Origin of the sequence: Bifidobacterium phasiani (genome assembly GCF_019331775.1) — a bacterium.
Classification (GTDB): Bacteria; Actinomycetota; Actinomycetes; order Actinomycetales; family Bifidobacteriaceae; genus Bifidobacterium; species Bifidobacterium phasiani.
Map to the genome: position 1 here is coordinate 172,483 of NZ_JAHBBD010000001.1, position 102,515 is coordinate 274,997.

Sequence of the window (102,515 nt, forward strand, 5' to 3'; positions counted from 1 at the left end):
CACCACGATCCACTTCGGGCCGGACAGCGTGGCCCATTCGGCGTCGGCGAGCTCGCCGGCGCGTTCGTCGAGCATCGAGGTCGCCTGCGCCTCCAGGGGCATCCGGTACAGCGGCAGCGCCGCGTCGTTGTCGAAGGTCGCGTACGCGACGCGGGAGGACGCGCACATGCGGATCGCGGTCACCCCCGGGTAGCCGGTGGACGAGATGCTCTGCCAGCCGTCCGCGCACCCGTCCGCCGACGTGGCGTCGATGCCCTGCTCCATCGCCGTCTGGTCGCCGATGGGCGCCTCGTCGCGGATCGGGGCCGCGATCAGCCCGTCGGGGAACATCGTGCCGACGGCGGCCGCCAGCCCGGTCAGCACCAGCGTGATCACAATGGCCAGGACGCCCCAGCGCGTCGAGCGGGTGTGGCGGTTGCGGTTGCGCGCGCGGACCCGGGCGATCACGACGAACACCGCCGTGACCGCCGAGCAGACCGCCGCGGCGACGTACACCGACGTGTCGTCGATGGCGGCCAGCCAGGGCGCGATCTGCGGGGCGAGCGCCCGGAACAGCGCGGCCGCGCCGGTCAGCGCCGCGCAGCCGCCGGCGACGGCGCATAGCACGCCCCACATGCCGGATGCCGAGAACATGCGCCCGTAATGCTCGTATCGGTGTTCGCCCATGGCGTTCCCTTCTCTCGGTGCGCCGCGGCCCCTCGCCCGTGCCGGCCGCGTCGTCGTCAGAACTGGTCGAGTTCGATGGCCTCGCAGGCGCCGGTGCGCAGGTAGCGGTCCAGCGCCTCGGGCGAGGCGAACAGCGCGGTGAGCGACTGGGCGATCATCAGGTTCACCCGGCCGCCCGGCCGCAGGCCCTCCAGGTAGCCGTACACCGGGATGCCGTGGGCGTAGGCGTAGCCGATCTCGTACATCGTGCCGGGGTCCTCGTCGACGAGGTTGGCGATCACCGCGGCGGAGGCGCGGATGCCGGCGATGTCGTCGCGGAAGCACCCCGCCGGGCCGACGACGGCGATGTCGCTGGCGAACCGGGGCTTGAACAGCGTCCTGCCGTTGGACTCGAGGACCTGTTCCATGCGTTCCATGCCGGCCACCTGCTCCGGCGTGAAGAACGGACCGGCGGCGTAGAAATCATAGTCAGCCATATCTTCAATGTACTCCGCCGGATGTGGCGATTTGGCGTGGGGCGCGACGTCCCGTCCCCGGATCAGGATGCCGGCGCCGGTTCACGGGATTCCCCGGCGCGATCCCGTGAACCGGGCCCGTGTGCGTTCGCTCACGCGACGCCCGGTATCATGCGGTTTCGGCATCATGGTGGTGTACGTTGTTGTTCGGTTCCGGTTCACAAGATCCGAACGCTCCGAAGCGTGAACCGGCCGATCGACCAGAAAGGGGCGACATGGCGATCATCGACGACCTCAGGGCCATGCGCGACGACGGCTACCGCGCGTTCAACGCCGCACTGGTGCCGAACGTCGATCCGTCGACGATGCTCGGCGTGCGCGTGCCGAGGCTGCGCGCCTACGCCAAGGCGCTCGCGCGCCGCGACCGGGCCGGGGCGGAGGCGTTCATGGAGCGGCTGCCGCACGCCTGGTTCGAGGAGAACATGCTGCACGGCATCCTCATCGGCCTGATGGCGGCCGACCAGCCGCAGGCCCGCGCGATGCTGGACCGGTTCCTGCCCCATGTCGACAACTGGGCGGTCTGCGACGTGATCCGGGCCCGCGCGCTGATGGACGACCCGGAGGCGACCTGGCGGGCCATCACGGCGTGGGCCGCGAGTTCGCACCCGTACACCGTGCGCTTCGCCGTCGACGAACTGATGATCGACTATCTCGACGAGCGCTTCCGCCCCGGGCATCTGGCGTTCGTCGCCGGCATCGGCACCGGCGAGTACTACGTGGACATGGCGCGGGCGTGGTACTTCGCCACGGCGCTGACCAAGCAGTGGGACGCCGCCATCCGGGTCTTCGAGCCGGGCTCGCCGGTCGCCCTCGACGACTGGACGCGCAACAAGTCGATCCGGAAGGCGCGGGAGTCGCGGCGCATCGACCCGGGGCGCAAGGCGCTGCTCGCCTCGCTGAGGCGGCCGGCCGGGCGCGTCAGCGGATCCGCTTGATCCGGCCGCGGTTCAGCCGCAGCACCGTGTCGGCATGGGCGGCGAAGCGCTCCGAATGGGTCACGGCGATCACGCAGATGTCGCGTTTGTGCGCGTAGTCCGCCAGCAGGCCGGCGATCGACTCGGCGTTGTCGGCGTCGAGGCTGCCGGTCGGCTCGTCGGCCAGCAGCACCCGGGTGCCGGCGGCGAGCGCCCTGGCGATGGCCACGCGCTGGCGCTGGCCGCCGGACAGGCGCAGCACGTTGCGCCGCATGTCGGCGTCGTCGAAGCCCAGCGAGGCGAGCAGTTCGACGGCGCGGCGCCGGTCGGCGACCAGGGCCACGTTCTCCAGGGCGTTGAGGTAGTCGATGAGGTTGAACTCCTGGAAGACGAACGAGACGTGGCGCCGGCGGTGCATGGACAGCCCGCCGGCGGTCAGCGGCTCGCCGTCGTAGACGACCTGGCCGGATCCGGGCAGGTCGAGGCCGCCGAGCAGCGAGAGCAGCGTGCTTTTGCCGGTGCCGGACGGCCCGACCACGGCGGTCATCAGGCCGGGTTCGAACCCGGCGCTGACGCCGCGCAGCACCGTGCGCTTGCGGCCGTGGCCGTCCTCGTAGGCGTAGCTGACATCGTTCAGCGCGATGATCGACATGGAAAGGCTCCTTCGGGTCTGCGGCGGGCCGTGCCGGCCGCCGTGCATGTCAGGCGGGCGGCGCGGCCCGCGGTGGGATGATCGGTTGGGTGGCGGGCCGCATGCGGGCGCCGGCGCGTGGGGGCGGGGCCGGCGCCCCGGACGGGACCGCCCGCCGGCATGCGATGTTTCGCGACCGGCGCCGGCGGATCCGAACCCGGGCGGGACCGCCCGGGGACGGCGGTCACGCCATCGAGGCGAGGATGTCCTTGGGGCGGCGGCGCATCAGGACGATGCCCGCCAATCCGACCGAGACCACGACGAGCGCGAGCCCCAGGCCGAACAGCCAGGCGACGGTCCATCCGTCGATGGCGACGTGCAGGTCGGCCATGTCCGCGTTCGGCAGGAACACCGGCGACATGCCGTCGCCGCCGACCACGGCCATGCCGTCCTTGGACACGATGTCGCCGCCCGGATCGGAGACCGGCGCGCCGCCGGCGTCGGACAGGTCGAGCAGGCGGTCGCCGACGGCCTGGCCGATCAGCGCGCCGACCGGGATGCTCAGCGCGAACGCGACCACGGCCACCATCAGCGCCTCGACGAGGTACTGGCCGAGGATCGACCACCGGCTGAAGCCGAGCGAGAGCAGCACGCCGCTCTCGTGCATGCGCTCCTTGACGCGCGAGGCGAGCACCAGGCACAGGATGACCGTGCCCGCGACCAGGGCGATGACCACCAGCGCGATGACCAGGCCGTCGAGGTTCTCCAGCGGCCCGGAGACCGCGTCGGCGTCCGAGGTGTCCTGGCTGACCGCGTAGTCGCCGCCGGCGAGCGCGTCGAGGCCCTGGACCTGACGGACGATGTCGGCGGTGCGCGCGGGGTCGTCCACGTAGAAGCTGATCTTCTCGAACCCCTCCTCGGCGGTGCCCTGCCGTGCGTGGTCGACCACGTCCATCGTGGTGAACATGGCGTTGGACATCGACCAGTTGCTGGTGAGCACGCTGGATTTCGCGGTGTCGTCGAACAGGCCGACGATGCGCACCGGGGTCCGGGTCCGCTCGACGGTGGTGCCGGACATGTTCGCGTGCACGGTGGCGCGGCGCAGCACGATGGTGTCGCCGATCCTCAGGCCGTTGAGCTCGGCGAGGCGGCGGCCGATCATCACGTCGCCGACGACGCCGTCGCCGTCCGCGGAATCCCCGCCGTTCCCGTCCTCGGAAGCCGCGCCCCGCGCCGCGTCGCCGTCCGGCACGGCGTCGGGGTCGATCACCGGGTCGCCCTCCGCGAGCCTGAGGTAGCCCTTGGCGAAGTTCGCGTCGAAGCGCGTGTCCGTGCCGCCGATCACGGTGACGGTGTTGCCGAAGTCGTCGGCCCGGAAGGCCTGCTCCATCGCCGCGTCGGTGCCGGCCGCGTCGTCGATCAGCGCGAGCATCGCGCCGTCGGCCGTCTCGGGCACGAGCACCTGCTCGGTGGTGGCGTCGCAGCCGCGGATGCCGTCGACCTGCTCCATCACGGTGCGGCACAGCCCCGCGGTGATCGGCTTGCCGGCGAACACCTGCTTGCTGCCCATGCCCTCGATGTCCTGCATCGTCCAGTTCGCCGGGTCGTCCTCGTTCTGTTCGAGCGTGAACACGCCGCCGAGCGTCTGCCGGATGATGCGCTGGGCGTTCGATGCGGCGTCGCGCACCGCCAGTCCGGTCAATGTGGTGGTGGCGACGACGAGCAGGATGAGCAGCAGGCTGAGGGTCCTGCCGCGTTTGCGCCATACGTACCGCGCCGCCAACGTGATGCTTCGCATACCGGGGTCCGCCTTCCTGTGATGTCGGTGATGGTCGGCGGGGCCCGGCCCCGGGCGATTCGATCGGCCGCCGGCCGTGCCGGCGCCGACCGGGGCCGGGCGCCCCGCCATGGCCGATTCAACAGGACGAGGGTGTGGCTTCGGTTTCGTTTCGGTGTGGTGTCGGTTTGGGTTCCGCCCCGCGCCGCCCCCGCCGCGTCGATGCGGCGGGGATGGCCACGGCGTAGCGGAACACGCCGTCGGCCATGGCGATCGACGGCGTCCAGCCCTGCGAGCGGAACACCGTGTGCGCGATGTGGATGCCGAGCCCGGTGCCGCCGGTGGCGCTGCTGCGCGAGGCGTCGGGCCGGAAGAACGGCTCGCCGAGCCGTTCCAGGTCGTGCGGGTCGAGCTGCCGGGCCGGATTGGCGACGCTCAGCGTCAGCCCGCCGTCCCCGTCGCGGCCGGCGGCGACGTCGACCGTGCCGCCCGGCGTCGCGTAGGCCACCGCGTTGCCGATCACCGCGTCGAACGCCTTGTCCGGCAGGCCGGGCACGGCCAGGACCTCGATGGCGGGGTCCACGGCGCGGCGCACCGTGACGCCGCGCCGCCGGGCCGTCGCGCGATGGGCCTCCACGGCGTCGTCGAGCAGCGCGTCGAGGCGCCGCCACCGCCGCTCTCCGAGCTCGGACGCCTCCATGCGGGAGACCGCGAGGGTCTGCCCGACGATGCGCTGCATCCGCTCCACGCTCTCCAGCGCGCGCGGCAGCACCGCGTCGCGGTCCGCGTAGTCGCCGATGTTCAGCATCATGCCCTCGATCTGAGCGCGCAGCACGGCGACGGGCGTCTTCAGCTCGTGCGACGCGGCGGCGAAGAAGTCGCGCCGCTCGCGTTCCATCGCGCGCACGGTCCGCGTCTCCCGGGCCAGCTCGCCATTGGCCGCCTCGAGCCGGCCGTTCGCCGTGGCCAGCCGGCGGTTGGCCTGCTCCATCGGGCGGATGATCAGCCGGCTGCACAGCCACGCCACCACGGCCGACAGCGCGACGATGACACCGACCATCGGCAGCAGCAGCGTGAGGAACGTGTGCTCGATGGCGGTGCGCTGGGCGGCGACGGTGATGCTCACCGACGCGTCGGGGTCGAGGCCGGAGGCGCCGGGCCCCGGGTCGACGAGCGTCAGCGTCGTCATGCCGTCCGCCCGCACGGCGCCGCCGAGGCCCTCCTGCGCGGCGATCACCGAGTCGAACCCGTACGGGAACGCCAGCGAGACGATGACGTAGATCAGCACGCCGCACAGGCTGAACGCGGCCAGCAGCCCCGCGAACAGCCGCACCGACAGGCGCCCGGCGGCGCGCCGCGCGGCCGCGAGGCACCGCGCCGGCAGCCGCGTCGGACGCGGTTCGGGCACGACGGGGTCAGCCATGGCGGCCTCCGGCCCGATACCCCACGCCGCGCACCGTCTCGACGCTGTCCGCGCCGAGCTTGCGGCGCAGGTTCATCACGTGGATGTTGATGGCCTTGTTGCCGCAGTCGTCGGCGTACCCCCACACCTGCCGCGCCAGCGACTCGCGGGTGAACACGCGCCGCGGGTGCTCGGCGAGCAGCCGCAGGATGTCGAATTCGGTGCGCGTCAGCGCCACCGGCTCGCCGCCGCGCAGGACCTCGCGCGCCTGCGCGTCGACGACGATGTCGCCGAAGCCCGACAGCCCCGACCCTCCGGGGCCGCCCTCCCCCACGTCCGGCGGCGCGCCCGCCTGTCCGGGCGCGGCCGTCCCGACGCCGCCCCCGGAGCCCGCCACGGCCCCGGAGCCCGCCACGGCCCCGGCGACGGCGGTTCCGGTCCGCGACGCACAGCGCCGCAGCACCGCCCGCACCCGCTCGCGCATCACGATCAGCGAATACGGCTTGGTCACGTAGTCGTCGGCCAGCAGCGAGAACCCCTGCAGCTGGTGGCCCTCGTCGTCCAGCGCGGTGGTCACGATGACCGGCACGTCGCTGTCGCGGCGGATCTCCCTGCACACGGCGAACCCGTCGAGCCTGGGCAGCAGGACGTCGACAATGACCAGGTCGACGCCGCCCTCGCGGAACCGGCGCAGCCCCTCCTCGCCGTCCGTCGCGGCCACCACGTCGTAGCCGTCGTGGACGAACAGCTGCTCCAGGGCATGCAGCAGCTCCGTCTCGTCCTCGATGATCAGCAAAGTCGCCATGGCACCGTCCTTATAACTCCCGCGGCGGCCCCATCCGCCGCTGAACACAGGACATGGTACCCGACGATGGTATGCGTTCGGTTTGTGTCGCGTCTTCCGGCCCGCGACAGGCCGGAAGACGCGCAAGGCCCGCGCGCCATGGCATCGCCTCGGCGCGCGGGCCCTCGACGTCGGTCCGCGGTCAGCGGGCCTTGGCCGCCTCGGCGTCGAGCGCGTAATACGTGTCGTCGTCGACGGGCTCGAGCCACTCGTTGCTCACGTTCTCGTTCGGCAGCATGATCGCTAGGTGCGCGAACGAGGCGTGCGGGGTGGCGCCGTGCCAGTGCTTGGTCTCGGCCGGCACGTAGACCACGTCGCCCGGCTGCATCGTGACGACGGGCTTGCCCCACTCCTGGTAATAGCCGACGCCGCCCACGGCGATCAGGATCTGCGGGGAGTTGTGGTGGATGTGCCAGTTGTTCCGGCAGCCCGGCTCGAACGTCACGTTCGAAAGCCCGATCTCCTTGTTCAGCAGCGGGGCGAGGTAGCTCTGGCCGATGAAGTACCGGGCGTAGGCGTCGTTCGGTTCGCCGAGCGGGAACAGGCTGGGGTTGTTCATGACGGTTCCTTTCTGTTGGCTGGGCCTGCAATCGTCCACGTCACATTGAACACCCAGGTCGTCGATAAGGGAAATGTATGTCGCACATGAGCGCCATGCCTCGCGGCTATTCCTTGCCGTCCCCGCCGTCTCCCTCCCCGGCGAGCGAGGACCGCAGGAAGTCCACGAACGTCGCCGAGGCCGCCGACATCAGCGCGTCTTTCTTCCAGACCACCACGCTGTCGGTGCCGATGGACGGGCTGAGCGGCACGTAGCGCAGATCGCCGTCGCGGAACCCGAAATCGAAGCTGAACGCGATGCCGACGCCCTGCGAGACCATCGTGGCGGCGTTCAGGATGAGGTTGAACGTGGCCGCGACGTCGATGCGGTCGGCGTAGGGGCCGAACCAGCTCATCACCTCGCTCATCACCTCGTCGCGAGCCGGCATGATCAGCCGCTCGCCCACCAGGTCGCCCGGCCCGATCGCGCGCCTGCTGGCCAGCGGGTGGTCCGCGGGCATGAGGATGCCCCAGTGGTCGGGCGTGTGCGTGCGCAGGTATTCGTAGCGGTTCACGCTCACCGGGCCGGCGAGCAGGCCGAAGTCCAGCAGCCCCTGCTCGAGCTGGTCCTGCGCCACGTCGGCCGTCACGGTGCGGATGTCGAAGCGGACGCCCGGGTGCATGCGCCCGAACGTCGCGATGCGCTGCGCCAGGTACGCCATGCCGTGCGACTCGGCGCACCCCAGCACGATGCGCCCGGAGATCCGCTCGTGGCTGGAGCGCAGGTCGCGCTCGGTCTTGTCGGCCAGCGAGACGAGCGTGCGCGCCCGGTCGTAGAGCAGGTGCCCCTCGTTCGTCAGCTCGACCGAATGCGCGCCGCGGTGGAACAGCGTGACGCCGAGGTCGTCCTCCAGGTTCTTCAGCTGCCGGGAGATCGTCGGCTGCGAGACCTGCAGCAGGTCGGCCGCCCACGTGATGTTGCCCTCCTCGGCCACGGCCAGGAAATACCGCAGCACGCGCAGGTCGAGCCCGGACCTCACCGGCTTCGACGCCCCAGTCGCACGATCCGCCATCGCCGCCTCCTTCCGTCCTCCCAACAGTTTACCCATGCGCCCGCGGCCCGACGGACTCGCCCGGCGGGCGCGGCCGTGCTCCGTTCGTGCCCGCCCATGCTCCGCTCGTCGCCGGACCCGCTCCGTTCGCGCATTTTCCCGGCGCCGCCGGACGCCGGTCCGGCACACTGGGGTCCACGGCGGTCCCACGCGGACCCACCAACGAAAGGAGACGACATGACGTCCATCATGTCGATGGAGGGCGTCTGCCTGGCGTTCGGCACCAGGCAGGTGCTGCGCAACCTCACCTTCGCCGTGCGGCGCGGGGAGACGTTCGGCTTCCTCGGCCCGTCCGGCGCCGGCAAGACCACGACGATCAAGCTGCTGACCCGGCAGCTGGTCAAGGACGCCGGACGCATCACGCTGTTCGGCCGGCCCATCGAGCACGCCGGCGACGCCGACTACGACCGCATCGGCATCCTGTCGGACACCAGCGCGCTGTACGAGCGCATGAGCATCGCCGACAACCTGCGGTTCTACGCGCGGCTGCGCGGCGTGCCGACAAGCAACGTACGGCCGCTGCTGCAGCGCATGGGACTGGACGGGGACGCGGCCACGCCGATCAAGCACTGCTCGAAGGGCATGCGCCAGCGCGCCGCCCTGCTCGCCGCGATGATCCACTCCCCCGAGCTGCTGTTCCTCGACGAGCCGACCAGCGGACTCGACCCGGCGACGCGCGCCGAGGTGCACGCGATGCTCGGCGAGCTCAGGGCCTCGGGGACGACGGTCTTCCTGACGACGCACGACATGGCCGAGGCCGAAAGCGTCTGCGACCGCGTCGGCATCCTCGCCGAGGGACGGCTCGTGGCCTGCGACCGGCCCGAACGGCTGCGTCTGCGGTTCGCGCGCAACCGCATCGTCATACGCACACGCACGCACGGTACCATCGAGACGACGAAGGACGCGGCCGCGGCGCGGCGGATCGCCGACCTGCTCGAGGCCGACGACGTGCTGTCCATGCATTCCGACGAGCCGAACCTCGAGGAAGTGTTCCTCGAACTGACCGGAAAGGAGTTCTGACATGAACGCCAACGCCCGCAAGATCGCCGCGCTGTGCGGCAAGGACCTGCGCGACCTCGCGCGCAACCCGACGATGCTGGTCTCGTGCCTGATGCCCGTCGCGTTCATGGTGCTCTACCGCTACCTGTTCTCGCGCAACGGCGAGGGCGTGGCGGACCTGGACCGGATCGCGCCCGCCCTGAACGGGTTCATGATGTCCACGGCCGCGCTGCTGTCGATCGCGATGGTCGGCTCGATGGTGCTGCTGTACGGGCTCGCCGAGGAGAAGGAGAAGCACACGCTGCGCACGTTGATGCTCGCGAACGTGGGCGCGGGCCAGATCATGGCCGCCAAGCTCATCATCACGTTGGCGATCACCGCGCTCGCCGAGCTGCTGAGCTTCCTGGTCATCGGCGCGCCGGCGGCGATGCTGCCCGCCTATCTGGCCATCGGCGTGGTCGGCGCGCTGCCGATCCTGCTCGTCGCCGCGCTGCTCGGCCTGGCCTCGCGCGACCAGATGACCTCGGGGCTGTACGCCGTGCCGCTGCTGCTCGTCGCCATCGCACCGATGTTCGCCATGATCGACGAGACCTTCGAACGCATCGTGGTGTTCCTGCCCACCGGCGGCCTGGACCGGCTGTTCAAGCTACTGGCCGAGGGGACGCTGTTCGGCGCCGAGGCCGTGCTGCCGGTCGCGGTCACCGCCGCGTGGATCGTCGTGTGCGCCGTCGCGTTCACGCTGCTGTTCCGGCGGCTGTCCCGCGACAACTGACGCCAGCCGCGCGTGAAAGCGGCGCGACGCCCACCACAGGAACCACAGCGCGGCCGCCATCCAGCCGACGCTCACCGCCGCCGACGGCAGCCCGCCGATCGACGGCGGCCACGTCGTGTACGCCTCCATCACCCGCCCGACGAACAGGTTCGCCGGCAGAAACTGCGAGATCATGGCCAGCGACCGGTCCATCGGCGCCATCGCCCCGAGCAGCAGGACCGCCGCGATCACGGCGGACGGTCCGGAGGTGGAGGACTGCGAGCGCAGCAGCGTGCCGCACGCCACGCTCGCGGCGGACACCGTGACCACGGCCGGCAGCAACGCCGCCAGCAGCGGGCCCGCCGGACCGACGTCCACGCCGAGGACCAGCAACGACAGCGCGGCGAGCGCCACGCCCCAGCACACCGACGCGGCGAATTTCGAGGCCACCGTCGCCCACGCCGGCACGCCGGCGCGCAGCAACGTCTCCGGGACGTGCCGTTCGCGTTCCTCGACCTGCACATAGATGCCCGGCAGCGTGCAGGCCATCGCGACGGAGAACAGGCCGCCGAGCAGGACGGCGAAGGCGTGCGCCCACCGGTCGCCGTCGACGATGAAGGTCTCGAACAGCCAGGCCGCGGCCACCGGCACGACCAGGTACATCACGTACACCGGCGAGCGCAGCAGCATCAGCATGTCGCGTCTCCACAGCGCCATGACCGTCCGTCGCATCGGCGTCTCCCCCTGTCGCGTACCGTCGTCGTATCGTTCGCGGTTTGCGCCGCCCACCCTGCCGGCGACATCGGGTCTTGCCGTCGCCTTGCGGCGCGCGCCGGGCGGGCGGCGGTCAGTACTCCATTGTCGCACGGTTCAGGGCGGGTCATCCGCGGCGGTCTGCTAGGCTCTAAGCCGGTACCGGTACCCGCCCGCGAAGGAGCATGCGATGCGCAGCTATGATTCGGTGGAATCGCTGATCGACGCCGAGGAATCATCGAACATCCACATCGAATGCGGGCAGCCGATCACCATGCGGGCGCTCGCCCGGGTGCGGGAGCGCTACGCCGCGCGCCGGTGCGCGTACTATCTGCGCTCCGATCAGGGCTTCGACCGGGAGAGCGTGCGCTCATACCTGCGGTTCTTCGCGGCCCTGGCCGGCACGGGGGCCGACCCGGAGGCCGCGTTGGACCACTTCGGGCTGCGAGCCGACGCCCGCACGACGATCTCGAAGTTGGACGACGAGCGCCGCGCACTGATGAACTTCGCGAGGATGAGCCTGTTCGAGCCGGAGGTGTGCTTCTGCGAATACCCGCTCGGCTGCCTCGGCCCGCAGTCGCGCAGCCTGGTGCTGCGCTGGATCGCCGAGGCCACCGAACGCGGCGCCCTGTTCGTCACCACCGGACAGCCGCTGCGCGACGCGCTGCTCATGCCGGGCACGGCGTGGTGGATCGAGGACGACCGGTGCATCGCCGCGCAGACCGAAACCGGGGACGGCGAGGACGATGGGCCCGGCGACGGTGCGGACGGCACGGGGACGGCCGGCGACGCGCCCGGATCCGAGGACGACGACGCGGACGGGATGGAAGTCGTCAAGGTCGTCTGCAAGTCCGGCGCCACGACGCTGCTGTTCGATCCGCGCGAGATCGACTTCATCGAAAGCATCAACCGCTCGAACTACGTGTCGGTGCGAGGCGAGCGCTACCAGACGGCGGCGACGCTGGACGAGCTGGAGGCGATGCTGGGACGCTTCGGGTTCTTCCGCTGCCACCGGTCGTACATCGTCAACGTGCAGAAGATCGCCAGGATGGAGCGATTCACCCGCAACAGCTTCAATCTGACGCTGTCGGACGCGGCGCAGTCCACGATTCCGCTCGCCAAGGGGCGCGCGGCCGCGATGCGCGAGCATTTCAGGCTGCGTTGAGGGCCGCCGGCGCCGCGCGCCCGGCGCCGGCCCGACGGCCGGATCGTCACACGTAGTTGCGTTCGATGAGGATGTCGGCGACCGTGAGGTTCGCCTCGTTGACGAGGTTCGCCAGGATCACGCCGGCGCAGTCGACCGGGCTCATGAAGGTGCGCTGCTTCTCCTCGGAGACGTAGTCGTGGCTGTCGCGGTAGAACGCGGTGTCGATGCCGCCCGGGTAGACGCCCACCACCTTGACGCTGCTGCCCTTGTAGGCCGCCTTGAGGCTCTGCGTGTAGCCGCGCTCGCCCCACTTGGTCGCGCAGTACACGGATTCGCCGGGATTGCCGCGCGTGGCCGCGGTGCTCATCACGTTGGCGATCTTCAGGTCGCGCTCCCCGTCGGCCTTGAGCGTCTCCACGCTGAACAGGATCATGCCCTTGAGCCCCTTGAGGCACCGGTCGACGTCGGCGGCCTCGTATCCGGTCGGCGGCTTGAACGACGGCTGGCCGGCGTTGTTGATGAGCAGGTCGATGTGCCCGATCCCCGCGGCCTCAGCCACGGCGGAACGGACGAACGCCTCATCGGACACGTCGCCGACGAGCGCGCGGTACGAATCCGGGCCGAACCGCCCGGCCAGCTCCTCCTGGCGCCCGGCGTCGAAGTCCACGCCGCACACGAACCAGCCCCGCTCGATCAGCTGCCGGGCGAGCTCGTAGCCCAGCCCCAGCGCGCTGCCGGTCACGATCGCGATCCTCTTGTCCATTCCCGACCTCCTCGTCCTGTAGAATCCTCGGGCCCGGGCGTCGCCCGCGCAATGCGCGCGGCGCTCCCGCGGCCCGCGCAGCCGGTCGTACGCCCCGTGCACCACCACTGTATCGAACCGGTGTGACCCAGCGTCGCGGCTCGGCGGGCCGTCAGGAGACACGCCGCCCCACCGGCATTCACACTGATAATTATGGGGATCTTCCGGGTTTCGCGCGCGGCCGAGCGTCTCCAGGATCGGCCTGAAGGAGTCCATCCGCAGGCTTTCGCGCGTACGCGGCGCAGTGAGCCATCGGAAACGCAACGACATGCCGTTCTCGCAGCTCTTCCGGCTTCGCGCGTGCGATGGACATGGGAGAGCCATGAACTGCGCCCCCATCGCTTCGAACCCATACGATCCGGTGGCCAATGCGCCTCGCTTGGGGAGTGCGGTCCATGGTGCAGTTCGGTCGATGACGTCGACTGCGGACCTCGAACCGGATAGTCGTGGACGACGGAAGCCGGCCTCGTGGTACGGTATGCCGACGCGCCGCATCCGAGTCGCGCCGTACCGTACCATGGTACGGTACGGAATCCAAACCCTTGAAATTCCGCCATTCTTGATCGCCCACCGTACCGTACCATGGTACGGTACAGTACATGGCGCATGCGCGGGACACCGTACCCCGCGGCCCTTCCGCAGCTCACAATGCCGGGCGGGTGCACCGGCGCGCGGAGACCGTACCGTCGAAGTCACGGACATCATGGCCGCCGCGCACGCTCAAGGCTCGCTCCCTCGAAACGGCCAGGACTCGTTCCCCCGAATCGGGGCGGACCGCTAAGACCGCGCCAGGAGACACTGGTACCCCCGACCGGCGCCCGGTGCCTACACTGACGAGTATGACCCCTTTGCTCCATGTCGACCATCTCACCTGCACGATGCCCGCCCCGGGCGGCGGCGACGTGACGCTGTTCCGCGACCTGGCGTTCGACGTCGGCGCCGGCGAGGTCGTCGACGTCACGGGCCCCTCCGGCTCCGGCAAAAGCAGCATGCTCACCGCGGTCGCCCGGCTGAACCCCCATGCGACGGCCGCGATGGCGCTTGACGGCGTGCCGGCCGAGCGGTACGACCCGCAGCGGTGGCGCGCCGCCGTCGCCTACCTGCCGCAGCGCCCCACGCTGACCGGCGCCAGCGTCGCCGAGGCGATCCGCCTGCCGTGGACGCTCGCCGTGCGCGACGGGACGGGCGACGCCGACGACGGCGCCTCCGGGCGGCAACGCCGGTTCCCGCGCATCCGGACGGGCGGCGACCGCCGCGCCCGGCACCTGCTGCCGGACGAGCGGATCCGCGCGACGCTCGACGCGCTGGGCTGCTCGGACATCGAGCTCGAACGCCCGCCGCACGAGCTGTCCGGCGGGCAGGCGGCGCGCGTGGCGCTGGCCCGGACGCTGCTGACCGGGCCGCGGGTCCTGCTGGCCGACGAGGTGGACGCTGGCCTCGACGACGACAACGCGGCCAGGGTCGCGGCGGTCATGGCGCAGGCCGCCGGCCGGGGCATGGCGGTCGTCCGCATCCGGCACCGGCCGCCCGACGGGCTGGCCGCGCGCGTCCTGACGCTCGACGGCGGACGGTTGACGGCGCAGGCCATCGGCACCGCGGCGCGCACCGCCGTGCCGGGCCGGGCCGAGGGGCCGGGCGGCGCGTTCCGGCCCGATGGCGCGACTGACCGGGGCGATGCGGGCGACGCGCGCCGTCCGGGCGGCGCGCGGCACGACGACGAGGAAAAGGCGGTGGCGGCATGACGACGGGCACGTACTATGCGATCGACGTCTGGGGTCTGCTGGCGGCGATGCTGATGGTGGCGGTCGCGGCCGGCGTCTCCGGTCTGATGCGGCTCGGCGTGGGCCGCACGCTGCTGTGGTCGGCGTGCCGCGCCCTGCTCCAGCTGTGCGCGATGGGTCTGGTCATCGGCGTGGTGATCCGCTCCGGCAGCCCCTGGCCGGTCGTCGCGCTGATCGCCGTGATGCTGGCCGCCGGCGTGCAGATCACCCTGTCGCGCGCCAAGGGCGTGCCCAAGGGCCTGGCCGGCCCGGTGTTCCTGGCGCTGACGGTGACGATGCTGCTCATGCTGGCGCTGGTGGCCGAGCTGATCGTGCGCCCGACGCCGTGGTACTCGGCCCAGCTGGTGGTGCCGCTGGCGGGCATGCTGCTGGGCAACACGGTGTCGGCGCTGGCCGTCGGGCTGACGCGGTTCTTCGAGAGCATGCGCGAGCGGCGCGACGAGACGGCGATGCTGCTGGCGCTGGGGGCGACGCGCTGGGAGGCGGCGCGGCCCTCCGTCGTCTCGTCGATCCGGCTGGGCATGCTGCCGACGACGGCGTCGCTGGCCTCGAGCGGCATCGTGACGATCCCCGGCATGATGGCCGGGCAGGTCATCGCCGGAGGCAACCCGCTGGACGCGGCGAAGTACCAGTTCGTCATCCTCGCCGCGATCGCCGCGCTGACGCTGCTCGCCGACACGATCATCATGCTGCTGGTCTACCGCGTCTGCTTCACCGCGGACGACCGGATCCGCTGACGAGGCCGATCAATCGAAAAAGGCCGTGCGGCCCGGGCATGCCGGGCGCACGGCCTTCGCGTACGGCGGTCGGCGCCGCCGTCACAGGATGTCGGGATCGTCCCGGTCGATGGTGCCGGTGGCCTTGCCAATGGCCTTGAGGCCGTGGTAGGCGACGAGCACGACGATCGTGCCGATGGCGATGCCGTTGAACTGCACGCCCTGGATGGCGAACGTGAAGTCGGCGATGCCGATGATCATCACGATGGCGGCGGTCATGACGTTGAGCGACTTGTCGAAGTTGACGTGGTTGTCGACCCAGATGCGCACGCCCATCATGCCGATCATGCCGTAGAGCAGCGTGGTCACGCCGCCGAGCACGCCGGCCGGGATTGTGTTGATGATCGCGCCGAACTTCGGGCACAGGCTCAGCAGCAGCGCGAAGCCGGCGGCGAACCAGTAGGCCGCGGTCGAGTAGACCTTGGTGGAGGCCATCACGCCGATGTTCTCGCCGTAGGTGGTGGTGCCGGAGCCGCCGCCGAAGCCGGCGACCGCGGTGCCCAGGCCGTCGGCGAACAGCGCGGTGCCGATCTGGTCGTCGTAGTCGCGGCCGGTCATCTGCGCGACGGACTTGACGTGGCCGACGTTCTCGGCGATCAGGACGAGCACGACCGGGATGAACATCGGCAGGACCGAGAAGTCGGCCTGCGGCAGGTGGAACTGCGGCAGACCCACCCAGGAGGCCTCGCCGACGGCGGCGAAGTCGACCTGGCCGCGGAAGCACGCGTAGACGTAGCCGACGATCACGCCGAGCAGGATGTTCAGGCGGCCCAGCAGGCCCTTGAACAGCACCGAGATCAGCAGCACGGCCACCAGCGTGACCAGCGCCGTGTCGGGCGCGGCGGAGAAGTTGTTCCACACGCTCGGGGCCAGGTTGAAGCCGATGATCGCCACGATGGCGCCGTTGACGACCGGCGGCATGATGATGTCGATCCACTTGGCGCCGGCGAAGTGCACGAGCAGGCCGATCAGGGCCAGCAGCAGGCCTGTGACCATGATGCCGAAGCTGGCGACCGCCAGCCCCTTGTTCGCGGTGGTCACGGCGGCGATCGGCGCGATGAAGCCGAAGGACGAGCCGAGGTAGCTCGGCAGGATGTTCCTGTTGATCAGCAGGAACAGCGCGGTCGAGAACGCCGTGAAGAACAGCGTGGTCGACGGGTCGAAGCCGGTGAGGATCGGCACCAGGAAGGTGGCGCCGAACATGGCCACGACGTGCTGCGCGCCGATGCCGGCGGTGCGCACCCAGGTCAGACGCTCGTCAGGCTCGACGACCTCGCCGGGCTTGAGCGTCTTGCCATCGCCATGGATGGCCCAAGTGAACAGATTCGTCATCTGGTTCTCCTTAACTCTCTCCGCGCGGCACACGACTCCCGCCGCGCATCACAGGCCATTGTAGCGATACACCCGACCTCGGCCCCCGAACGCCCGCGGGCGGGCGCCTCACAGGTGCGGATCCACGGCGTGGACGACGTCGACCAGGTCGCCGTTGGACAGCAGCGGCTTGGCGAACTCGCGCCACGGCTCGACGCTCACCTCCCAGCGGCCGGTCGCCTCGTCGAGCACCGGGCGCGCGGTCTGCTCCCAACGCATGCGCAGCGACGTGCGTCCGGTGTGCGGGTCGCGGCGCGAGTAGTGCAGGCACGTGCAGTTCGTGATCTGCCATTCCGGGCTGTCGGCGCGGCGCAGGAACTCCTCGTCGGAGATGTCCTCCAGCGTGAGCATCAGCGCGAGCATGAAGTCGCCGTGCGTCACCGCGACCACGGACTGGGCGTCGGAGCGCCGGTTCAGCGAGGTCAGCAGGTTGTGCACGCGGTCCTCGGCGACGTCCGCGATCGACTCGCCAGCCGGCGGCCGCCAGTACAGCGGGTCGGTGCGCTTGAACATCCAGTTGCGCGGGTAGTTGGTGCGGAACTCCTCCTGCGTGACCGTGTTGATCTCGCCCCAGGAGCGTTCGCGCAGCACGCGGCACTCCTCCCATTTGGCCTTCGGCAGCGCCATCGTCGCGGCGGTCTCGCGCGTGCGCACGTACGGGGAGACCAGGTAGCGGTCGAACAGCTGCTGCCGGCAGACCAGCCAGCGGCCGATGCAGTCGGCCTGCTTGCGGCCGACGGCGGTCAGGCGCCAGGAGCGGTCCGGCACGGTGACGTTGTCCTGCGTGTACAGCGAGTCGTCGCCCCGCTCCCCCGCCTGCACGATGACGTTCGCCTCGGACTGCCCGTGGCGGATCACATAAAGGTCGAGCGGCATGCCCATGGTTTCCTCACCTTCCGTGTCGTATTCGTCGTGCGCGCCGCATGCGCGCGTGCGCCGCGCGGCCGCGGTCGCGCCCGCCGCGGCCATGCCCGCCTCGGTCCGTCATCGGCCGGAAGCCGGGACCGGGCCACGGCGGGCACGCCCGGATTCCCGCATTGGAGGCGTTCGGCCCGTCATCACGCCGGGTCGCGGCGGCACGGCCGACGATACCGCCGCATCGGCCGCCGGCGCAACCGCCGCGCACGGCCGCCGCGCACGCATGCCCCCGCGGGCGGGCCCTGCCTCCACGGTATCGCCGGTACGTTCCGGCGACCCGCCGGGACGCGCGTTCCCGCCCTGAAATTCACCCCCGCGTCCACCGCCGTTCACCCCCCCTCGGCACGCCGCCGTTGACGATTTTCAAGCATTGCCGACAGATATGACAAAAGTACGACGAAAGCGGCATGACGGCCCCCCGGCGGCGACGTAGGCTGGAGCCACAACAGAAGAACGAACAAGATGCGACACGGGCGGCCGCGGACCAAGACGGCCGCCGTCAACGAAAGGATGACAACCATGATGGATCAGCAGATGTTCGACAAGGCCCTGCGCTCCCCGCTCGCCGCGACCGACCCGTCGCTCGGCAGCTACGCGCTCTCCCAGACCGTGTGGAACGGCCTCAAGCGCGTGATCGCCAAGTAAGGAACGCGCCGATGGCCGCATGAGGGCGCGCAACGCCCCGCGCGCGGCCCATTGAAGACCCGGCCGCCGCCGACCGACAGGCCCCAAGCGGCGGACGACCCTCCCGACCGGAGTCCCGGCGGGAGGGTCTTTTCGTTTGTGCGGCCGCACGCAGTCCGTCACGCCCGACACCTGACGGACCGTGCCGACGGACGTTCCGGAGCCGGAGGTTTCGGAGCCATCCGCTCCGGACCCGGAGGTTCCGCGGTCGCCCGCAGCCCGTTCCGCGGATCGCCCACCGCCCGCAGCCCGTTCCGCGGATCGCCCACCGCCCGCAGCCCGCCACCCGGTCCGCGATCCACCGCCCGGTCCGCGGTCCGCAATCCGTGTTCCGCAATCCGCCGAAGCCGCCGAAGCCGCCGGACACGCGCTACTCGGGCCACAGGCCGGTCTGCGCGTACCGCTTGCGGTACTCCCCCGGTGTCATGCCGCTGTGCTCGCGGAACACCTTCGTGAAGTGGCTCTGCGACCGGTACGCCAGGATCTGCGCGATCTCGCCCAGCGGGTACTCGGAGTACTTGAGCATGTTCTCGGCCGCCTCCATGCGCTGCGCGGTGACGTACTTCGAGATCGTGGTGCCGGTCTCCCGCGCGAACAGCTCCGACAGATACGTCGGGTTCAGGTGCACGTGCCCGGCGAGGATCGGCACGGTGATGCGCTCGTGCAGATGGTAGTGGATGTAGTCCATGCATTCGACGACCGCCTTGGAGTGCACCTCGGTCTTCTGCATGTCGGCCATCGCCCAGGTGAAGAAGGTCATCATGTCGGTGTTCAGCCGGCGCACCTCGTCGACCGATGTGCACCGGTCGACGCTCTGGATGTACAGGTCGCTGGCGTTGTAGGCGTCCTCCTCGTCCATGCCGCCCTCGATGGCGAAGCGCGTGGCCATCGTCACCGAGGCGACGAACAGGTACTGGGCGTTGCGCAGCGGATCGTCGCTGACGTGCCCGGTCAGCCCCGAGGACCACATCCGCGCGCTCTCCCCGATCGCCGCCAGGTCGCCGGCCTTCATCAGGTCGAACTGCTTCATCTCCTCGACGTAGCGGTGGTGGCGGACGCGGTCCTCGCGGCTGAGGAAGTCGAGGTACCTCAGCTTCGCCTCGTCCACGACCGGCTGCTGTGCCATGTCACGCCCCTTTCGCCCGCCTTATGGTTATCGATATTCAAGAATAGCCGACGGATATGTCAAAAAGTCGAGGAATCCGGCATGCGCGGGCCCGCACCGCCGTCGTAGGCTGAAACCACAACAGAAGAACGAACGGAAACGAACACACGGGCGGCCGCGGACCAAGACGGCCGCCGCCACGAAAGGACCACCTATGAACAAGAACGAAACGATGCTGAACGAAGCCCTGCGCTCCCCGCTCGCCGCGACCGACCCGTCGCTCGGCAGCTACGCCCTCGGCCAAGCGGCCTGGAAGGCGATCCGCCGCGTGCTCGCCAAGTGAGCCACAGGGGCCCATCGCCCCGCGCCGATCGCGGCCGGCGCCACAACCGCGCCCGGCACCGCGAACGCATGCGCCGCCATCAGCCCGGCGCTCCGGTACCTGAACGGACGAGGCCCTGTTCCGGTTCGCATGAACCGGAACAGGGCCTCGTCCGCAATCCGCCCATATCCACGGCGCCACGGTCCGCACGGCCGCGACCGACGCCGGCGTGCCGTCGGACAACCGCCCGCGCGGATGCCCGACGGCGAAGCAGCCGAGGCGACGACCATGGCCGCATGGGTCATGGTCCGGCCGCCGCGGATCCAGGCGGATGGATCAGCCTTCGATGGCGATGGTGTGCTTCTGCTCGACCTGCTGCTCGCGCTGCGGCTTCGGCAGCTCGATGCACAGCGTGCCGTCCTTGTAGCTGGCGTGGATGTCGGACTCGGTGACGTTCTCGCCGACGTAGAAGCTGCGCGAGCACGAGCCGACGTACCGCTCGCGGCGCAGCCAGCGGCCGTTGTCGCTCTTGTCGTCGTGGTGCGAGTCGCGACGGGCGCTGACCGTCAGATAGCCGTTCTTCAGCTCGATGGCGATGTCCTCCTTGCGGAAGCCCGGCATGTCGATGTCCACCGCGTAGCCCTTGTCGGTCTCGCGCACGTCGGTGTTCATCATGTTGCCGGCCACCACGGTGCCGCCGTCATTGACGCGACGCAGCCCCGTGAAGAACGGGTCGTCGAACAGATCGCCGAACAGGGAATCGTGAATCAGTGAAGGAAACATGGCCATAGTCAAACACACTCCTTAACTTCCTTGGAGAAGGCCGGCGCCCGGCCGCATGGGCGACCGCCGCCGGCCCGGAGCCCCTCCGGGCTCTCATCCTTGACCGTTCACTTCGTACAACCGACCCCCGCCGCGGCGCTTCCGCCGTTTCGCCCCGGGCGAAACAGCCGTCCGGTCCGTCAGAAGAACAGCTTGGCGACGAGCACCGCGAACGCGACCAGCATCACCGAGGCGATGAAACTGGCCAGCACGGCCTTGGCGCCCTTGGAGGCGATCGCCTTGAAGTTCACGTTGATGCCGAGCGCGGCCATGGCCATGCCGAGCACGATGTAGGCGACGTCGACCAGCTGGGCCGAGATCGCGGCCAGGAACGGCACGTAGGTGCCGAGCACCGACGCGGCGATGAAGCCGAGCATGAACCACGGGAAGGCGACCTTGCGCTTGCCCTCGTGCCTGACGGTCGAATGGGTGCGGTCCCACCAGATCGCGATGATGATCGCGGCGAAGACCAGCATGAGCACGCGGCTGAGCTTCATGATCGTGGCCATGTTCAGCGCCTCCTCGCCGAACGCGCCGCCGACCGCCACGGCGTGGGCGATCTCGTGCAGGCTGGCGCCCGCGGCGATGCCCTGCTGCGCGGGGGTCAGGCCGAGCGCCGGGAACAGGGCGATCTCGACGAGCGCGAAGACGGTGCCCATGATGGCGACGGTGGCGACGGCCATCACCTCGTCGTCGGCCTTCTCCTCCTCCTGGTCCTCGGAGACGGTGATCGAGCCGGACAGGCCCATGACGGCGGCGGCGCCGCAGATGCCGGTGCCGCCGGCGGTGAGGATCGCCAGCATCGGGCTGACCTTGAGCGCGCGGGCGATCAGGTAGGTGACCACGATGACCAGCGTCACGATGACGGCCGCGATCGGCAGGCACTTGATGCCCTGCGTGAACAGCACCTGCAGGTTGAGCTTGAAGCCCAGCAGGATGATGCCCAGGCGCAGCAGCTTGTTGGAGATCAGGCCGGCCGCGTCCTTGACCCCCGCGCGGCGCGAGTCGTTGGCGCCGACGTAGAGGGAACGGATCGGGAACTGGATCACCATGCCGATGAGCAGGGCGATGATCAGCGGCCCCAGCAGCGAGAACCCGTCGAGCTGCTTGAGGAACGTGCCGATGAACGAGGCGATCAGCGTCAGGACCGCGATGAACAGCATGTCGGTGGTCGCGATGCGCTTCCACCACTTGGTGCAGAACTCTCTCATGGCTTCATTGAACAACGCCACGCATCATCGGTCAAATGGAACATATCGATGAATATCATCGATACAACCGATGCAACCGACGTCCGTCCCGGCGCGGCCGCGCCCGTGCGCCCGTTTCCGTAGGCACTTGGACGCTTCCGTGGGCACATCGCCGGCGGCAACGCCTCGCCCATTCCGCCGCGACGGCGCCGTTCCGCCGTCGGGGCCCGCGGACCATGTGCCTACGGAGGCGTTCAGGTGCCTACCGACGCCGGCCGATGCGCCAGACGAACGCTACCTCGGCAGAACGATCCGTTTCCGTGGCGGCTTGTCCACCCGACGCGCCGGGCGGGCGTCGCATCAGCGCAGCCTGACGTCGCGCAGCGCCGCGATGATCGCATCGGCCAGCGCGCGTTGGCCGCGCGTCAGCCCGGACCTGGGCGTCAGCGCGTAGAACCGTCGCACGAACTCCGGGCCGAGGTCGCGGGTCGCCACGCCGTCGGGGCATGCGGCGCGCGAAAGCACCGAGCAGCCCACGCCCGCGCCGATCGAGGCGACGATCGAGGCGTTGCTCGCCACCTCGACCACATGGTCGGGCACCACGCCGGCGGTCTTGAAATACAGTTCGGTGTAGTACCGCACGCCGGAGCCGTGCTCGCGCACCAGCCATACGCCGTCCGGATCGCCCGCCAGCACCAGCTCGTCCTCGCACAGCGTGACGCGCTCCACCGAGTCGTCGATGATCGGCTTCTCGACGACCCCGAGCTGCGCCTCCTTCATGCCGACCCGCTCCAGGATGCCGTCGGAGTTCATCGGCGCGACGCGGACCTCGAATCCGCCGAGCCCGGGCAGGGCCGCCCGCAGCGCCGCCGGCATCAGCACCGCGCCGGCCGTATGCGAGAACAGCATCGCGAAAGGCTCCCGGTTGGCGCGAGCCCGGGCGATCTGCTCGCGCACGTCCCGCCACGAGGCGCCGATGTCGACGGCCGCGCGGTACAGCAGCGTGCCGGCCTCGGTCGGCGTCACGCTGCTCTTGGCATGCCGGTCGAACAGCGGGGCGCCCACGGCCGACTCCAACGCCGCGATGCGCGAGGAGACGGTGGACTGCGAGACCTTGAGCTCGTCGGCCGCCAACGTGAACTGGCCGGTCTCGTACACGGCGATCAGCGTTTCCAACAGGGCGAACATGCTTTCCAGTATCGCGCATCCCGGCGCCTGCGTCCTTTGGGGCGCGGCGCGGGCGCACGGGCACGGGCCGCCCGCGTTCGCGCCAGGCGTTCCAGGCCGCGGCGCGGGCGCACGGACGCACGGATGCACGGGCGTCGGCGCGGCACGGCGCGGCCGGCGTACGGCAGGTCAGAACACGACGTAGGAGACGCCGGTCAGAGTCAGCAGGCTCGCCGCCGTGGTGACCAGCACCAGGCCGACCGCGTACTCGGGCATGTTGCGCTCGCGCTCCGCGAACATCACCAGGGCCGTCATCGTCGGCATCGCGCAGACGACCGTGACCGCGTGCACCATGTCCGGGTCCAACGCGCCCAGCCCGACCAGCGGCGGCACGTGGGTCAGCAGCAGGTACAGCGCCACCGGGACGATCAGCATCTTGACCACGATGCCGACGTACACCTCGGCGCGCTTCAGCGTGCCGGCCCAGTCGCGCAACGCGAACAGGCCGCCGATGTACATCAGCGACAGCGGCGTCGAGACCGAGCCGACCGTATGCAGCGGCTCCAGCACGACGTCCGGCAGCCGCACCCCCGCGAGGATCGCCAGCAGCGAGACGACGACGGCGACCAGTCCCGGGCTGAGCACGCCGCGCAGCCGTCGGGGCAGCGGCACCGCGGCGCGGCCCGGATCGCGCCGTTTGGCCGCGGGAGTCGTCAGCCACACGCCGTACGTCCACATGAGCAGCTGGTCGAGCAGCGCCATCAGCGAGTAGTACAGGGCGCCGCGCCCGGGGAACAGCGCAATGAGCAGCGGCAGCCCGATGAACCCGACGTTGCCGAAGACGAACGCGGCCTGGAAGACGTGCCCGCGGTCCTCCGGCAGGCGCATCAGCCGGGCGACCAGCCACGTCGAACCGATGAGCAGCACGTACATCGCCAGCTGCATCAGCAGGATGACGCCGGACTCGAACAGGTCCTCGCGGGTCGCGCCGGCCGTGGCGTTCGAGAACACCATCAGCGGGATGCCGACCTTGAGGATCAGCTGGCAGATGCCGTTCAGCGTCCGCTCGCCGTAGACCCTGAACCGTACGCAGATATAGCCGACGACCAGCATGATCGCGAAGCCGATCAGCTGATCGAGCACGACATGGAATTGCCCCACGGTCCTCCTCTCCCGTTCCCGTATCCCTCATACCTGTTCGTGCCGCCGCATCCGCCGCATGCCGTCGGGCATGTCGACGCCGCACGCGGCGCACGCGTCCGTCGCCGGTCGCCGACCGCCGCGGGCCTTTGCCGCCGCCGCTTCGGTGTCCTGCCCGCGCTGTCCGTATGGTCTACAGCGGCAGCTGCGCGGCCCAGTCGGACAGCAGCGCCCTGACCTGCTCCGGCCGGTCGATGTGCACATTGTGCCCGGCCTCCTCGATCACCGTGTACCGCACGTTCGGGTAGTGCGGCAGGATCGCCTCCTGGTCCTCGTAGCCGACGATCTGGTCCTGCCGACCGCAGATGATCGTGGTCGGCCCGTCGAAGGTGCCGAAGGCGCGCTCGGGGTCGTCGGCCAGCCAGTAGCGGTTCTCGAGCTTCATGTAGGCGTCGCGGTCGAAGGACCGGATGCCCGGCAGCACGTACATCTGGTACCGCTTCCACGCCTCGTAGGACTGGTTGACGCCCATGCGGATGAAGTCGAGCACCTGGTCGAGCGGCAGCCTGTGCATCAGGTCGGGGTTCGGCTCGTGCACATTGTGCTCGGCGACGCGGCGGTGCGCGATCACCGGGTCGATGACCGGCGCGATCAGCGCGAGACCGGCGACCCGGCCGGGCATGTGCGCGATCATCTCGCGGGCGAGCGCGCCGCCCATCGAGTTGCCGACCAGCGCGAACCGCCCGCGGCCGGCCAGCTCGTCGATGGCGTCCAGCAGCCAGTTCGCGTATTCGGGCAGTCCCCCGGGCCCGGGCATCACCGACGTGCGGCCGTAGCCGGGCAGGTCGAGGTAGATGCGCCTGGTCCCCTCGGGGAAGGCGTCGTCGAGCAGCAGCAGCGAACGATGGTCGACGCCCATGCCATGCACGAGCACCACGGGGAATCCCTCGCCCCTGACCGCCGCGAACGGTTCCGGATCCATCATCGCCGCACTCCTCTCCTCCGGGTCGGCGCCGGCCGGGAGCGGCCCGCCGGCTGAAACGTCACGAACCGCATCTTACGCGCCGCACGGTATCGGAACACACCGGGCGCGCGCCGGTGCGCCTCTCCCCCGGTGGCCATGGCGGATCCTCCCGTCGTGACCACACCAGGCGCGCATCGGTGCGCACGCGACCGGCAACGGCACGTCCGGCACAATGTGCCGGCGCCCCGAGCCACGGAATCGGCATGCGCCACGGCGCGACGGCGTCGCACCAGCGACACAATGTGCGACGGCGCCCGGCCGACGCTGGTACAGTGGACCTCCTCACCCTTTTCGTTCGACCGGCCGGAACCCCATCGACTCCGCGCCGCCGCCCGGCGATGACGTCGCTCCGCGATGCCGTCAGCCATCTCCGCCGCCACCCGCGCCGCCGCGGACGGACGCGACCCGGCATCGCCGCCGCGAATCGGCAGCGGCCCCAGACACGAAACGGAAAGGATCGGATATGAACGACATTGACCATTGGATGACGCAGGCCGTCGCGGCGCTGCGGCGGACGTTCGGCGACCGGCTGCTCTGCGTCGGCCTGCAGGGCAGCCGGCTGCGCGGCGAGGCGCGACCGGACAGCGACATCGACATCCTCGTCGTGGTGGACGGGCTGCGCTTCGACGACCTCGACCGCTTCCACGCCGCGATGGCCGGACTGCCGGACGGCGAGCGCGCGGTCGGGTTCACCTGCGGCAGGCGCGAGCTGGCCGCGTGGCCGCGCTACGAGCTGTTCCAGTTCCTGCGCGGCACGCGATGCTGGTTCGGCGACCTGAAGGCGCTGCTGCCCGCGCTGGACGAGTCGGACATCCGCTACGGCGCGCGGGTCGAGGTCGCCGACCTGTACCACATGACCGCGCATGCGTACCTGACCGCCGGCGGCGCGATCGGGAGCACGGTCGGAGACGTGACCGACGGCGTGACCGGCGAAGATTACGCCATGCCGGCCGGCGGACACGATGACGGCACCCCCGCCGCCCTCGGAAGCGGCGATGACCATGACGGTCATGGCGGTTCTGACGGCCAGACCGCGGACGGCATGCTCGCGGCGCTGTGCAAGGCGTATTTCTTCGCCCTGCAGATGGTGCTGTACCTGCGCACCGGCGAATTCCCCGACACCAAACGCGCCGCGCTGGGCCTGCTGCGGGGCGCGCACGCGGATGGGCGGAACGCCGCGACCCCGGAGCCGCCCGCCCGGGCGGAACGGCGCGGCGCGCAGGAGGGCGGGCCGGACGCCGGCGCCATGACGGACGAGGAGGCGCTGCTGCGCTGCAGCATGGACCCCGCGCTGCTGGATGCGTGCGACGCCGCGGAACGCCGGCGCATATACCGACGCCTGTTCGACTGGTGCGGCCGGCAGCTGCGCGCGTTCGACGCGCTACACTGAGGTCCGGGACCGTCGCGCATGCGTCCGGCATGCCGGCACCGGCGGTCGCAGGAGGGGCCATGACCAAAACCGAATCGATCGACAAGCTCGAACGCGACTGGCGTATGGAAGAGGACGCCGCGCATATGCTCGGCTGGGATTTCTCGCATCTCCGCGGGCGGTACCGGGAGGAGGACGACCTGCCCTGGGACTACGAGGCGGTCGTGCGCGAGCTGCTGGATCCCGGCGACCGGCTGCTCGACGTGGACACCGGCGGCGGCGAGTTCCTGCTGTCGCTGGGCCATCCGCACGAACTGACCGCCGCCACCGAGGCGTATCCGCCGAACGTGGAACTGTGCCGGGCCACGTTCGGGCCGCTGGGCGTCGCATTCGCCGCGGTCGACGGCGACGCGCCGATGCCGTTCCCCGACGATGCCTTCGACATCGTCATCAACCGGCACGGCGCGTTCGACGCCCATGAGCTCCATCGCATCATCAGGCCCGGCGGCCTGTTCGTCACCGAGCAGGTCGGCGGGCGCAACGACCGCGAACTGGTCGAACTGCTGCTGCCCGGCACGCCGGAACCATATCCGGATCTGACGCTGGCGCACACCGCCGCCGAGTTCGAGGCGGCGGGGTTCGCCGTCGAACGCGGCGAGGAGGCGTTCCGGCCGATCGAGTTCTACGATGTCGGCGCGCTGGTGTGGTTCGCGCGCATCATCGAGTGGGAGTTTCCGGGGTTTTCGGTGGACCGGTGCCTGCCGCAGCTCCGACGGGCGCAGCAGGAGCTCGAGCGCGACGGCGCGGTCCGGGGCACCATCCACCGGTTCCTGATGGTCGCGCGCAACAAGGGGTAGGGCGACCGAGTCGTCGCCGCGGCGATTCCGGCCGGGGCGTCCGCATATCCCGATGTTTTCGGTTGCATATTCGCGCAACTCGACGATTCGGCCTCGGCCGCCCGCGCTTCAGGCGGTTCCGGTCGGACCGATGACGCATTCCGACGATTCCGGCCGGACCGATCGCATGTCTCGACGCCTCCGGCGAGGCCATCTGGCCTACGTGTGGTGGATTTGGGGGCTTGCGGACATCGATCGGCGTTACGTGAGGCAGCCGGGGCGCCAAACCCTGAGTATCAATGGCGGAATATGGCCGATGTTGTCGGGCGGCAGGCCTCCAAGTCGCCTCACGTAGCGCCGATCGATGTCCGCAGAGGCCGAAATCCGCTACACCTAGGCAAGATAACCCCTCCCGGACGCCCATAGCACCCGGGCGACGCGGCCTACTCGCCCTACTTGATGCGGATGACCTTGTCGCCCCTGACCAAGTACGCCGTGCGCGCGATGTCGATCATCGGCTGGTCGTGCCGGCTGTCCGTGTAGAACTCGTCGATCACCGCGTCCTCGCCGTAGATCTCGCGGAACCGCCGCACCTTGTTCGAACTGAAGTTCAGATACGAGATCTCCAGCGTCTCCGGATCGATCGTCGAGGCGATCACATGCTCCACGCCCAAACGACGGCACGCCTCCCCCACCGTCAGATCGAACGACGCCGTGATGATCACGTCATCCGGCCGCGGCACATACCACGACTTGATCTTGCGGAACTTCCGGTCCCAGAACAGCGTCGACAGCACGTCCAGCCCCTCGCGGGACAGGCCGCCGAGGCCCTCTCCCGCCATATTCCCCATGCCGCCGGCCCCGGTCATGGCGGCCAAGGCCGGCGTCGCGCCCCCGGCCGGCCCGATGTTCGGCGTCACGCCCCCGTGCGTTCCGGCGCCCGCCGGGGCGCCGGAACCCGGTATGGGATTCGCGTCATGATACGGAATCCGAGCCTTCCCCTCATGGAACCGACGCTGCGCGCGCCCCAGCCGCTTGGATGCGGCGAGGTCCAGCAGGTAGCGCCGCACGACCGCGTCGAGCTTGCGCTCCATCTGCCCGAGTTCGGCCCGGCCCATCTTGTAGCGGATGCCGCAGTTCAGCACCGGGGCGATGTAGCGCAGCACGCGCGGCTCGTAGCGGACGCTGAACAGGTACAGGTCGAACAGACTTTCGCCGTCGTAGATCGTGCCGTCGAAATCGAACACCCTCATGCCTTCACCATCCTGCACGGCGCCGTGCCGCCTCCCCGAATCGGTCCGTTTTCATCCTACCCACGGATCCGCCGGGCGTGAAGGGCCGAACATGAACATCACACAAACTGCAGGTAACGCGGCATGATCCACGGCGCCGTCCCGGCACCCGGCGGGAAGACGCCCGAACCGTCACCGGCACCGCCCGCCGGATGACGCCCCACGCGGCCCGGGGAAGGCGCCGCCCGGGACGCAAGCCCGGCGACATGGCCGATGACGGCGTCGCGGCTCCGTGGAAGAACGCCTGGCGGAACCCGCCCCGCCGCACCCACGGAGGGGACACGCCAGGCCGCCCGCCGCGCCCCGCGCTCAGCGCCGGACGCCCGACACCAGCAGCATCATCGGACGGCGCATCTCGTCGCGCATGCCCGGCAGGTCTATCATGTCCTCGGGCGGCATCGGCTCGACCACGCGCGTGATCTCGAAGCCGTTGTCCGGCAGCGCGCCGAGATAGGTGGTCAGCGTCCGGTGGTACTTGACCACCTTCTCGCCGAGGAACACCGCCTCGCGTTCGCCCTCGTAGTAGTAGCGGTCGACCGGGAAGTGCAGGATCTCGCCGTCGGGACCGTACCACCAGTCCTGCGAGCCGTAGGCGGTGAACACCGGATGCTCGACGGAGAACACCAGCGTGCCGCCCGGCCGCAGCCACCGCGCGATCCGCCGCATCAGGCCGGCGAAGTCCTCGACGTAGTGGAAGGCCAGCGAGCTGAGCACCACGTCGAACGAGGCGTCCGGCGCCTCGACGTCCTCCATCGCCGCGCGGCGGTATTCGATGGCCGGGTCGGCGTTGATCTCGCGCGCGTGCTCCAGCATGCGGCGCGAGATGTCGACGCCCAGCACGGATGCGGCGCCGTGGTCGGCGGCATATTTACAGTGCCACCCGTACCCGCAGCCCAGGTCGAGCACGCGGGCGCCGTGGAAGTCCGGCAGCATCGCCCGCAGCGCCCGCCATTCGCCGGCGCCCTCCAGCCCCTGCCGCGACCGGGCCATCCGCCCGTACTTCCCGTAGAACTCCGCGTCGTCGTAACGGTTCTCCCTGGCCATGCCATGCCCCTTCCCTCGTCGGCGTGCGCCGTCCCGTGGATGCACCATTGTCGCACACCCGCCCGAACAGGGCCACCCGCCGGCGGCGCATGTCACGTCCGGCGCCCACGGCCAAGCCCCGCGGACGGGCGGCACGCCGCGTCACAGGCTCAGGTCGCGGCGACGGAACACCTCCACGGCCGCGACGCACATCGCCGCGCCGGCGACCGCCAACGCCACGGCGCCGCAGACCGCCGGCCCCTCGCCCGCGGCCAGGCCCTCCGGATCGAACAGCGTGAGCGCCGTGGCGCAGCGCAGCACGTCCATGCCGTCGTCGGCCTGCGCCAGCATCCTGATGAGGAACTGCGCGGCGCACAGCCCGGCGCCCGTCCACAGCGCGGCGGACGCGTTGCCGATGGCGCAGGCCGAGAGCGCGCAGACGCCCGCCATGCTCAGCCACAACGCCAGCAGCCCCAGGTTCATCGCCGCGATATCGGCGAGCGCGACGTCTCCGGGCGCGCGGACCGCCACGCACACGGCCTCCGTCACGCTCACCGCCACGGCCATCGCCGCCGACGACGCCACGACCGACGCGAGCGCCGAGCCGGCGATCGTGCGGCGGGAATGCGGCGAGGCGAGCAGGTAGGCCATCGAACCGGTCTCGATCGGTCGGATCAGCGTGCCGTGCACCGCGGCGACCACCATGACCATCGGCAGCAGCACCAGCAGGAAGCCGTACAGGTAGTCGACCATGAACCCCGACAGCGTGGCCGAGGCCCCGTCCATGCCGAACGCGGCGAACAGCTCCGGCATCGTGGCGACCAGCGCGTCGAGCCCTTCGTTGGCCCGCGGATCGTACATCGCGACGACCACGGCGATATAGGCCGCCGTTACCGCGGTCAGCGCCGTCCACATCGGCAGGATGCGTCTGAGGTCGTGCAGCAGCAGCGTGGGGTTCATCGCCGCGTCTCCTTTCCGTTCGCGCGGCCGGCATGCCCGGCGGTCCGTCCGGCGGTCGCGCCGTCGTAGATGTGCAGGAACGTCTCCTCCAGCGTCTGTTCGCGCGTCGTCAGGTCGACGACGCGGTAGCCCGCCAGGTCCGCGATGAAGCCGCCGACGTCGCCGACGACGGTCGCCTCGAGGCCGACGCCGGACGTTCCGTGCGCGCCGGCACGCAGGCCCGGCCCGGAGGAACCGACGCGAACGGCGCCGCCGTCCGCCGCCCGCGCTTCGGCGTCGCCACGGACCGCAGCGACGACGTGCGGCGAGCGCATATGCGCGGCGCGGTACCGCGCGCATTCGCCGGCGTCGGCGAACACGATGCCGTATACGCGGCGCCTGGCCCCGCGCACCTCGTCCATCGACTCGACGCCGGCGAGCCGCCCGGCGCGGACGAACGCGACCCGGTCGCAGGTGCGCTCGACCTCCGGGAAGATGTGCGACGACAGCAGCACCGTCGCGCCGCGTTCCCGCTCCTCCCGCACCAGGTCGACGAACCGCTCCTGGATCAGCGGGTCGAAGCCGCTGGTCGGCTCGTCCAGCAGCAGCACGCGGGGCCGGCCCATGAAGGCGCATACCAGCGCGACCTTCTGCTTGGTGCCCTTCGACATGCGGCCGATGCGGGCGGACGGGTCGAGCTCGAACCGGTCGATCAGCGCGCGCATCGTCGTCTCGCCGCGCAGCCCCTTCAGCCGCGCCATGAACCGGAGGAACTCCCAGCCGGTCATGCCGGCGGGGCAGGCGACCTCGCCGGGCAGGTACCCGACGTCGCGCTGGATGCGGGCGCGGTCGCGGTAGCAGTCCAACCCCGCGATGCGCGCCGAGCCGCGGCCGGCGCGGATGAAACCCATCAGCGTGCGCATGGTCACGGTCTTGCCCGCCCCGTTCGCGCCGAGGAAGCCGCAGACCTGCCCCTCGGGAACCTCCAGGGTGAGGTCGAACACGCCGCGCCCATGGCCGTAGTCCTTCGTCAGGCCGCGCAGTTCGATCATGGCCGGGGCGTGCGCGGGCGCGTTGGCCTTGCCGTCGTTCATATCGTCGTCCTTTCCGTGGTCGATCGGTCGCGCGGGGCGGGCGCATCGCCGTCCGGGGCCGGACCGTCCGGCTGCCGGTACGCGTAGCGCCGCAGCATGGCGCACCATTGCCCGCACTGGACGAGCATGTCGTCCAGGTCGACCGGCAGCCCGAGGCCGACCTGCCGGTGCAGGTAGCCGTCGGCCAGCCAGATCAGCATGTCCAGCACGTGGCGCGGGTCGACGTCGTCACGGAACCGGTCGAGCCGGACATGCGAGAGGTACCGCTCGTACATCACGGTGATCTGCCGCTGCATCCACCGGTTCACCGTCGGCGCGACGTCGCGGTGGCTCGGATACCACGCCGCGAGCGCGAACCTGAGCATCAGCGGGTGCCGGGCCAGCTCCGCGCGCTTGCGCCGGCACAGATGCATGATCAGGTCGAAGAAGTCGTCGATGGCCCATGCCGCGTCGTCCACGACGGCCTCGCCCATCACGGTGGACACGTAGTCGACGGTGTTCAGGTACAGGTCGCGCTTGTTGCGGAAGTAGAAGAACAACAGCCCCTTCGACATCCCGGCGGCGCGGGCTATGTCGGCGGTGTTCGCGTCGCGGTAGCCGTGCCGCGCGAAGACGCGCATCGAGGCGAGGATGATCGCGTCCCGTCTCGCCCGCGGCAACGCGGCGAACCGTCGGCCTCCCTCGGTGGTCATGGGGATCCTCCCGTCGTCGTGCCCGGACCGGCCGTCTCCGCGCCGGCCGTGCGGCCATCGTCGTTCCTGTCGTGCGTCGCCGGACGGCGCGATGCCCGCCGCGCGACGTGGACACCACTGTATGGGATTGACCGCGGACGGCAAGGCCCCCTGCCGCGTCGCGTGTTCCAACGGTCTACGGCGCGGACGGAGGTGCGGACGGCGATGAGGACGAAACGGGCGCGCGGGTGCGACGGGCCGGGCGCGGTGCCATGCGCCCGCCGCATGACGCCACGCGCATGGCGAACATTGGTGCGGCGACGCCGGCATGTATAGGCTGGAGGCATATCTCGACATCGCATCATGACCGAAATGGAGGGAACCATCATGACCGACACCACCGACGACACCGCCGCGACCGGCGGCTCCGCGGACATGCGCTACGCGCCGCTGGGATGGTCCGGCATCCAGGTGTCCAGGGTCTGCCTGGGCGGCATGAGCTTCGGCAAGGCGTCGCCCGACTTCCACCAGTGGACCATCGACGAGGCGGGCACCGAGGCCGTGATCGCCAGGGCGCTCGAACGCGGCGTCAACTTCATCGACACCGCGAACTGCTACGCCTTCGGCACCAGCGAGGAGTACATCGGCCGCGCGCTGAAGCGGCTCGGCGTGCCCCGCGACCGCGTCGTGCTCGCCAGCAAGGTGTACTTCAACGACGGGCACCTGTCGGCAGAGGCCATCCGCCGCGAGATCGACGGCACGCTGCGCCGGCTCGGCACCGACTACCTGGACCTGTACATCATCCACCGCTACGACTACGACACACCGGTCGAGGAGACGATGGAGGCGCTCGACGCCCTGGTGCGCGCCGGCAAGGTCCGCGCGCTCGGCGCCAGCGAGATGTACGCCTACCAGCTGCACAACATGCAGGCTGCGGCCGAGGCGAACGGGTGGACGAAGTTCACCAGCATGCAGTGCCACTACAACCTGCTGTACCGCGAGGACGAGCGCGAGCTGATCCCCGTCTGCCGGCAGTACGGCATGGCGCTCACCCCGTACTCCCCGATGGCCTCCGGGCATCTGGCGCGGCCGACATGGGAGTCGTCCTCGAAGCGCGGGACGACCGACGCGACGATGCGGGGCAAGTACGACGCGGCGCGCGGGCAGGACATGCCGATCGTCGCGCGCGTCGCGGAGGTCGCCGAGCGGCTCGGCGTGCCGATGGCCCGCGTCGCGCTCGCCTGGCATTGGGCCAGGGGCGTCACCGCGCCGATCGTCGGCTGCTCGAGGCCGGAGCGCGTGGACGACGCGGTCGCGGCCCTGGACGTGCGGCTGTCGGCGAAGGACATCGACTACATCGAGGCGCCGTACACCGCGCACGAGCTCGTCGGACCGCTCGCCCGGCCGGGCGAGAAGGCGCTGGCCGGCACCAACGATCCGACGAAGGGCATGCCGAAGACGGCATAAGGCGGCCGCCGTCCGCCGCCATGCAGCCGGCCGGTTCACAGGATTGCCCGGTGCGATCCTGTGAACCGGAAACTCACGGCGACGATGGTTGGGCACATGGATAAACGGCGGTATGCCGCCAAAACCATTCATCGACCATCGTACGGACCGGTTCACAGGATCCGTCCCGGCAATCCTGTGAACCAGACTCTTCCGCACAACGCCGCCGTGCAACGTTATACATGACGATAACGGCCATCCAGCGACGAGTGATTGCCGCCAGTGAAATCAATCGGCATCGCGAATCTGCGTAAACCCCAGCCGTCGATACAGCCGCTCTCCCGCGCTCCCGATGGTCACGGCAAGCTCGACATTAGTCCAGCCCTCAGCGGCAAGCGCCGCACAGGCGCGTTGGATCAGCATCGTCGCCAATCCGTGTCGTTGCACGGCGGGATTGGTGAACACGTAGCAGATCAGCGGCTTGAGCCCATACTCGGTCGTGATGATCACGCTCATAGGCTCGCCCTCACGAATGATCACGCCACTCGCCGCCGTGATAACAGGACCGTATGCGCCGTTTCGCACCAAGCGCAGTTCCGTTAAGGCATCATCCAGAGTTTCGCCCTCATCGTCGACGGTTCCGCGATACGCGGATAGCATCAACACAGCAAGGCACCGTTCATCGACATCGTCGATGGAAACAACGTTATCGCAGACTTTTCCTATATCGCTCTCCGACAGACTCCGGCTCATGCGCACACGATGCAATGGCATTATCCCCCCATCTTTTATGCGTTGCGGCCCCCACACGCTTTCCCACTATCACTGCATCCATTATCACGCCACCGAATGCGAATCAGGTTACAGTCCACCATCCGTTTCACGGGATGGTAAAAAGCCACAGACACAGCATCAATCGGTCCAGACCTGATATGCAGGTCCTCACTTCTTTGACCACCATACAGCGTCAGTACCGAACAGATGCGCACCATATCAAGCCAACCGATACAGCAATGTGGTCACGGTGTCATGACGGAATATACCCTGCAAAAGGACCTCCCAATCCCGGTATCATGGAAGCCACATCCGTGATGGCATGTCGAGAAGGGGCAATGATGACCATACTCGTGTCGGGACTGATCAACATCGAAACCACCGTGGCGGTCCGGGAGTTCCCGATTCCGTACTATCCGATCGACTACCCGTTCTTCGGGGTCTCGAGCGCGGTCTCCGGTGTCGCGTTCAACATCGCCCGCGCACTGCGCGCGCTCGGCGACGACGTGGATCTGCACACCTTCGTCGGGCCGGACGACGACGGCCGCCGCGTACTCGACACGCTGGCCCGCGACGGCATCGACGATGCGCACGTCCGGCAGGAGCTGCGCCAGACCGCCGCCTCGGTGGTGCTGTACGATCCGAGCGGACGCCGACAGGTCTACTGCGACCTCAAGGACGTGCAGGACATGCAGCTGCCGGTCTCGGGCCCGGCGGGCGCGGCGGTCAGGGACTCGCTGGAAACCGCGGACATCGTGGTGGCGTGCAACACGAACTTCAACCGCGATCTGCTGCGCGCCGCGCGGGAGGCGGGCAAGCCGGTCGCCACCGACGTGCATGTGCTCGACGACATCGGCGACGAGTACAACCGCGACTTCATGGCCGCGGCGGACATGCTGTTCCTCAGCGACGAACGGCTGCCGGAGCCTCCCGCCGATTTCGCGCGGCGGTTGGCCGACCGGTACGGGCCGCGCATCGTCGTCATCGGCATGGGCGGCAAGGGCGCGATGCTGCATCTGCGTGACACGGACGAGACCTGGACGCTGCCCGCGGCCCCGACCACGAAGGTGGTCAACACCGTCGGCGCCGGCGACGCCCTGTTCTCGGCGTTCCTCCACGGCGTCGCCGGCGGTCTGGCGCCGCTTGAGGCTCTGCGGCGCGCCGAGCTGTTCGCCGCGCACAAGATCGGGTTCAGCGGCGCCTCGGTCGGTTTCTGTGATGCGGCGGAGCTCGATGCGATGGCGGCCGATCCGACGCTGGCCATCGAGCCGGAACGCGTGCGCTGAGCGCCCACGCCGACCGCCCGGTTCACAGGGCGGAAACGCCGAGGAACCGACTTTCGTTTTTGGAACATTAGGCACCCATTGCAGGCACACCTATTTGTTCCTTTTGGGAAATGGAACAATAGAGGTCGGACGCCCGACACCGGAAGACGCCGCGAACACGCATCTGGGGCAATAGCCTGGACTGCAAGAGCGTCAAACGCCCCCTGCACATCGTCGCCTCGACCGAACGGCCGCGGGCGAGAAGGTACTCAAACGCTGGCAACAGCAGCCCGACACGTGGCGGAAACCGACGCTTTCCAGACATCCAAAAACGGCGCGGTTCCACCGTCCCGAAGCCGGAAACCGTTGGAACCGCGCCGTTTCTTGACGAGTCAACCCGTCACTTGGACACGTTGAACTTGAACTCGACGATGAAAACGGAAACCCAATGATTCCAACGGTTCCGAGCCTGCCGAAAACCGTAGGGCACACAAAAGGCACTCTATATCGTTATCGCAAATCATCATACAGCGCCCGCGAATACGAGAAAAGCGCCCCGCTCCCCCGCGTGTATCGCGGGAGGGCGGGGCGTTGTGATGCAGCAGGCTATTCCTGTGTCGTGTGTCGTGCCTTGAGCGCGCTGGCGCCGATGAGCGCACCGACGAGGGTGCCCAGGGCGGTCAGGATGGTGACGGTCAGGTCGGTGCCCGACCATCCCGCCGCCGTGCCGATGGTCTGCACGCACACGGCGATGGCCGGCAACGCAATCAGACCCACCCACTTGAGCACGTCATACACCTTGTCGGGAATCAGCCACGAAGGTGCCACCGCGGGATCGGCGGCTCCGGTGTCACCGGGAGTGATCGTCTCGAAGCGAATCTCATTCGCCTCGAGTTTCGCTTCCGTGACCGCGTTCGCGGTGATGGCCTCGCTGGTGACGGGCTTCGCGGTCTTGTTCTCGTTGGTTTCATCAGCCATGATGGCCTCCATAAAATCCTGGATTGGCGGCCGGCGCCCCGTATGGCGACGCCGGCCTGGTATCTAGTAGTGCAGGACCTCGCCCGGGTAGATGAGCGACGGGTTGCCGGAACGGTATCCGGTGAGCTGGGTCCAGCTGATGCCGAGACGCGCCGCGATGCCGGACAGGGTTTCGCCGGAGCGCACGGTGACCGTGCGGCCGCCGTTGCCGGCGGAAGCGGCGCCGCCGTTGTGGCAGACGGTGTCGCCCGGGTACACGCGGTTCGGGTCGCCGCTCGGGACGGTGACGTTCCACCAGTCGGTCCAGAACATAGAGACGTACTGGCCGGACTGGATGACGCGGCAGTCCGAGCCGCAGGAGCCGGTGGACGGCTGCGGCGCCGGCGCGGGTGCCGGTTCGGGCGCGGGCGTCGGAGTGGTGGTGCCGTCGGGGCGGCTGCCGGCGTACGCGTACCAGGTCTCCAGATCGCCGTACACGACGCTCAGGTCGAGCGGGCCATCGTACCCGTTGACGTGGCCGGAGCTGGTGTACTGCCAGGCGACCGCGAACGGCCAGTTCTGCAGCACAGGCTGCACGGACGGCGGGTTGAACCCGTAGATCGGCGTGTAGCCGAGCGTGTACGCCGCGACCCACAGGCCGACGTTCCGCTGGACCAGCGGCGACCAGTCGTAGGAGTTCTCGGTGGACTGGTTCATGTAGATGATCGGGATCGTGTCCCACCTGGCGCGCACGGCGTCGACCCACTGCGCGGCCCACTGGACGTTCCACGGCTGGGAGGGCTCCCAGTCGAGGATCGGGACGATGCCCCTGCCGATGTAGCCCTCGGTGTTGCGGTTGAACCATGCGGCCTCCGCCTGCGGGCTGTTGGCGGTGTTGGCGAAGTGGTAGACGCCCACGCCCTGACCGGCCTTGAGCGCCTGCTGGACCACGCGGTCGCAGTCCGGGTTCACGTAGGTCGTGCCCTCGGTGGCCTTGGCGACCACGATCTGCGCGCCGGTGGTGGTCACGTTGATGCCGGTCTGCCACGAGCTGACGTCGATCATGTCAGCCGCAAGGGCGGACGCTGGCGACAGGCCCAGCAGGACGGCCGCGAGCACGGCGAGCATGCGGATGATGATATTCGGACGGTTCCTGTTACGGACCAATATCCTCTCCTTCCATTCTTATTTGGATATGACGAGGCCCCGGCCGGAAACCTCCGGACCGGGGCCAAACCTTGAGAAACACGCCCATCATTCACGCGGACGAATGGGCGCACGCTGGATGTCGTTGTTGATCGCGGTGCCGTGCCCGTTGCCGTCCAGACCGTGGTAGGCGTCGTAGATCCGCTGACTGCGTGATTTGAGGTCCTCGTCCGCGATGCCGCCGGCGGCGACCATCTCCGCGCGCAACTGCTCCAGCTTGCACAACAGCAGCTCGCGCACGCCGGCCTCCAACGCACGGTCACGACGACGACCGCCACGCCACCACGACGCCAGCCAACCGACCACAACGCCAAGCACACCAGTCACCGCCCACGTGACAACCGACTGCACAATCTGCTCGGTCAATCCATCACTCCTCCTTGACTAAGACGATTCCGGATTCGGACATGATTCAGCTCCTTCGTGGCATGGTTGATTGGTCGAAGTAGACGAGTCCGAGGTCTTGGACTTGCCGGTATTCGGTTTCGGTGCAGCAGATCACGCTCGCGAACATCGACCGCTGCCCCGTCGTGGATGGCGCGTACAGGCGGATGTGCGAGACGTTCACGCTCGGGGTGAACGTCATCGTGTACCGTTTGTTCACCCCGTCGTACGTCGCGCTGCCGGCGATGACACCGGCGTCCACGGCCAGGACCCTGTCCATCGGATAGGGGCCGGTCGACGAGCCGTCCCGCAGGTACGCGCTCAGCACGTACCGGACACCGGGCGTCGTGTCCACGACGGTCTCGGCCCACGCCTGCATCATGCCGGACAGGTCCTGCCTCGCGGTGACGACCAGCGACAAATCCGCATACGACAGGGACGGCGCCTCGGCAAGATAGCACGACCCGCTCCACCCGGTCGTGCCGACGGGCTTCGGATTGCGCACCAGATTCACCAGCCTCACCACGACCACCCCCTTGCGGGGGTGATTGCGGTCAGGAGCGCGTCAGCGGCATGAGGTCCCAGTACACGCGTTCCGGCCTGTCCTGCATGGCAAGGTACGCGCTGTAATCCGCCTTGGTCATCAGCAGCGGCGCATCGAACGTCACACTCTGGTTGGCGACCGTCGGACTGTTGAACAGGAACTGCACGTTGTCCGCGCCGGAGGGGATCGTGAACTCCTGCGCGTACGTGTACGTTGAACCCAAGTGGTCCCTGTACTCCATGCCTATCGACGCGACCGTGGTCCACGAACCGTATCCGATGGTGCACAGGCAGCCGTTGCGGAAGCCCGTCGACTCCTCCGGAACATACGCGAGGAACCGGAACACCAGCGTCTCGCCCAGCGGGATGCCGGTAAACCGTAGCGGACACTGCATGCCGGTTGAATCCGCCGATACGAGCATCAGGTGATTGTCCTGGTAGCGCATCGTCCCGTTTCCGGACTGCGAATGCTTCGCGCCGGTGTCGCGGAACAGGGGGTTGGGGTAGTATTGCGTGATCCTCACCGGGCACCACCCCCGGCAGGCAGGTCACCTGGGCATGGTGTCGTACGCGAAGAAGCGGGGATACCCCCCCCCACCGCGGAATCAAAGGTCTCCGCGAGCTCCAATTGCATGCCGTTGCGGATATTGACGAACGACGACGTCCTGACCTGCAGCATGGCACGTCTTGCCGCGTCATACTCGAAATGCAGGGTCGCCGCATGGTACTCGTTGTCCCCGACGGAATCCAGCTTGGCGTACTCCTTAGAGAAATCGTCGGCTACCATCCTGAATTCAAACCAGACGCCCGACTGCGACGCCACGTCACAGGAGAAGACCCACCTGCCGGCGTCGATGTCCGGCAACAACAGGTTGATCTGCATCTCGGAGCCGTCCGTGGACAAGAGATTGTATCCGATCCCCGAGTAGAACTCGCATGACGCGTTACCGGTCTTTGAGCCCAAAGCGAGCGGCTGCTTCACGAAGAACGGACTCGGGATACGATTCACCCGCATCATGCGACCACCCCCGTAAGGATGGCAGCACCTGCTACGAGCTGCGCAGTGGCATGAGCTGGCTGTGGATCCACCACTCGCCGTGCTCGCGCATCCACGCCAAACCGGCGTCCGAGACGACGCTCAACAGGCTGATCTTGGTCTGCGCGCCCGCAGCCAGCGGGCACACGCCCTGGAAGCGCACCAAGCCGGACGACGGGGCCTGGAACCTGACGACCTGATGCACGCCGGACTGGGACTTCGTGACCGACGCGATGATCGCGCTCGAATCGGACGCCGGTCTCGACGCGTCGTAGAGCATGAGGATGTACCCCCACTGCAGGTTCGGGTCCGCTCCCACGCATTCCACGGTCGCCACAATATTCAGCCATTCCCCGGCCGGAACCGAGAAAACGACGGTTTTGAAGTACGCCAACGAACCCGAATCCGCGACCACGTCGACGCCGCGCCCGCTCGACCAGCGTCCGGCCGAACAACCATTCAAATCCCAGCGATCCGTGTGCGTGAACCTCGGGTCCGGCCACCAGTTCACGAACCTCATCGGGCATCACCCGCCCGACCGGATCGTTCAGCCTCGCGGCATCGTGTCCCAGGCGAAGAACCGAAGCCCCCCCCCCCAGCCACGGCGGCATCGAACGTGGACGCCAGTTCGAGCTGGATGTCGTAGAACGCGCATGTCATGTCACTGTTCGACGAATCCTGCGGATTCGGGCCGCGGAATTTCAGGTAGACGACTCCGTTGTCTGGAGCCGTGAACCTCAGAGTCTGATGTCGCTCCGTGGGCTTGTGACTGCCGCTGGAAATATTCGCGAGTACTATACCATCGGTGTTTCCGCTGGTCTCCACGCTGATGATGGAGCCTCTGGCGGTGCCGGCGTTCCAGTATCCCACTTCGCAATCAAGGACATATCGGGACCCGGGGTCCAGCCCATCGCACTTGAAGATGACGATAGCACCAATCCCATCTGGATCGGAGGTGATGCCGAAACCAATGAGCGAAGAATACTGCCAGATGATCTTCGAAATATCTTCCGTGTACACAGGCTTTGTACCGGAGTCCACGCACCTCGGGTTGGGGAACAGGTTGACGCGCTTCATGCCGCCACCCCCAGTCCGAGGAAGGCTAGCTCCGGTTCAGTGGCATGAGGTCCCAGGAGAGGAAGCCCTGCTTGACGATTTGTGTCAACGCCTGCCAGTCCTCCAGTGTTCCGACGAACACGTTGAAAACCGAAAACCTCTCTCCGTTCGTCCTGGAGCAGCGGAACGTGACCTTGACCTGCCCGTTCGACGGGACCGTGAACTCCCCGCTCGCGTTCAGCCAGCCATGAGTGTTGTTCGCCATCCACGTCGCCCCGTCCGAGGTCCATATCGACATGGCCGCGCCGTTCGACGTGACGTCGCCGTTCGAATTGCAGGCGGCGACCAGTCTGGCGCCGGCCGGCAGAGGGATGTTCATGTCCGCCCAGTTGTCCCCGTCCCGCGTCGCCCTCAACGTCAACCCGGGGTAGCGCGAGCTGGACGGCTCGTATGTCGACGTGTAACTGTCCATCGCGCACCCGTGGTACGACAGCATCGAGTCGATGCCGCGCATCCTCGGATTCGGGAAATGGTTCACGATCCTCGTCATGCCACCAACCCCCACTCACGGAGGCGAACAGCATGATGGCGAGGGCGATTACGTAAGCCCCCCCCCGAGCCCGCGGGGCATGGTCGAATAGTCGAAGTACCAGAGCTCGGGATCGTACGTGCTCTCGAGTTCCAGCAGGGGACGGCACAGCATCACCATGCTGTCCGTGTTGACCGGGACGATGCGGAAAAGGAGCCCGCGTCCCGACAGCTGGAGCGTCGTGTCCGCTAACTTCGTGACGCCGTCGTTGACGTACAGCTCGTACAGTCTCGTATACGAGCTCGCGTTCTCGTTCCTCTGGAAGATACGGAGACAGCCCTGGCCTCCCTGCGCGTACAGTTCGCAGCGGAACCGGTACGATCCGGGCGCCACGTGCTGGAGCGAAGCGAAGTCCACGTACGGGTCGCCGCCCGACAGGTCGTAGGCGCGGATGTAGCGTCGACCGTTCTCATGCGTGATCGCGTCGGCGGTGCAGGAGTTCGACGTCGCGTACGGTTTGTCCCCGTGGAACAGCGGGTTGAGGATCTCATTGACGCGTCTTGTCACGTCCGCCTCCCTTCCCCAGCAGGTCCAGCAGGTTCCTGATCTGCAGTTCGCGCAGGTCCGCCTGGTATTCGAGGTCGCTGATGCGTTCACGCAGGCGCTTGATCATGTCGTTCGCGTCGACCTGCTGCCATTCCGGCACGACGGGCGTGTCCGCCGTTTTCCTGGTTTCGCTCATGATTCCGTCCTTTCCTGGGGTTAGTGGGCGTCTCCGCTGACGAGGATCCGGGAGACGAGTCTGAGCCGGCTGGTGTCGAGCACGGCCTGGTTGCCGGAGTCCGTGTCCTGGATCGTGACCGGAGTGCCGGCCTCGGCCGGGAATTCGGCCAGGAGGTGACGCTGGTAGTCGCGCCACTGCTCCACGCCGCTCGCCTCGTCGGTCCGGTCGTACCTCAGGCCCAGGCGGAGCAGCTCGCTCTTCGCGCTCTCCGCGGCCGGACGCAGGTCCAGCACGAACATGCCCTCCGATCCCACGGGCGTCTGCCCGGACGCGTCCGCGGTCTGCGCGTCCCCGGTGACCGGATCGGGTGCTGTGCCGTCATCGACGGCGCCTCCCGTCATGTCATCAGCGATGTCATTGGAAGTGTCGTTAGAAGTGTCGTTAGCGGTGTCGTGAATGGTGTCGTCGGCCATGGCCGGCTCCTTTCCTGTGATGGGTGTGGATATGCGTGGACCCCGGCAGGCTTGCGGCCTTTCCGGGGTCCTCGAGTGAATACGTGCTTGTGTTCGGTCAGCGTCCGCCTGCGGGCAGCAGCCCGTCCGCGAACCGGGATCCGGCCTCATGGATGCGCGCCGCGACCTGCGGGTCGGCGAGCAGCGCTTCGAGCGCTTCCGCGTCCACGTTCCCGGGCATGGGGATGGACTGGTCGGGCGGATCATCCTCCTCGTCCATGAGCCGCATCGCCATGACGCTGCCCGTGGGCAGGCCGAGCAGACGCCGCGTCTCCACGCGCCCGTCGTCCACCAGGGCGAGCGAGACCGGCGACAGGGCGCGGTGCGTGGCCGCGCGCGCGGTCTGGTTCAGGTCCAGCAGCCTCTGCCGCTCGCACTCCTCGTAGGCCGACGTCCACGCGTTGCGGCTTGTTTCCGCGTCGAGGACGCCCGGGTCCGTGGCCTGCAGGATCGCCGCGACCGCCTCCGAGTCCGAGCCCAGGCCCAGGAGGGTCCGCCATGAGGCGATGGCGTCGAGCGGGATCACGTTCGTCGACCAGCCGTTCTCGTCGCGCATGATGAGGTTCCCGTTCTCGATGGATGGTGTCAGGTTCATCTCGATGCCCCTTTCCGTTACTGGGCGAGCCATGCGCACACGGCGGCGTACAACGTTCCGGTGAACGTGTCGCCGGCGTTGCGTCCCATGACCTGCACGCTCGACGCGCCGCCGGTGTTCGCGACGTGCAGGAAGATGCCGTACGCGTCGGTGTCGCTGCTGGCGACGGCGAAATACCGCCCGTATTTCGCCGGGTTGAGCGTGAACTGCGCCTTGTTGAAGTTGCCTCCGGCCTGGAACGTGCCGTTGTTGTACAGCCATTGCGCGGCCTGGAACGTATTGCGTCCGGTGAGCCCGCCGAGATAGCCTCCGAGATAAAGGCATCCGGTGTCGATGCACGCCTGCACGCCGACGGCGCCGTTCTGGTCGGACGCCTCGATTCCCGAGTATGTGCGTCCGCCGTTGTTGGCGTCGTTGGCCCACGCGTACACGTTCGCGTATCGGCTCCCGGGCCTGTGCGCGTACAGTTGCGCGTACGAGCCGTTGCCGCTCCTGTTGTGCGCCGCGATCCGCGTGTACCATTCACGCCTGTTGGTGTCGGAGCTTTTCTCCAGGTAATCGGTCTTCGTGAGCACGTAGAACTCGGCCGACTCCAACCCGCCGTTGCGGTACTGTCCCAGGCGCATGAACGAGCCGAACCCGGTGCCCGCGCCGGCGGACCCGTCCGTGCGCATGCCTCCGTTCAGGCAGATTGTGCTGATCAGGCCCCGGTCGGAGTCCTCGAACTCGGTGCCGATGTACGGGGCGCGCGCGTACGAGCCGTCAGGGATGAACTGGATGCCGACGCCGGTCTGCGTGTTGTCCGGGTCCCCGACGATGCTCGTGTGGAAATCCGGGTTGATCAGCACGCGTTTGCCCGAGATCGCGGTCTGGAACGTGCCTGTGAGCAGGTTGCTTCCGCCGTTGCCGTCCAGGTGGACGGTGTGGTTGTGGCTCGAGTCCCACATGTCCAGGCCACTGTCGCGCAGCTTGAACCCGGTGTTCTCCGCGGTCGAGGACTGGTAGACCGCGCCGGTGAACACGTAGCCGCGGAACTGGCCGGCGGCGATCTTGTCGGTCGTGATGCATCCGGCGGCGATCTTGACCGCGGTCACCGAATTGGCCGCGAGCTTGTCCGCGGTGACCGCGCCGGACACGATCTTCGACGCGTTCACCGAGTTCGCGGCGAGCTTGTCCGCGGTCACGGCGCCGGCGGCGATCTTCCCCGCGTTCACGCTGTTCGCGGCGAGCTTGTCCGCGGTCACGGCCAGTGCGGCGATCTTCGCGGATGTGACCGCGTTGGCGGCGATCTTGTCGGTCGAGATCGCGCTGGCGGCGATCTTGTCGCCGGTGATGGTCAACGCGGCGATCTTCGCGGCGGTGACGGCGCCGGCGGCCAGCTTCTCGGTGGTCACCGCTCCCGCCGCGATCTTGCCGGCGTTCACGCAGTTCGCCGCGAGCTTGTCCGCGGTCACGGCCAGCGAGACGATCTTCTCCGACGTGACCGACCCGGTCGCCAGGTTGTCCGCGACGATCGTGCGCGCGGCGATCAGGTCGCCGGTGATCGTGCCGGACACGATCACGTTGCTCGCGACCAGGCTGTACGTGTTCCACCGCGACCCGTCCCAGACCAGGACCTCGACGATCTCCGAATCCAGGGTCACCAGCACCGATGGGCTGTTGTCCGGTTCGCCCTCGCTGTAGGTGTAGAAATCGGCCAGCGCCGAGGGGCTGTTGTCCGGCTCGCCCAGTGAGGTGGTCCAGTAGCGTTGGTACCGGTACCACAGGTCGCCCACGTTGGGTTCGAGCGACGGCGTGGTGACGGTGGGGTCCTGCCAGTCGTGGAAGATCCGGTTCCTGCCGTCCGCCGTGGTCTGCGCGGCCGCGGCGTCCTGTATGGCCTGCTGGGCCTTGGCCACGGCGTCCGACGCGTTCCTGCCGACCGTGTCGAGTTCCTTGTTGGCCTGCTCGAGCGCGGTCTTGTTGGATTGGATGTCCTTGGTCGCCTGCGAGAGCGTGTTCTGGACCTGTCCGACGGTCTGCTGGGTCTGCGTGATCGTCTGCTGGTTCGCCTTGACGTCCTGCTGGACCTGCGCGACGGTCCTGTTGGCCTCCTCGAGGGCCGTCCTGTTGTCCTGGAGGTCCTTCTGCGCCTGTTCGATCGCCTTGTCGTTGTCCTCGAGGTCCTGACGGATCTGCTCGACCTGCTCGCTGGTCACCGCGGACGCGACCGTGATCCGGGCGGTCGCGGACCATGCGCTCGTGTTGCCGGCATGGTCCACGGCCCGGAACGCGTACGTCCACGTCTCCCCCGGCTGGACGTTCGTGTCCACGAAATCGTCCACGTCGATCATCGACGCGCTCACCACGCCCAGGGCGCCCGCCGACGATCCACGCCCCACCTCGAGATGGTCGAAATCGGGTTCCATGCCGCCGCCCGACGCGTTGCGCCCGTCCCAATGGATCGTGACCACGCCCATCTCCGAGCTCAATACCGGTTCGCTGGGCACGCTCGGCGGTACCGCGTCCGACGCGACCCTGACCGACGCCTCGTCGGACCATTCGCCCGGCCTGTCGCTGTACGAGGGTATCGCGCGCACGCGGGCGACCACGGTGCGCCCGCAGTCCAGATTCGACCATGCCAACGTCAACCCGTCAGTCACACCGGCCGCACGCCAACCGTCCTCTTCCGCATACCGCCATTCGACCCGGTAGTCGGCGATATCGATGGCCGTGTCGTCCGTGGCCTGCGTGACCTCGCCCCACCCGGCCGTGACCAGACCACGCGCGTACCCGCTCGAATCCAGGTACGCGTCCGTGGACAGGACAAGCCCGCCGGGGGCCTTCGGAACACGATGGTCCTGCGCTGGCGCTGGTCTCCCGCCCTGGGCTCCGCCGGCGACGGCGCCGCCGGTGATGCCCTGGATCCGTTTGGCCTGTCTGGTCTGCGCGTCGTACAGGCGGTCGTTGAGGATGAGCGCCGCCTTGACTCCGGACGACGACCAGTTGAGCGTGATCCGTTGGACGCGGACCTTTTCGCCGTGCGATACCGTGGGGGCGGTGATCCAATCACCCGGACGGTAGTCGATGAGCGGGAGCGCGTCGACGTCGTTGACGAGGACGCTGCGCGTGTACTGTCCGCGCACGCGTGCGGCCTGGTCGAGCTGGGTTTGCATGAGCAGGCGCGCGGTTCCCTCGTCGCTCACGCCTCCCTGCGAGCTGTACAGTTCCCATTTGCCCCACGGGGTCGGCGCGGCCTGGTTGTCCTGGGTGAAGTCGATGCCGTCGCCCATGACGAGGATGTGCGCGGCGAGGTTCTCGATGGTCTCCTCCTCGGGGCTTTCGAGCGCCTGGGTGGCCAACGGGATGATGACGCTTCCGCTGAGGTCGCGGCACAGCGCGGTCGAGTCCGCATTCCATATGCGCAGCGTCATGCCTTGGGTGCGCCAGTCGCACACGCCGTTCGCCGCGAGGTTCGACAGTGCGGTGAAGCAGTCGACGCCGGGATCGTAGTAGAGGGTCATCACGTTCGCCCATGCGGCGCCCGCAGAGTCCATGCCGGTGTCGAATCCCGCGTCGATGTATCCGGCGACGCCGTCGCGTCCGCGGTTCTCGTCGAGCATGGTCTTGACGATCGTGCCCGGGTTCGCGCTGTAGAAGGCGCGCTTGCCCTTGTTGTCTCCCTCCGTGAGCAGCTTCGAGGTGTCAAGGAGCAGGGCCTTCCTGAGCAGCCACGCGTAGGTCATCAGGTTCAGGGTGACGGTGTCGGACCTGTCCTTGGCGTCCCTGCTGCGGGAGACGAGAACGAACCGTCCGTTGTAGGGTTCGGTCCACGCGCCGCCGTCGGATACCTCGTAGCCGACGGCGAGGCCCTGTTCGAGGCCGCGTTTGAGGATGTCGCCGCCGAGAGCGAGACGCGAGTACGTGACCTTCAGGGTGCCGGCGTCGTCGTGCTGGAAGTCGACGTCGACGCTCAACGGCCTTGGGAGCATGCCCAGGCTCGTGCCGTCCGGCTCGTATGCGTGCAAGCGGAAATACAGGGACCTGCCCATCGTCACCACCATGATTGCTTGTAATGGACGACGATGTCGCCGTCCGACCCGGTCAATGCGGCCGACATGTCGTATCCGCCGTCCGGTTTCGGGTACAGGATGAGCGGCCCGATGGCCGGATAGTCGACGCCGGTCGTCGTTGTGCCGCCGTCCCACGCGTCCGCGGCCGTCGACCGCCACGCGGTCAGCCTGCCGGCGTCGACGTACGTGTACTGCTGGGCAGCGCTGCCGGCCCATTTGACGCCGGTGCCGGAAACCGGGTCGATCAGGTCGGCGGACGTGACGCCGGACGGCAGTCGGATCACCGCGTCGGGGATCGGCGCGGACGACAGGAGCCCGTACGGCATGTCCGTGTACAGCAGGCTCGGGCTGTCGTCGGGCAGCCCCAACGGCATCGTCCAGTAGCCGGCCTCGTTGTCGGCCGGCCCGGCCGGCGGGTAGAGGCCGCCGCCTTTTGCCGGGAGCAGCCTGTCGACTGGGTTCGGGCTCCGCCACCAGACTCCGGGGATGGCGAGGACGATCGTGTACGAGGCGGCGCGCCCGTATGTCTCGTCGCCGTCCGGCTGCAATGAGACGAGTTCCGCGTCCGCCTCCTGGCGCACGCCGTCGACGGTGCGCGAGACGGTCAGCCTGCCGGACGCGCACAGCATGGCCACGCGCGTGGTCTGCTCCACGAATCCTGGGCCGGCCACGCCGACCTTGATGGTCAGCTGCCGTTCGTCGAACACCGGCGGCATGCCCGATGGCACGCTGCCGCTCACGCCCGGCACCGTGACGACCGTCCTGACCGCGCTCATCCCGGCAAGCCAGTTGGATCCCAACGCCACACGGCAGTTGCGGGAGTCCAACGGCATGCCGTTGATCATGTAGTCGACGTTCGGCAAGACGCACCTCCCATCACCCGTAGAAGCTGTGGTCCGACTCGTCTGCGGTCCTTAACGGCCACGGGTCGGCCTGCGGATAGTAGTTCGTGATCGTCACGTTCGATCCGGTCATGGCCGTCGCCGGCCATGGCCCGGTTCCCGACGTGGCCCATGCGGGCAGCGCGTCGAGGCCGATGGTGCGTCTGGATGGTATGGCGGCGTCGAGCGCCGCGTCGATGGCGTTCGACAATGGACGGATGCCGTTGTCGACTCCGTTCTGCACGCCGGGGAGGATCCATGCTCCGACCTCGTCGCGGAACACCTTGGACGGGCTGCCGATGCCGAGCGCGCTTTTGGCGGCGTCGACGAGACCGCTCAGCGCTCTCTTGATGTTGTTGTACAGTCCTCCGATGGCTCCGCTGATGCCGTTCCAGAGGCCGCTGACGATGTTGGCCCCGGTGTCGAGGAGCCATTGCCCGGCTCCGCTGACGGCGTTCATGACGGTGCTCTTGATGCCGCCGATCATGTTCGCGAGCGCGTCGATCGCGTCGGATGCGGAGTTCCTGATGCCGTCCCAGATGTTTCCGAAGAACGATTTGACGCCGTTCCAGACGTTTTCCCAGATGGTTTTGATGGTGCCGAGCACGCCGTCGATGACGCCTTTGATGGCGTTGATGGCGGTTTCGACGATGCCTGTGATGGCGTTCCATACGCCTTCGCCGACGGTCCTGATCCCGTTCCATGCCTGGTCCCAGTTGCCCGTGAACACGCCGGTCAGGAATTCTATGACGCCTTGGAGCACCTGGGTGACGCCCTGGATGACCACGGTCAGGCTTTGGATGACCGGCATGGCGGCGTCCGAGATGGTGGCGATCACGCCGGTGATGACGGGGATGATGGCCTGAAGGATCGCGGACAACGGCGGGAGGACGGAGGAGACTATGGTCCCCACCGACGACGCGACGGACGATATGAGCGGGATGATCAGGTTGAGCGCGCCTCCGATGACGGTGCCGAGCAGCGTGCCTATCTGCGTGAGCACGGGCATGAGCGCGGCGCCGACCGTGGAGAATGCGGTCTGCAGCGTGGCGAGCATGGTCTGCAGCGGGGTCCAGTCGACCGCGCCGATGACGCTTTTGATGACGCCGATGACGCCCTGCACGAGCCCGCCGATGGTGGTGGTGAACCCTGTGATGGCCGTCTGGATGGCCGGCATGGCGTCGGTCAGCGCGTCGGCGACGCCCTGTACCGCCGGCGCTACGGCGGTCCCGAGTCCCTGCGACAGGGTGCGGGTGATGCTTTCCCAGGATTGCTCGAGTCCTGCGGCGTTGGAAGCCGCCTGCTGCGCGGCGCCGTCGACCTGTCCGATGGCGTCGACGGCGGATGACGGGTCGAGGCTGTAGAGCGCGTTGCCCAGGTCCTCGGCCTGCGTTCCGAACAGGTTCACGGCCGCGGCGGATCTTGCGACCGGGTCCTCGATGCCACGGAGCCTGTCGAGCACGAGGTCGAACGCCTCGGCCGCCACGTCCCCGCCCTGGCCGAACCTGGCGGCCATGTCGTCGGCGCTCAGCCCCAGGGCCTCGAATCCGGCGATCGTGGTCTCGGACCCGTCGACGGCGCGGATCGAGAATTCCTTGATCGCGTCCGCCACCAGGTCGGCGTTGCGCGCTCCGTTCTGCAGTCCTTGGCTGATCATGCCCATGGCCTGTTCGCCGGACAGGCCCAGCTTCTCGAACTGCGCTGGGTATTCGGTGAACGTGTCGAGCAGGTCCTGTCCCATGTCGGCGCCGGATTGGAATCCGACTGTCAGGATGTCGAACGCTTCCTGCGCGTTGTCCGCCAGACCCGTCTTGATCATCTGACCGGCCGCGGTGGCCATGCCGCCCACGTCCTGGTCGAACGTGTCGGCGAGTGCCATGGCCTGTTCGGTAAGGTTGGTGAAGTCGGCGCTGTCGTCGATGTTGCCGAGTTGCTGCATGAGCAGGCTTGCGGCGTCGCCGACCTCGTCGAGGCTTTCTCCCCATCCGGCTGAGTAGACCTGTCCGGCGATTTCGGCCGCTTCGGCGGCTGTGGTGGTGTCGCCGAGTCTGGCTTTGAGGGTGCCTTCGAGGTTGAGTTGGTCGAGTCCGGTCTGGACGGCGTCGCCGAGCGCGGTGGCGAACGCCGCGCCGATGCCGAGGCCGGCGAGTGTTTTGCCGAGTCCTCCGGCGAGGTCGGAGAGTTTCGCCGTCATCCCGTCCTGGATGTCGGTGGATTCGTCGATCGCGTCGGAGAGTTGTTGGCCTATTCTGTTGCCTGCCCTGTCGGCGTCTACTCCTGACAGTTCGCGGTCTATGCGGTCGGCCGTGCCTTCCATCTTCGGGATGAGACGGAAGTATGAGGTTCCTAGTTCGCTGCCGTTCGAGGCCATGGGTCGTCCTCATTCCCGCCAAGTCCTGAGTCCGATGGGTGTGTCATGCCGTTCTGGGCAGGGAGAGCATCATGTCGATGTGTTGGATGCTCCATGATGGGGTGGTTGCGGGTTTTCTGTCATGGTGTTTCTTTCCCGGGCGTGCGAGTCTGGTTTTCCAGCGTGCGCCCTTGCGTGTGGATTCCTTGGTTTTGGTCCATGCGATGAATTCGAGCGCGTCGATCATGCGTGCCGTCATCCATTCGCCGGTGGTCCATTCGGCCTGGGGGTTGACTGCGGCCCATGCCATGGAGTCCTGTGGGAGGTTGGCGGCGAGGTCCGCGAGGTCGAGGACGCCGATGTCCGGGTGGGAGAGGTTGAGCCCATAGTGTCGTCGCAGGTCGGCGCGAAGCTTGTCCGGCGCGGCCTGCATGAGGCCTATGAGCGTGAGGAGTTTGGGAGTGCCTTGCGGAACAGTTCGACGAGGAAGTGCTCCACTTTGGAGACGGGGACGCGTCCCGTTTCGGGGTCGCGGAGTTCGTCGATGACGGTCTGGTACTGGTCGCCGAGGAGTCGTCGGATGACGTCGGCGATCTTGAACCTGCCGTTCGCGTCGCCGTTGATGACGTCGTTGAGGTCGGCGAGCAGTTCGAAGTCGTCGACGGCCGCGGGGTCGAAGTCCACGGTGATGCCGTCGATGGTGAGACGTCGGGTCTTGCGGTCCTTGGTGGCAACGGTTGGTTCGCTCATGATGGTCCTTCTTGTGGTGTCGCCTGGTCCTTGGGATGGGTTGTGCCGTCCGGGGCCGGACTTGGCGGTGAGCCCCGGACGGACTGGATCCGGGCCGTGTCCGTTCGGACTGCCCGGAGGTTTCATGCGGCGGTGACGTTCACGGCGTACATGGCGGTCTTCTCGCCGGCGCGTACGGTGAGCGTGGTCTCCCCTTCGCCGACGAGCTGCACGTTGACGGTGTTCCCGTCGACGCTCGCGGTCGCCACCCCGTCGTTCTGCGAGGTGACGGTGATCGGCGTGGAATCGGCTCCGCCCGGGGCAACGTCGACGGTGAACGTGTCGACGTCTCCGACGGTCCCGCCGCCGGACTGTCTGCTCAGCATGAGCGTGTTGACGCCCGCCGGGGATGACGTGTAGGCGAAGTAGTCCCGGCTGGTGGCTTCCCCGATGCGTTCGTCCGGGTTGGCGGAGATGGTCATGTCGTAGCCGATCGCGTCGGTGCCGACCTCGACGAGGTCGCCGAATTCGACGCGCGTGCCGTTGGGGATGACGGTGCGTTTGACCGTGCCGCCGGTCATCAGGATTTCCTTGACCCATGTGGAGGGCGTGCCGTCGTCGACCTTGTGGTCGACGCTGGTGGGACGCCCCTGTTCGTCGGTCTTCACGTTGTCGTCGCCGTAGCGGGCCTTGAGCGATTCGGCGTTGGTCTCGATCATCACGAACTGGTAGGTCTCCGCGTAGCTGCTGATGGCGCTGAGCACGCGCGTGCCGCCCATGTCGTTGATGTCGGTGGTCTCGCTGTCGGTCGCGTTGGTGATGCCGTCCTCGCCGATGTAGCCGACGCTTTTGAACGCCGCGTCCAGCTCCTCCACGGCGTCGCCGGGCAGCGTGGTCCCGTACGGGGCGCGGTAGAGCACGCCTTTGACCCCGGGTTTGCCGAGGCTGACGTTGTTCGCGTTGTATCCTGTGGTGTCTTCGGCCATTTCTGGCTCCTTTCACGGTTGTGTTTTCGCCGTCACCTGGACGGACAGCTGGTATCGCGCCGAATGAGGCGGATCCGGTTCAGGGAAGTTGTAGATGGATGTGACGACGCACGAGCTGACCTGCGGGTGGTCGTCGAATCTGGGAAGCATGCGTGCCAGCTTGTCGGCGAGGTCGGACGCGCGCGATCGCCTTCCCGCCCATACCTGGACGGCGAGCATTGCGGTGTCGTTGAATTCGCCGCGCGAGCCTCCTGTGCGTTCCACGGTGATGAACTCGTTCGGTCGGTCGGCCGGGACGCTGAGGCTGGCGGTCGGGCCGAGGCCGCTGGATGAGATCCATTCGGCGAGTTTCTTCTCGATGTTCATGCGCCTGCCGCTTTCTTCAGCGTGTTGTGCTTCTGGTTGTCGTAGGCGGTCTGCCAGAACGTCGGGTTGTCGGACGTGTCGCCCGTGGTGACTATGGCGACGATGCCGTTTCCGGTGTTCGTCGCCGGTTTTGCGATGTAGTTGGCCTTCTCCTCGACGGCCATGCCGTTCGCGCGTTCCGCGATGCTTCTGGCTTCGCCGTCGATGAGGTCCCTGACGGGGCGTGTGCGTTTGAACGCGTTGTAGCCTTTCCGGTCCCATTTGAACGGCGTGTGTTTCATCCCTCGCCCCTTTCGACGTCGACGCTCATGTTCCACCGGGTGGGTGTCATGCCTCCGTCGATGGGCGTTGGGTTGCCGACGACCCGGTAGTCGTCGCCGCGGACGCGGCATGTGGCGCGGCGCAGGTCGCGTGGCGCGAACGTGCGTGGGAACAGGAGCGTCAGGTCGACGTTGACGCCGTCGGGGCGCGTGGATTCGCCGGCGTCCGCCGTGGAGGCTGGCGCGACGAGCACGTCGTCGACCTCGACGGGATCGTCGTCCAACCATATGGTGTCGCCCGCATCGTCCGCGCCCTCGGGGTGCCGGGTGGTCAGCAGTATCGTCTCGCCGCGCATCATGCCGGCCATCGTCGTTCCCCTTCCGATGCGCGTGCGTGCGGGTCGAGGTCGATGCTGCCGATGCGCTGTCCGGATCCTCCGCCGCCGAGCGAGCGTTTCTCGCTCGCCGTGAGATACAGGTCGCCGTCCGGGTTGCTGTAGCTCATGGATTCGCTGAAGCTGCCGGCGGTCTGCGTGCTCTGCGTGACGCCGGCCGTGTCCATGTTGATCATGGAGCGTTTGACCATGGCGCAGACGATGCGTCGCAGCGTCGCCTCGGACGCCGTCCTCCAGCGCGGGCATTGGGTCGTGATCAGGTCGGAGGCGTCGACGATGAGCGTTTCCGCGGTCGTCCGTTCGGCTTCGGTCAATGGTCTCCACCGTGCGGCGAGGTCGTCCGGGGTGGCGAAGGGAGGTTCCGGCGGTTTCGTCTCGTCCGTCATCGGATCCTCCCCTCGGTCAGCTTGCGGCCATGATGCCGGCGGTGACGAGCGCGTCGCGCAACGCGACGTACTCGGCCTTGGTCGGGGTGTCGCCGGCCGGGTCGGGCACGTGCGCGGCCTGCCGGACCACGCCGGCGGTCGAGGTCGTGGCCTCGGCCGGCGTCAACCCGGATGCGGCGAACGGCGTCCCGTCGGGGTTGACGAGGTTGATGGGAGCGTCCAGGGGGCCGGGCTTCTTCTTTTTCCCGGGTTTCTGGACGACAAGTGTCTGGACGGGGAAGCTCATCATTCACCCGCTTCCTTGAGGACGGCGAAGCCCTTGGGGTCGAGGATGGCGTAGCCGAACATGGCTTCGGTGCGGTAGGCGATCTGGTTGTTGGCCTTCAGGTCGACGCCGCTCTGGTCGGGGTCGCCGTAGGGGATGACCTCGGCGGTGATGTCGCGGACCATGCCCCACTGGATGAGGCTGAAGTCTCCCATGATGGCGAGCACGTTGGTCGGTTCTGCGGCGAGGCGGCCGTTGACGGTGCCGGAGGTGGCGGCGGTGATGCCGTCGAGGCTGCCCGGCTGCAGGTTCAGCGGGATCTCCGGATAGAAGCGCATGCCGGTGGCCGGTACGCGCAGCTTGCGCAGTCGGGACGCCCAGACCTTGCTCATGGCGATGCCGTTGATGTCGTACGTGTCGTTGAGCGCGTCGGCGAGCGCGTCGACGTTCGTGATGTCGTCGTCGCCGGCGGTGACCTGCTCGCACTGGTCGCACAGCGCGTCGAAGCCGTCGATCCTGGCGCCGGTCTTGGGGTTGACGGCGTGGTAGACGACGTAGTCGAGGGCGCGGCCGATGGCCTTGGCCTGGTCGTTCTGGATGGATTCGATGATGGCTAGACGGTTGTCCTCGTCGGCCCATTTGAGCTCGCTGGTGACGCGGGTGGTGGTCTGGACCTTGAAGCGTTTGCCGGCGACGAACGAGAGGTCCTGTTCGTAGCTGCTCTTCTTCTGGCCTTCGGCGGTGACGTCGGCCTCGCTCTTGCCGTTGAAGATCATGAACTCCTTGTCGGTGAAGATCTGCGGGCTGGCGGGGCTGAGCGCGGCGATGGTCGAGGTGTCGGCCACCTTGTTGATGACGGCGGTGGCGACGGTTCTGGGAAGGTGGAGTTTGGTGGTGTCCATTGCCATGGTTTTCTCCTGATCGTGGTGGGTGGTTCGTGTGTTACAGGTTGGAGAACAGCTGGTTGGCCCAGTCGAGTTCGCGTGCCTTGTCGGGCTTGCCGTTCGGTGTGCCGCCCTGGTTGGGCATGCCCTTGGGCTTGGGGTGCGCGTACTGGTCGAGCTGGTTGGCGAATTCGCGCATCTCGTCGAGGCTGTCGCCGCGCAGCAGGTTCGCGGGGACTCCGGTCTCCTCGCTGACCTTGCGCGCCCATTCGGCGTGCTGGCGTTCGCTCTTGTACCGGTTGTTCTCGGCTTCGAGCTCGCTGATGCGCTTGGCGGTCCTCTCCGCGTCGCTCATGCTGGATTCCTTGAGCTTTTCCAGCTCCTCGGCGGCCTGTCGGTTCGCGTCGGCGTCCTTCTTGTTGGCCTTGGCGCGTTCCTCCCATGTGCGAGAGTGCTTGATCGCCTCGTGGTATTTGGCCTGCCAGTCGACCGGTTCCCCGCCTTCGCCGGTTCCGCCGCCTCCGGGTTCGGCCGGGGCGTCGACGAGGCGGATGCGCCATGGGATGCGGTGATGGTTGAACATGGTTCTCCTTTCCCTTTCCGGGCAATAAAAAAGCCACCCGTGCGGGTGGCTGTGGAAAATCGGTTTGGTGGTTTAGAGTCCGAGCCGGGGCGCGTAGTCGTCCTTGTCCTCGTCGTCGAGCGCCGCGAGGATGTCGAGCACCGTGTCGTGGGGGATATTGATCTCGTCGGTGACGAATCCCAGGAGCCAGAGCAGCGCGGTGTATGGCTCGCCGGCCGACATCGGCGATTCGTAGGCGTCGATGTCGTCGTCGGTCATGGACGGCCTGACGTATGGCAGCAGCGCTGTGGCCGCGGTTTCGGCGAGGGAGTCACTGGCCATATCGTCTCCTTTCCTGTTCGGTGATCGGGTAGGCGGATTCGACGCCGAACATTCCGTGGGTGTTCCTGCGGATCTTCAGGTAGACCTCGATCATCTGCCCGTCGATGAGTTTGCGGCGGCGTTGGATCCTGCCGTCGGGCGCGGTCATGGGTTCCGTGTCCGGCGCGCAGATCGTTTCGCGCACCGCCCATTTTACCTTCTCCTCGGTCCAGTCGTCGGGGAAGTGGGTCTTGCCGCGCACGCGCGTTCCGGGACCGTGTCCGTCGAGGATGTGCCGCCATATCCTCTTGTAGGGTCTGATGACGTCGTCGGGCCATGGCGCGCTCAGCTCGTATACGCCGCCGCGCACTTCGTCGGGGTACAGGTGGTTCATGGCGACGGTGACGGCGTTCATGTCGCTTGTTCCGGCGGAGCGTCGGGCGGTATCGTACATGTCCATCCATTTCCGCTGCTGGTCGAGCAGATGCGTGTCCTCGCCCCAGTTGGGTTCGACGGTGCATTTGCAGTGTCCGTCGTGGAAGCTTCCACCGAAGTCGGCGCTTTCGCGGCTGGTGTACTCGTAGCCGCGTGCGGCGAGGGTGACGCAGAACGCGCATGGGCGGGTGCCGTGGCAGACGCGCGCCCATCTGGGTCGCGTGGGGTCGGCGCGGATGTTGCGCTGCACGGTGACCCTGACCGCGGTGGCGATCATGTCGGCGATGAACTGCTGGGCGTCGTCGATGTCCGTCAATGGCGGCCACAGGTCGTCGATGGTCATGCCGGCGCGGCTCCGCCCCTCCTTGACCTGTTGGAAGGTCAGGCCGTTGAAGTCGGTGTTCGTGAAGCCGCCCTGCTGCTGCCAGAGCACGCGGTCGGGGTCGACGAGCTCGCTGTGGTCGAAGTCGGGCATGTCGATGCCGGTCTCCTGCGCCCACAATTGGCGTTGCCGTTCGTAGTGGTCGTTGGCGAGCTGGCTGGCGTCACGCACGTAGTCGCGGATCACGTCGCGCGGGTCGTCGCGTCCGCGGCGCAGCGCCTGTTCGATCACGTCGGTGGCCTCGTCGGTCAGGTTGTCGATGTCGGTCTCATACTGTCCGAGCTCCCGTTCCAGCAGCGTCTTCAGCCGTGCCGTCGCCTGCGCCATCGTCGCCCTCCGTTCCGGTCACGCCGGTCTCCCGACGGAGCCGGTCGATGTTCTGCTGGGCGCGCATGCGCTGCTGGTGGGCGCGCAGCGACCTGATCTCGTCCATGCCCAGTCCGAGCCGGGCGAGTCCGACGTCACTGTCCCCCCAGTCGCCGTTGACGGCGGCGACCTTCTGGTAGTAGTCGGCGCGGGCCGCGTCGCTGACCTCCCTGGTGGGGGCCCATATGGGGCGCACGCCGGACAGGTCGGGTGTTTCGGCGGTGTTGTCGCGCAGTTGGACGGCCATGCGCATCGCGTTGATCAGCTGCACTCCGAAGAAACGGTTCTGCCGGTTCGCGGTGCGGGTCAGCTGGTTCTCGGATGCGGCGAGCGCTTCGGCGCTGGTCGGGTTGGTGACGCGGATGCCGAGGTTCTCGGGCGGTATGTCGGTTTCGGCGCTGGCGAGCATGGCGATGGTCTCGAGCATGTCGCCGTGCGGCTGCATGCTCGCCTGGGTGACCTGCCGCATGTCGGGGATGTTGTTGTCGATGTCGCGGCTGACGGTGTTGATGCTGCTGACGAGCGCGCTCCATGTGTCGGTGTCGAACGCCTCGCTGTCGAGGCCGAGGAACCAGAGTTTGGGCGCCGAGTAGAATTCGGCGTTGGCCTCCATGCGGACCATGGTGCGCATGGCCATGTCGGTCAGGTTCATGAGCGTGCGGTTGATGCGGCTGCGTCCGAACGGGCGGTCCATCTGCCGGTCGTGGACGAACGGGACCACCGCCACCCGGTCGAGCCTGTTGTCCTGGCGTTCGGCGGTCCACCATCCGTGGGCTTCGCGCCGGCACGCGTAGTTGCGGCCGGGCAGCCACGCGTTGAACGTGGTGATCGCGCCATTGTCGTCGCATGCGGTGATGGTCAGCGCGGCGCCGATCCTGCGTCGGCTCGTGTCCCATAGGGCGACGCTCCAGTCGGCCGACCTCGGGGTGATCAGGATGCGTTCGCCGGTCGTGTCGTCGGGGTCGTAGTCGATGGTCAGGAAACTGCAGGAATGCTTGTAGCAGCTGATGATCGCCTCGCCCACGTCCCAGGTCAGCTCGTTGCTTTCGCAGATCTCCGTGATGCCGTGCGTGTCCGGGCCGGAGATCTCGAATCCCTCGAACGCGCTTTTGTCGGCGAGGGCGCGCACGCTTTTGCGTGGCCATCCGACGACGTTGCCGGCTTTGGCGGCGATGCTCGGCGGGATGCTGATGCCGAGGTTGCGGAAGCGTTGCTTGCCGTCGTAGAAGAGGGTGCGCAGGAGGTTGCGCGGGTATTTGCGCCGCCATAGGTCGAGCAGGCGTTGGATGGTGTCGAGGTCGTGGCCGTCCATGCCCCGGATGCTGGTGATGCGGCTGCTGCCGGTGGAAAGGAACGGCGTGTTCGGGTTCATAGGCTGTTCACCTTCTGTCGGCGGTTGGGGTTGCGTTTGGTGATGGCGGTGCCGTATGCGGCGAGGGTGACGGCGACGAGAGGGCTGATGTCGGCGTCGGCGGTGAGTTTGTTCCAGCCGAACGCGCCCTGTGTGCCGATGCGTCGGATGGTCGCGTTTTTGACGGCGAGGGCGAGGGCTGGCTGTTTGTCGTCGTCGAGGTGGGTGAGCCGATGGTCGTGGAGCAGGTCGATGAACCGTCCGCAGGCGCGTCCCATATCGTTCGCTTCGGTGAGGATGGGGCGCACGTGCGCGTGTTTGAGGTCGTCGAGCAGGCCCATGGCGGGTGATTGTTTGTCGATGACGACGGCCGCGGTGCGCGGCCATCGTTCGGCGATCCAGTCGACGGCCCATCGCAGGCCCTTGTGTGTGGTGTCCTCGAAGCGTTTGAGTTCGATGTGGACGCTGCCGTCCTGGTGGAGGATGGCGCCGCCGATGGCTAGGCTGGTGCGTTCGGGGTTCATGTCGAGCGCGTAGCCGACGAGTCCGTCGAGGTCCGGCGTCTCGGTGGCGGATGCGGCCCATAGTCTGGGGTCGATGACGTCTGGCGTGCTGGTCTCGTCCCAGATGCCGAGGCCCTCGCGTCGGAAGCTGTCCTCGCCGAGCAGGCTGCGCATGCGCAGAATCGCCTGTTCGCTGGTGCGTGCCGGGTAGCTGGGGTTGGCCTTGGCCCATTGCTCGCGGTCGTCCGGGTCGGCGTCGCGGTCGGCGCTGAGTTCGACGTAGAGCATGCCGTCCTTGCCGGCGAGCGCCTGGCGTCGTTTCTCGGCGAACACCTCGCATGGGTCGCCGGGCTTGGGCGGGGTGCCGGTGAAGACGATGAGCGGGTTGCGGGCGGTGTTGGTGGCGGGGATCATGTCGTCGAGGGCTTTGACGGTGAGGATCTGCGCCTCGTCGAAGATCTCCATGTCCACATCGTCGAAGCCTCGGCCGAACCCCTGTTCGCGGGCGCCGAACATGATGCGGCTGCCGTTGCGCAGTTCGATCTCCTGTTGGCCGTTGGCGCTGCGGATGTGGGCGACGTACCGGTTGAGGGTCTTCCTGCGGGCGAGGCCGGTCAGGCTTTTGAACGTTTCGTTGCTGGTGCGCGCCCGGTGCGCGGTCCACAGGACCTTCATGCCCGGGTGCAGCAGGCAGAGGATGAGCGTGCTGGTGCCGACGGTGTAGGTCTTGCCGACCTGTCGGCAGATGCTGACGGTGGCGCCGCCCTCGCCGCACGCGTACAGGCCGTCGGCGCGTTTGGCGAGCATGAGGGTGAGCAGTCCCTGCTGCCATGGGTCGTAGCCGATGCCGGCCCTAGCGGCGATCTTCTGGACCCTGGGGAATTCGCTGCCGGTGATGCCGGAGGGACGGACCAGATGCCTGGCCAGTTCAGACAATCTCCGCATGGTAGGCATCGTCGCTCACCTCTTCCATGCCCGTGTCGGCGAGCAGGTCGCCGCCGTCGATCGCGTCGAGTCGCTCGCACACTGCGATCAGTTGGCGGCTGATGCCTGGCAGCGCGTTCGCGGGGGTCGACGGGTCCTGCAATGCGGTCTTGAGCCGGTCGCGGTTCAGCCGGAGGATGTCCTCGATGCCGTCGTCCATCATGCGTTCGAACTGGCGCCGGTCCAGATCGTCCGACGGGTGCGCGGCGGTAGGCGCCGATGGTTTGGTTTCACCCGTTTGCATTCTGGCCTTGCGGCGCCGGTACTTGGCCTTGTTGCGGCATGATTCGGAGCAGTAGCGTTGGCGACGGCCATGTCCGGAGGGGCGGAATTCCCCGCCGCAGATCTCGCAGAGCATCGTCCACCGGCCTTTCCCTGTCGCCCGTTTCACCCATTTGATTCCCCGGGGATATTCCGGCCCTGCCCCCGAGGTGGCCGCCTGGTGCCGGAGAGGGGCATTCCCCCACCCCTCACCAGTCGCCGCTGGTCTCCAACGGCAGGCCGGTGGGTCTGGCCGACGACGGACCGCCGAGCCGCATGCGCGCCCACGCGTCGCTTTTGTTGCTTTTCAACCGGTTGCATCGACGGTGCGTGAGCCTGCAGTTGGCGAAGCTCAACGGGTCGCCGCCGCGCGACACTGGCACGATCTCGTCGACCTCCGCGCTCAACGGATGCGGCGTGCGCAGAGTCTTGTCGACGGGCCTGCCGCATATCGCGCACACATCGTAGGCGGCGAGCACCCTGCGGCGCAGCTGGTCGCGCCGCCACCCATTACTCCGGCGGGGGTTACTTCTGGCAGGCATCGTCGAACACCTTGCGCATGGCCCGGCATCCTTTGTCGAGCAGCAGTTCGAATCGTTCCGCGTCGAACATGGCGCATTCGCCAGGCTCGCCCGACAGGGGCACGGGCACCTCGATTGTGGCGAGGTCATGGTCGGCGTTGTCCGAAATGCGCAATATGACCGTGGGCGCCATCATCACACCTCCATGGATATGTGAAGGCCCCGCCTCGGAGCGGGGCCTTCACTATTCAAGATCCTTGATTTCGTCGATTTCCTTCTTTATTCGCGTGACCTGTTTGTCGTAAAGATTCGAAACATCATCTTGTTCAAAGAAACAGAACAATGAGATCGCAATCGATGACAGCAGCAGGGCAAAAGAAACAATCCATGCCCATGTCGCCACACTGTCCGTTGCCGTTCCGAACGATATGAGCTGGAAAACCGCAGACACGGCGACACCTATTGCGGCATACATGACGTTGCTTCGTCTGTCTGTTTTCTCGGGAAGGAGGTCTATATCCTCCTTGAGTCGGTCAAGCTTGTACGGGCTCACGCTGATGTCCTCCGAGTTCTCCGGCGTCTTGACTGTAGTGGAATACGACGGTTTGTCCGAATCTCTCGAATCCGACAATCCGCTGGAAACCGAATTGACGGTGGTCGACAATGGCATATTCTGCACGACTCGTTGCGATATAACGCTCGGTTCGACGTGAGCAGTAATGATGTTGTCTTTGACGATTCGATAATCGTTGTTTTTCACCGCTTTTGCTCCTTGTTCTCTTCCGGAGCAATTGCAGATCCCGCTATAACCGCGTTGATGAAGAATGTGTATCCGCAGTTTCTACAGAAAACCGGAGTGATGGGAAGTATTTGCGATCCGAGGCCAACAACCATATTCCCGCCCTCATATTCACGGGCTTCGAATGTCTGTACCAGCGCCCAATCGGTCGTACCACACAGCGGGCATTCCCTGTTTTTCGTCCAATGGTCGTCGAGCCATTGCAGTGCGTTCGCTATCTGTTTGTCATTCCTCGCGGAACGTTCTTCGGCTGTTTCGTACTCTACTGGCATGCTGCCAGTCTATTCCATGCATGGTGATGGCCGGCGTCCTTTTGCCAGTAGATATGGGCGCCGACCATGTGCGGATGGTGCAGGATTCGCACCTGCGAACCTGTGAGGGTCTCCCGCTTAGCGAGCGGGTGCGTTCGGCTGCTCCGCCAACCATCCCGGATACGAGTAGAGGGCCCGAATCCGACCGTGTACTTTGGCCGGGTTCCTTGCAGGCCCTCTAATCCAGTGACAAGTATGCGTTGCAGCTTCAAAAACGTCAGTCCGTCGGCGTGTCGCGCAACAGGCCGGCCACGTCGCGAAGCCTGTAGACAGGCTGGTTCCTGTCATCCTTGCCTTGCGGCTGCAGCAGTCCGCGATGCTTCCACGAGCGGATCGTGGATCCCGACACCGAATAGCCGGCGCCGCGCAATAGTCGCGCGCACTCCCCCGCGGTGAACGTCCTGCCGCTGCGGATGCTGCGCTCCAGCAGGTCGAGGCGCACCGCGCTCGCCGTCTGCTCGCGCCCGCAGGTCGGGCAGGTGACGACGACGGCGTGCTCCGGCGCGGTGATGGTGAGCCCGCATTGGAGGCATTGGCCGATCGGCGTCATGTGGTCGGGCGGGTCGATGATCTCCAAGGTCTTGGTTTTGAGCCGGTTGAATTGCGCGACGTACATGCCGATGTCGGGGATGCGGGCGAGGTTGGGGTGCATGGCGGCGTCGGTGAGGCATCCGATGATGTCGGGACACAGGTCTCGTTTCCAGTCCAGGATGTTCACGCCGTGCAGACGCCGCCACAGTCCCTGGGCGATGGTGGCGAGCAGGTCGATGTGGTCGAGCACGTCCAGGCGGAGCGGCGTCGGGGCGACCGGGGTGATGATGCGCGTAGGCTGGTGGCCGCCCGGATGCACGGTCGCGTCCAGACTGGCCTCGAGCGCGTGCACCCAGGGCACGTACTGCAGCAGCAGGAGTGCGAAGTCGAGTTCGCACGCGGGGCACAGCGTGTACCCGTTTTCGATGTTCGCTCCGCAGGTTTGACATGCGTCGACTGACATTCCCGGCTCCCTCCGCTATGATGCTCCACGTTGCCCTAGGAGCCCGGTGTCCGGAAGGATGCCGGGTTTCGCTTATCTTATTGTCCCATTTTCCTTGGCTTTGAGCCGTGCGCGACGCTTCGCATGCGACAGGCGGGAGCATTCCCGGTTCCTCGCCTTCTGCGCCTCGCGCCTGTCCGCCTCGAGGTCCGTCTCGTCGACCATGCGCTCACCCTGTCGGCAGCGGCGTACGAAGTCGGCGAGCATGGGGTCGGTGGTCCAGTCGATGCTCATTCGTGGTCCCTGAGCCAGTAGCGGTATTCGTTGAGGTCCCGGGACAGGCAGTCGTGGACGTGGTGGATGGTGTCGTGGCCGTGGCGGTAGGGGTCGCGGCCTTGGGCGATGGCGGCGAGTCTGAGGGTGGTGAGGTCGAGTTTTCTGTGGTTGAGGTCCTGGAGTCGGGTGCAGTACGGGAGTTTGAGGGTGAGCCATTGCAGGTCGAAGTCGACGTTGGTGCCGGCGGGGTGGAGTGTGCCCTGGGTGAGCCATTCGTCGAGTTTCCGGTTGATCGCGTTCGCGGTCGCGGCGAGGCTGGCGGCCTGGCTGTCGGGCAGGAGGCTTTCCTGGAGGAGTTGGTTACGGAAGTGCATGGCGATGGCGGTGGTGTTGTCGTTGTCTATGGCGGTTTTGATGATGTCGGGGTCGTGGCGGATGACGTGTTCGGTCGCGTCGATCGGGTCGCCCTGCATGGTGGTGAGGATCATGCCGACCTCGAGCAGGTCGCCGACCGTGGGGTCGAGGCCGGTGGTCTCCACATCGATCCACAACAGCAGGTCGGTGGTGGTTTCGGTGGTCATATCAGTGCCTTTCGTTCGGTTTCTTCGATGATGTGGACACGGCCCTGGTCGTCCAGGAGCACCCACCCGTACAGGCTGTGGAGCATCGGCACGGCAGTGGGGTCGTCCGTGCCGCGCAGCAGCCAACCGTGTTCGCGTGCCTGTTCGGGGTGGGCGTGGACCCACCCGTGGCAGCCGGTCGTGCCAGTCCCGCACAACAGGATCAGGTTCGACGGCGCGTGCACCTCCACCCGGGACGCCTGCGAGCGCCGTTTGCGGTGGTGTCGTGATGCGGGGATGCCTTGGAGCCATCGGCCGCAGCGCACGCAGCTGGTGTCGTCGCGCTGGTCGACCAGCAGGCATGTCTTGCGTGACGGGTTGCTCATGCCTGTTCCCTTTTCGCGGTGACGGTGGCCACGCCGCCCGGTGTGAGCGCGCAGGTCAACAGCACGCACCCGTGACGCAGGTCCGCGCAGCGCTCGCAGACGTCGACGGTGATGGTGGTGTAGTCGGCGAGCGTGTCGCCGTGGCGTACGGTGAGCTTGCCGGTCAGGTGCAGGGCCTCGCGCTCGTGGTGGATGATGGCGCCGCACAGGTCGCAGTAGACGCGTCTCATTCCCCTGCCTCCATGTCCCTCGCCGCGCTGGCGGTCGCCCGGTATCCGGCGGGCGTGATGGTCACGGTCACCCGTCCGCCCTCGTGGAACGCCATGCGCGCGAGACCGCCGAGCAGGTCGCACGCGTCCCCGGCTGGCGGCACGCCCAACAGCCTGGTGATCGCGTCGGCGAGCGCCAGGGCCTCCCTGCGGTCCAGGCCGAGCACCGCGCCGTTGGTGTGGTGGTCGGTGACGGTGATGCGCTCGCCGGGGATGAGGTGCACGTCCAGGTTGTGGCGGCCCGGACGTGGGATGGTGATGGTATGGGTCATCGTGTCTCCTCGTCTTCGGTGTTGGTGTGGGTGGTGGTGTTCCGTATGGCGTTGATGCTCATAGGTCGTCGCTCCCGTCCGCGTGAGCCCAGTCGCAGCTCATCGCCTGAAGCCTGCTGCCGGGGTCGAGGATGATGCAGTAGACGCGTCGCGTGTCGGACAGGGTGATGGTCACCTCTTTGACATCGAGCGACACGTCCTCGCCGGTCACGTAGTCCTTGGCCGCGGTCGTTCCGCACGCCGCGAGGGTCAGCACGGCGACGGTGGCGGCGAGCGCGGCTGCTTTTCGTGCGATGCGGGTCATCGGGTTTCCTCCTTGTCGGCGAGCGCCCGTTGTTCCTGGTCGCTGGTGGGGTATCCGGCGGCGGTGAGCGCGTGGTAGTAGTCGCGCATCAGCGGGGTGGGTTTGGTCCAGTCCGTCCAGGTGATGCGCGCCTCGATCGCGGCGCACATCAGGCAGGCGAGTTCGGGCAAGGATTCGGTGGTCCGGTTGGCGAGTTCGTCGAGGTTCCGGTCGGTGTCGAGGTGCCAGACGTTGTCCTTCGGGTCCTTGTCGGTGTCGGGCAGTGGATTGGTGGATCTCATGCGGTTGTAGGACTGGATGCACAGGTCGCGTTGGTCGCATCCCAGGCCCTGGCACAGGCTTGGGCTGGGGTGCGCGCCGATCAGCAGGAGGCCGGTCAGGTCGACGACCAGGTCGGTCAGCGTGTCGAGGTTGAGTTGGAACACGGTCCGTCCGATCCACTGTTCGCGCAGTCTCCGGCTGCGTTCGTCCAGTTCCCGGAACGGCCTCTCGCGAGCGCGCCGCTCCAATTGCTCGCGCCGCGTCCGCTCCCGATACCCCTCGTCGGGCGCATCGGATTCGGCGGCACGGTAGGCGACGACGACGCCATCATCGAACACATGTACGAACAGGCCGTCCGTGTCATGGTCCAGCGCGTAGTCGCGCCACTGGTCGCGGAACGAATCCTCGACGCCGCTGAACGAACGCGCTATCTCGTAACCGTCCGGCGACATCCAATACCGCTCCACGTCCACGGGCAACGACTCCAACCCGAGCCCGCCGACCGCGTCACGCGCCTCGCTCACCCATTTGCGGCGTTCCCGCCTGTCCCGACACCGGTCCAGCCTCCACGCGAACTCATTGCCACCGGCCGCGCCCGCGAGCTCCTCCTGCGCCTCCAGGTCACCGTCGAACTCCGCGATCGCCTGCAGCTCCGTGAACGACAGCTGCGCGAAATCCGCACGCGACTCCCTGACCCTGTCGCCGATCCGGGCGATCCTGCGGCGCTCGCGGATGTAGGTCTGGCTGCGGCCGAGCTGGTCGGCGGTCTGTTGGATGGTGGCGCCGAGTTGGAGCATGCCCTGAATCGCGTCGGCCTCCTCGAGGACGGTGAGCTGTTCGCGTTGGGTGTTCTCGGTGATCATGGCCTCGAGCTGCTGCAAGGGCGTCAGGTCGAGGATGAACGCCGGGGCTTGTGTGAGTCCGGCCTGTTTGAGGGCGGCGAGGCGCCGGTGTCCGGCGATGACGCGGTACCGGGTTCCGTGGTGGACGACGCTCAACGGCGACAGGAGCCCGTTGGTCTTGATGCTGGCCGCGAGGTCGGTCAGGTCGCCGATGTGCTTGCGGGGGTTGTCGGGATGCGGGTCGATCAGGTCCACGGGGATCATGCGGACCTCGCGGGTGGTGTACGTGCTCATCACGCGTTCTCCTTCGTGTCGTAGTCGCTTTGCCAGTTCTCGTCGTGTTCGATGCATGCGGCGCACAGGCGGGTTTTGATCTGCCAGCTGGTCAGGCAGAGGCCGTCGCAGATGCGGCAGTGTTCGATGTCGTTCATCGTGTCTCCTTCGTGGTTTCGGTTTGGTTGAGTTTGTCGGCGTAGTCCTGGCAGGCGGTCATCCATTCGCTGGGCGCGTAGCCCTGGCGTTCGTGGCTGTACTGGGTTTCCCGGCCTTTCATGGCCTGTTGGACGTGTTCGCAGTTCCACGAATGCTCATGGCGGCGGATGACGGGCGTGGGTGTGGGTTCGGGGAGCCATTCCTCCCAGCGGCGTTGGGTGAGCCATTTGGCGAGGCTGGGCGTCTGCCGGCGGAGCGTGGGGTCCTGGTCGCAGGCCCGCGTGTAGCGGATCGCGGCGCCGAGCATGCGCCTGGGGTCCACGCTCCCGGCGATGGACTCCCATGCGGTCTCGGCCTGGTCGCGGCGTCCGACGCGGCCCTTGGGGTAGGCGCCGGCTATCGCGGCCAACGGGTCGGCGAGGATGCGGGCCTCGAGCTCGTCCATGGTCGCGGTCCGCTCGGCGGCTGCTTGCCCGGGCGGCTGGGAGGGGTTTGGGGAGGATATGGTTCCGGCCACTTGGGGGTTCGGGCAGACGCCGAGCAGGTTCGAAGCAGACCCGGAAGCAGACTCATCGTCCGCTTGCGTCCTGCTTGGGCTTGTGCCCGCCGTTTGCTCGCCGTCTGCTTGGTTGTCTGCTTGAAGCAGATTCGAAGCAGAACCCTTGTTTTGCTTGGGTTCCGCTTCACGGTCTGCTTCGTTTCCGCTCGAAGCGGTCTCCCAATCCTGCTCGGAGCGGGCGCCGTGGGAGGCGAGCCCGCCCTTGCGGCCGGCGCGTACCTTGTCCGGGTTTTTGAAGATGACCGGATCGAAGCCGCCCACGCGGCGCGACTCGTTGATGCGCCACACGCCGTCCGAGACCTCCGCGATCAGGCCCGTGTCCGCGAGCTCGCGCAATTGCTTCGGGGTGCCGCCGAGCATGCGGACGCGGCGTTTGTCGAACGTGCGGTCGTAGCCGGGCGTCTCGTACAGTTCGCCGCCGACCCACGAGGCGAGGGTGGCGAACAGGCCGCGCGCGGCCATCGACAGGGATTCGACCTGCGGGGCGCGGTGGAACCCGTCGCTCAAACAGAAATACATCGTTGCCCTTTCTCGATCGGGTCAGACGCCGGGCAGCGGCGGCTGGTCGTCCGTGTCCATGAGACGCGTGGCCATGATCCGCACGTTGGTCGAGTCCTCGCTTTTCAGGTTGCCGGCCTTGTCGTACGCGAACCGTTGCCCGCAGCGCCGGCACCATGCCGGCGACGGGCGCTCGGACAGCAGGCGCGCGGTCACCTCGGGCGGCTGGCGTCCGGTCACGGTCGGCCACAGGGGCGTGCCGCAGCGCCGGCACACGCTCATGGGCGGCGCGTGCAATACGCGCGCGGGGCGGGCGAACACGAAGCGCATGACCGTCTCCACGTCCCCGAACACGTCGGGGTGCGCGCGCACGATCTCCTGGATGCGGTCGCCCGCGTCATGCTCGAGATCGGCTTTCAGACGGGCGAACTCGTCCGGGAAGTAGATCCTGCGCTGCGACGCCCACCAGACGAGCGCCACCGCCTGCGGGTCGGGATACCGGCTGTCCGGGTCCACGTCGACGCGCACCACGGTGTCCGTGACCTCGCCGGTCTCCAGGTCGAGCCCGTCATGGCGCACGTCGAACCCGATGGCCACCTGCAGGGTGCGCCCCTCGAGATGGTTGAGGATGTGGTCCGCGGTCCCGGCGTCCATCTCCACGCGCAGCTGATCGTCCTGGGTCATGTCTCCTCCTTAGAATTCCGAATCCGTGTCGTCGAACGGCGACTGCACGGGAGCGCCCCACGGGTCGTCCTCCGCCACCGGCGCCCGGCCTCCGGCCCCGGCGGGCTCGCCGGCGACGGGTGCCGGCGCCGCGGGCTCCGTCCGCATGGGCGCGAACCCGTTCGCGCGGGGCGCGGGGTTGGTGGTCCTGACCACGGCGGCCTTCGCGTAGCGCAATGACGGGCCGATCTCGTCGACCGTCATCTCGATGACGGTGCGCTGGGTGCCGTCGTTCGCCTGGTAGGAGCGCTGCCGCAGCGCGCCCCGCGCGATGACGCGCATGCCCTTCGACAGGCTCGCGGCGCAATGCTCGGCAAGCTCGCGCCACGCGCTGCAGCGCAGGAACAACGCCTGCCCGTCCTCCCACTGCTGGGACCGGCGGTCGTAGACGCGCGGGGTCGCGGCTATCGTGAACCCCGCCACGCTCACCCCGCCGGACGTGGCGCGCAGCTCCGGGTCCGCGGTCAGATTGCCGACGATCGTCAGCACGGTCTCTCCGGCCATCACTCCTCCTCCTTGACCGGCTTGCGTTTCCACAGGCACACGGCCGATATGCTCCTGGCACTCCTGTCGATGACGACCTGCCCCAACCGGGGCGGCAGGATCGTCAACGGCCACTGCCGGTTCCTGTTCAACTCCGTGATCGCCTCGTACAGTTCATCGAGCAGGTCGCCCGGCGTCATCCCCACGGCCTCACGCGTCAACGGCCACTCGAACAGGCTCTCGCCCTCCTCCCGATACCCGTCGCTCATGCGTCCACCGTCCGATCCCACAGGTGGAAGCCGACCACGCCCACCACGACGCCCGTCACGAGCACGGCCGCCTCCACGGTGCCGACCACTCCCCTGGACAGGCCGTCCAGCAGCCAGCAGACGGCCCACATGTCCACCGGGACGCTCACGACGCCGGCGACCAGGCCGGCGAACCCGATCCGGTCACGCATCCGCCCGCTCATCGCTCCGCCTCCACGTCATGGAGGGGCCTGCGGGCGCCGTCGAACCGCATCATGCTCGCGCCGCCCAACGTGTACCTGCGGGACGCCAACCCAGCCACGTACAGGTGGGTCAGCCCGTCGCAACGCACCACCTGACCGACCCGATAGGCGACCATCAACTCGCCGCCCACATTCGACAGATAGACCACATCCCCCGGCACGACATCCTCGAGATCCGTGATGTCCCGGTAGAACGCGCTCGCCGTCCCCCAGGGATTCCCGTCCGGGCGTCCGCCCGGTTCGTTTACTGTTGATCGTGACACCATGACTCCTTTCGTTGCTTGTGGTGTCGGACGCGGCGCCATCGTTTCCTAGGCGCGGGCGCCGCGTCCCCCCTTGAACCCGGCCGCCGGTGACGAGTCCGACGGCCGGAAACCCCTACATGCCCGTCAGCCCGGTGATGCGGGCACGGTCATCATTCCTCCATGCTTCGGATCCACCGGTCCATCGCCTCGCGACTGACCCGACGGCGACCGGGCTTGCCGTCACGGGTCGGAGCACGGAAACTGTCCAGATCGCCGGTACTGATCGCGTGACGCACGCCGCGTACGTCGAGCGAATACACCTGCGCCGCCTGCTCCGGACTCCAAGCGAGCCGCTCGCCCAACGGGACACGGCTCGTGTCAGTCGCGTGCGCCACACCTGGAACCGCCATGGCACCCGCCTCCTTCCATATCCGACGATGAAATACGCCGGGCGGCGTTAAGAGAACCGCCCGGCCCCCTCCTAAACTGGATGGCTACAAGACCCGCGTGGTCCAGACGCGGACCGACCAGATTAGGAGAAGAATCATGGGATCCCTGTCCACATGGAACATCGGCGATTGGCTCCTGGCCATAATCACGATCTTCTCGTTCGCGTTTTTGATATGGCAGGTCTTGAGAAGCGAATCGATGCTGCCGACCGAAAACATATCGATGAAAGTCGCGAAAAACGGGGAAGGCGAAGGCGTGATAACAATCAGGACGTCCTCCGATTTCGCCATGAGAATCGTCGAGCTTTCCCCGATTGACGGATGCGCGGGAATTCACGATCCACGGCATTCCGGCTATGCTGACTACATAGACAGGGAGAACGGAGACGTGTCCCTGCGCGTTCGACAGACTGGTGAGAAATCCAGGCTTCTTCTCGTATGGCGTCAACCATCCAAGATTCTTTGCAGGCCTATAGCCTGTGCGAAGCGAATCACCGTGAATCTTCATGATTCGCCTCCTTCCGCTGAATTCGAAAGTTGGAGATGGAAGCCTTACGCACGGGCAGTTCATCTAGCCAATATGCTGTTCCGTCATCAGTGGTCTGAAGGGTCGTGGATCCGCAGAGACGGGTACTGGAAAGACTCCCTGCCAGAAAAAGCCGGCCTGTATCCCGGTCGGAATAAATCCAAGGATGAAACTCGAAAGCGTTTCGAATGCCGTCACGGATCCCGGATTCGACGTCTTTAAGTTCACTGCGAATCAACGCAATCCACAGGATCAATGTCACGATGCTCAACGTCTGGAACAGGTCGATGATGGTCTGAAGACTCATAACTCACTTCCGGCAACACTTAGAATCGGATTCATGATGAATTGGTTCGCCTCGCATGGGATCGAGCTTGCGATGTTCCTGGTCACGCTCGTCGTGACCGTCGTCGGATGGATTACCGAGCACGTGAGCGCCAAACGTCTTGACGCGGAGCGCAGGAACGACATCGACCTGCTCACCAGACAGGTGAACGCCCTGCAGACGCAGGCCGAAAGCCTCCGGGAACAGACCGACATGCAACGAGCCGAATACGACAAGCCACCGTTCTCCGATGCCGAATGGGTAACCGGCTCCATACGGCGGGTGCGAATCACCGGGCCGAGACGCGTGCATGTGGAATCGGTATCCGACGTCAGCGGCGCATCGTATGTTTTCCGGGTACTCACCAAGGTCCCGGACGACTTTGAGCCAACGGAGACCATCGAGTATGTGAGCGGCCCCGGCCCCATCGAGTTCCGCTGGCGCTGGGCCGATGACCCCGACATGGAATTGAGAAGCATCCGCAAGGTCGCATACAAGCCCCGAGGGTGATTCCCCGAAGCCGTCCGATACCCCTCGGCTACCCCGTTGATATAAATCCATGCGTCATCGAACGTGTACGGCCCGGAAGTGGAATTCCCGACAGCGACGTCGAAATAACCGCGTTGAAGCACGCCTTCAACTCGATATTCGGCCGTCAGCACACGAATGTCGGGACCGCCATCGGCTTTGACCGCGGCGCAATGCCACATCAGACGTTTGAGATCGCCGACAGGACCGTGTTCGGAAGGAATCTTCTTGTCCATCCCAGTAACCCCGTCGCCGAAATCCACACGTTCAAGATTCTCGCCCGGAATCCATTCCCGACGGTCGGCATGGCTCATGCGTTTCATCACTCCCCTCCTTCCGCGAGCGCCGCGTCCTTGAACTGAGGCGGGATGAATTCGGACGGCGGTGTATTGGTGGCCCGCGCAATCTTGTAGATCTCCGAGAACGTGAAATGGCTATAGGCTTTACGTTTCGAAGCAAGAGTGCTGATAGGGATTCCGGTTTTTTCGGCTATTGCCTTGACTTTGAATCCACCATCTTCAATAATTTGGTCGACTTTTTTGCCGAGCCAAACATCAACGTCTTGATTGTTCATACAGACAACCATATTGATTGAATAATCATTTGTCAAGCTAAAAACATGCCTAAATCGACATTGCAGTTAATTAATCTCGCATGTATGATGTCTACATGGACAACGAACTTGAAGAACGCGCACAACTATTCAGCCGCTACGTGTGCGCCGAGCTCAAAGGTGCAATTGTCACGAGAGGTTTGAATCAAGCCGATGTAGCAACGGCCATCGGGCGGCAAAAGGCAAACCTCTCTCGGTGGCTTAATGCAAAACCACCCATAGCAATTGATGTTGCTCAAGAAGTGTGCGAATACATAGGTGTCAACTTAGGCGATATTGTCGAACGAGCAAACCGTAGACTTGTGTCGGAACTAGGACCATATGTTTCAGGCGACGAAGAAATCGCTGATCAGATTGCCGCGCATCCGGATCTCTACGACCTGGCAGCCAACAATGACGACAACAAGGAACTTGAAGCGGAAACGCCAAGGGATTAATCCGCAGGAAAGGGACGCAAGATGGCCGATCATTCGCAGCAGGTACCGTTCTTCGGCAGGAAGCAGGAGATTCTTCGTCTTCGCGACGAGGTCTCACGACTTACGGAGGACAACTCCAACATGTCGTCGCTGATCAATCAGCTCGGCGGTATGGACGCCAAACAGCGCGAAGACATGATTCATCAACTCGACGACAGGATCACGGAGCTCAACGGGCAGATCGCATCCCTGTCAAGCGACATCGACACAAAGCACTCGGAGATCCGGGAACTCGATAAGACCGTCCTCAATCTGCGCGACTACGCCGACCTGCAGGAGGACGGGTTCTACGATTATGAGAACCCGGCCGAGAATTCCGTACAGCTCAAGACATTGCTGGAGACCAACAAGGCACAGCAGAAGGCGATGGTGAAGAACAAGACAGCGGTCCAGACGACGACAGGCTTCACCTTCAACAACTCCGCGGCCAAAGGACGCACGTTCCTGAACGACATGTCGCGCATGGCCCTCAGCCTGTACAACGCCGAGGCCGAGAACTGCGTGAAGAACGTCAAGGCCGGCAACCTCGAGACATCAATCAAGAGACTCGACCGGTGCAGCGACCGGATCATGCGGTTCGGGAAGTTCATCGACCTGCGAATCACCTGGCAATACCGGCAGCTACGGGTGGAGGAACTGCGCCTCACCGCCAAATACATGCAGGCGGTGCAGGCGGAGAAGGAGGCCGAACGCGAGCGCAAGGCCGAGCTGCGCGAGCAGGCGAAGGCGCAGAAGGAACTCGATGCCGAGATGGCACGTCTGCGTAAGGAGCAGGAGCACTACAAGAACGTGCTCGAGAAGATGCGCGAACAGGGCAACCAGGAGGAGGTGGCCAAGCTCGAGGCGCACCTCGCCGAATTGGATAAGTCCATCAACGACGTGGACTATCGGGCCGCGAACATCCGTGCCGGCTACGTGTACGTCATCAGCGACGTCGGCGCGTTCGGCGAGCGCATGGTCAAGATCGGCATGACCAGGCGCTTGGATCCTATGGACCGTATCCGCGAGCTGTCGGACGCCTCGGTCCCGTTCAAGTTCGACGTGCATGCGTTGTTCTTCTCGAAGGACGCGGTGACGTTGGAGACGATGCTGCACCACGAGTTCGAGGACAGGCGCGTGAACAAGGTGAACGCGCGCAAGGAGTTCTACTACTGCACGCCGCAGGAGGTGCTCGACAAGCTCAATGAGAAGAACGTGGCAGTGGTCGAGTACCGCATCGAGCCCGAGGCCGAGGAGTACCGCATCAGCCGCCGCATCGCCGAGAAACGCGAGCAGTCATCCGGCGAAAACGACTCAAAGGAGGTGTGATTGGAGATTTTCCTGCGAGAGGCGTCGCTTCTCGACGTCCGTGTCGAGGAGCGGCGTCTGCCCAACGGGGTGTGCGGCTTCTACTACGAACCGGCACGATTGATTGTGCTGGACGAGTCGATGCCGGACTTCCAGCGCCGGTGCACGCTCTGCCACGAGCTCGTGCACGCACGATACCATGACCCCGGCTGCGGCACCCCGTACGGGGCCAAGGCCGAACAACGGGCGCGACGAGAAACCGCACTGCGGCTCATCGACCCGGTCGAATACGCGAGCGCCGAAGCGCTCTGTGAGGGCGACGCGTACCGGATAGCGTGCGAATTGGACGTGACATTGCAGGTCGTCGAGGATTACCGGATGCTGCTGCACGACATGGTACGCGCATAAACGAATTGGCCCCGCAACCTCTAAGGGCTGCGGGGCCAAGACTTTGTTTGCCGTCACGACTGTTCCCGATTGTGATTTTCCTCATCCGGTTTCGTTGATGTCTTCTTGTCCCTGCTGCTGCGTGACGCTATGGGTTCGAACAGGTTTACAATCATGGACACCACCGGCACGGCAAGGAATCCGAACGACCATTGCGATTCGGTGACGAGGAAAGCCACCAGCGTGAACAACATCGCAATCATAAAAAGCGCGCCACTGACCCACATGCCCTTGCGCGCCTGAGCGATTTCGGCGTCGACCAGACGATCTTGACGGTCCGACTCGTCCGTGGTGAACGCGTCGTTCCATCGACACATGCGCTCCTGCACTTCGGACGGGTATTTATTGAAGTCGTCAGGCTTTGGCAGCATGCCGGAATACGATTCACTCACCCCCATTTGCATAAGGGTGGCAATCACCTGAGCGGTTATATCGCGATTTGTTATTTCCGGATGGTTCCGATTTTCGATGTCTGCATTTTTCCGAGCATCGAGACCGCGATCCTGCCCCTTGTCTGACGATCCAGATTCATCCGTGCGAGCCGCATCGATTCTTCCCGACGTTGTTCCAGTTTCCGAGTCCCGCTCAGCCCCGGTATCGTCATGATCCTCGTCATGTTCTTCATCGTTCACGACTCCTCCGATTGCTTCGGTACCTGCTTGACTGTAAACATCCTACACAAACAACCTGTGAAAATGTCAAGAACGGCCCGATACGTGTCAGAAACGGTCACGTTATCCAACTTCCACGATTTCGACGTTATCGTCATGCAGGTCGGGTATCGCCGCGGCCATCAGACGCCCCAACGAGGCCGTATCCCTGTGCGTGTAGCGTGCGGTCATCTGCAGACTCACATGCCCCATGATGCTGACGCGCGCGTCGTCCGGCATGCCCGCCATGGCCGCCATGCTGGCCATCCAATGCCGGGCGGAATGCACCTTCACCCTGGGCAGTCCCGCCGCCTCCAACGCCTTCAGCCAATGGTAGCGCTCCGTGGAAGAGCGGATCGGATGCCCCAGCTGGTTCGTGAACACGAGCTCGCGCGGCCCGATATGCAGACGCCGGATGCGCGCCCACAAACGCTCCCACAGGCCTTCGGAGATGGGCACGAACCGGATGGCCGCGCGCGTCTTCGGCGTGGTCAGCCACAGGATCCCGTACAGATGCTCGGCGTCGAGCCACTTGGGTATCACCGCCTCCCCCGGCCTGCCGTACTGCTGGATCTGCCGTTGCACGAAGATGCCGGGCACGCCGTCGCGCCGCTCCAGTTCGTAGGGCATGAGCGCGTACCGTTCGCCCTCCCTCATGCCGGCGGCGAACGCCAGTTCGAACAGCAGACCCCACGTCTCCGCGTTGTCGTCCATGTCGACCGGCCCGCGGCGGGTCTCTGGCATGCCATCGACCGCCGCTATCAGCCTCCTCGGCTGGTCAGGCGCGAGGATCCGCACCTCCCGCTGTTCGACGCGCGGCGGCCGCACCTTCCTGCACGGGTCAACGGGGATGAGCTCCTCGAGTTCGGCGTCGTCCAGCACCATCTTCAGGCTGACGAAATGATCCTTCAACGTCGACGGGGCGAGACGCTCCCCCAGTACGCGCATGCAGCGGCGGATGTGCTCGGGGGTCAGGTCGGTGAGACGCACGTGGCCGATGACCTCGTTGACGGCCTTCAACCGTCCCGCGCGCGTCCGGTAGGTGGTGGGCTTGACGCGCGTCTGGTAGTCCTTCAGCCAGCGTTCCGTGTAGTCGATGAGGTACGGGGATTTTGAGCCTGGCATGAGCCCGGTGCGTTCGAGTTCGGCGAGCTTGGCGTCGAACCGTTCGCGGGCTTCGGCCTTGGTGCGCCCCTTGGCCTCGATGTAGCGTCGTTTGCCCGTCGACGGGTCGGCACCGAGGTCCTTGCGGAACCTCCATGTGCCGTCCTTGCCGTGGATGATGCTGCCGGCCCCCTTGGTGCGGCGTTTGCGCGTTGCCATGTTCGTCTCCCTTTCCGTGTTTGGGAGAGCACCCTAAGCGTGTCCGCGCATGGTCCCGGAGCCGTTGTGATCATTGCCCTCCGGGGTCTCCCAAAGGGCACACTATCCGCACACTATCGGTGTCACAAACGGCCCGATACGTGGCAGAAACCGCCATTTCCTGCGAGTTCAAAAAACACGAAAAAACGGCGTTTCCCACGCTTCCGGAAGCCCGAAAACGTTGGAATCACGCCGTTTTCACCATCTTCAGCAAGCCTAGTGGCTTATATTGAACTTGAACTCGACGATGTCGCCGTCGCGCATCACGTAGTCCTTGCCTTCGAGGCGCATCTTGCCCTCCTCCTTGACCTTGGCGTAGGAGCCGTCGGCCGCGACGAAGTCGTCGTAGGAGATGACCTCGGCCTTGATGAAGCCCTTCTCGAAGTCGGTGTGGATGACGCCGGCGGCCTGCGGGGCGGTCCAGCCCTTGTGGATCTGCCAGGCGCGCACCTCCTTCTCGCCGGCGGTCAGGAAGGTCTGCAGCCCCAGGATGTCGAAGCCGACGCGGGCCAGCTGGTCGAGGCCGGATTCCTTGAGGCCGGCGTCCTCGAGCATCTCGCGGGCGTCCGCCTCGTCGAGCTCGGTGAGCTCGGCCTCGAACTGCGCGTTGAGGAAGATGGACTTGGCCGGCGCGACCGATTCGGCGAGCTTCGCCTTGAACCCCTCGTTGCCCAGTTCGGCGTCGTCCACGTTGAACACGTAGATGAACGGCTTGGCGGTCATCAGGTGCAGGTCGCGGATGTCGTCCTTGTCGATCCTGCCGTCCGCGGCGGCGTGGTCGATGGTCTCGCCGGCCTCGAGGATCTCCTTGGCCCGCTTGACCGCAGCCACGTATTCGGGCGTGACCTTCTTGCCGCGCAGGTCCTTCTCCAGCTTGGGCAGCGCGTTCTCGATGGTCTGCAGGTCGGCGAGGATCAGCTCGGTGTTGATGGTGTCGATGTCGTCGGCCGGGTCCACGCGGCCGTTGACGTGCACGATGTCGTCGTCCTCGAACGCGCGCACGACCTCGCAGATCGCGTCGGCCTCGCGGATGTTCGCCAGGAACTGGTTGCCGAGGCCCTCGCCCTCGGACGCGCCCTTGACGATGCCCGCGATGTCCACGAACGTGACGGTCGCCGGCACGATCTTCTCGGTGTGCACAAGCTTGGCGAGCACCGGCAGGCGGTCGTCCGGCAGCGGCACGATGCCGGTGTTCGGCTCGATCGTGGCGAACGGATAGTTCTCCGCCAGGACGTTGTTGCGGGTCAGTGCGTTGAACAGCGTGGACTTGCCCACATTCGGCAAGCCGACAATTCCGATAGTAAGAGACATAGTTCCCAGCCTACCTTCAGCCCTGCACGGCCTCGATCGCGCTGATGGCGGCGGCGCGGAAGCCGGAGTGCTCCAGCGCGACGACACCCTTGATCGTGGCGCCGCCCGGTGAGCACACGGCGTCCTTGAGCGCGGCCGGCGTCACGCCCTCCTCGATGATCTGCGAGCCGGTGCCCTCCACCATCTTGGCGGCGAGCCGGTACGCCGCGTCACGCTTCAGCCCGTACCTCACGCCCGCGTCGGCGAGCGCCTCCACGTACATCGCGGTGAAGGCCGGCGCGCAGCTGGTCACGATGCCCGCCGCCGACATATGCGCCGTGTCCACGCTCTCCAGCATGGCGATCGGCTCGAACAGCCCTCGGACCACGGCCACGTCCTCGTATTCGAGCGTGTGGGCGTCCTCCATGACCAGCACACCGTGCCCGACGCCGATCGGCAGGTTCGGGATGACCGAGATGTGACGGGTGCCGGGGATCACAGCCTCCAGCTGCTCGTTCCACATGCCCCAGGCGATGGACACGACGATGACGCGGTCCAGCGCGTCGGCGAGCGGGCGAAGCACCTCGGCCACGAGGTTCGGCTTGACCGCGACGACCACGACGTCGCTTTCCGCGACGACCTCGGCGGCGTCCGCGGCCGCGCGCGCGCCCAGCCTCGTCGTGTCGTGCATGAGCCGGTCGCGGTCGATGTCGAACGCGATGACGTTGCCCGCGCCGATCACGCCCCCGTTCACCAGTCCGCGCGCCACGCCCCGGCCCATGTTGCCGAAGCCGATGAATCCCACCGTCACATCCTGCAATGGCATGTCGCCTCCTTATCCGTTACCGCCCGGTTTCCGTGCGCCCGATTCTAGACCGGCCGTCAGAACAGTTCCTCGAGGTCGCCGCGGTTCAGCGCCTCCTCGTACAGGTGCCGGAACACCAGCGAGCCGTGCAGCCCGTCGTGCTCGAACTCGTTGGTGACCCAGTAGCGCGAGCGCCCCACGCGGCTGAGCGTGTCCAGCTGCAGCCCCGAGTCCACGTACATGTCGTCGTAGTAGACGGCGGCCTGCAGCGGCACCTCGTTGGCGGCCAGCCGCCGCTCGTCGTAGATGCGGCCGAAGCGCGTGTCCTCCATCAGCACGTCCATGGCCGCCCTGAACGGACGCAGCGCGGACTGCTGCTCGTACATCCACGGGAACATCGCCTCGCCGGTGAACAGCAGCGGCCGGCGGTCGCCGCCGAATTCGGGGTGGCGGTCGCGCACGCGCTGCGCGGCCCAGCGGATCGGCTCGTCCAGCTCGCCGTTCGCGTAGATGAACTCCTGCAGCGGCCAGTACAGCGGGCGCGACGCGGTGGCCGTCATCACCGACGACAGGAACTCGTCGCTTAAGGGCGAGCCGGCGTCGGCCGAGCCGTCGCCGTCCAGGAACGCGGCGTCCATCAGCCAGTGCATCCGTTCGAAGCTGGGCTTCATACCGAAGTCGGAGCCGAGGCACTGGAGGCGCTCGACGGTCAGCGGGTCGCCGTTGGGCAGCGTCTCGGGTGCGGCGGCGAGCCGGTCGGCCACGGCGGCCACCCGCTCGACGTCGAGCGGGTATCGCTCGTAGTACTGCCGGGTCTTCATGGCCATGCGCGGGAAGGTGTGCTCGTACACCTCGGTCGCGTCGGCGGGGACGTGCGGGATGCCGCCGGTGGTGAAGCTGGCGGTCACGCCCTGCGGGAACAGCGACAGGTAGGTCAGGGTCAGGAACCCGCCGTAGCTCTGCCCGAGCGTGACCCAGCGCGCGCCGCCGAACTCGGTGCGGCGCAGGTGTTCGAAGTCGCGGACGATCGAGTCGGCGAGGAAGCGCTTGAGGTAGTCGGCCTGCGCCCGGGCCCCGGCGTCGGCCATGCGCGCCATCGTATGCGTGTCGATGCGGTTCGAGCGCCCGGTGCCGCGCTGGTCGGGCAGCACGACGCGGAAGTGCCGCACCGCCTCCTCGATCCAGCCGTCGCTGGACGGGCCGAGCGGGCGGGGGCCGGAGCCTCCGGGGCCGCCCTGGAGGAACACCAGCAGCGGCAGGTCGTCGTGCACGTGCTCCGGCGCGGTGACGACGCGGTAGAACAGGCTGATCGACTCGCCGGAGAACCCCTCCCCCGGGGTGTTCCCGGCCCAGTCGAGCGGCACACGGACCGACCGGTCCTCGATGTGCAGGCCCGGCACGTAGTATTGCGTCAGCAGCGTCATCGCGCACTTCCTTCCGTCGTCGCAGTTCGTCACTCCATCACAGCGGGACGCGGGGACATGTCCGGGGGCCGGAGCGTCGCGCCGGATCGCGTACCGTACCACGACATGCCGCGCGGCCCGCCTGCCGGGCCGCGGCACACGATGTCATCCCCGGGCAGGATGGCGGGCGAGGCACGGCAGGCGCTAGCCTTGCCTCATGAACAGGTTCGGACGCTTCTCGGCATGGCTCGGCCGCAACGTGCTGCTCGTCGACGTCGCCGGCACGCTGCTGATCGCGTTCTTCGTCGTCGGCATCGCCAGCTACACCGGCGACACCCCCGGCGTCCTGTTCTCCTACGACAGCAGCTGGCAGGTCGCCTGGTCGGCCCTGCTGCTGGTGCCGCTCGCGTTCCGGCGGTGGCGCCCGCAGGCCGCGGCGCTGGCCTTCGCGGCCCTGGTGGCCCTGCATCTGGTCGTCGGCCCCGCGATGCTGTTCAGCGACGCGTTCTCGCTGCTCATGGTGTATTCGGTGATCGTGTACGGCGATCCGCGCAACACCAAGCCGTTCATCGTGCTCATCGCCGCGTTCGGCCTGTTCGCCTCGATGGCGATCACCTGGGCCGTGGACGTGGGCCCGGCGTTCGGCCGGGCCTGGACCGGCTACCGCGAGATGTACTACGGCACATGCGCCACGGTGTATGACAGCGGGATGACGGGCGACTGCGCCTCGATTCTGATGACCAACACCGCCGAGATGACGCTGATGGTGGCGGTCACCCTGGCCGCGACCATCGTGCTCGCGTACTGGCAGCGCGCCCGGCAGGCCACGGTCCGCATGATGCGCGAGCGCAACGAGGCCATCGCCGCCCGGCAGGACGAGGAGCGGCGCATCGCCGCGCTGGCCGAGCGGGCGCGCATCGCCCGAGACATGCACGACGTGGTGGCGCACACACTGTCCATCATCATCATCCAGTCCGACGGCGGGCGCTACGCCGGCGCCAACAATCCGGCCGTCGCGCGCAGCACGATGGAGACGATCCGCCACGAGTCGGAGCGCGCCCTGCACGACATGAAGCGCCTGCTGGGGGTGTTCGGCGGGTCGGCGCACGCGGACTACGCGGACATCGAGGCGCTGGTCGCGCAGGCCCGCCAGGCCTCGCCCGACTGCACGTTCCGGAGGCACGTCACCGGCACGCCGCTGCCCGACCGTCTGGGCGGCGAGGCCAGCGTGGCGCTGTACCGCGTGGTGCAGGAGGCGCTGACGAACGTGCGCAAGTACGCCGGGCCCCGGGTCGTCGTCGACATCGACGAGCAGTGGGGCGCGGACGGCGTCGCGATCGGCATACGCGACAACGGCCGCGGCGCCTCGTCGGGCATGGACGGCCACAAGCCCGGCTACGGCCTGCTGGGCATGAGGGAACGCATCGAGGCGGTCGGCGGGTCGGTGTCCGCGGGGCCGGCGATCGGCGGCGGCTACGCGGTGCAGGCGTATGTGCCGTACCACGCCGAGACGGCGGCCGGCGACGGCAGGCGCGCCGCGACCACGCACGCGGCGCAAGGCACGGTGGCGGCCCCGGCGCCCGCCGCGCGCCGCGCAACGGCGGCGGAAGGCGCGGCGGCAGATGCGGCGCCTGCCGCACCTCACGGAACGACGGCGGGCATGGCCGGTGCGCCGGCGGCGGACACGGCCGCGGCATGGCGAGGCACCGGCGGCGCAACGTCCAAGGTACCGGCGGCCGCGGCATCGTATTCGGTGACAGCGGCCTCGCCGGTGCCGAACACGTCGGTGTCGAACGCACCATTGCCGAACGCGTCGACGCCGGTATCCGGCCGTTCGCCGGCGGACCGCCCCGCCAGGGTACCTGCAGCGTCGTCCGCCGCGGCGCCGGCATCCGCCACGACGCCCGGCTCCCCCGGGTTCACGAGCGGCGCCTCCCTCGCCGCACCGGCGGCAGGCCCCGGAACGGCTCCCGACGGCGAGCGGCGGCGCAACGGATCGCGCGGGCATGCGGGACCGCTGTTCGCTCTACCGCAATTCCAGCTGCCGGACCATATCTCCCCGCCGTCGCTGAGGGAGCTGGCCGGCGCGCTGCGCTCCAGGCCGATCGACCAGGCCGACTCGGCCGGCGGCGAGCGGTTCAACTGGATCGAACGGCTCTCGCAGTGGACCGAACGGCATTACATGCTGATGGACGTGGTCACGGCCGTGCTGCTCATCCTGCTGTCGAACACCGATCTGTTCGCCTCCGCGGACTTCATCAGCGACTCGTCCGCCGGCAGCCGGGCGCTGGAGGTGCTCACCGACGTCCTGGTGCTCTCGCCCGTCGCGCTCCGCCGGCGGTTCCCGGAGGGATGCGCCGCGTTCCTGGCCGTGTTCTGCGCCCTCGAGCTCGTGTTCCTGCCCGGGGTCCCGTTCGCCAACATGATCGTGCTGTACATCCTGTACTCGGCCTCGGCGTACGGGCGGCCCCGCGCGTGGATCTGGCTCGGCGCGGCCTGCGCCGTGTGCTCCATGCTGTTCGGCGCCAAGCTCGTGGCGAGCACGAACGGGTACGTCACGCTGTACGCGGCGGCGCTGGACGCCCCGGCGTCGTTCGACCTGCCGTATGTGGCGAACGTGATCGTGACCGCCATCATCGCGACGATGGTCTTCCTGATGTGCTGCGCGGCCATCGGCTACGGCCGGTGGAGCCGGGCCCGCGGGGCGAACGCGCTGATCCTGCAGGCACGCGAGGAGGCGCTCAAGGCCGAGCAGGAGAAGCAGCGCGTGCTCGCGGCGAACATGGAGCGCGACCGGATCAGCGCCAGCATCCAGACCGAGGTGACCACGACGCTCACCAGCGTGATCGACCAGGCGGCGAAGGGCCTGGGGATGATGGACGACTGCGAGGCTCGAGGCGAGACGCCGTCCCCGCACGACATCGTCGCCTCGTTCGAGGCGATCGGCCGTCAGGGGCGCGAGGCGCTGGCGCATATGCGGCAGCTGCTGCGGGTGCTGCGCGAGACGGGCTTCAGCGACGACCGGCACGAGGGCGAGGGGATGCGTCTGGCCCCCGCCGCCTCGCTGGACGAGCAGTTCCGGGCCGTGTCCGAGCGCGCCCGCTGACCCGACAGCGAGCTCGTTAATCACCTCCCCGCATACACATTGTGTCCGAACATACCCATCGCCCCGGTAACGCGGTCTTCAACCGCCCCCACATACACATTGTGTCTGATCATTCCCATTGTCCCGGCAACACGGTTTTCAATCCGCCCCCACATACATACACATTGTGTCTAAGCAGACTCACTGCCCTAACAGCACGATTCGTGCCCGTACCCCATATGCACAGTGTGTCCGGGCAGGCCCCTAGCCGGTCAGGCAAACGGCCCCATGCCGCGTCGCCGTTGCCGTCGCAGTCCTTACAAGATTCGCAAATGTCCGGCGGATGTCTGCCGCACCTCGCGCCGGCGTATGGCTAAAGTGGTGCCCATGAGTGCAACGCAACGAATCCGCGTCATCATCGCGGACGATCAGGAGCTGGTCCGGGCGGGGTTCGCCATGGTCATCGGCTCGCAGCAGGACATGCAGGTCGTCGGCCAGGCCCGGGACGGGGCGGATGCCGTACGCCTCGCGGAGAGCCTGCACCCCGACGTGGTGCTGATGGACGTGCGTATGCCCGGCATGGACGGCATCGAGGCGACGCGGCGCATCACCGCGCCGGAATCGTCCGGAGCGGTGCACGGCGCCCCGGACGACGCGCACACCACCCGCGTGATCATCCTGACCACCTTCGACCTGGACGAGTACGTGATGGCCGCGATCAACGCCGGCGCCTCGGGGTTCCTGCTCAAGGACACCGAGCCGGAGACGCTGCTCAGCTCGATCCGCACCGTGTACCAGGGCAACGCGATCATCGCCCCGTCCGCGACCAAGCGGCTCATCGAGAAGATGATGGAGGACGGCTACACCAAGCCCCGTCCCGCCGCGGTCCCCGCCCCCGCGCCGGCGCCGTACACCGATCCGGAGCTGGACGACCTGACCGACCGCGAGCGCGAGGTGCTGATCGAGATCGCCCACGGCCTGAGCAACCAGGAGATCGCGGACAAGCTGTTCATCAGCCTGCCGACGGTCAAGACGCATGTGGCGCACATCCTGGCGAAGATCAACGCCCGCGACCGCGTGCAGGCCGTGGTGTTCGCCTACGACAACCATCTGGTCTGACGGCCTTCCGGCCGGGGCCGTCGGGAAGCCCGGCGGTCGCCGACCGCCAATCGCCGGTTCACAGGATCGAGCGCGACGATCCTGTGAACCGAACCGCACAGCAAACGAACAGCCGCGGAATTCCGTATCGTTGGAATTCCGCGGCTGTTGTCGTCATCCGCACACAAGCGCACATGAGGGCCGGTTCACGGGATCGATCCGGGCGATCCCGTGAACCGGCCCGTCCGTCAGGCCTCGGCCAGGGCCTCCACCGGAGGCGTCCTCACCGCCCGGCGCGCCGGGAACACGCTCGCCAGCAGGGCCGAGACGATCGCGATGGCCATGATCGCGCCGATGGTCGCCCAGTCGATCGGGAACGCCACCGTTCCGAAGCTGCCCGAGAACACGATGTAGGACCCGATCCAGCCGAACGCCGTGCCGGCGATCACGCCGACCACGCCGCTGACGATCGAGATGAGCAGCGCCTCGATGGCCAGCGACCGGCGCAGCTGCCCGCGCGTCATGCCGATGGCGCGCAGCGTGGCGGATTCGCGGGTGCGTTCGATCACCGACAGCGACAGCGTGTTCGCCACGCCGATCAGCGCGATGACCACGGCCACGGCGAGCAGCGCCACCAGCACCATCAACAGCATGTTGACCATTCCGTCCCACGAGACGCGCTCGGCGATCGAGCCGCCGACCGAGATGCCCGAATACGAGCCGAGCGCGGTCTGGATGTCGTCGATCACGTCGGCGGGCGTGACGGTGCCGTCGGTCTTGGCCCACACCTCATAGGAGTCCGCCGTGATGCCGGCGTGCTCCAGCGTCTCCGGGGGCACCAGGCCGTACAGGCCGTAGGCGGTGCTCACGCCGCGGAACGCCGCGGCCTGCACGGTCAGGTCGAGCGGCGTGCCGCCCGTGACGTTCCCCTGGTCGTCGTAGGTCGTCTTGAACTCGAGGTCGAGCCTCTCGCCGTCCTGCAGCCAATAGCCGTCGCCGTCGCCCGCGAGCGAGTCCGGCACCAGCAGCCGGTCCGCGGACAGCCCGTCGATCGCGTCGCCGTTCATGACGCGGCGGCCCTGCTCGGCGGTCAGTGCATAGACCTGGATGTTGCCGTAGCCCTCGTCGACGTGGCGCACCGCGTTGTTCGAGGCGACCAGCTCGGCGTCCTCGATGCCGGCGATGCCACGCACCTTGTCCAGCACGCCGCCGTCCACGCTCTCGCCGGAGATCTGGATGTCGACGCTGTAGCGCGAGTCGAGCTCGTCGGCGAGCGTCTGCCGGGCGCTGGCCGCGCCGGTGCCCAGCGTGGCGACCAGGGCGACGCCGATGAGCAGCGCGGTGCTGGTGGCGGCGACGCGCCGCGGGTTCTTCTGGATGTTCGCCGTGGCGATCGTCGAGGCCGGCCCGATGTGGGCGACCAGCGCGCCGACGCCTCGCAGCAGCAGCGGGACCCAGCGGTTCGCGCACAGCAGCAGGCCGAGGAAGAACACCATGACGCCGCCCATCGCGGCCAGCAGCACCAGCGACGCCGACTGCTCGGTCACCGAGCTCTGGTTGTGCACGTACCGCCAGGTGTCGGCCACGGTGAACGCGGTGACCAGCGCGCCGGCGACGATCAGCAGCAGGCTGACCACCAGCCGGGCCGTGCCGGACTTCCTCGCCTCGCTGATCTCCAACGGCTGCAGCGCCTCGAGCGGGGTCACCGCGGTGGCGGCGCGCGCCGAGCCCAGCGAGGCCAGCATCGTGACGACGGCGCCGAACGCGACCGGCACGAGCACCACCTGCGGCGTGACGATGGTCCGGAACTGGATGCCGGAGAGCTCGACGCCGGCCACGCCCAGGATCTGCATGATGCCGATGGACGCGCCGACCGCGACCAGCGAGGAGAACAGCCCGAGCAGCAGCGCCTCGAGGATGACGGAGCGGTACAGCTGGCCCTTCTTCGCGCCGATGGTGCGCAGCAGGGCGAGCGTGCGGCGGCGCTGCGCGACGAGCACCTGGAAGGTATTGGCGATCACGAGCGCGGCGACGAACATGGCGAGCACGCCGAACACGAGCATGAACGTGGTCATCATGTTGGTCTGGCCGCCACCCAGCCGTTCGAGCTGCCTGTCCTCGGTGGCGGCGCGGTTCATCGCCTCGAAGTGCGCGGGCAGCAGGGCGTTGACCTCGTCGATGACCTGCTCGTCGGTTTTGCCGGCCGGCGCGGCGATGTCGAGGTACAGCGCCTGGCAGTTGACGTCGTCGAATCCGGTGTCGGCGGGCAGGCCGAGCAGCCTGACCAGCGTGTCCTCGCTGACCACGGAGGCGCCGCCGTAGTAGGCGTAGGCGCCGCCCGGGTCGAGGCTCAGGCCGCTGACGGTCAGGTCGAGCGCATCGCCCTCGCCGGTGTATGCGGCGCTCACCGTGTCGCCGACGCCTACGCCGAGGCGCTGCGCCGTCGACCGCGGGATCACGATGTCGCCGTCCGAGGCCGGCCACGCGCCTTCGGCGAGGTCCACCGGCATCAGCGAGGACGGCTCGGCGTTCGCGATGACGATGCCGGTCGAGTGCGTGTCGCCGCTGGTGACCTCGATGCCGACGGTGACGTCGGGGCGCACGCCCCGGACGCCCTCGACCCGGCGCACCCGGTCGAGGTTGAGGTCGCCCACGGTGATCCCGTAGGCGGGGGCGTCGTCGTCGGAGGCCACCACCGCGTAGTTCGCGTCGCCGTACGACGCGGAGATCTGCTGGCGCATCGAGTGGTCCAGCGTGTTGCCGAACAGCAGCGTGCTGGCGATGAACATCGTGCCGATCAGGATCGCGATGCCCGCGGGCACCAGCATCTTCGCGCTTTTCTTCATGAGCTTGAGTGTTATCGACCACATGGGAAGTCCTTAGGGTTACGCGTGATATCCGGTTGGTTGTCGCCTCGGGTCACCGGCGGTGGCGGGCGCCGGCCGGGGCCGTGTGCGAGGCGGCGCGGGCCGTCTTGCCGGCGGGCAGCGGCACGATGCCCTGGACGCCCTGCGGCGACGCGGCCTGCAGCGTGGCGCGTTCGCGCTCCTGCATGAGCAGCTGGTTCATGCGTTCGGCGGTGGGGTCCGGCTCGTCGGCCACGATGCGGCCGTCGGCGAACACGATGGCGCGGTCCGCGTAGGAGGCGGCGACCGCGTCGTGCGTGACCATGATGATGGTCTGTCCGAGCTCCTTGACGGAGCGCTTGAGGAAGCTGAGCACCTCGGCGCTGGAGACCGAGTCGAGGTTGCCGGTGGGTTCGTCGGCGAACACCAGGCGCGGCTTGGCGATCAGCGCACGCGCGATGGCGACGCGCTGCTGCTGGCCGCCGGACAGCTCGTTGGGCCGGTGGTCGAGCCGCTGGCGCAGGCCCAGCGTGGCGACGAGCAGGTCGAACCACTCGCGGTCGGGCTTGGCACCGGCGAGCGTGAGCGGCATGAGGATGTTCTGCTCGGCGGTGAACATCGGCAGCAGGTTGAAGCTTTGGAAGATGAACCCGATGCTGGTGCGGCGCAGCATCGTCAGCTGGTTGTCGTTCATGGCGGTGATGTCGGCGCCGTCGAACATGATGCGGCCGCGGGTGGCGGAGTCCAGCCCGGCGAGCGTGTGCATCAGCGTGGACTTGCCCGAGCCCGACGGTCCCATGATCGCGGTGAACCGGCCCTGCTCGAACGCCACGTCGACGCCGCGCAGCGCGTGCACGGCGCCCTCGCCCCGTCCGTAGTCCTTGACTAGCCCGATCGCTTCGATTGCAGTGGTCATCTCGCACCTCGTGAATCCTTGGCGCCGGAACCCTTTCCCGGCTGTTACCCCCAACCTATCGGCGGGGCGCCGCGCGTCCCATCGTGCGCCGGGCGGACGCGGCGAGGGGCCGTCATCCTTGCGGATGACGGCCCCTCGCGTTGTCGGATGGGCGGGACCGGCCGGCGGACGCGGCCCGTCCCGAGGCCGCGGCTAGGCGCCGTGCCGCGCGCGCACCGCCGCGAACGCGCCGTCCAGGTCGGCGATGATGTCGTCGATGTGCTCAAGGCCGATCGACAGGCGGATGGTGCCCGGGTGGATCCCCTGCGCCTCGAGCTCCTCGGCGGTCTCCTGCGAGTGCGTGGTCGACGCGGGGTGGATGACCAGGCTCTTCGCGTCGGCCACGTTGGCCAGCAGGCTGAACAGGTGCAGGTTGTCGATGAACGTGCGGGCCGCGTCGCGGCCGCCGCGGATGTCGAAGGTGAAGATCGAGCCGCCGCCGTTCGGGAAGTACTTCAGGTAACGCTCGTGGTCGGCCCGCCCCTCGATGCTGGGATGCGAGACCGAGGCGACCTCCGGCACGCCCCTGAGGTATTCGACGACCCTGAGCGCGTTGCTCACGTGCCGTTCGACGCGCAGGCTCAGCGTCTCCACGCCCTGCAGCAGCAGGAACGCGGCGAAGGGCGAGAGCGTCGCGCCCGTGTCGCGCAACAGGACCGCCCGGATGCGGGTCACGAACGCGACCGGGCCGAGCGCCTCGTGGAAGCGCAGGCCGTGGTAGGAGGGGTCCGGCTCGGTGAGCGTAGGGAACCTGCCCGGCACCGCGGACCAGTCGAAGCTCCCGCCCTCGACGATGACGCCGCCGAGCGTGGTGCCGTGGCCGCCGATGAACTTGGTGGCCGATTCGACGACGACGTCCGCGCCGTGCTCCAGCGGGCGGAACAGGTAGGGGGTGGCGAAGGTGTTGTCGACGACGACCGGCAGCCGGTGGCGGTGCGCGATTTCGGCGAGCGCCTCGAAGTCGGGCAGGTCGGCGTTGGGGTTGCCGAAGGTCTCGAAGAAGACGAGCTTGGTGGTCTCGGTGATGGCGGCCTCCACGGCGTCGAGGTCGTCGACGTCGACGAAGGTGGTGGTCACCCCGTCGCGCGGCAGGGTGTGCCGCAGCAGGTTGTAGGTGCCGCCGTAGATGTTCTTCGACGCCACGATGTGGTCGCCCTGCTGGGTGATGTTGCGCACCGCGTATTCGACGGCCGCGGCGCCGGAGGCCACGGCGAGCGCCGCGGTGCCGCCTTCGAGGGCGGCGATGCGGCGTTCGAGCACGTCCTGCGTGCTGTTGGTCAGGCGGCCGTAGATGTTGCCTGGATCGGCGAGCCCGAACCGGGCCTCGGCGTGGTCGAAGTCGCGGAACACGTAGCTGGTGGTGGCGTAGATCGGCACCGCGCGGGCGTCGGTGGCGGGGTCGGGCTGCTCCTGCCCGACGTGCAGCTGCTGGGTTTCGAATCGGTAGTGGCGGTCGGTCGCGGTCATGGTCGTTCTCCTTGGCGTGGTGGGGTGTTCGTGGTTCGTTGCGTGACCTTCAGGGGTTGCTGCGGTTGCGCTGGTGGCGACTCTAGGCGCGCGGCGCCGGCGCCGGCAAGCCCCGCGCTATCGCCGTTGGTTATAACGGCTTAGCGGGGCGCGGCGCCGCAACGGCGGCGGGGGCGCGCGTGCGGGTCGCCGGCCGCGCCGCGACCGCGCGACACGCCGGGGCGATACCACCGTGTTGTCCGATATGCGGACAATGGGGGTCCGGGAGCCGGAGCGCGGGGCGCGCTTGTCTGCCGGACGGGTATTGTCATCTGGGACGGCACAAAAACGCTCTGACGAATCGAGGAACTATGAGCGATGTGAAACTGTACGACCGCGATCCGCACTACATCCCGCGCGTCGCCGCGGTCCACGACATGTGCGGCTATGGCAAGTGCTCGCTGACCGCCGCGATCCCGATCCTCTCGGCCGCCGGCTGCGACGTGTGCCCGGTGCCGACCGGCCTGTTCTCCTCGCACACCAAGTACCCGGTGTTCACCTTCCACGACACCACGGATATCCTCAACGACTATCTCGACGCCTGGGGCAGGATCGGCGTGGCGCTGGACGGCGTCTACAGCGGCTTCCTGGGCTCGGCCGACCAGGTGGCCCTGATCCAGCGCCTGTACCGCGAGTACCCGGACGCGCTGCGCCTGGTCGACCCGGTCATGGGCGACGGCGGCCAGATGTACCCGACGTACACGGACGAGCTGTGCCGGGCGATGGGCGCCCTGGCCGACGGCGCCGACGTGCTCATGCCGAACCTGACCGAGGCGAGCATCCTGACCGGCCGCGACTACCCGGGCCAGAACCTCGACGACGAGCAGGTGACGGACTGGCTGGACGCGCTGCTTGCGCTCGGCGCGAAGAACGTGGTGCTCAAGGGCATCGACCGCGGCGACGGCAAGCTGCGCAACTACGTGGCCAGCGCCGAGACCGGCGCCGAGAACCGCCAGGAGCACGCGCACGAGAAGCTGCCGTACATGATCCACGGCACAGGCGACGCGTTCGCCTCCGCGCTGTGCGGCGCGGTGATGGCGGGCAAGGGCCTGTCCGAGGCCGCGTACATCGCCGGCGAGTTCGTGCGCGATTCGATGGTCAGCACGCGCGACCAGCCCGATTTCGAGGAGCGCGGCGTGAGCTTCGAACTCAACCTGGGCGCGATGACCGCGCTGGTCGGCTGACAGCCGCGGCCGGCGGCCCGGCGTCTTCGGGCGGCGCGGGCCGTCCGGCACCTGCGAGGGGCGCGCGATCCGTGACGGGTCGCGCGCCCCTCGTCGCATCCGCACGCCCGGTCGTCCGGCGACGGCCGATATGCCGGGGATCCGGTCGCGTCCAACGGCGCCTCGGACTTGTCCACAACACGCCGGAACCGTTTCTCTGCGTCCACAACGCCGCACCCGCTGGCCGCGGACCGCCCGGCTCTGGTGCACTGGGATGCATGGACGCAGCATCTGGAATCATGATCGGCACCGACCCGCCGGGCGCGGGTCGCGGGCCTGAGTCTTTGGCCGCCATGGCGCGGCGCATGCGCGACGGCGCGTTGCGTCCCAAGGAACTGGGGACCTTGGGGGAACGCTACGCCGCCGCATGGCTGGAACGGCAAGGCTGGCGGATCCTCGACCGCAACTGGCGCAGCCGCTACGGCGAGCTGGACATCGTGGCGGCGACCCCGGAGCGGGTCGTCGCGTTCGTGGAGGTCAAGACGCGCCGCTCGCTGCGCTGCGGGCCGCCGCAGGAGGCCGTGGACCCGCGCAAGCGGGCCTGCCTGCGGCGGGCCGGCGCGCAGTGGCTGCTGCTGCCGGAGCACCGCCTGGCCCACCGCGGCGTGCGCTTCGACGTGGTCTCGATCCTCGTGCACGGCGGCGTGGTCCGCCTGCACCATATCCCGGAGGCGTTCTGATGGCCATCGGCGAGGCGCTGTCGGTCGGGCTCATCGGGTTGAAGGCGTTCACCGTCCAGGTGCAGGCGTTCATCTCCCCCGGCCTGCCGTATTTCTCGATCATCGGATTGCCGGACGCCTCGTTGTCGGAGGCGCGCGAGCGGGTCAGGTCCGCCTGCCAGGCGTGCGGGTTCTCCTGGCCGCAGACGCGGGTGACGGTCAATCTCTCCCCCGCGTCGATGCCCAAGCGCGGCTCGTCGCACGATCTGGCCATCGCCGCGTCGGTGCTGAGCGCGGCGGGCGCGATCCCGCACGACTGCCTCAGGGACGCGGTCGTGCTCGGCGAGCTCAACCTGGACGGCACGGTGCTGCCGGTCAACGGCGTGCTGCCGATCGTGTTGCACGCCCGCGAGCGCGGCATCCGCCGGGTGTACGTGCCCCACGCCAACCTGGACGAGGCCCGGCTGGTCGGCGGCCCGGACATCGTCGCTCTGCGGCACGTGGGCGAGCTGATCGACATGATGGGCGGGCACGCGCGGTTCGCGCCGCCCGACCGGCCGGCGGCGCACGCCCCGGTCCCGACCGAGGCCGCCGCCCCGCCGCCGCTGGGCGACATCGGCGACGTCGTGGGCCAGGACCATGCCAAGCGCGCGATGCAGATCGCCGCGGCCGGAGGCCACCACCTGCTGCTGGTCGGCCCTCCGGGGTCGGGCAAGACGATGCTCGCCTCCCGCATGCCCGGCATCATGTGCCCGCTGAACGAGGCCGAGCAGCTGGAGGTCGCCTCGATCCGATCCCTGTGCGGCATCCTGCCCCAGTACGGCATCAGCGACGTCCCGCCCTTCGAGGCGCCGCACCACACGGCGTCGACGGCCGCGCTGGTCGGCGGCGGGTCGGGCATCGCCCAGCCGGGCGCCGTCTCGCGCGCGCATCGGGGGCTGTTGTTCATGGACGAGGCGCCCGAGTTCTCCGCCCGGGCGCTGCAGACGCTGCGCGAGCCGTTGGAATCGGGGTTCGTCGCGCTGTCGCGCTCGCGCGGCACGACCTACTATCCGGCGCGTTTCCAGCTCGTCATGGCGGCGAACCCGTGCCCGTGCGGGCTGAGCTACGGCACCGGCGAGCGCTGCACCTGCCGGGAACGCGACCGCGTCCGCTATTTCTCCCGGCTCTCCGGACCCATCCTCGACCGCATCGACATCCAGGTGGAGGTGCCGCCCGTCGCCGCCATCCCCTCCGGGGACCTGGGCGCGCGGCAGACCAGCCGCGACGTCCGGCTGCGGGTCATCGAGGCGCGGGGCGCGGCGCAGGAGCGGTTCGCCGGGCACGGCTGGGACTGCAACGCGCAGGCCTCCGGCCAGTGGCTGCGCGAGCACACCGCGCCCGCCGCCCTGGCGATCGTCAACCGGGCGCTGGCCCGGGAGCGGCTCAGCCTGCGCGGCGCCGACCGCGCGCTGCGGCTGGCCTGGACTCTGGCCGACCTGGACGGCCGCGACTCGCCCGGCCGCGAGGACATGCTGTGCGGCATCGCCCTGCGCACCCGGGTGGCCTGAGCCATGTTCCGCCGCCCATCCGATATCCCATATCCATCCGATGCCGGCGCCGCCGGCCACACCCAAGGAGCGACGATGACCACCACCCACTCCCCCGCACCGGTCCCGGACGGCGACACCGTGGCCCGGGCCGCGCTGGCGTTCCTGTGCGACGGGTCCGACGCGCGCATGCACGCCCTGCTCATGGGCGTCGGCGACGCCGATGACGCGCTGCGGCTGCTCTTCGCGATGGCGCGCGACACGACCGGCCGAAGCGTCGAGGCCGACCGGCTGTTCGCCGCCGGCGCCGCGCGCTGGGGCCGCACGGTGAGCCCCAAGGCCATGGCGTCCTTCCATCATGCGCTCGAACGGTGGCTGCACCGGGTCCGGCGATTGCCGTCGGCCGACATGGGCTCGCTGGCAGCGTGGCTCTGCCGGGACGGCGAGCAGTGGATCATCGCGCCGCACAGCCCCTGCTGGCCCCATCAGCTCGACGACCTGGCCACGCATGCCGACTGGGCGCCGCCGTTGTGCCTGTGGGGTCGCGGCGCTCCCGGGGCGCTCGTCGGCTGCCCGCGGCCGATCGCCATCGTCGGTTCGCGCGCGGCGGACGAATACGGCATCCGCATCGCACGCGATCTGGCGGCGCAGGCCGCGCAGGACGGCCATCTGGTCGTCTCGGGAGGGGCGATGGGCGTCGACGCCGCGGCGCACTGGGGCGCGCTGTCCGCGGGCGCCGGCGACGTAGGGCATGGCGGGGCGGGCGCCACCGTGGCCGTGTTCGCCGGCGGACTCGACCATGCCGGGCCACGCAGCAACCAGCGGCTGTTCGAGACGATCGGGGAACGGGGCGGGGCCCTGGTCAGCGAACTGTGCCCCGGCACGGTGCCCGAGGCCGGGCGGTTCCTGCTGCGCAACCGGCTGATCGCGGCGCTGGCGTCCACCGTGGTCGTGACGCAGGCGCGGATCCGGTCGGGCGCGCTGAGCACCGCCAGGCACGCCGGCGAACTCAACCGCGTCGTCTATGCGGTCCCCGGCGACATCACCGCCGCGCGCAATGCCGGGTGCAACCGGCTCGTCCACGACGGCGAGGCCATCATCATCACGACCGTCGACTGCATCGCGGAGATCTGCCATGAGGCCCATCCCGGCGGCTGCGGTCCGGACCGCGCCGAGCCGGGCGGCACCGATCCGGGCGACGCCGGCCGGTGCGGCGACGACCGGTGCAACGATGACCGGTGCAACGTCAATCCGAACAACGCCAGCCCGAACGGCATCAGCCCGAACGGCACCGGCTCGGATGACGCCGTCCCAGGCGGCGATGTCCCGGACGGCGATGGCACGTCAAGTAACGGCAACACGTCAGGCAGCGACGGTGCGGACGCCGACGCGCGAATCGTCCTCGACGCCGTCCGCGCCTGCCGCCGCGCCCGCACACCGGCGACGGCGGACGGCATCATCGCCGCCATCGGCGCCGCGCACCCGGACCGGCATGTCACGATCGACGGCACGCTCGCCAGGCTCGCCGAACTCGAACTGCGCGGCGCGGTCGACTGCGAGGCCGGGTGCTACGCCATCGCGCGCCGCCGACGGCGCCGCACGGGCAATGAAAACGACTCGGGCTAAACCGTCCCGGCATCGATTCCGATGACGGCGCCGCACCGGCGACAGCCGCAGGCCGGCGCGGCTTCGGCGGCGGCGGCCGCAGGTCGAGTGTGACCGGCGACGACGGCACGGCGGCCCCGATGACGACGGACCGCACCGAACGACGACAACGAAGATCGAGCATGGCTTCGGCGACGACGGCGCGCCGGCCCGGATGACGGCGAGCCGCACCGGACGACGGCAACGGGTCGGGCGTGACCGGCGAGGGACGGCTCACGCCCGCCACTGGCAGCGGCCCAGGTCCACGCGCCATCCGTCGGCGCCGGCGTTGGCGGACCCCGCGGGCGGCGGCACGAACGCGACGCCCTCCTCCTCGAGCAGCTGGCGCTGCCGCTCGTCGCCGCCGAACGCGAACCCGGGGGCCAGGGACCCGTCGCGGAACACCACGCGATGGCAGGGAATCACCCCCGGTTCGGGATTGGCGTGCAGCGCGAACCCCACGAACCGCGCGTTGCGCGGGCTGCCGGCGAGCGCCGCCACCTGCCCGTACGTCGCCACCTTGCCGCGCGGGATCCGCTTGACGACCTCATACACGCGGGCGCTGAACGGGGTCCGGTCGCGCGCGCCGCACCGGCCGGAAGGGGCACCCTGCGGGGCCGCGGCCCCGAACGACTCACTCATGCCTCCATTATTACCGCCGTTGTGCGAGAATCAAGACTATGAGTCCGAAGCATGTCGAAGCAATGTATGATGCCGTGATCATCGGCGCCGGCGCGGCGGGACTGTCCGCGGCGCTGGGTCTGGTCCGCTCCCCCCGGTTCGAGCAGGCCAAGGCGGAAGGCCGCGACCCGAGCATCCTGGTGATCTCCAAACTGCAGCCGCTGCGCTCCCACACCGGCTCCGCCGAGGGCGGCATCGCCGCGAGCCTGGGCAACGTCGAGCACGACGACTGGCACTGGCACTACTACGACACGGTCAAGGGCGGCGACTGGCTGGTCGACCAGGACGCGGCGAAGCTGCTCGCCCAGGACGCCCCGGCCACGGTCATCAACCTGGAGCGCTCCGGGGTCGTGTTCTCGCGCACCGAGGACGGCCGCATCGCCCAGCGCCGCTTCGGCGGGCACACCGCCGACTTCGGCAGGCAGCCGGTCAGGCGAGCCGCCTACGCGGCCGACCGCGTCGGCCACCAGATCCTGCATGCGCTGTGGCAGCAGTGCGTGGCCGAGGGCATCGAGTTCGCCGAGGAATGGTACGTCACCGACCTGGTGCTCGACGAGGGGCGCACGCGGGTCGAGGGCGTGGTCGCCTTCGACACCCACACCGGCGAGGTCCACGCCGTGCACGCCCGCAACGTCATGATGGCCACCGGCGGCGCCGGCCGGCTGTTCCACACGACCTCGAACTCCTGGGACCTGACCGGCGACGGCATGGCGCTGGCCCTGGACGCCGGCCTGCAGCTCGAGGACGTCGAATTCGTGCAGTTCCACCCCACCGGGCTGGCGCACACCGGCATCCTGCTGTCGGAGGCCGCCCGCGCCGAGGGCGGCGTGCTGCGCAACGCGGACGGCGAGGCGTTCATGGAACGCTATGCGCCGGGCCATGCCGACCTGGCGGCGCGCGACGTGGTCAGCCGCGCCATCCGCGCGGAGACCGACGCCGGCCGCGGCGTGGCCGACCCGAAGGATCCGGACGGCCGCAGGGACTGCGTGTGGCTGGACATGACCGGCATCGACGCCGACCACATGGCCGAGGTGCTCCCGCAGGTGGTCGAGACCATCCGCAAGTACGCGGACCTCGACCCGACGAAGGACTACGTGCCGGTCAAACCGACCGCGCACTACACGATGGGCGGCATCCCCGTGACGACCGACGGCGAGGCGTACCGCTGGATCGACGGCGGCCGCCGGATCGTCGACGGCCTGTTCGCCGCCGGCGAGTGCTCCTGCGTCTCCGTGCACGGCGCGAACCGCCTGGGCGGCAACTCGCTGCTCGACGCCTGCCTGTTCGGCACGCGCGCCGGCGAGGCACTGGCGGCGCGCATCGCCGACGCCGCCACGGCCAAGAAAACCGCCGACGCCGGGACCGACGCCGCCGATCGCGTCGAGGCCGCGGCCGACGCCCGCACGGCCGAGGTCAAACGGCTGCTGGCGCAGGCCGCCTCCGCCGCCCCGACCGGCGACGCCGACGACGCTCCGGCCGACGACGCCGACACCGCCACGGACGACAACGCATACCGGCTGATGGCCGATCTGGGGACCACGATGGAGCAGGCCGTCGCCGTGCGCTGCGACGGGCGAAGCATCGACGAGGCGCTCGAGGCCATCGCCGCGGATCTCGCGCCCCGGGCCTCGGCGCTGCACCCGCACAGCGACAGCCCGGCGTTCAACCAGGAGCTGACCGCCATCTGGGAGGCCCGCCATCTGACCGAGCTGGGCCGGACGATGCTGCTCGCCTGCCGTTCGCGCCGCGAGTCCCGCGGCTCGCTGTACCGCACGGACTTCCCCGAACGCGACGACGAGCGCTTCCTGGCGCATTCGATGACCGACGCCGACGCCGCGATCGCCTGGCAGCCGGTGCACATCGACGACATGCCGCCGCAGGCGCGCACCTACTGACCGGCGGGGCACGGGATATGGCAAACTATATGACGGTTTCAGCAGGAAAGGCGGATGAATGAGCGGCGGTATCGACAACGGCATGACGACGGTGACGCTGCGCGTGCATCGGTTCACGCCACGTCAGGAGCGTGAGCGCGACCGCGCCCGCGGCGGCAGCCCCTTCGCGAAGAAGAGCTCGCCGTTCGGCGGCGGCGCGGCGCGGCGGCGCCCGCGCGGCAAGCAGTGGGTGCAGGAGTACACGCTGCCCGCCTCCCCCCAGGACACGGTGCTCGACTGCCTGCTGGCGATCAAGCGCGGGGTCGACCCCACGCTGGCGTTCCGCTATTCCTGCGGGCACGGCATGTGCGGCTCCGACGCGGTCGCCATCAACGGCACGCCGACGCTGCTGTGCACGGCGACGGTGAAGGATTGGGCCCGCCGTCCCGGCGCGGCCGCGACGGCCGACGACGAGGGCTTCCGCAGGACCGGCGACGCCGCCGAAGCCGGTTCCCCGGCGCCCGAGGCCGAGGGACCCGAGCCGGACGGCGCGCAGGATGCCGTCGGGGCCGACGGATCGCTCGGCGTCATCGAGCTGTCCGCGCTGCCGGGCTTCCCCGTGCAGCGCGATCTGATCGCCGACATCGACCCGATGCTCGACCAGATCCGCAAGCTCAAGCCGTATCTCCAGGCGGACGGCGTGCTGGCCACCACGGCCGAAGGCAAGGTCGACGTGTTCGAATACCTGCAACGCCCCGAGCAGCTCGCCAGGTACGAGATGCTGAGCAACTGCATCGCCTGCGGCGTGTGCGAGGGCAGCTGCCCGGTGTTCGCCGGCGGCGACGCGTTCATCGGCCCGGCCGCGCTGATCACCGCCTCCCGGTTCATCAACGATTCGCGCGACACCGCCACGGAAGCGCGTCTGGACGCCATCGACACCGCGGACGGCATCGCGGCGTGCCAGTCGGTGCGCGCCTGCAGCCGCGAATGCCCGCGCGGCATCGACGTGGGCGAGGAGATCTGGCAGCTGATCGCGCAGGTCAAGGAACGCTGACCCCCGCGGCCCCGCGCAGCAGCGCGGCCGCCCCTATGACAAGGCAGGAACGATGAACAAGACGTCATACACGAATCTGGCCAAGACCTGGGAATACGTCGAGGACCGGGCGTTCGCCCGGCAGTCCCCCGACCTCAACGAGGCGCGGCAGGCCGCCGAACGCAACGGCGTGCCGCAGGGCTCGGCGGCCCAGGCCGAACTGCTGTCGCTGCTGGTGCGCATGCTCGGCGCCTCCTCGGTGATCGCGGTCGGCACCGGCTCGGTGGTGGAGACGCTGCAGCTCATCAACGGCCTGAACGGCGCGGGGCAGCTCACCGCGGTCGATTCGTCGGCCCAGGGCATCGCCATCATCCGCAGGCTGTTCGCGACGCTGTCCGACCGCACGCAGACCACGCTGCGCGCCGTGAACGCGCCGGTGGGCACGTTCCTGCCCCGTCTGAACGCCGGCGACTACGACCTGATCGTCGTGGCCGGCGACGCGAGCAACTACGCCGCGACCTTCGAACAGGCCCCGCACCTGCTCGGCGAGCACGGCGTCATCGTGTTCACCGACATGATGGCGCTCGAGGACCCCGACGCCAACGGCGGCGTCATGAATCCCGCCGACCGCGGCGACAAGGCCGTGGCGATGCGCGAGTTCCTCGACGTGGTGCAGTCCGACGAGCGCTTCGACACGGCGCTCACCCCGTCCGGCACCGGCCTGCTCGTCGCGCTCAAGCGCTGACGGCCACGGCGACGGCCTCGTCCGGGTCGTCGGTCAGCGTCACCAGCGCGGGGTCCAGCGCCGAGATCATGCCGCGCCGCGCCACGGTGCCGTCGATCCAGTCGAGCAGCCCCCGCCAGTACGCGGTGCCGAACAGCGCGATCGGCGTCGACGCCACCTTGTGGGTCTGCACCAGCGTCAGCAGCTCGAACATCTCGTCGAGCGTGCCGAACCCGCCCGGGCAGATGATGGCGCCGGACGAGTATTTGACGAACATCGTCTTGCGCACGAAGAAATACCGGAAGCTCATGCCCAGGTTCACCCAGGCGTTGATGTCCTGCTCGTGCGGCAGCTCGATGCCCAGCCCGACCGACGTGCCGCCCGCCAGCGCGGCCCCCTTGTTGGCGGCCTCCATGATGCCCGGCCCGCCGCCGGTGATCACGGCGTAGCCCAGCTCCGCCAGGCGGCGGCCCATGTGCTCGGCCGCCCGGTAGTCCTCGTCGTCGCGGGCGACGCGGGCCGAGCCGAACACCGACACGGCCGGCCCCAGCTCGGCCAGGGCGCCGAATCCGTCGACGAACTCCGCCTGGATGCGCAGCACGCGCCACGGGTCCATGTGCAGCCAGTCGGTGGACTGCTCCGGCCGGAGCAGGTTGGCGGTGGTGCTATTGCGCGGGATCTTCGAGCCGCGCAGGATCACCGGACCTTGCCGGTAGGTGCGCGTGAAGGGCGGCAGCTCGCCGGCCCCGGCGCCGGCGTCGATGGTCGGCCGGGGCACGAAGTCCTCCAGCGGGCCGGCGGCCGGCACGGCGGACAGGTCCGATGCATCCGATGTGTCCGACGTGGCCGACGCGTCAGGGACATCCGACGCGCCGCATGCGTCCGTCGTATCCGCCGCAGCCGGCGTACCAAGCACGTCCGGCACGCCATGCATATCCGGGGCCTCGCGCGAGCACGGCGCGTCCGGCGCGCCGGATGCCGGCCGGGCCTTGCCCTCCGGCGTCGTCACCGGGCGCCCGGCATCGCCGGCGGGTTCAAGGGGTTCGTTCACGATCGGTCCTTTCCGTTGCGCGGACGGCGGGCGAAGCGGTGCACCACGGTGAGGGTGCCGTCGGCCAGCCGGCCGCGCCGTTCGCCGTCGTCCGCCTCCGCATCGGCATCGTCGTCGGCGGGTCGCGCGGCCCCGGGCGCCGCCTCCCGTTCGTAGCGCCGGGACTGACGGCTGAGCAGCACGCCGGAGACGGCCGCCGCGATCAGCGAGGCGAGCAGCACGCCGAAGCGGCTCTCCGCGGACAGCTCGGCGTCCGCATAGGCCAGCGATGCGATGAGCAGCGACACCGTGAACCCGATGCCGCAGGCGCAGGCCGCGGGGAACATGTCGCGCACGCGCAGCCCGCGGGGCATGCTCAGGCCGCACAGATGCGTGGTCACCCAGGCGGTGGCCATGATGCCCAGCGGCTTGCCGGCCACGAGCGCGACCACGATGCCGACGACGACCGGCGAGACGAACAGCGCCGGGCTCAGCGTCTCGAAGTGCACGCCGGTGGCGAACAGCGCGAACACCGGCAGCGCGAGCAGCGACGAGAACGGCTGCAGCTTGTCGCGGTAGCGTTCGGCGCGCGGCGACAGCTCGCCGTGGATCTCGCGCGACGGCGTCAGCAGGCCCACCAGCACGCCGGCGAGCGTCGGGTGCACGCCGGCCTCGAACATCATCACCCACGCCAGGATGCCGACGACGGCCACCGCCGGCCACGGCACCCGCTTGAGGCGCACCAGCCAGGCCCAGGCCACGGCGCACGCCGCGATGCCGAGGAACCAGTACCAGGCGTTCAGCGACGAGAAGAACACGGCGATCAGGATGATCGCCAGCAGGTCGTCCACCGTGGCCAGCGTCATCAGGAACGCCCGGATCGAGCCGGGCAGCGCCTTGGCGAACAGCGCGAGCACGGCCAGCGAGAAGGCGATGTCGGTGGCCGTGGGGATCGCCCAGCCCTGCGCGATCGCGTCCGCCGGGTACGCGGCGCCCGAGGCGATCATGGCCTGTCCGGGCGCGGGCGGGGCGAACATCGAGAACAGCTGCGTGACGGCGAGGAACAGCGCCGGCGGCACGAGCATGCCTCCCACCGCGCACAGCATCGGCACGGCGGCGGCCTTCGGATTGGCCAGAGAGCCCGTGGTCAGCTCCTGCTTGAGGTCCAGGCCCACGGTCAGGAAGAAGACGGTGAGCAGGCCGTCCTGCGCCCACTCGCCGATCGGCAGGTCGATGTTCGTGCCCGGTATGCCTATCGAGGTCTCCGCGACCTGCTCGAACAGGTGCGCGGTCATCGGCAGGTTCGCCAGCAGCAGGCCGAGGAACGCGCAGCCGAGCATGATCAGGCCGGAGATGCGGTCGGATGCTGCGATGCGACGAACCGTTGCCCATACGCTGCGTTCCGCCATCTCCACTCCGTTTCCCTCGGCCGGCATCGACTCCGTACCATTGTACCGACCGGCCGGGCCGCCGGGCGGGATGTCCGGCTCGTGGACCGGCCCGCAGCGTCGCGGATCGGGCGCGCGGCGGCGGGCCGGGGGCTCGGGGGCGTTCAGCGCGCGGCCAGGGCGTCGGCGACCTGCCCCAGCGCGCGCTCCAGCAGCGGGCGCGGGCAAGCGAGGTTCACGCGTTCGAAGCCGCAGCCGGCCGCGCCGAAGATCTCCCCCTCGTCGAAGTACACGCGGGCCTTGTCGCGCATGAACGCGCGCATCTCGTCCGCGTCCGCGAAGCCGAGGTCGCGCAGGTCCACCCACCCCAGGTAGGTGCCCTCGGGCTCGATCAGCGTGGCGCCGTCGAGCGACGCGGCGAACTCGCGCAGCACGCCGAGGTTGCCCTCGAGCACGTGCAGCAGCTCGTCCAGCCAGGGCTCGGCGTGTTCGTATGCGGCCTGGCAGGCGACCAGGCCGAAGTGGCTGACGGTCAGTCCGGCGATGTTCTCGGCGGCCACGTCGAAGGCGCGCTTGAGCTCCGGGTTCGGGACGATCACGTTCGAGCACAGCAGACCGGCGAGGTTGAAGGTCTTGGTCGGGGCGGTGAACTCCATGCAGTGCATCGCGTAGCGCTCCCCCAGCGTCGAGAACATCGTCACCTTGTGGCCGGGGTGTTCGAAGTCGGCGTGGATCTCGTCGGAGAGGATCGTCACGCCGTGCTCGATGCAGATGTCGCCGATGCGGCGCAGCTCGTCGGCGCTCCACACGCGGCCGACCGGGTTGTGCGGGTTGCACAGCATGATGGCGGTGCAGCGCGGGTCGCTGGCCTTGGCCTCCAGGTCGTCGTAGTCCATGACGTAGCGGCCGTCCTCGCCGAGCACCAGCGTGTTGTCGAGCAGCGTCAGGCCGTTGTTGCGCGCCGCGGCCACGAACGGCGGGTAGGCGGGGCTCTGCACGATGACGCTGTCGCCGGGGTGGGTGACGGCGCGCAGGGCGGTGTTGACCGCGGGCATCACGCCGTCGGACAGGCTGACCCATGCGGGGTCGACCTCGAGGCCGTGGCGGCGGCGCATCCAGCCGACCAGCGCCGCGAAGTACCCGTCGGTGGCGTAGTCGTATCCGAAGATGTCGTTCCGGGCCGAGCGGACCAGCGCGTCGACGATCTCCGGGGCCGGCTTGAACTCCATGTCGGCCACGGACAGGGCGATCACGTCCTCGTTGCCCGGGCCCATGTCCTGCTCGATCATATGCCACTTCGACGAGGTCGTGCCCCTGCGGTCCACCAGCGTGCTGAAATCGTACATACGGTTCTCCTTGTATCTTCGCTGAAAGCCGAAACGCAAACGTTAACAGGATACCCCCGCCGGGCGGGCGGCCGCATGGCGTCGGGCCGAAGGCGACACGCCGGGGGCCGCCGCGGACTTCGGGGGATGGTTTGCGCACTTCGGCGGCGTCGAGCCGTTCCCCGCGGACCATCCCCCGAAGTCCGCGGCGCCGGCGGGCGTGTCGCAAGGGGATTTTTCGACCCAAACCGGCGTCGTATGTGCGAATACCATAACAATGCCATACGGGCTCTTCCGGTTTTCGTGTGTGTGATGGGAGAGCCGTGGGGCATCATGGTTGGTTGTGAAGAAGATAACCGAAGATGTCTCACGGCCTGTACGCGAGTTTAACAGGTTCGACGGGGATGCG

At 68.0% G+C, this 102,515-nt stretch carries 113 protein-coding genes and 1 tRNA gene (1 of these 114 running past the window's edge); 24 read left to right on the top strand and 90 right to left on the bottom strand.

Annotated features, from left to right (window positions below; all coding sequences use genetic code 11):
- Both KIH73_RS00715 and KIH73_RS00720 read right to left on the bottom strand, forming a co-directional pair.
- A protein-coding gene (locus KIH73_RS00715; protein WP_219079596.1) for a hypothetical protein crosses the window boundary here: on the bottom strand, nt 1-666 show its 5' portion. It extends 90 nt beyond the left edge of the window; 666 of the gene's 756 nt are visible here — the first part of the coding sequence; it begins with the start codon at nt 664-666; its stop codon lies off the left edge, out of view.
- 56 nt (nt 667-722) lie between these two features.
- Nucleotides 723-1,142 (bottom strand): nucleoside 2-deoxyribosyltransferase, encoded by a 420-nt coding sequence (locus tag KIH73_RS00720; protein ID WP_219079597.1) that lies wholly within the window; start codon nt 1,140-1,142, stop codon nt 723-725.
- A gap of 254 nt (nt 1,143-1,396) precedes the next feature.
- Here KIH73_RS00720 and KIH73_RS00725 point away from each other — a divergent pair, with 254 nt between their 5' ends.
- Entirely contained in the window at nt 1,397-2,116 is a 720-nt protein-coding gene (locus KIH73_RS00725; RefSeq protein ID WP_219079598.1) for a DNA alkylation repair protein, read from the top strand.
- On the opposite strand, the gene KIH73_RS00730 is transcribed toward KIH73_RS00725, so the two are convergent.
- From KIH73_RS00730 to KIH73_RS00755, 6 genes are all read right to left on the bottom strand, one after another.
- Entirely contained in the window at nt 2,100-2,747 is a 648-nt protein-coding gene (locus tag KIH73_RS00730; protein ID WP_219079599.1) for an ATP-binding cassette domain-containing protein, read from the bottom strand. The genes KIH73_RS00725 and KIH73_RS00730 overlap by 17 nt on opposite strands.
- 223 nt (nt 2,748-2,970) lie before the next feature.
- Nucleotides 2,971-4,524, bottom strand: coding sequence for an ABC transporter permease (locus tag KIH73_RS00735; protein WP_219079600.1), 1,554 nt, complete (start codon nt 4,522-4,524; stop codon nt 2,971-2,973).
- 118 nt (nt 4,525-4,642) lie between these two features.
- The gene (locus KIH73_RS00740; protein ID WP_219079601.1) at nt 4,643-5,926 is read right to left on the bottom strand and encodes a sensor histidine kinase; all 1,284 of its coding nucleotides are present in this window, start codon (nt 5,924-5,926) and stop codon (nt 4,643-4,645) included.
- A complete protein-coding gene (locus KIH73_RS00745; RefSeq protein WP_219079602.1) occupies nt 5,919-6,710 on the bottom strand; it encodes a response regulator transcription factor in 792 nt (263 codons plus the stop codon). The genes KIH73_RS00740 and KIH73_RS00745 overlap by 8 nt, the downstream gene beginning before the upstream one ends.
- A 181-nt stretch (nt 6,711-6,891) precedes the next feature.
- Nucleotides 6,892-7,308 carry a cupin domain-containing protein gene (locus KIH73_RS00750; protein WP_219079603.1) on the bottom strand — a complete coding sequence of 139 codons (417 nt, stop codon included), beginning with the start codon at nt 7,306-7,308 and terminating at the stop codon, nt 6,892-6,894.
- 106 nt (nt 7,309-7,414) lie between these two features.
- Nucleotides 7,415-8,359: a LysR family transcriptional regulator gene (locus tag KIH73_RS00755; RefSeq protein WP_219079604.1), complete on the bottom strand. Its 945-nt coding sequence runs from the start codon at nt 8,357-8,359 to the stop codon at nt 7,415-7,417.
- Nucleotides 8,360-8,575: 216 nt separating this feature from the next.
- Here KIH73_RS00755 and KIH73_RS00760 point away from each other — a divergent pair, with 216 nt between their 5' ends.
- Nucleotides 8,576-9,418 (top strand): ABC transporter ATP-binding protein, encoded by an 843-nt coding sequence (locus KIH73_RS00760; RefSeq protein WP_219079605.1) that lies wholly within the window; start codon nt 8,576-8,578, stop codon nt 9,416-9,418.
- A gap of 625 nt (nt 9,419-10,043) precedes the next feature.
- Here the strand turns inward: KIH73_RS00760 and KIH73_RS10780 are convergent.
- Nucleotides 10,044-10,880 carry an ABC transporter permease gene (locus tag KIH73_RS10780; protein ID WP_219079606.1) on the bottom strand — a complete coding sequence of 279 codons (837 nt, stop codon included), beginning with the start codon at nt 10,878-10,880 and terminating at the stop codon, nt 10,044-10,046.
- Between the two features lie 211 nt (nt 10,881-11,091).
- On the opposite strand from KIH73_RS10780, the gene KIH73_RS00770 reads away from it, so the two are divergent.
- Entirely contained in the window at nt 11,092-12,066 is a 975-nt protein-coding gene (locus KIH73_RS00770; protein WP_219079607.1) for a LytTR family DNA-binding domain-containing protein, read from the top strand.
- Between the two features lie 46 nt (nt 12,067-12,112).
- Here the strand turns inward: KIH73_RS00770 and KIH73_RS00775 are convergent, their stop codons facing one another.
- Nucleotides 12,113-12,811 (bottom strand): SDR family oxidoreductase, encoded by a 699-nt coding sequence (locus KIH73_RS00775; RefSeq protein ID WP_219079608.1) that lies wholly within the window; start codon nt 12,809-12,811, stop codon nt 12,113-12,115.
- An 878-nt stretch (nt 12,812-13,689) separates the two neighbouring features.
- Here KIH73_RS00775 and KIH73_RS00780 point away from each other — a divergent pair.
- Nucleotides 13,690-14,592: an ABC transporter ATP-binding protein gene (locus KIH73_RS00780; RefSeq protein WP_219079609.1), complete on the top strand. Its 903-nt coding sequence runs from the start codon at nt 13,690-13,692 to the stop codon at nt 14,590-14,592.
- Nucleotides 14,589-15,368, top strand: coding sequence for an ABC transporter permease (locus KIH73_RS00785; protein WP_219079610.1), 780 nt, complete (start codon nt 14,589-14,591; stop codon nt 15,366-15,368). Before KIH73_RS00780 ends, KIH73_RS00785 begins: the two co-directional genes overlap by 4 nt.
- 81 nt (nt 15,369-15,449) lie before the next feature.
- On the opposite strand, the gene KIH73_RS00790 is transcribed toward KIH73_RS00785, so the two are convergent.
- Nucleotides 15,450-16,739, bottom strand: a complete 1,290-nt coding sequence (locus KIH73_RS00790) for a uracil-xanthine permease family protein (protein WP_219079611.1) — start codon at nt 16,737-16,739, stop codon at nt 15,450-15,452.
- A gap of 108 nt (nt 16,740-16,847) precedes the next feature.
- On the bottom strand, nt 16,848-17,660 hold the full coding sequence (locus tag KIH73_RS00795; protein ID WP_219079612.1) for a histidine phosphatase family protein: 813 nt from the start codon (nt 17,658-17,660) through the stop codon (nt 16,848-16,850).
- A gap of 555 nt (nt 17,661-18,215) precedes the next feature.
- On the opposite strand from KIH73_RS00795, the gene KIH73_RS11040 reads away from it, so the two are divergent.
- Nucleotides 18,216-18,341, top strand: coding sequence for a hypothetical protein (locus KIH73_RS11040; protein WP_274608130.1), 126 nt, complete (start codon nt 18,216-18,218; stop codon nt 18,339-18,341).
- 409 nt (nt 18,342-18,750) lie between these two features.
- Here the strand turns inward: KIH73_RS11040 and KIH73_RS00800 are convergent, their stop codons facing one another.
- A complete protein-coding gene (locus tag KIH73_RS00800) occupies nt 18,751-19,506 on the bottom strand; it encodes a helix-turn-helix domain-containing protein (RefSeq protein ID WP_219079613.1) in 756 nt (251 codons plus the stop codon).
- Between the two features lie 193 nt (nt 19,507-19,699).
- On the opposite strand from KIH73_RS00800, the gene KIH73_RS11045 reads away from it, so the two are divergent.
- Nucleotides 19,700-19,828, top strand: a complete 129-nt coding sequence (locus KIH73_RS11045) for a hypothetical protein (protein WP_274608131.1) — start codon at nt 19,700-19,702, stop codon at nt 19,826-19,828.
- A 315-nt stretch (nt 19,829-20,143) separates the two neighbouring features.
- Here KIH73_RS11045 and KIH73_RS00805 read toward each other — a convergent pair whose 3' ends face one another.
- The 5 genes from KIH73_RS00805 to KIH73_RS00825 all read right to left on the bottom strand — a co-directional run bounded on the left by KIH73_RS00805 (nt 20,144) and on the right by KIH73_RS00825 (nt 25,111).
- Nucleotides 20,144-20,596 carry an Hsp20/alpha crystallin family protein gene (locus tag KIH73_RS00805; protein WP_219079614.1) on the bottom strand — a complete coding sequence of 151 codons (453 nt, stop codon included), beginning with the start codon at nt 20,594-20,596 and terminating at the stop codon, nt 20,144-20,146.
- 173 nt (nt 20,597-20,769) lie between these two features.
- Complete coding sequence (locus KIH73_RS00810) at nt 20,770-21,840, bottom strand: YeiH family protein (protein ID WP_219079615.1); 1,071 nt, start codon at nt 21,838-21,840, stop codon at nt 20,770-20,772.
- A 339-nt stretch (nt 21,841-22,179) separates the two neighbouring features.
- Complete coding sequence (locus KIH73_RS00815; RefSeq protein ID WP_219079616.1) at nt 22,180-23,007, bottom strand: LysR family transcriptional regulator; 828 nt, start codon at nt 23,005-23,007, stop codon at nt 22,180-22,182.
- A gap of 168 nt (nt 23,008-23,175) precedes the next feature.
- Nucleotides 23,176-24,147, bottom strand: a complete 972-nt coding sequence (locus KIH73_RS00820; RefSeq protein WP_219079617.1) for an AEC family transporter — start codon at nt 24,145-24,147, stop codon at nt 23,176-23,178.
- Nucleotides 24,148-24,319: 172 nt separating this feature from the next.
- Nucleotides 24,320-25,111, bottom strand: a complete 792-nt coding sequence (locus KIH73_RS00825) for an alpha/beta fold hydrolase (RefSeq protein ID WP_219079618.1) — start codon at nt 25,109-25,111, stop codon at nt 24,320-24,322.
- Nucleotides 25,112-25,613: 502 nt separating this feature from the next.
- Here KIH73_RS00825 and KIH73_RS00830 point away from each other — a divergent pair.
- On the top strand, nt 25,614-26,540 hold the full coding sequence (locus tag KIH73_RS00830) for a nucleotidyltransferase domain-containing protein (RefSeq protein WP_219079619.1): 927 nt from the start codon (nt 25,614-25,616) through the stop codon (nt 26,538-26,540).
- 59 nt (nt 26,541-26,599) lie between these two features.
- Nucleotides 26,600-27,376 carry a class I SAM-dependent methyltransferase gene (locus KIH73_RS00835; RefSeq protein WP_219079620.1) on the top strand — a complete coding sequence of 259 codons (777 nt, stop codon included), beginning with the start codon at nt 26,600-26,602 and terminating at the stop codon, nt 27,374-27,376.
- Nucleotides 27,377-27,807: 431 nt separating this feature from the next.
- On the opposite strand, the gene KIH73_RS11160 is transcribed toward KIH73_RS00835, so the two are convergent.
- The 5 genes from KIH73_RS11160 to KIH73_RS00860 all read right to left on the bottom strand — a co-directional run bounded on the left by KIH73_RS11160 (nt 27,808) and on the right by KIH73_RS00860 (nt 32,395).
- Nucleotides 27,808-28,608 carry a haloacid dehalogenase-like hydrolase gene (locus KIH73_RS11160; protein WP_236022476.1) on the bottom strand — a complete coding sequence of 267 codons (801 nt, stop codon included), beginning with the start codon at nt 28,606-28,608 and terminating at the stop codon, nt 27,808-27,810.
- 348 nt (nt 28,609-28,956) lie between these two features.
- Nucleotides 28,957-29,691 (bottom strand): class I SAM-dependent methyltransferase, encoded by a 735-nt coding sequence (locus KIH73_RS00845; RefSeq protein WP_219079621.1) that lies wholly within the window; start codon nt 29,689-29,691, stop codon nt 28,957-28,959.
- A 141-nt stretch (nt 29,692-29,832) separates the two neighbouring features.
- Nucleotides 29,833-30,630: a hypothetical protein gene (locus tag KIH73_RS00850; RefSeq protein ID WP_219079622.1), complete on the bottom strand. Its 798-nt coding sequence runs from the start codon at nt 30,628-30,630 to the stop codon at nt 29,833-29,835.
- A complete protein-coding gene (locus KIH73_RS00855; protein ID WP_219079623.1) occupies nt 30,627-31,703 on the bottom strand; it encodes an ABC transporter ATP-binding protein in 1,077 nt (358 codons plus the stop codon). Before KIH73_RS00855 ends, KIH73_RS00850 begins: the two co-directional genes overlap by 4 nt.
- On the bottom strand, nt 31,700-32,395 hold the full coding sequence (locus KIH73_RS00860) for a TetR/AcrR family transcriptional regulator (RefSeq protein WP_219079624.1): 696 nt from the start codon (nt 32,393-32,395) through the stop codon (nt 31,700-31,702). Before KIH73_RS00860 ends, KIH73_RS00855 begins: the two co-directional genes overlap by 4 nt.
- Before the next feature lie 366 nt (nt 32,396-32,761).
- Here KIH73_RS00860 and KIH73_RS00865 point away from each other — a divergent pair, with 366 nt between their 5' ends.
- Nucleotides 32,762-33,841: an aldo/keto reductase gene (locus KIH73_RS00865; RefSeq protein WP_236022477.1), complete on the top strand. Its 1,080-nt coding sequence runs from the start codon at nt 32,762-32,764 to the stop codon at nt 33,839-33,841.
- Nucleotides 33,842-34,108: 267 nt separating this feature from the next.
- Here the strand turns inward: KIH73_RS00865 and KIH73_RS00870 are convergent, their stop codons facing one another.
- Nucleotides 34,109-34,594 carry a GNAT family N-acetyltransferase gene (locus KIH73_RS00870; RefSeq protein WP_219079625.1) on the bottom strand — a complete coding sequence of 162 codons (486 nt, stop codon included), beginning with the start codon at nt 34,592-34,594 and terminating at the stop codon, nt 34,109-34,111.
- Between the two features lie 338 nt (nt 34,595-34,932).
- Here KIH73_RS00870 and KIH73_RS00875 point away from each other — a divergent pair, with 338 nt between their 5' ends.
- A complete protein-coding gene (locus KIH73_RS00875) occupies nt 34,933-35,880 on the top strand; it encodes a carbohydrate kinase family protein (RefSeq protein ID WP_219079626.1) in 948 nt (315 codons plus the stop codon).
- 585 nt (nt 35,881-36,465) lie between these two features.
- Here the strand turns inward: KIH73_RS00875 and KIH73_RS00880 are convergent.
- The 53 genes from KIH73_RS00880 to KIH73_RS01140 all read right to left on the bottom strand — a co-directional run bounded on the left by KIH73_RS00880 (nt 36,466) and on the right by KIH73_RS01140 (nt 70,627).
- On the bottom strand, nt 36,466-36,837 hold the full coding sequence (locus KIH73_RS00880) for a phage holin (protein ID WP_236022478.1): 372 nt from the start codon (nt 36,835-36,837) through the stop codon (nt 36,466-36,468).
- Between the two features lie 63 nt (nt 36,838-36,900).
- Nucleotides 36,901-37,944 (bottom strand): GH25 family lysozyme, encoded by a 1,044-nt coding sequence (locus tag KIH73_RS00885; RefSeq protein WP_236022479.1) that lies wholly within the window; start codon nt 37,942-37,944, stop codon nt 36,901-36,903.
- A gap of 126 nt (nt 37,945-38,070) precedes the next feature.
- A complete protein-coding gene (locus tag KIH73_RS00890) occupies nt 38,071-38,388 on the bottom strand; it encodes a hypothetical protein (RefSeq protein ID WP_420830202.1) in 318 nt (105 codons plus the stop codon).
- A gap of 46 nt (nt 38,389-38,434) precedes the next feature.
- Complete coding sequence (locus KIH73_RS00895; protein ID WP_219079627.1) at nt 38,435-38,929, bottom strand: hypothetical protein; 495 nt, start codon at nt 38,927-38,929, stop codon at nt 38,435-38,437.
- Nucleotides 38,930-38,960: 31 nt separating this feature from the next.
- Nucleotides 38,961-39,473 (bottom strand): hypothetical protein, encoded by a 513-nt coding sequence (locus tag KIH73_RS00900; RefSeq protein ID WP_219079628.1) that lies wholly within the window; start codon nt 39,471-39,473, stop codon nt 38,961-38,963.
- On the bottom strand, nt 39,470-39,967 hold the full coding sequence (locus tag KIH73_RS00905; protein WP_219079629.1) for a hypothetical protein: 498 nt from the start codon (nt 39,965-39,967) through the stop codon (nt 39,470-39,472). Before KIH73_RS00905 ends, KIH73_RS00900 begins: the two co-directional genes overlap by 4 nt.
- Nucleotides 39,968-39,998: 31 nt before the next feature.
- Complete coding sequence (locus KIH73_RS00910; RefSeq protein ID WP_219079630.1) at nt 39,999-40,505, bottom strand: hypothetical protein; 507 nt, start codon at nt 40,503-40,505, stop codon at nt 39,999-40,001.
- Nucleotides 40,502-41,062 (bottom strand): hypothetical protein, encoded by a 561-nt coding sequence (locus tag KIH73_RS00915; protein ID WP_219079631.1) that lies wholly within the window; start codon nt 41,060-41,062, stop codon nt 40,502-40,504. The genes KIH73_RS00910 and KIH73_RS00915 overlap by 4 nt, the downstream gene beginning before the upstream one ends.
- 25 nt (nt 41,063-41,087) lie before the next feature.
- On the bottom strand, nt 41,088-41,591 hold the full coding sequence (locus KIH73_RS00920; RefSeq protein ID WP_219079632.1) for a hypothetical protein: 504 nt from the start codon (nt 41,589-41,591) through the stop codon (nt 41,088-41,090).
- Nucleotides 41,592-41,639: 48 nt separating this feature from the next.
- Entirely contained in the window at nt 41,640-42,137 is a 498-nt protein-coding gene (locus KIH73_RS00925) for a hypothetical protein (RefSeq protein ID WP_219079633.1), read from the bottom strand.
- Complete coding sequence (locus tag KIH73_RS00930) at nt 42,118-42,312, bottom strand: hypothetical protein (protein ID WP_219079634.1); 195 nt, start codon at nt 42,310-42,312, stop codon at nt 42,118-42,120. The genes KIH73_RS00925 and KIH73_RS00930 overlap by 20 nt, the downstream gene beginning before the upstream one ends.
- Before the next feature lie 20 nt (nt 42,313-42,332).
- Nucleotides 42,333-42,767, bottom strand: a complete 435-nt coding sequence (locus KIH73_RS00935) for a hypothetical protein (RefSeq protein WP_219079635.1) — start codon at nt 42,765-42,767, stop codon at nt 42,333-42,335.
- 97 nt (nt 42,768-42,864) lie between these two features.
- Entirely contained in the window at nt 42,865-43,401 is a 537-nt protein-coding gene (locus tag KIH73_RS00940; protein ID WP_219079636.1) for a hypothetical protein, read from the bottom strand.
- Nucleotides 43,402-43,418: 17 nt separating this feature from the next.
- Nucleotides 43,419-47,432, bottom strand: a complete 4,014-nt coding sequence (locus tag KIH73_RS00945) for a hypothetical protein (protein ID WP_219079637.1) — start codon at nt 47,430-47,432, stop codon at nt 43,419-43,421.
- A 2-nt stretch (nt 47,433-47,434) separates the two neighbouring features.
- Nucleotides 47,435-48,316 (bottom strand): hypothetical protein, encoded by an 882-nt coding sequence (locus tag KIH73_RS00950; RefSeq protein ID WP_219079638.1) that lies wholly within the window; start codon nt 48,314-48,316, stop codon nt 47,435-47,437.
- Nucleotides 48,317-48,329: 13 nt separating this feature from the next.
- Complete coding sequence (locus tag KIH73_RS00955; RefSeq protein ID WP_219079639.1) at nt 48,330-50,705, bottom strand: phage tail tape measure protein; 2,376 nt, start codon at nt 50,703-50,705, stop codon at nt 48,330-48,332.
- Between the two features lie 43 nt (nt 50,706-50,748).
- On the bottom strand, nt 50,749-51,117 hold the full coding sequence (locus tag KIH73_RS00960; RefSeq protein ID WP_219079640.1) for a hypothetical protein: 369 nt from the start codon (nt 51,115-51,117) through the stop codon (nt 50,749-50,751).
- A 5-nt stretch (nt 51,118-51,122) separates the two neighbouring features.
- A complete protein-coding gene (locus KIH73_RS00965) occupies nt 51,123-51,434 on the bottom strand; it encodes a hypothetical protein (RefSeq protein WP_219079641.1) in 312 nt (103 codons plus the stop codon).
- 122 nt (nt 51,435-51,556) lie between these two features.
- Nucleotides 51,557-52,399 (bottom strand): hypothetical protein, encoded by an 843-nt coding sequence (locus KIH73_RS00970; RefSeq protein ID WP_219079642.1) that lies wholly within the window; start codon nt 52,397-52,399, stop codon nt 51,557-51,559.
- A gap of 12 nt (nt 52,400-52,411) precedes the next feature.
- On the bottom strand, nt 52,412-52,765 hold the full coding sequence (locus KIH73_RS00975; RefSeq protein ID WP_219079643.1) for a hypothetical protein: 354 nt from the start codon (nt 52,763-52,765) through the stop codon (nt 52,412-52,414).
- Nucleotides 52,762-53,046 carry a hypothetical protein gene (locus KIH73_RS00980; protein ID WP_219079644.1) on the bottom strand — a complete coding sequence of 95 codons (285 nt, stop codon included), beginning with the start codon at nt 53,044-53,046 and terminating at the stop codon, nt 52,762-52,764. Before KIH73_RS00980 ends, KIH73_RS00975 begins: the two co-directional genes overlap by 4 nt.
- Nucleotides 53,043-53,393 (bottom strand): hypothetical protein, encoded by a 351-nt coding sequence (locus KIH73_RS00985; protein ID WP_219079645.1) that lies wholly within the window; start codon nt 53,391-53,393, stop codon nt 53,043-53,045. The genes KIH73_RS00980 and KIH73_RS00985 overlap by 4 nt, the downstream gene beginning before the upstream one ends.
- Nucleotides 53,381-53,806, bottom strand: coding sequence for a Gp19/Gp15/Gp42 family protein (locus KIH73_RS00990; RefSeq protein WP_219079646.1), 426 nt, complete (start codon nt 53,804-53,806; stop codon nt 53,381-53,383). The genes KIH73_RS00985 and KIH73_RS00990 overlap by 13 nt, the downstream gene beginning before the upstream one ends.
- A gap of 16 nt (nt 53,807-53,822) precedes the next feature.
- Nucleotides 53,823-54,095, bottom strand: coding sequence for a hypothetical protein (locus KIH73_RS00995; RefSeq protein ID WP_219079647.1), 273 nt, complete (start codon nt 54,093-54,095; stop codon nt 53,823-53,825).
- Complete coding sequence (locus KIH73_RS01000) at nt 54,092-54,979, bottom strand: phage major capsid family protein (RefSeq protein ID WP_219079648.1); 888 nt, start codon at nt 54,977-54,979, stop codon at nt 54,092-54,094. The genes KIH73_RS00995 and KIH73_RS01000 overlap by 4 nt, the downstream gene beginning before the upstream one ends.
- A gap of 34 nt (nt 54,980-55,013) precedes the next feature.
- Nucleotides 55,014-55,538: a heavy metal transporter gene (locus KIH73_RS01005; RefSeq protein WP_219079649.1), complete on the bottom strand. Its 525-nt coding sequence runs from the start codon at nt 55,536-55,538 to the stop codon at nt 55,014-55,016.
- A gap of 72 nt (nt 55,539-55,610) precedes the next feature.
- The gene (locus KIH73_RS01010) at nt 55,611-55,859 is read right to left on the bottom strand and encodes a hypothetical protein (RefSeq protein WP_219079650.1); all 249 of its coding nucleotides are present in this window, start codon (nt 55,857-55,859) and stop codon (nt 55,611-55,613) included.
- Entirely contained in the window at nt 55,849-56,982 is a 1,134-nt protein-coding gene (locus KIH73_RS01015; RefSeq protein ID WP_219079651.1) for a VG15 protein, read from the bottom strand. Before KIH73_RS01015 ends, KIH73_RS01010 begins: the two co-directional genes overlap by 11 nt.
- Nucleotides 56,924-58,393, bottom strand: coding sequence for a phage portal protein (locus KIH73_RS01020; RefSeq protein ID WP_219079652.1), 1,470 nt, complete (start codon nt 58,391-58,393; stop codon nt 56,924-56,926). Before KIH73_RS01020 ends, KIH73_RS01015 begins: the two co-directional genes overlap by 59 nt.
- Nucleotides 58,390-59,820 carry a terminase gene (locus tag KIH73_RS01025; protein ID WP_236022480.1) on the bottom strand — a complete coding sequence of 477 codons (1,431 nt, stop codon included), beginning with the start codon at nt 59,818-59,820 and terminating at the stop codon, nt 58,390-58,392. Before KIH73_RS01025 ends, KIH73_RS01020 begins: the two co-directional genes overlap by 4 nt.
- The gene (locus KIH73_RS01030; protein WP_219079654.1) at nt 59,804-60,217 is read right to left on the bottom strand and encodes a hypothetical protein; all 414 of its coding nucleotides are present in this window, start codon (nt 60,215-60,217) and stop codon (nt 59,804-59,806) included. The genes KIH73_RS01025 and KIH73_RS01030 overlap by 17 nt, the downstream gene beginning before the upstream one ends.
- A 112-nt stretch (nt 60,218-60,329) precedes the next feature.
- Complete coding sequence (locus KIH73_RS01035; RefSeq protein WP_219079655.1) at nt 60,330-60,662, bottom strand: HNH endonuclease signature motif containing protein; 333 nt, start codon at nt 60,660-60,662, stop codon at nt 60,330-60,332.
- A complete protein-coding gene (locus KIH73_RS01040; protein WP_219079656.1) occupies nt 60,646-60,837 on the bottom strand; it encodes a hypothetical protein in 192 nt (63 codons plus the stop codon). The genes KIH73_RS01035 and KIH73_RS01040 overlap by 17 nt, the downstream gene beginning before the upstream one ends.
- Before the next feature lie 48 nt (nt 60,838-60,885).
- Nucleotides 60,886-61,401, bottom strand: coding sequence for a hypothetical protein (locus KIH73_RS11085; RefSeq protein ID WP_219079657.1), 516 nt, complete (start codon nt 61,399-61,401; stop codon nt 60,886-60,888).
- Nucleotides 61,398-61,712, bottom strand: a complete 315-nt coding sequence (locus KIH73_RS01050; RefSeq protein WP_219079658.1) for a hypothetical protein — start codon at nt 61,710-61,712, stop codon at nt 61,398-61,400. Before KIH73_RS01050 ends, KIH73_RS11085 begins: the two co-directional genes overlap by 4 nt.
- A gap of 71 nt (nt 61,713-61,783) precedes the next feature.
- Nucleotides 61,784-61,868 (bottom strand) — tRNA-Ser (locus KIH73_RS01055).
- A 100-nt stretch (nt 61,869-61,968) separates the two neighbouring features.
- Nucleotides 61,969-62,745, bottom strand: coding sequence for a MerR family transcriptional regulator (locus KIH73_RS01060; protein WP_219079659.1), 777 nt, complete (start codon nt 62,743-62,745; stop codon nt 61,969-61,971).
- A 72-nt stretch (nt 62,746-62,817) separates the two neighbouring features.
- The gene (locus KIH73_RS01065; protein ID WP_219079660.1) at nt 62,818-63,018 is read right to left on the bottom strand and encodes a hypothetical protein; all 201 of its coding nucleotides are present in this window, start codon (nt 63,016-63,018) and stop codon (nt 62,818-62,820) included.
- Nucleotides 63,015-63,581, bottom strand: coding sequence for a 3'-5' exonuclease family protein (locus KIH73_RS01070; protein ID WP_219079661.1), 567 nt, complete (start codon nt 63,579-63,581; stop codon nt 63,015-63,017). Before KIH73_RS01070 ends, KIH73_RS01065 begins: the two co-directional genes overlap by 4 nt.
- On the bottom strand, nt 63,578-63,946 hold the full coding sequence (locus tag KIH73_RS01075; RefSeq protein ID WP_219079662.1) for a hypothetical protein: 369 nt from the start codon (nt 63,944-63,946) through the stop codon (nt 63,578-63,580). Before KIH73_RS01075 ends, KIH73_RS01070 begins: the two co-directional genes overlap by 4 nt.
- Entirely contained in the window at nt 63,943-64,176 is a 234-nt protein-coding gene (locus KIH73_RS01080; protein ID WP_219079663.1) for a hypothetical protein, read from the bottom strand. The genes KIH73_RS01075 and KIH73_RS01080 overlap by 4 nt, the downstream gene beginning before the upstream one ends.
- The gene (locus KIH73_RS01085) at nt 64,173-64,487 is read right to left on the bottom strand and encodes a hypothetical protein (RefSeq protein ID WP_219079664.1); all 315 of its coding nucleotides are present in this window, start codon (nt 64,485-64,487) and stop codon (nt 64,173-64,175) included. Before KIH73_RS01085 ends, KIH73_RS01080 begins: the two co-directional genes overlap by 4 nt.
- Before the next feature lie 58 nt (nt 64,488-64,545).
- Nucleotides 64,546-64,791 (bottom strand): hypothetical protein, encoded by a 246-nt coding sequence (locus tag KIH73_RS01090; protein WP_219079665.1) that lies wholly within the window; start codon nt 64,789-64,791, stop codon nt 64,546-64,548.
- Nucleotides 64,788-66,188 (bottom strand): ParB/RepB/Spo0J family partition protein, encoded by a 1,401-nt coding sequence (locus KIH73_RS01095; protein ID WP_219079666.1) that lies wholly within the window; start codon nt 66,186-66,188, stop codon nt 64,788-64,790. The genes KIH73_RS01090 and KIH73_RS01095 overlap by 4 nt, the downstream gene beginning before the upstream one ends.
- A complete protein-coding gene (locus KIH73_RS01100; protein WP_219079667.1) occupies nt 66,188-66,325 on the bottom strand; it encodes a hypothetical protein in 138 nt (45 codons plus the stop codon). Before KIH73_RS01100 ends, KIH73_RS01095 begins: the two co-directional genes overlap by 1 nt.
- The gene (locus KIH73_RS01105) at nt 66,322-67,404 is read right to left on the bottom strand and encodes a hypothetical protein (protein WP_219079668.1); all 1,083 of its coding nucleotides are present in this window, start codon (nt 67,402-67,404) and stop codon (nt 66,322-66,324) included. The genes KIH73_RS01100 and KIH73_RS01105 overlap by 4 nt, the downstream gene beginning before the upstream one ends.
- 21 nt (nt 67,405-67,425) lie before the next feature.
- The gene (locus tag KIH73_RS01110) at nt 67,426-68,067 is read right to left on the bottom strand and encodes a hypothetical protein (RefSeq protein WP_219079669.1); all 642 of its coding nucleotides are present in this window, start codon (nt 68,065-68,067) and stop codon (nt 67,426-67,428) included.
- A gap of 9 nt (nt 68,068-68,076) precedes the next feature.
- A complete protein-coding gene (locus tag KIH73_RS01115; RefSeq protein WP_219079670.1) occupies nt 68,077-68,610 on the bottom strand; it encodes a single-stranded DNA-binding protein in 534 nt (177 codons plus the stop codon).
- Entirely contained in the window at nt 68,610-68,858 is a 249-nt protein-coding gene (locus KIH73_RS01120) for a hypothetical protein (protein WP_219079671.1), read from the bottom strand. Before KIH73_RS01120 ends, KIH73_RS01115 begins: the two co-directional genes overlap by 1 nt.
- Nucleotides 68,855-69,049, bottom strand: coding sequence for a hypothetical protein (locus KIH73_RS01125; RefSeq protein ID WP_219079672.1), 195 nt, complete (start codon nt 69,047-69,049; stop codon nt 68,855-68,857). Before KIH73_RS01125 ends, KIH73_RS01120 begins: the two co-directional genes overlap by 4 nt.
- 8 nt (nt 69,050-69,057) lie before the next feature.
- Nucleotides 69,058-69,366 (bottom strand): hypothetical protein, encoded by a 309-nt coding sequence (locus KIH73_RS01130; RefSeq protein ID WP_219079673.1) that lies wholly within the window; start codon nt 69,364-69,366, stop codon nt 69,058-69,060.
- Nucleotides 69,367-69,723: 357 nt separating this feature from the next.
- Nucleotides 69,724-70,302 (bottom strand): hypothetical protein, encoded by a 579-nt coding sequence (locus KIH73_RS01135; RefSeq protein WP_219079674.1) that lies wholly within the window; start codon nt 70,300-70,302, stop codon nt 69,724-69,726.
- The gene (locus KIH73_RS01140) at nt 70,286-70,627 is read right to left on the bottom strand and encodes a hypothetical protein (protein ID WP_219079675.1); all 342 of its coding nucleotides are present in this window, start codon (nt 70,625-70,627) and stop codon (nt 70,286-70,288) included. The genes KIH73_RS01135 and KIH73_RS01140 overlap by 17 nt, the downstream gene beginning before the upstream one ends.
- A gap of 33 nt (nt 70,628-70,660) precedes the next feature.
- Here KIH73_RS01140 and KIH73_RS01145 point away from each other — a divergent pair, with 33 nt between their 5' ends.
- Entirely contained in the window at nt 70,661-71,155 is a 495-nt protein-coding gene (locus KIH73_RS01145; protein WP_219079676.1) for a hypothetical protein, read from the top strand.
- A gap of 340 nt (nt 71,156-71,495) precedes the next feature.
- On the opposite strand, the gene KIH73_RS01150 is transcribed toward KIH73_RS01145, so the two are convergent.
- Entirely contained in the window at nt 71,496-71,747 is a 252-nt protein-coding gene (locus tag KIH73_RS01150) for a helix-turn-helix domain-containing protein (RefSeq protein WP_219079677.1), read from the bottom strand.
- A gap of 95 nt (nt 71,748-71,842) precedes the next feature.
- Here KIH73_RS01150 and KIH73_RS01155 point away from each other — a divergent pair, with 95 nt between their 5' ends.
- From KIH73_RS01155 to KIH73_RS01165, 3 genes are read left to right on the top strand one after another with little or no spacing between them, the layout of a single operon-like run.
- Nucleotides 71,843-72,223, top strand: coding sequence for a helix-turn-helix domain-containing protein (locus KIH73_RS01155; RefSeq protein ID WP_219079678.1), 381 nt, complete (start codon nt 71,843-71,845; stop codon nt 72,221-72,223).
- A gap of 21 nt (nt 72,224-72,244) precedes the next feature.
- Nucleotides 72,245-73,570: an SNIPE associated domain-containing protein gene (locus KIH73_RS01160; protein ID WP_219079679.1), complete on the top strand. Its 1,326-nt coding sequence runs from the start codon at nt 72,245-72,247 to the stop codon at nt 73,568-73,570.
- Nucleotides 73,571-73,957 (top strand): ImmA/IrrE family metallo-endopeptidase, encoded by a 387-nt coding sequence (locus KIH73_RS01165; protein WP_236022481.1) that lies wholly within the window; start codon nt 73,571-73,573, stop codon nt 73,955-73,957.
- 53 nt (nt 73,958-74,010) lie between these two features.
- Here the strand turns inward: KIH73_RS01165 and KIH73_RS01170 are convergent, their stop codons facing one another.
- The 5 genes from KIH73_RS01170 to KIH73_RS01190 form a co-directional block, all read right to left on the bottom strand.
- A complete protein-coding gene (locus KIH73_RS01170) occupies nt 74,011-74,628 on the bottom strand; it encodes a hypothetical protein (RefSeq protein WP_219079680.1) in 618 nt (205 codons plus the stop codon).
- 102 nt (nt 74,629-74,730) lie between these two features.
- Nucleotides 74,731-75,969 (bottom strand): tyrosine-type recombinase/integrase, encoded by a 1,239-nt coding sequence (locus tag KIH73_RS01175; RefSeq protein ID WP_219079681.1) that lies wholly within the window; start codon nt 75,967-75,969, stop codon nt 74,731-74,733.
- A 255-nt stretch (nt 75,970-76,224) separates the two neighbouring features.
- Complete coding sequence (gene ychF / locus KIH73_RS01180) at nt 76,225-77,319, bottom strand: redox-regulated ATPase YchF (RefSeq protein ID WP_219079682.1); 1,095 nt, start codon at nt 77,317-77,319, stop codon at nt 76,225-76,227.
- A gap of 16 nt (nt 77,320-77,335) precedes the next feature.
- Nucleotides 77,336-78,124 carry a pyrroline-5-carboxylate reductase gene (gene proC / locus KIH73_RS01185; protein WP_219079683.1) on the bottom strand — a complete coding sequence of 263 codons (789 nt, stop codon included), beginning with the start codon at nt 78,122-78,124 and terminating at the stop codon, nt 77,336-77,338.
- A gap of 56 nt (nt 78,125-78,180) precedes the next feature.
- Nucleotides 78,181-79,527, bottom strand: a complete 1,347-nt coding sequence (locus tag KIH73_RS01190; protein ID WP_219079684.1) for an alpha/beta fold hydrolase — start codon at nt 79,525-79,527, stop codon at nt 78,181-78,183.
- Between the two features lie 196 nt (nt 79,528-79,723).
- Between KIH73_RS01190 and KIH73_RS01195 the strand changes: the two genes are divergently transcribed.
- On the top strand, nt 79,724-82,612 hold the full coding sequence (locus tag KIH73_RS01195) for a sensor histidine kinase (RefSeq protein ID WP_219079685.1): 2,889 nt from the start codon (nt 79,724-79,726) through the stop codon (nt 82,610-82,612).
- Between the two features lie 366 nt (nt 82,613-82,978).
- Nucleotides 82,979-83,710 (top strand): response regulator, encoded by a 732-nt coding sequence (locus KIH73_RS01200; RefSeq protein WP_219079686.1) that lies wholly within the window; start codon nt 82,979-82,981, stop codon nt 83,708-83,710.
- A gap of 227 nt (nt 83,711-83,937) precedes the next feature.
- Here the strand turns inward: KIH73_RS01200 and KIH73_RS01205 are convergent, their stop codons facing one another.
- The 3 genes from KIH73_RS01205 to KIH73_RS01215 form a co-directional block, all read right to left on the bottom strand.
- A complete protein-coding gene (locus KIH73_RS01205; protein ID WP_219079687.1) occupies nt 83,938-86,559 on the bottom strand; it encodes an ABC transporter permease in 2,622 nt (873 codons plus the stop codon).
- 49 nt (nt 86,560-86,608) lie between these two features.
- Nucleotides 86,609-87,451 carry an ABC transporter ATP-binding protein gene (locus KIH73_RS01210; protein WP_219079688.1) on the bottom strand — a complete coding sequence of 281 codons (843 nt, stop codon included), beginning with the start codon at nt 87,449-87,451 and terminating at the stop codon, nt 86,609-86,611.
- A gap of 192 nt (nt 87,452-87,643) precedes the next feature.
- Nucleotides 87,644-88,957 carry an O-acetylhomoserine aminocarboxypropyltransferase/cysteine synthase family protein gene (locus KIH73_RS01215; protein ID WP_219079689.1) on the bottom strand — a complete coding sequence of 438 codons (1,314 nt, stop codon included), beginning with the start codon at nt 88,955-88,957 and terminating at the stop codon, nt 87,644-87,646.
- Nucleotides 88,958-89,307: 350 nt separating this feature from the next.
- On the opposite strand from KIH73_RS01215, the gene KIH73_RS01220 reads away from it, so the two are divergent.
- The 4 genes from KIH73_RS01220 to KIH73_RS01235 all read left to right on the top strand — a co-directional run bounded on the left by KIH73_RS01220 (nt 89,308) and on the right by KIH73_RS01235 (nt 94,033).
- A complete protein-coding gene (locus KIH73_RS01220) occupies nt 89,308-90,180 on the top strand; it encodes a bifunctional hydroxymethylpyrimidine kinase/phosphomethylpyrimidine kinase (RefSeq protein ID WP_219079690.1) in 873 nt (290 codons plus the stop codon).
- 278 nt (nt 90,181-90,458) lie between these two features.
- Nucleotides 90,459-90,899 (top strand): YraN family protein, encoded by a 441-nt coding sequence (locus tag KIH73_RS01225; RefSeq protein WP_338023918.1) that lies wholly within the window; start codon nt 90,459-90,461, stop codon nt 90,897-90,899.
- The gene (locus KIH73_RS01230) at nt 90,899-92,428 is read left to right on the top strand and encodes a YifB family Mg chelatase-like AAA ATPase (protein ID WP_219079692.1); all 1,530 of its coding nucleotides are present in this window, start codon (nt 90,899-90,901) and stop codon (nt 92,426-92,428) included. The genes KIH73_RS01225 and KIH73_RS01230 overlap by 1 nt, the downstream gene beginning before the upstream one ends.
- A 75-nt stretch (nt 92,429-92,503) precedes the next feature.
- Nucleotides 92,504-94,033, top strand: a complete 1,530-nt coding sequence (locus KIH73_RS01235; RefSeq protein WP_219079694.1) for a DNA-processing protein DprA — start codon at nt 92,504-92,506, stop codon at nt 94,031-94,033.
- Between the two features lie 252 nt (nt 94,034-94,285).
- On the opposite strand, the gene KIH73_RS01240 is transcribed toward KIH73_RS01235, so the two are convergent.
- On the bottom strand, nt 94,286-94,693 hold the full coding sequence (locus tag KIH73_RS01240; RefSeq protein WP_219079696.1) for an MGMT family protein: 408 nt from the start codon (nt 94,691-94,693) through the stop codon (nt 94,286-94,288).
- Nucleotides 94,694-94,731: 38 nt separating this feature from the next.
- Here KIH73_RS01240 and KIH73_RS01245 point away from each other — a divergent pair, with 38 nt between their 5' ends.
- From KIH73_RS01245 to KIH73_RS01255, 3 genes are read left to right on the top strand one after another with little or no spacing between them, the layout of a single operon-like run.
- The gene (locus tag KIH73_RS01245; RefSeq protein ID WP_219079698.1) at nt 94,732-96,627 is read left to right on the top strand and encodes an FAD-binding protein; all 1,896 of its coding nucleotides are present in this window, start codon (nt 94,732-94,734) and stop codon (nt 96,625-96,627) included.
- A 58-nt stretch (nt 96,628-96,685) separates the two neighbouring features.
- Nucleotides 96,686-97,660 carry a succinate dehydrogenase/fumarate reductase iron-sulfur subunit gene (locus KIH73_RS01250; RefSeq protein ID WP_219079699.1) on the top strand — a complete coding sequence of 325 codons (975 nt, stop codon included), beginning with the start codon at nt 96,686-96,688 and terminating at the stop codon, nt 97,658-97,660.
- A gap of 52 nt (nt 97,661-97,712) precedes the next feature.
- Nucleotides 97,713-98,384, top strand: a complete 672-nt coding sequence (locus KIH73_RS01255) for an O-methyltransferase (protein WP_219079701.1) — start codon at nt 97,713-97,715, stop codon at nt 98,382-98,384.
- On the opposite strand, the gene KIH73_RS01260 is transcribed toward KIH73_RS01255, so the two are convergent.
- From KIH73_RS01260 to KIH73_RS01270, 3 genes are all read right to left on the bottom strand, one after another.
- Entirely contained in the window at nt 98,374-99,141 is a 768-nt protein-coding gene (locus tag KIH73_RS01260; protein ID WP_338023919.1) for an LOG family protein, read from the bottom strand. The two genes, KIH73_RS01255 and KIH73_RS01260, sit on opposite strands and share 11 nt — an antisense overlap.
- A gap of 269 nt (nt 99,142-99,410) precedes the next feature.
- The gene (locus KIH73_RS01265; RefSeq protein ID WP_219079703.1) at nt 99,411-100,802 is read right to left on the bottom strand and encodes a Na+/H+ antiporter NhaA; all 1,392 of its coding nucleotides are present in this window, start codon (nt 100,800-100,802) and stop codon (nt 99,411-99,413) included.
- A 143-nt stretch (nt 100,803-100,945) separates the two neighbouring features.
- On the bottom strand, nt 100,946-102,127 hold the full coding sequence (locus KIH73_RS01270) for a MalY/PatB family protein (protein WP_219079705.1): 1,182 nt from the start codon (nt 102,125-102,127) through the stop codon (nt 100,946-100,948).
- Nucleotides 102,128-102,515: the final 388 nt, after the last annotated feature.

Bases quoted from the DNA above. Each gene is read 5' to 3' on its own strand.
- KIH73_RS00980 (WP_219079644.1), bottom strand. From the start codon at position 53,046: ATGAAACACACGCCGTTCAAATGGGACCGGAAAGGCTACAACGCGTTC.
- KIH73_RS01030 (WP_219079654.1), bottom strand. From the start codon at position 60,217: ATGCTCTGCGAGATCTGCGGCGGGGAATTCCGCCCCTCCGGACATGGC.
- KIH73_RS00940 (WP_219079636.1), bottom strand. From the start codon at position 43,401: ATGAACCTGACACCATCCATCGAGAACGGGAACCTCATCATGCGCGAC.
- KIH73_RS01015 (WP_219079651.1), bottom strand. From the start codon at position 56,982: ATGGCGCAGGCGACGGCACGGCTGAAGACGCTGCTGGAACGGGAGCTC.
- KIH73_RS01250 (WP_219079699.1), top strand. From the start codon at position 96,686: ATGAGCGGCGGTATCGACAACGGCATGACGACGGTGACGCTGCGCGTG.
- KIH73_RS01190 (WP_219079684.1), bottom strand. From the start codon at position 79,527: ATGACGCTGCTGACGCAATACTACGTGCCGGGCCTGCACATCGAGGAC.
- KIH73_RS01245 (WP_219079698.1), top strand. From the start codon at position 94,732: ATGAGTCCGAAGCATGTCGAAGCAATGTATGATGCCGTGATCATCGGC.
- KIH73_RS00975 (WP_219079643.1), bottom strand. From the start codon at position 52,765: ATGAACATCGAGAAGAAACTCGCCGAATGGATCTCATCCAGCGGCCTC.
- KIH73_RS01230 (WP_219079692.1), top strand. From the start codon at position 90,899: ATGGCCATCGGCGAGGCGCTGTCGGTCGGGCTCATCGGGTTGAAGGCG.
- KIH73_RS00860 (WP_219079624.1), bottom strand. From the start codon at position 32,395: ATGACCACCGAGGGAGGCCGACGGTTCGCCGCGTTGCCGCGGGCGAGA.
- KIH73_RS00960 (WP_219079640.1), bottom strand. From the start codon at position 51,117: ATGCAGGCCGCGCCGGACAAGCTTCGCGCCGACCTGCGACGACACTAT.
- KIH73_RS00845 (WP_219079621.1), bottom strand. From the start codon at position 29,691: ATGGCCAGGGAGAACCGTTACGACGACGCGGAGTTCTACGGGAAGTAC.
- KIH73_RS01075 (WP_219079662.1), bottom strand. From the start codon at position 63,946: ATGAGCAACCCGTCACGCAAGACATGCCTGCTGGTCGACCAGCGCGAC.
- KIH73_RS00965 (WP_219079641.1), bottom strand. From the start codon at position 51,434: ATGAGCGAACCAACCGTTGCCACCAAGGACCGCAAGACCCGACGTCTC.
- KIH73_RS00790 (WP_219079611.1), bottom strand. From the start codon at position 16,739: ATGACGAATCTGTTCACTTGGGCCATCCATGGCGATGGCAAGACGCTC.
- KIH73_RS01010 (WP_219079650.1), bottom strand. From the start codon at position 55,859: ATGGCCAGTGACTCCCTCGCCGAAACCGCGGCCACAGCGCTGCTGCCA.
- KIH73_RS00995 (WP_219079647.1), bottom strand. From the start codon at position 54,095: ATGATGAGCTTCCCCGTCCAGACACTTGTCGTCCAGAAACCCGGGAAA.
- KIH73_RS01205 (WP_219079687.1), bottom strand. From the start codon at position 86,559: ATGTGGTCGATAACACTCAAGCTCATGAAGAAAAGCGCGAAGATGCTG.
- KIH73_RS01105 (WP_219079668.1), bottom strand. From the start codon at position 67,404: ATGTATTTCTGTTTGAGCGACGGGTTCCACCGCGCCCCGCAGGTCGAA.
- KIH73_RS01095 (WP_219079666.1), bottom strand. From the start codon at position 66,188: ATGAGCACGTACACCACCCGCGAGGTCCGCATGATCCCCGTGGACCTG.
- KIH73_RS00730 (WP_219079599.1), bottom strand. From the start codon at position 2,747: ATGTCGATCATCGCGCTGAACGATGTCAGCTACGCCTACGAGGACGGC.
- KIH73_RS00735 (WP_219079600.1), bottom strand. From the start codon at position 4,524: ATGCGAAGCATCACGTTGGCGGCGCGGTACGTATGGCGCAAACGCGGC.
- KIH73_RS00910 (WP_219079630.1), bottom strand. From the start codon at position 40,505: ATGAGGTTCGTGAACTGGTGGCCGGACCCGAGGTTCACGCACACGGAT.
- KIH73_RS01135 (WP_219079674.1), bottom strand. From the start codon at position 70,302: ATGAAGATTCACGGTGATTCGCTTCGCACAGGCTATAGGCCTGCAAAG.
- KIH73_RS01160 (WP_219079679.1), top strand. From the start codon at position 72,245: ATGGCCGATCATTCGCAGCAGGTACCGTTCTTCGGCAGGAAGCAGGAG.
- KIH73_RS00915 (WP_219079631.1), bottom strand. From the start codon at position 41,062: ATGAAGCGCGTCAACCTGTTCCCCAACCCGAGGTGCGTGGACTCCGGT.
- KIH73_RS01175 (WP_219079681.1), bottom strand. From the start codon at position 75,969: ATGGCAACGCGCAAACGCCGCACCAAGGGGGCCGGCAGCATCATCCAC.
- KIH73_RS01210 (WP_219079688.1), bottom strand. From the start codon at position 87,451: ATGACCACTGCAATCGAAGCGATCGGGCTAGTCAAGGACTACGGACGG.
- KIH73_RS00830 (WP_219079619.1), top strand. From the start codon at position 25,614: ATGAACGACATTGACCATTGGATGACGCAGGCCGTCGCGGCGCTGCGG.
- KIH73_RS01265 (WP_219079703.1), bottom strand. From the start codon at position 100,802: ATGGCGGAACGCAGCGTATGGGCAACGGTTCGTCGCATCGCAGCATCC.
- KIH73_RS01270 (WP_219079705.1), bottom strand. From the start codon at position 102,127: ATGTACGATTTCAGCACGCTGGTGGACCGCAGGGGCACGACCTCGTCG.
- KIH73_RS00720 (WP_219079597.1), bottom strand. From the start codon at position 1,142: ATGGCTGACTATGATTTCTACGCCGCCGGTCCGTTCTTCACGCCGGAG.
- KIH73_RS01040 (WP_219079656.1), bottom strand. From the start codon at position 60,837: ATGATGGCGCCCACGGTCATATTGCGCATTTCGGACAACGCCGACCAT.
- KIH73_RS01000 (WP_219079648.1), bottom strand. From the start codon at position 54,979: ATGGCAATGGACACCACCAAACTCCACCTTCCCAGAACCGTCGCCACC.
- KIH73_RS00750 (WP_219079603.1), bottom strand. From the start codon at position 7,308: ATGAACAACCCCAGCCTGTTCCCGCTCGGCGAACCGAACGACGCCTAC.
- KIH73_RS01085 (WP_219079664.1), bottom strand. From the start codon at position 64,487: ATGACCCATACCATCACCATCCCACGTCCGGGCCGCCACAACCTGGAC.
- KIH73_RS01005 (WP_219079649.1), bottom strand. From the start codon at position 55,538: ATGTTCAACCATCACCGCATCCCATGGCGCATCCGCCTCGTCGACGCC.
- KIH73_RS00885 (WP_236022479.1), bottom strand. From the start codon at position 37,944: ATGCTCGCCGTGCTCGCGGCCGTCCTGCTGGGCCTGTCGCCAGCGTCC.
- KIH73_RS00850 (WP_219079622.1), bottom strand. From the start codon at position 30,630: ATGAACCCCACGCTGCTGCTGCACGACCTCAGACGCATCCTGCCGATG.
- KIH73_RS00880 (WP_236022478.1), bottom strand. From the start codon at position 36,837: ATGGCTGATGAAACCAACGAGAACAAGACCGCGAAGCCCGTCACCAGC.
- KIH73_RS11160 (WP_236022476.1), bottom strand. From the start codon at position 28,608: ATGAGGGTGTTCGATTTCGACGGCACGATCTACGACGGCGAAAGTCTG.
- KIH73_RS00725 (WP_219079598.1), top strand. From the start codon at position 1,397: ATGGCGATCATCGACGACCTCAGGGCCATGCGCGACGACGGCTACCGC.
- KIH73_RS00970 (WP_219079642.1), bottom strand. From the start codon at position 52,399: ATGGCCGAAGACACCACAGGATACAACGCGAACAACGTCAGCCTCGGC.
- KIH73_RS00855 (WP_219079623.1), bottom strand. From the start codon at position 31,703: ATGAACGACGGCAAGGCCAACGCGCCCGCGCACGCCCCGGCCATGATC.
- KIH73_RS00775 (WP_219079608.1), bottom strand. From the start codon at position 12,811: ATGGACAAGAGGATCGCGATCGTGACCGGCAGCGCGCTGGGGCTGGGC.
- KIH73_RS00800 (WP_219079613.1), bottom strand. From the start codon at position 19,506: ATGGCACAGCAGCCGGTCGTGGACGAGGCGAAGCTGAGGTACCTCGAC.
- KIH73_RS00770 (WP_219079607.1), top strand. From the start codon at position 11,092: ATGCGCAGCTATGATTCGGTGGAATCGCTGATCGACGCCGAGGAATCA.
- KIH73_RS01025 (WP_236022480.1), bottom strand. From the start codon at position 59,820: ATGCGGAGATTGTCTGAACTGGCCAGGCATCTGGTCCGTCCCTCCGGC.
- KIH73_RS01120 (WP_219079671.1), bottom strand. From the start codon at position 68,858: ATGAGCGACGGGTATCGGGAGGAGGGCGAGAGCCTGTTCGAGTGGCCG.
- KIH73_RS01150 (WP_219079677.1), bottom strand. From the start codon at position 71,747: ATGAACAATCAAGACGTTGATGTTTGGCTCGGCAAAAAAGTCGACCAA.
- proC (WP_219079683.1), bottom strand. From the start codon at position 78,124: ATGCCATTGCAGGATGTGACGGTGGGATTCATCGGCTTCGGCAACATG.
- ychF (WP_219079682.1), bottom strand. From the start codon at position 77,319: ATGTCTCTTACTATCGGAATTGTCGGCTTGCCGAATGTGGGCAAGTCC.
- KIH73_RS00810 (WP_219079615.1), bottom strand. From the start codon at position 21,840: ATGAGAGAGTTCTGCACCAAGTGGTGGAAGCGCATCGCGACCACCGAC.
- KIH73_RS01130 (WP_219079673.1), bottom strand. From the start codon at position 69,366: ATGGTGTCACGATCAACAGTAAACGAACCGGGCGGACGCCCGGACGGG.
- KIH73_RS00865 (WP_236022477.1), top strand. From the start codon at position 32,762: ATGACCGACACCACCGACGACACCGCCGCGACCGGCGGCTCCGCGGAC.
- KIH73_RS00835 (WP_219079620.1), top strand. From the start codon at position 26,600: ATGACCAAAACCGAATCGATCGACAAGCTCGAACGCGACTGGCGTATG.
- KIH73_RS01090 (WP_219079665.1), bottom strand. From the start codon at position 64,791: ATGACCCGCATCGCACGAAAAGCAGCCGCGCTCGCCGCCACCGTCGCC.
- KIH73_RS00805 (WP_219079614.1), bottom strand. From the start codon at position 20,596: ATGGCCATGTTTCCTTCACTGATTCACGATTCCCTGTTCGGCGATCTG.
- KIH73_RS00985 (WP_219079645.1), bottom strand. From the start codon at position 53,393: ATGGCCGGCATGATGCGCGGCGAGACGATACTGCTGACCACCCGGCAC.
- KIH73_RS00795 (WP_219079612.1), bottom strand. From the start codon at position 17,660: ATGGGCATGCCGCTCGACCTTTATGTGATCCGCCACGGGCAGTCCGAG.
- KIH73_RS11045 (WP_274608131.1), top strand. From the start codon at position 19,700: ATGAACAAGAACGAAACGATGCTGAACGAAGCCCTGCGCTCCCCGCTC.
- KIH73_RS11040 (WP_274608130.1), top strand. From the start codon at position 18,216: ATGATGGATCAGCAGATGTTCGACAAGGCCCTGCGCTCCCCGCTCGCC.
- KIH73_RS01110 (WP_219079669.1), bottom strand. From the start codon at position 68,067: ATGACCCAGGACGATCAGCTGCGCGTGGAGATGGACGCCGGGACCGCG.
- KIH73_RS00870 (WP_219079625.1), bottom strand. From the start codon at position 34,594: ATGCCATTGCATCGTGTGCGCATGAGCCGGAGTCTGTCGGAGAGCGAT.
- KIH73_RS00740 (WP_219079601.1), bottom strand. From the start codon at position 5,926: ATGGCTGACCCCGTCGTGCCCGAACCGCGTCCGACGCGGCTGCCGGCG.
- KIH73_RS00905 (WP_219079629.1), bottom strand. From the start codon at position 39,967: ATGATGCGGGTGAATCGTATCCCGAGTCCGTTCTTCGTGAAGCAGCCG.
- KIH73_RS01125 (WP_219079672.1), bottom strand. From the start codon at position 69,049: ATGCGTGACCGGATCGGGTTCGCCGGCCTGGTCGCCGGCGTCGTGAGC.
- KIH73_RS00825 (WP_219079618.1), bottom strand. From the start codon at position 25,111: ATGATGGATCCGGAACCGTTCGCGGCGGTCAGGGGCGAGGGATTCCCC.
- KIH73_RS00815 (WP_219079616.1), bottom strand. From the start codon at position 23,007: ATGTTCGCCCTGTTGGAAACGCTGATCGCCGTGTACGAGACCGGCCAG.
- KIH73_RS01235 (WP_219079694.1), top strand. From the start codon at position 92,504: ATGACCACCACCCACTCCCCCGCACCGGTCCCGGACGGCGACACCGTG.
- KIH73_RS01140 (WP_219079675.1), bottom strand. From the start codon at position 70,627: ATGAGTCTTCAGACCATCATCGACCTGTTCCAGACGTTGAGCATCGTG.
- KIH73_RS01070 (WP_219079661.1), bottom strand. From the start codon at position 63,581: ATGACCACCGAAACCACCACCGACCTGCTGTTGTGGATCGATGTGGAG.
- KIH73_RS01255 (WP_219079701.1), top strand. From the start codon at position 97,713: ATGAACAAGACGTCATACACGAATCTGGCCAAGACCTGGGAATACGTC.
- KIH73_RS01240 (WP_219079696.1), bottom strand. From the start codon at position 94,693: ATGAGTGAGTCGTTCGGGGCCGCGGCCCCGCAGGGTGCCCCTTCCGGC.
- KIH73_RS01200 (WP_219079686.1), top strand. From the start codon at position 82,979: ATGAGTGCAACGCAACGAATCCGCGTCATCATCGCGGACGATCAGGAG.
- KIH73_RS01060 (WP_219079659.1), bottom strand. From the start codon at position 62,745: ATGTCAGTCGACGCATGTCAAACCTGCGGAGCGAACATCGAAAACGGG.
- KIH73_RS01100 (WP_219079667.1), bottom strand. From the start codon at position 66,325: ATGAACGACATCGAACACTGCCGCATCTGCGACGGCCTCTGCCTGACC.
- KIH73_RS00755 (WP_219079604.1), bottom strand. From the start codon at position 8,359: ATGGCGGATCGTGCGACTGGGGCGTCGAAGCCGGTGAGGTCCGGGCTC.
- KIH73_RS00745 (WP_219079602.1), bottom strand. From the start codon at position 6,710: ATGGCGACTTTGCTGATCATCGAGGACGAGACGGAGCTGCTGCATGCC.
- KIH73_RS01035 (WP_219079655.1), bottom strand. From the start codon at position 60,662: ATGCCTGCCAGAAGTAACCCCCGCCGGAGTAATGGGTGGCGGCGCGAC.
- KIH73_RS01215 (WP_219079689.1), bottom strand. From the start codon at position 88,957: ATGACCGCGACCGACCGCCACTACCGATTCGAAACCCAGCAGCTGCAC.
- KIH73_RS00760 (WP_219079605.1), top strand. From the start codon at position 8,576: ATGACGTCCATCATGTCGATGGAGGGCGTCTGCCTGGCGTTCGGCACC.
- KIH73_RS01220 (WP_219079690.1), top strand. From the start codon at position 89,308: ATGAGCGATGTGAAACTGTACGACCGCGATCCGCACTACATCCCGCGC.
- KIH73_RS01065 (WP_219079660.1), bottom strand. From the start codon at position 63,018: ATGAGCATCGACTGGACCACCGACCCCATGCTCGCCGACTTCGTACGC.
- KIH73_RS00920 (WP_219079632.1), bottom strand. From the start codon at position 41,591: ATGACGAGGATCGTGAACCATTTCCCGAATCCGAGGATGCGCGGCATC.
- KIH73_RS01225 (WP_338023918.1), top strand. From the start codon at position 90,459: ATGATCGGCACCGACCCGCCGGGCGCGGGTCGCGGGCCTGAGTCTTTG.
- KIH73_RS01145 (WP_219079676.1), top strand. From the start codon at position 70,661: ATGATGAATTGGTTCGCCTCGCATGGGATCGAGCTTGCGATGTTCCTG.
- KIH73_RS01115 (WP_219079670.1), bottom strand. From the start codon at position 68,610: ATGGCCGGAGAGACCGTGCTGACGATCGTCGGCAATCTGACCGCGGAC.
- KIH73_RS00780 (WP_219079609.1), top strand. From the start codon at position 13,690: ATGACCCCTTTGCTCCATGTCGACCATCTCACCTGCACGATGCCCGCC.
- KIH73_RS00990 (WP_219079646.1), bottom strand. From the start codon at position 53,806: ATGACGGACGAGACGAAACCGCCGGAACCTCCCTTCGCCACCCCGGAC.
- KIH73_RS01195 (WP_219079685.1), top strand. From the start codon at position 79,724: ATGAACAGGTTCGGACGCTTCTCGGCATGGCTCGGCCGCAACGTGCTG.
- KIH73_RS01020 (WP_219079652.1), bottom strand. From the start codon at position 58,393: ATGAACCCGAACACGCCGTTCCTTTCCACCGGCAGCAGCCGCATCACC.
- KIH73_RS00785 (WP_219079610.1), top strand. From the start codon at position 14,589: ATGACGACGGGCACGTACTATGCGATCGACGTCTGGGGTCTGCTGGCG.
- KIH73_RS01080 (WP_219079663.1), bottom strand. From the start codon at position 64,176: ATGAGACGCGTCTACTGCGACCTGTGCGGCGCCATCATCCACCACGAG.
- KIH73_RS00875 (WP_219079626.1), top strand. From the start codon at position 34,933: ATGATGACCATACTCGTGTCGGGACTGATCAACATCGAAACCACCGTG.
- KIH73_RS00935 (WP_219079635.1), bottom strand. From the start codon at position 42,767: ATGGCCGACGACACCATTCACGACACCGCTAACGACACTTCTAACGAC.
- KIH73_RS10780 (WP_219079606.1), bottom strand. From the start codon at position 10,880: ATGCGACGGACGGTCATGGCGCTGTGGAGACGCGACATGCTGATGCTG.
- KIH73_RS00945 (WP_219079637.1), bottom strand. From the start codon at position 47,432: ATGGGCAGGTCCCTGTATTTCCGCTTGCACGCATACGAGCCGGACGGC.
- KIH73_RS00955 (WP_219079639.1), bottom strand. From the start codon at position 50,705: ATGGCCTCGAACGGCAGCGAACTAGGAACCTCATACTTCCGTCTCATC.
- KIH73_RS01050 (WP_219079658.1), bottom strand. From the start codon at position 61,712: ATGCCAGTAGAGTACGAAACAGCCGAAGAACGTTCCGCGAGGAATGAC.
- KIH73_RS01155 (WP_219079678.1), top strand. From the start codon at position 71,843: ATGGACAACGAACTTGAAGAACGCGCACAACTATTCAGCCGCTACGTG.
- KIH73_RS00930 (WP_219079634.1), bottom strand. From the start codon at position 42,312: ATGAGCGAAACCAGGAAAACGGCGGACACGCCCGTCGTGCCGGAATGG.